Source organism: Pseudomonas sp. B21-041 (assembly GCF_024748675.1).
Lineage (GTDB): Bacteria > Pseudomonadota > Gammaproteobacteria > Pseudomonadales > Pseudomonadaceae > Aquipseudomonas > Aquipseudomonas neuropathica.
In genome coordinates, this window is the sequence record NZ_CP087175.1 from 5,517,844 (window position 1) to 5,632,155 (window position 114,312).

107 protein-coding genes and 2 pseudogenes (2 of these 109 cut by a window edge) are annotated in these 114,312 nt (G+C 59.8%); 49 read left to right on the top strand and 60 right to left on the bottom strand.

Annotated elements, in window-relative coordinates; genetic code table 11:
• On the bottom strand, positions 1-529 hold the 5' end (the start) of the coding sequence (gene katB, locus LOY43_RS24535; RefSeq protein WP_095048720.1) for a catalase KatB. 1,013 nt of this gene lie to the left of the window's left edge; 529 of the gene's 1,542 nt are visible here — the first part of the coding sequence; the start codon lies at positions 527-529; the stop codon falls past the left edge of the window.
• 285 nt (positions 530-814) lie between these two features.
• Between katB and mscL the strand changes: the two genes are divergently transcribed.
• Entirely contained in the window at positions 815-1,228 is a 414-nt protein-coding gene (mscL, locus tag LOY43_RS24540) for a large-conductance mechanosensitive channel protein MscL (RefSeq protein ID WP_095048721.1), read from the top strand.
• A gap of 46 nt (positions 1,229-1,274) precedes the next feature.
• On the opposite strand, the gene LOY43_RS24545 is transcribed toward mscL, so the two are convergent.
• Positions 1,275-2,051, bottom strand: coding sequence for a ferredoxin--NADP reductase (locus tag LOY43_RS24545; protein ID WP_095125464.1), 777 nt, complete (start codon positions 2,049-2,051; stop codon positions 1,275-1,277).
• A gap of 324 nt (positions 2,052-2,375) precedes the next feature.
• On the opposite strand from LOY43_RS24545, the gene LOY43_RS24550 reads away from it, so the two are divergent.
• Entirely contained in the window at positions 2,376-3,089 is a 714-nt protein-coding gene (locus LOY43_RS24550; protein ID WP_258708844.1) for an autoinducer binding domain-containing protein, read from the top strand.
• Between the two features lie 177 nt (positions 3,090-3,266).
• Positions 3,267-4,391 carry a class I SAM-dependent methyltransferase gene (locus LOY43_RS24555; protein ID WP_095125465.1) on the top strand — a complete coding sequence of 375 codons (1,125 nt, stop codon included), beginning with the start codon at positions 3,267-3,269 and terminating at the stop codon, positions 4,389-4,391.
• A gap of 73 nt (positions 4,392-4,464) precedes the next feature.
• On the opposite strand, the gene LOY43_RS24560 is transcribed toward LOY43_RS24555, so the two are convergent.
• The 3 genes from LOY43_RS24560 to LOY43_RS24570 form a co-directional block, all read right to left on the bottom strand.
• On the bottom strand, positions 4,465-4,632 hold the full coding sequence (locus tag LOY43_RS24560) for a DUF2474 domain-containing protein (protein ID WP_095048725.1): 168 nt from the start codon (positions 4,630-4,632) through the stop codon (positions 4,465-4,467).
• A gap of 79 nt (positions 4,633-4,711) precedes the next feature.
• A complete protein-coding gene (gene cydB, locus LOY43_RS24565; protein ID WP_007909749.1) occupies positions 4,712-5,719 on the bottom strand; it encodes a cytochrome d ubiquinol oxidase subunit II in 1,008 nt (335 codons plus the stop codon).
• 3 nt (positions 5,720-5,722) lie between these two features.
• A complete protein-coding gene (locus tag LOY43_RS24570) occupies positions 5,723-7,165 on the bottom strand; it encodes a cytochrome ubiquinol oxidase subunit I (protein WP_095048726.1) in 1,443 nt (480 codons plus the stop codon).
• A gap of 395 nt (positions 7,166-7,560) precedes the next feature.
• On the opposite strand from LOY43_RS24570, the gene LOY43_RS24575 reads away from it, so the two are divergent.
• From LOY43_RS24575 to LOY43_RS24585, 3 genes and pseudogenes are all read left to right on the top strand, one after another.
• Entirely contained in the window at positions 7,561-8,799 is a 1,239-nt protein-coding gene (locus LOY43_RS24575) for an MFS transporter (RefSeq protein ID WP_258708845.1), read from the top strand.
• Positions 8,800-8,883: 84 nt separating this feature from the next.
• Positions 8,884-9,162: pseudogene (locus LOY43_RS24580) on the top strand (type II toxin-antitoxin system RelE/ParE family toxin).
• A gap of 14 nt (positions 9,163-9,176) precedes the next feature.
• A complete protein-coding gene (locus tag LOY43_RS24585) occupies positions 9,177-9,464 on the top strand; it encodes a HigA family addiction module antitoxin (RefSeq protein WP_095048728.1) in 288 nt (95 codons plus the stop codon).
• Between the two features lie 12 nt (positions 9,465-9,476).
• Here the strand turns inward: LOY43_RS24585 and LOY43_RS24590 are convergent, their stop codons facing one another.
• Positions 9,477-10,022 carry a DJ-1 family glyoxalase III gene (locus LOY43_RS24590; RefSeq protein WP_095048729.1) on the bottom strand — a complete coding sequence of 182 codons (546 nt, stop codon included), beginning with the start codon at positions 10,020-10,022 and terminating at the stop codon, positions 9,477-9,479.
• A gap of 66 nt (positions 10,023-10,088) precedes the next feature.
• Complete coding sequence (locus tag LOY43_RS24595; protein WP_095048730.1) at positions 10,089-10,538, bottom strand: DUF4879 domain-containing protein; 450 nt, start codon at positions 10,536-10,538, stop codon at positions 10,089-10,091.
• Positions 10,539-10,760: 222 nt separating this feature from the next.
• On the opposite strand from LOY43_RS24595, the gene LOY43_RS24600 reads away from it, so the two are divergent.
• On the top strand, positions 10,761-12,056 hold the full coding sequence (locus tag LOY43_RS24600; protein ID WP_095048731.1) for an NCS2 family permease: 1,296 nt from the start codon (positions 10,761-10,763) through the stop codon (positions 12,054-12,056).
• Complete coding sequence (gene trmA, locus LOY43_RS24605) at positions 12,053-13,132, top strand: tRNA (uridine(54)-C5)-methyltransferase TrmA (protein ID WP_095048732.1); 1,080 nt, start codon at positions 12,053-12,055, stop codon at positions 13,130-13,132. The genes LOY43_RS24600 and trmA overlap by 4 nt, the downstream gene beginning before the upstream one ends.
• Before the next feature lie 59 nt (positions 13,133-13,191).
• On the opposite strand, the gene LOY43_RS24610 is transcribed toward trmA, so the two are convergent.
• The gene (locus LOY43_RS24610; RefSeq protein ID WP_258708846.1) at positions 13,192-13,635 is read right to left on the bottom strand and encodes a DUF2442 domain-containing protein; all 444 of its coding nucleotides are present in this window, start codon (positions 13,633-13,635) and stop codon (positions 13,192-13,194) included.
• Positions 13,632-14,060 (bottom strand): annotated as a pseudogene (locus LOY43_RS24615) (DUF4160 domain-containing protein). The gene LOY43_RS24610 and the pseudogene LOY43_RS24615 overlap by 4 nt, the downstream one beginning before the upstream one ends.
• A gap of 315 nt (positions 14,061-14,375) precedes the next feature.
• Between LOY43_RS24615 and aroQ the strand changes: the two are divergent.
• Together aroQ and LOY43_RS24625 are read left to right on the top strand one after the other, a co-directional pair.
• Positions 14,376-14,816, top strand: coding sequence for a type II 3-dehydroquinate dehydratase (gene aroQ / locus LOY43_RS24620; RefSeq protein ID WP_008084592.1), 441 nt, complete (start codon positions 14,376-14,378; stop codon positions 14,814-14,816).
• 5 nt (positions 14,817-14,821) lie between these two features.
• Entirely contained in the window at positions 14,822-15,676 is an 855-nt protein-coding gene (locus tag LOY43_RS24625; protein WP_095048735.1) for a shikimate dehydrogenase, read from the top strand.
• 111 nt (positions 15,677-15,787) lie between these two features.
• On the opposite strand, the gene LOY43_RS24630 is transcribed toward LOY43_RS24625, so the two are convergent.
• Entirely contained in the window at positions 15,788-16,465 is a 678-nt protein-coding gene (locus tag LOY43_RS24630; protein WP_095048736.1) for a TetR family transcriptional regulator, read from the bottom strand.
• Positions 16,466-16,566: 101 nt separating this feature from the next.
• Entirely contained in the window at positions 16,567-18,468 is a 1,902-nt protein-coding gene (gene quiC, locus LOY43_RS24635) for a 3-dehydroshikimate dehydratase QuiC (protein ID WP_095048737.1), read from the bottom strand.
• A 358-nt stretch (positions 18,469-18,826) separates the two neighbouring features.
• Here quiC and LOY43_RS24640 point away from each other — a divergent pair, with 358 nt between their 5' ends.
• A complete protein-coding gene (locus tag LOY43_RS24640) occupies positions 18,827-20,164 on the top strand; it encodes an MFS transporter (protein WP_093434708.1) in 1,338 nt (445 codons plus the stop codon).
• A gap of 126 nt (positions 20,165-20,290) precedes the next feature.
• On the opposite strand, the gene LOY43_RS24645 is transcribed toward LOY43_RS24640, so the two are convergent.
• The 4 genes from LOY43_RS24645 to LOY43_RS24660 form a co-directional block, all read right to left on the bottom strand.
• A complete protein-coding gene (locus LOY43_RS24645) occupies positions 20,291-21,169 on the bottom strand; it encodes a DMT family transporter (protein ID WP_034153813.1) in 879 nt (292 codons plus the stop codon).
• A gap of 113 nt (positions 21,170-21,282) precedes the next feature.
• Positions 21,283-22,098, bottom strand: coding sequence for a sugar phosphate isomerase/epimerase (locus tag LOY43_RS24650; protein WP_258708847.1), 816 nt, complete (start codon positions 22,096-22,098; stop codon positions 21,283-21,285).
• A 2-nt stretch (positions 22,099-22,100) separates the two neighbouring features.
• A complete protein-coding gene (locus tag LOY43_RS24655) occupies positions 22,101-23,162 on the bottom strand; it encodes a Gfo/Idh/MocA family protein (RefSeq protein WP_258708848.1) in 1,062 nt (353 codons plus the stop codon).
• A gap of 243 nt (positions 23,163-23,405) precedes the next feature.
• Positions 23,406-24,182 carry an IclR family transcriptional regulator gene (locus tag LOY43_RS24660; RefSeq protein ID WP_095048741.1) on the bottom strand — a complete coding sequence of 259 codons (777 nt, stop codon included), beginning with the start codon at positions 24,180-24,182 and terminating at the stop codon, positions 23,406-23,408.
• Between the two features lie 176 nt (positions 24,183-24,358).
• Here LOY43_RS24660 and LOY43_RS24665 point away from each other — a divergent pair, with 176 nt between their 5' ends.
• The 4 genes from LOY43_RS24665 to LOY43_RS24680 all read left to right on the top strand — a co-directional run bounded on the left by LOY43_RS24665 (position 24,359) and on the right by LOY43_RS24680 (position 28,946).
• Positions 24,359-26,098: an FAD-dependent oxidoreductase gene (locus LOY43_RS24665; RefSeq protein WP_258708849.1), complete on the top strand. Its 1,740-nt coding sequence runs from the start codon at positions 24,359-24,361 to the stop codon at positions 26,096-26,098.
• On the top strand, positions 26,082-26,915 hold the full coding sequence (locus tag LOY43_RS24670) for an aldo/keto reductase (protein WP_258708850.1): 834 nt from the start codon (positions 26,082-26,084) through the stop codon (positions 26,913-26,915). Before LOY43_RS24665 ends, LOY43_RS24670 begins: the two co-directional genes overlap by 17 nt.
• A gap of 192 nt (positions 26,916-27,107) precedes the next feature.
• On the top strand, positions 27,108-27,995 hold the full coding sequence (locus tag LOY43_RS24675; protein WP_095048744.1) for a neutral zinc metallopeptidase: 888 nt from the start codon (positions 27,108-27,110) through the stop codon (positions 27,993-27,995).
• Complete coding sequence (locus LOY43_RS24680; protein ID WP_095048745.1) at positions 27,996-28,946, top strand: alpha/beta fold hydrolase; 951 nt, start codon at positions 27,996-27,998, stop codon at positions 28,944-28,946. It abuts the gene before it with no gap.
• A gap of 139 nt (positions 28,947-29,085) precedes the next feature.
• Here LOY43_RS24680 and LOY43_RS24685 read toward each other — a convergent pair whose 3' ends face one another.
• The 3 genes from LOY43_RS24685 to LOY43_RS24695 form a co-directional block, all read right to left on the bottom strand.
• Positions 29,086-29,679 (bottom strand): HAD family hydrolase, encoded by a 594-nt coding sequence (locus LOY43_RS24685; RefSeq protein ID WP_220557035.1) that lies wholly within the window; start codon positions 29,677-29,679, stop codon positions 29,086-29,088.
• Positions 29,676-30,545 carry an acyl-CoA thioesterase II gene (tesB, locus tag LOY43_RS24690; protein WP_095048747.1) on the bottom strand — a complete coding sequence of 290 codons (870 nt, stop codon included), beginning with the start codon at positions 30,543-30,545 and terminating at the stop codon, positions 29,676-29,678. Before tesB ends, LOY43_RS24685 begins: the two co-directional genes overlap by 4 nt.
• A 111-nt stretch (positions 30,546-30,656) precedes the next feature.
• The gene (locus LOY43_RS24695) at positions 30,657-31,226 is read right to left on the bottom strand and encodes a GNAT family N-acetyltransferase (RefSeq protein WP_095048748.1); all 570 of its coding nucleotides are present in this window, start codon (positions 31,224-31,226) and stop codon (positions 30,657-30,659) included.
• Positions 31,227-31,308: 82 nt separating this feature from the next.
• Between LOY43_RS24695 and LOY43_RS24700 the strand changes: the two genes are divergently transcribed.
• Both LOY43_RS24700 and LOY43_RS24705 read left to right on the top strand, forming a co-directional pair.
• Entirely contained in the window at positions 31,309-32,229 is a 921-nt protein-coding gene (locus LOY43_RS24700) for a histone deacetylase (protein ID WP_034153803.1), read from the top strand.
• A gap of 281 nt (positions 32,230-32,510) precedes the next feature.
• Positions 32,511-33,758: a TIGR03862 family flavoprotein gene (locus tag LOY43_RS24705; RefSeq protein WP_095125480.1), complete on the top strand. Its 1,248-nt coding sequence runs from the start codon at positions 32,511-32,513 to the stop codon at positions 33,756-33,758.
• 235 nt (positions 33,759-33,993) lie between these two features.
• Here LOY43_RS24705 and LOY43_RS24710 read toward each other — a convergent pair whose 3' ends face one another.
• Positions 33,994-35,331 (bottom strand): DEAD/DEAH box helicase, encoded by a 1,338-nt coding sequence (locus tag LOY43_RS24710; protein WP_258708851.1) that lies wholly within the window; start codon positions 35,329-35,331, stop codon positions 33,994-33,996.
• A gap of 52 nt (positions 35,332-35,383) precedes the next feature.
• Positions 35,384-36,319 carry a drug/metabolite exporter YedA gene (gene yedA / locus LOY43_RS24715; protein WP_258708852.1) on the bottom strand — a complete coding sequence of 312 codons (936 nt, stop codon included), beginning with the start codon at positions 36,317-36,319 and terminating at the stop codon, positions 35,384-35,386.
• 163 nt (positions 36,320-36,482) lie between these two features.
• Here yedA and LOY43_RS24720 point away from each other — a divergent pair, with 163 nt between their 5' ends.
• On the top strand, positions 36,483-36,935 hold the full coding sequence (locus LOY43_RS24720) for an Lrp/AsnC family transcriptional regulator (protein ID WP_038361832.1): 453 nt from the start codon (positions 36,483-36,485) through the stop codon (positions 36,933-36,935).
• A 139-nt stretch (positions 36,936-37,074) separates the two neighbouring features.
• Here LOY43_RS24720 and LOY43_RS24725 read toward each other — a convergent pair whose 3' ends face one another.
• The 3 genes from LOY43_RS24725 to LOY43_RS24735 form a co-directional block, all read right to left on the bottom strand.
• Positions 37,075-37,680 (bottom strand): PolC-type DNA polymerase III, encoded by a 606-nt coding sequence (locus LOY43_RS24725; protein ID WP_095125482.1) that lies wholly within the window; start codon positions 37,678-37,680, stop codon positions 37,075-37,077.
• A gap of 41 nt (positions 37,681-37,721) precedes the next feature.
• A complete protein-coding gene (locus tag LOY43_RS24730) occupies positions 37,722-38,201 on the bottom strand; it encodes an NYN domain-containing protein (RefSeq protein ID WP_007949802.1) in 480 nt (159 codons plus the stop codon).
• Positions 38,202-38,339: 138 nt separating this feature from the next.
• Complete coding sequence (locus tag LOY43_RS24735) at positions 38,340-39,095, bottom strand: DUF2076 domain-containing protein (RefSeq protein ID WP_258709947.1); 756 nt, start codon at positions 39,093-39,095, stop codon at positions 38,340-38,342.
• 178 nt (positions 39,096-39,273) lie between these two features.
• On the opposite strand from LOY43_RS24735, the gene LOY43_RS24740 reads away from it, so the two are divergent.
• From LOY43_RS24740 to LOY43_RS24750, 3 genes are all read left to right on the top strand, one after another.
• Positions 39,274-39,948 carry a YciC family protein gene (locus LOY43_RS24740; protein ID WP_095048753.1) on the top strand — a complete coding sequence of 225 codons (675 nt, stop codon included), beginning with the start codon at positions 39,274-39,276 and terminating at the stop codon, positions 39,946-39,948.
• A gap of 75 nt (positions 39,949-40,023) precedes the next feature.
• Positions 40,024-41,103, top strand: a complete 1,080-nt coding sequence (locus LOY43_RS24745; protein ID WP_258708853.1) for an endonuclease/exonuclease/phosphatase family protein — start codon at positions 40,024-40,026, stop codon at positions 41,101-41,103.
• A 51-nt stretch (positions 41,104-41,154) separates the two neighbouring features.
• Complete coding sequence (locus LOY43_RS24750) at positions 41,155-42,075, top strand: hypothetical protein (RefSeq protein WP_258708854.1); 921 nt, start codon at positions 41,155-41,157, stop codon at positions 42,073-42,075.
• A gap of 148 nt (positions 42,076-42,223) precedes the next feature.
• On the opposite strand, the gene LOY43_RS24755 is transcribed toward LOY43_RS24750, so the two are convergent.
• From LOY43_RS24755 to LOY43_RS24770, 4 genes are all read right to left on the bottom strand, one after another.
• The gene (locus tag LOY43_RS24755) at positions 42,224-43,060 is read right to left on the bottom strand and encodes an ABC transporter ATP-binding protein (RefSeq protein WP_034153794.1); all 837 of its coding nucleotides are present in this window, start codon (positions 43,058-43,060) and stop codon (positions 42,224-42,226) included.
• Positions 43,048-43,851: an ABC transporter permease gene (locus LOY43_RS24760; protein ID WP_064392296.1), complete on the bottom strand. Its 804-nt coding sequence runs from the start codon at positions 43,849-43,851 to the stop codon at positions 43,048-43,050. The genes LOY43_RS24755 and LOY43_RS24760 overlap by 13 nt, the downstream gene beginning before the upstream one ends.
• Positions 43,852-43,861: 10 nt before the next feature.
• Positions 43,862-44,848, bottom strand: a complete 987-nt coding sequence (locus LOY43_RS24765) for an ABC transporter substrate-binding protein (RefSeq protein WP_258708855.1) — start codon at positions 44,846-44,848, stop codon at positions 43,862-43,864.
• Positions 44,849-45,349: 501 nt separating this feature from the next.
• A complete protein-coding gene (locus LOY43_RS24770; RefSeq protein ID WP_258708856.1) occupies positions 45,350-46,840 on the bottom strand; it encodes an aldehyde dehydrogenase in 1,491 nt (496 codons plus the stop codon).
• Positions 46,841-47,061: 221 nt separating this feature from the next.
• On the opposite strand from LOY43_RS24770, the gene LOY43_RS24775 reads away from it, so the two are divergent.
• Complete coding sequence (locus LOY43_RS24775) at positions 47,062-47,991, top strand: LysR family transcriptional regulator (protein WP_258708857.1); 930 nt, start codon at positions 47,062-47,064, stop codon at positions 47,989-47,991.
• Here the strand turns inward: LOY43_RS24775 and LOY43_RS24780 are convergent.
• From LOY43_RS24780 to hrpB, 3 genes are all read right to left on the bottom strand, one after another.
• The gene (locus tag LOY43_RS24780; RefSeq protein ID WP_258708858.1) at positions 47,970-48,395 is read right to left on the bottom strand and encodes a hypothetical protein; all 426 of its coding nucleotides are present in this window, start codon (positions 48,393-48,395) and stop codon (positions 47,970-47,972) included. The two genes, LOY43_RS24775 and LOY43_RS24780, sit on opposite strands and share 22 nt — an antisense overlap.
• 13 nt (positions 48,396-48,408) lie before the next feature.
• Positions 48,409-48,981: a hypothetical protein gene (locus tag LOY43_RS24785; RefSeq protein WP_093434649.1), complete on the bottom strand. Its 573-nt coding sequence runs from the start codon at positions 48,979-48,981 to the stop codon at positions 48,409-48,411.
• 128 nt (positions 48,982-49,109) lie between these two features.
• Positions 49,110-51,629, bottom strand: a complete 2,520-nt coding sequence (gene hrpB / locus LOY43_RS24790; RefSeq protein ID WP_258708859.1) for an ATP-dependent helicase HrpB — start codon at positions 51,627-51,629, stop codon at positions 49,110-49,112.
• Positions 51,630-51,739: 110 nt separating this feature from the next.
• On the opposite strand from hrpB, the gene LOY43_RS24795 reads away from it, so the two are divergent.
• The gene (locus LOY43_RS24795) at positions 51,740-52,159 is read left to right on the top strand and encodes a hypothetical protein (protein WP_007909665.1); all 420 of its coding nucleotides are present in this window, start codon (positions 51,740-51,742) and stop codon (positions 52,157-52,159) included.
• Positions 52,160-52,171: 12 nt separating this feature from the next.
• Entirely contained in the window at positions 52,172-53,080 is a 909-nt protein-coding gene (locus LOY43_RS24800) for a cation diffusion facilitator family transporter (RefSeq protein ID WP_258708860.1), read from the top strand.
• Here LOY43_RS24800 and LOY43_RS24805 read toward each other — a convergent pair.
• Positions 53,074-54,126: a DUF6515 family protein gene (locus LOY43_RS24805; protein WP_220557042.1), complete on the bottom strand. Its 1,053-nt coding sequence runs from the start codon at positions 54,124-54,126 to the stop codon at positions 53,074-53,076. The two genes, LOY43_RS24800 and LOY43_RS24805, sit on opposite strands and share 7 nt — an antisense overlap.
• Positions 54,127-54,575: 449 nt before the next feature.
• Here LOY43_RS24805 and LOY43_RS24810 point away from each other — a divergent pair, with 449 nt between their 5' ends.
• Complete coding sequence (locus tag LOY43_RS24810) at positions 54,576-55,055, top strand: Lrp/AsnC family transcriptional regulator (RefSeq protein ID WP_008081091.1); 480 nt, start codon at positions 54,576-54,578, stop codon at positions 55,053-55,055.
• Between the two features lie 149 nt (positions 55,056-55,204).
• Positions 55,205-55,414: a DUF2788 domain-containing protein gene (locus LOY43_RS24815; protein WP_007909655.1), complete on the top strand. Its 210-nt coding sequence runs from the start codon at positions 55,205-55,207 to the stop codon at positions 55,412-55,414.
• Here LOY43_RS24815 and LOY43_RS24820 read toward each other — a convergent pair.
• The 4 genes from LOY43_RS24820 to LOY43_RS24835 all read right to left on the bottom strand — a co-directional run bounded on the left by LOY43_RS24820 (position 55,409) and on the right by LOY43_RS24835 (position 61,909).
• Positions 55,409-56,044 (bottom strand): pseudouridine synthase, encoded by a 636-nt coding sequence (locus LOY43_RS24820; protein WP_258708861.1) that lies wholly within the window; start codon positions 56,042-56,044, stop codon positions 55,409-55,411. The two genes, LOY43_RS24815 and LOY43_RS24820, sit on opposite strands and share 6 nt — an antisense overlap.
• Positions 56,045-56,116: 72 nt before the next feature.
• A complete protein-coding gene (amn, locus tag LOY43_RS24825; RefSeq protein WP_016986142.1) occupies positions 56,117-57,616 on the bottom strand; it encodes an AMP nucleosidase in 1,500 nt (499 codons plus the stop codon).
• Positions 57,617-57,808: 192 nt separating this feature from the next.
• Positions 57,809-59,458 (bottom strand): acyl-CoA dehydrogenase family protein, encoded by a 1,650-nt coding sequence (locus tag LOY43_RS24830; RefSeq protein WP_095125488.1) that lies wholly within the window; start codon positions 59,456-59,458, stop codon positions 57,809-57,811.
• Positions 59,459-59,554: 96 nt separating this feature from the next.
• Positions 59,555-61,909, bottom strand: a complete 2,355-nt coding sequence (locus tag LOY43_RS24835; RefSeq protein WP_095125489.1) for a hybrid sensor histidine kinase/response regulator — start codon at positions 61,907-61,909, stop codon at positions 59,555-59,557.
• Positions 61,910-62,213: 304 nt separating this feature from the next.
• Here LOY43_RS24835 and LOY43_RS24840 point away from each other — a divergent pair, with 304 nt between their 5' ends.
• From LOY43_RS24840 to LOY43_RS24855, 4 genes are all read left to right on the top strand, one after another.
• Positions 62,214-63,011: a hydroxymethylpyrimidine/phosphomethylpyrimidine kinase gene (locus tag LOY43_RS24840; RefSeq protein ID WP_007909650.1), complete on the top strand. Its 798-nt coding sequence runs from the start codon at positions 62,214-62,216 to the stop codon at positions 63,009-63,011.
• A gap of 18 nt (positions 63,012-63,029) precedes the next feature.
• On the top strand, positions 63,030-63,653 hold the full coding sequence (gene thiE, locus LOY43_RS24845) for a thiamine phosphate synthase (protein WP_095125490.1): 624 nt from the start codon (positions 63,030-63,032) through the stop codon (positions 63,651-63,653).
• Positions 63,654-63,668: 15 nt separating this feature from the next.
• Positions 63,669-64,952, top strand: a complete 1,284-nt coding sequence (gene hemL / locus LOY43_RS24850) for a glutamate-1-semialdehyde 2,1-aminomutase (RefSeq protein ID WP_093434628.1) — start codon at positions 63,669-63,671, stop codon at positions 64,950-64,952.
• 225 nt (positions 64,953-65,177) lie between these two features.
• A complete protein-coding gene (locus LOY43_RS24855; RefSeq protein ID WP_003228518.1) occupies positions 65,178-65,732 on the top strand; it encodes a tetratricopeptide repeat protein in 555 nt (184 codons plus the stop codon).
• A gap of 46 nt (positions 65,733-65,778) precedes the next feature.
• Here LOY43_RS24855 and LOY43_RS24860 read toward each other — a convergent pair whose 3' ends face one another.
• Positions 65,779-66,108, bottom strand: coding sequence for a DUF1820 family protein (locus LOY43_RS24860; protein WP_003185742.1), 330 nt, complete (start codon positions 66,106-66,108; stop codon positions 65,779-65,781).
• Between the two features lie 133 nt (positions 66,109-66,241).
• Here LOY43_RS24860 and miaB point away from each other — a divergent pair, with 133 nt between their 5' ends.
• The 5 genes from miaB to lnt all read left to right on the top strand — a co-directional run bounded on the left by miaB (position 66,242) and on the right by lnt (position 71,616).
• The gene (miaB, locus tag LOY43_RS24865; RefSeq protein WP_095048763.1) at positions 66,242-67,570 is read left to right on the top strand and encodes a tRNA (N6-isopentenyl adenosine(37)-C2)-methylthiotransferase MiaB; all 1,329 of its coding nucleotides are present in this window, start codon (positions 66,242-66,244) and stop codon (positions 67,568-67,570) included.
• 177 nt (positions 67,571-67,747) lie between these two features.
• Complete coding sequence (locus LOY43_RS24870) at positions 67,748-68,746, top strand: PhoH family protein (protein WP_095048764.1); 999 nt, start codon at positions 67,748-67,750, stop codon at positions 68,744-68,746.
• Positions 68,739-69,233 (top strand): rRNA maturation RNase YbeY, encoded by a 495-nt coding sequence (ybeY, locus tag LOY43_RS24875; RefSeq protein WP_064390733.1) that lies wholly within the window; start codon positions 68,739-68,741, stop codon positions 69,231-69,233. Before LOY43_RS24870 ends, ybeY begins: the two co-directional genes overlap by 8 nt.
• A gap of 5 nt (positions 69,234-69,238) precedes the next feature.
• On the top strand, positions 69,239-70,078 hold the full coding sequence (locus LOY43_RS24880; protein WP_007909641.1) for an HlyC/CorC family transporter: 840 nt from the start codon (positions 69,239-69,241) through the stop codon (positions 70,076-70,078).
• Positions 70,079-70,092: 14 nt separating this feature from the next.
• The gene (gene lnt, locus LOY43_RS24885; protein WP_095048765.1) at positions 70,093-71,616 is read left to right on the top strand and encodes an apolipoprotein N-acyltransferase; all 1,524 of its coding nucleotides are present in this window, start codon (positions 70,093-70,095) and stop codon (positions 71,614-71,616) included.
• 122 nt (positions 71,617-71,738) lie between these two features.
• On the opposite strand, the gene LOY43_RS24890 is transcribed toward lnt, so the two are convergent.
• Positions 71,739-72,506, bottom strand: a complete 768-nt coding sequence (locus LOY43_RS24890; RefSeq protein ID WP_258708862.1) for a YdcF family protein — start codon at positions 72,504-72,506, stop codon at positions 71,739-71,741.
• Positions 72,507-72,610: 104 nt separating this feature from the next.
• The gene (locus tag LOY43_RS24895; RefSeq protein ID WP_095048767.1) at positions 72,611-72,934 is read right to left on the bottom strand and encodes a hypothetical protein; all 324 of its coding nucleotides are present in this window, start codon (positions 72,932-72,934) and stop codon (positions 72,611-72,613) included.
• A gap of 255 nt (positions 72,935-73,189) precedes the next feature.
• On the opposite strand from LOY43_RS24895, the gene leuS reads away from it, so the two are divergent.
• The 5 genes from leuS (at position 73,190) to LOY43_RS24920 (ending at position 79,250) form a co-directional block, all read left to right on the top strand.
• A complete protein-coding gene (leuS, locus tag LOY43_RS24900; RefSeq protein ID WP_095048768.1) occupies positions 73,190-75,796 on the top strand; it encodes a leucine--tRNA ligase in 2,607 nt (868 codons plus the stop codon).
• A gap of 87 nt (positions 75,797-75,883) precedes the next feature.
• Complete coding sequence (gene lptE, locus LOY43_RS24905) at positions 75,884-76,489, top strand: LPS assembly lipoprotein LptE (RefSeq protein ID WP_095048769.1); 606 nt, start codon at positions 75,884-75,886, stop codon at positions 76,487-76,489.
• Positions 76,490-76,528: 39 nt separating this feature from the next.
• Positions 76,529-77,566, top strand: a complete 1,038-nt coding sequence (holA, locus tag LOY43_RS24910) for a DNA polymerase III subunit delta (protein ID WP_095048770.1) — start codon at positions 76,529-76,531, stop codon at positions 77,564-77,566.
• 136 nt (positions 77,567-77,702) lie between these two features.
• Positions 77,703-77,867, top strand: a complete 165-nt coding sequence (gene arfA / locus LOY43_RS24915; protein WP_095048771.1) for an alternative ribosome rescue factor ArfA — start codon at positions 77,703-77,705, stop codon at positions 77,865-77,867.
• Positions 77,868-77,927: 60 nt separating this feature from the next.
• Positions 77,928-79,250: a lytic murein transglycosylase gene (locus tag LOY43_RS24920; RefSeq protein ID WP_095048772.1), complete on the top strand. Its 1,323-nt coding sequence runs from the start codon at positions 77,928-77,930 to the stop codon at positions 79,248-79,250.
• A 112-nt stretch (positions 79,251-79,362) separates the two neighbouring features.
• On the opposite strand, the gene LOY43_RS24925 is transcribed toward LOY43_RS24920, so the two are convergent.
• The 13 genes from LOY43_RS24925 to LOY43_RS24985 form a co-directional block, all read right to left on the bottom strand.
• Entirely contained in the window at positions 79,363-80,313 is a 951-nt protein-coding gene (locus LOY43_RS24925; RefSeq protein WP_095125493.1) for an LD-carboxypeptidase, read from the bottom strand.
• 172 nt (positions 80,314-80,485) lie between these two features.
• The gene (gene lipA / locus LOY43_RS24930) at positions 80,486-81,484 is read right to left on the bottom strand and encodes a lipoyl synthase (protein WP_167394918.1); all 999 of its coding nucleotides are present in this window, start codon (positions 81,482-81,484) and stop codon (positions 80,486-80,488) included.
• 25 nt (positions 81,485-81,509) lie between these two features.
• Positions 81,510-82,157 (bottom strand): lipoyl(octanoyl) transferase LipB, encoded by a 648-nt coding sequence (lipB, locus tag LOY43_RS24935; protein WP_258708863.1) that lies wholly within the window; start codon positions 82,155-82,157, stop codon positions 81,510-81,512.
• On the bottom strand, positions 82,157-82,432 hold the full coding sequence (locus LOY43_RS24940) for a DUF493 domain-containing protein (protein ID WP_008087908.1): 276 nt from the start codon (positions 82,430-82,432) through the stop codon (positions 82,157-82,159). The genes lipB and LOY43_RS24940 overlap by 1 nt, the downstream gene beginning before the upstream one ends.
• A gap of 85 nt (positions 82,433-82,517) precedes the next feature.
• Complete coding sequence (locus LOY43_RS24945) at positions 82,518-83,675, bottom strand: D-alanyl-D-alanine carboxypeptidase family protein (RefSeq protein WP_038361911.1); 1,158 nt, start codon at positions 83,673-83,675, stop codon at positions 82,518-82,520.
• Positions 83,676-83,862: 187 nt separating this feature from the next.
• The gene (locus LOY43_RS24950; RefSeq protein ID WP_095048776.1) at positions 83,863-84,873 is read right to left on the bottom strand and encodes a septal ring lytic transglycosylase RlpA family protein; all 1,011 of its coding nucleotides are present in this window, start codon (positions 84,871-84,873) and stop codon (positions 83,863-83,865) included.
• Complete coding sequence (mltB, locus tag LOY43_RS24955) at positions 84,873-85,883, bottom strand: lytic murein transglycosylase B (protein ID WP_007909597.1); 1,011 nt, start codon at positions 85,881-85,883, stop codon at positions 84,873-84,875. Before mltB ends, LOY43_RS24950 begins: the two co-directional genes overlap by 1 nt.
• A gap of 17 nt (positions 85,884-85,900) precedes the next feature.
• Positions 85,901-87,004, bottom strand: coding sequence for a rod shape-determining protein RodA (rodA, locus tag LOY43_RS24960; RefSeq protein WP_095048844.1), 1,104 nt, complete (start codon positions 87,002-87,004; stop codon positions 85,901-85,903).
• Between the two features lie 31 nt (positions 87,005-87,035).
• Positions 87,036-88,931: a penicillin-binding protein 2 gene (gene mrdA / locus LOY43_RS24965; RefSeq protein WP_095048778.1), complete on the bottom strand. Its 1,896-nt coding sequence runs from the start codon at positions 88,929-88,931 to the stop codon at positions 87,036-87,038.
• Positions 88,932-88,941: 10 nt separating this feature from the next.
• Positions 88,942-89,409 (bottom strand): 23S rRNA (pseudouridine(1915)-N(3))-methyltransferase RlmH, encoded by a 468-nt coding sequence (gene rlmH, locus LOY43_RS24970; RefSeq protein ID WP_003185785.1) that lies wholly within the window; start codon positions 89,407-89,409, stop codon positions 88,942-88,944.
• Positions 89,410-89,418: 9 nt separating this feature from the next.
• The gene (gene rsfS, locus LOY43_RS24975; RefSeq protein WP_016986117.1) at positions 89,419-89,913 is read right to left on the bottom strand and encodes a ribosome silencing factor; all 495 of its coding nucleotides are present in this window, start codon (positions 89,911-89,913) and stop codon (positions 89,419-89,421) included.
• A 72-nt stretch (positions 89,914-89,985) separates the two neighbouring features.
• Positions 89,986-90,708 carry a nicotinate-nucleotide adenylyltransferase gene (nadD, locus tag LOY43_RS24980; protein WP_095048779.1) on the bottom strand — a complete coding sequence of 241 codons (723 nt, stop codon included), beginning with the start codon at positions 90,706-90,708 and terminating at the stop codon, positions 89,986-89,988.
• A complete protein-coding gene (locus LOY43_RS24985) occupies positions 90,677-91,948 on the bottom strand; it encodes a glutamate-5-semialdehyde dehydrogenase (protein WP_220557044.1) in 1,272 nt (423 codons plus the stop codon). Before LOY43_RS24985 ends, nadD begins: the two co-directional genes overlap by 32 nt.
• A 177-nt stretch (positions 91,949-92,125) precedes the next feature.
• Here LOY43_RS24985 and LOY43_RS24990 point away from each other — a divergent pair, with 177 nt between their 5' ends.
• From LOY43_RS24990 to LOY43_RS25010, 5 genes are all read left to right on the top strand, one after another.
• Positions 92,126-92,821, top strand: a complete 696-nt coding sequence (locus tag LOY43_RS24990) for a DNA-3-methyladenine glycosylase (protein WP_258708864.1) — start codon at positions 92,126-92,128, stop codon at positions 92,819-92,821.
• Between the two features lie 126 nt (positions 92,822-92,947).
• Positions 92,948-94,264 (top strand): bifunctional DedA family/phosphatase PAP2 family protein, encoded by a 1,317-nt coding sequence (locus LOY43_RS24995; protein ID WP_095048781.1) that lies wholly within the window; start codon positions 92,948-92,950, stop codon positions 94,262-94,264.
• A 351-nt stretch (positions 94,265-94,615) separates the two neighbouring features.
• On the top strand, positions 94,616-96,646 hold the full coding sequence (locus LOY43_RS25000) for a hypothetical protein (RefSeq protein ID WP_258708865.1): 2,031 nt from the start codon (positions 94,616-94,618) through the stop codon (positions 96,644-96,646).
• A 49-nt stretch (positions 96,647-96,695) separates the two neighbouring features.
• Entirely contained in the window at positions 96,696-100,169 is a 3,474-nt protein-coding gene (locus tag LOY43_RS25005) for a calcium-binding protein (protein ID WP_258708866.1), read from the top strand.
• 353 nt (positions 100,170-100,522) lie between these two features.
• Positions 100,523-102,250: a hypothetical protein gene (locus LOY43_RS25010; protein ID WP_258708867.1), complete on the top strand. Its 1,728-nt coding sequence runs from the start codon at positions 100,523-100,525 to the stop codon at positions 102,248-102,250.
• Positions 102,251-102,309: 59 nt separating this feature from the next.
• Here the strand turns inward: LOY43_RS25010 and LOY43_RS25015 are convergent, their stop codons facing one another.
• From LOY43_RS25015 to LOY43_RS25035, 5 genes are all read right to left on the bottom strand, one after another.
• Positions 102,310-102,870: a hypothetical protein gene (locus LOY43_RS25015; RefSeq protein ID WP_095048784.1), complete on the bottom strand. Its 561-nt coding sequence runs from the start codon at positions 102,868-102,870 to the stop codon at positions 102,310-102,312.
• A 71-nt stretch (positions 102,871-102,941) separates the two neighbouring features.
• Positions 102,942-103,286 (bottom strand): hypothetical protein, encoded by a 345-nt coding sequence (locus tag LOY43_RS25020; protein WP_218251758.1) that lies wholly within the window; start codon positions 103,284-103,286, stop codon positions 102,942-102,944.
• A complete protein-coding gene (locus tag LOY43_RS25025; RefSeq protein ID WP_095048786.1) occupies positions 103,287-103,877 on the bottom strand; it encodes an LON peptidase substrate-binding domain-containing protein in 591 nt (196 codons plus the stop codon).
• 10 nt (positions 103,878-103,887) lie between these two features.
• Positions 103,888-104,604 (bottom strand): LrgB family protein, encoded by a 717-nt coding sequence (locus LOY43_RS25030; RefSeq protein WP_095048787.1) that lies wholly within the window; start codon positions 104,602-104,604, stop codon positions 103,888-103,890.
• Positions 104,604-104,966, bottom strand: a complete 363-nt coding sequence (locus LOY43_RS25035; RefSeq protein WP_095048788.1) for a CidA/LrgA family protein — start codon at positions 104,964-104,966, stop codon at positions 104,604-104,606. Before LOY43_RS25035 ends, LOY43_RS25030 begins: the two co-directional genes overlap by 1 nt.
• A gap of 193 nt (positions 104,967-105,159) precedes the next feature.
• Between LOY43_RS25035 and LOY43_RS25040 the strand changes: the two genes are divergently transcribed.
• The 3 genes from LOY43_RS25040 (at position 105,160) to LOY43_RS25050 (ending at position 108,124) form a co-directional block, all read left to right on the top strand.
• Positions 105,160-105,615: a MaoC family dehydratase gene (locus LOY43_RS25040; protein WP_007909575.1), complete on the top strand. Its 456-nt coding sequence runs from the start codon at positions 105,160-105,162 to the stop codon at positions 105,613-105,615.
• 112 nt (positions 105,616-105,727) lie between these two features.
• Entirely contained in the window at positions 105,728-107,455 is a 1,728-nt protein-coding gene (locus tag LOY43_RS25045; RefSeq protein ID WP_099757277.1) for a C13 family peptidase, read from the top strand.
• A 27-nt stretch (positions 107,456-107,482) separates the two neighbouring features.
• Complete coding sequence (locus LOY43_RS25050; protein WP_095048790.1) at positions 107,483-108,124, top strand: oxidoreductase; 642 nt, start codon at positions 107,483-107,485, stop codon at positions 108,122-108,124.
• A 51-nt stretch (positions 108,125-108,175) separates the two neighbouring features.
• Here the strand turns inward: LOY43_RS25050 and LOY43_RS25055 are convergent, their stop codons facing one another.
• The 4 genes from LOY43_RS25055 to LOY43_RS25070 form a co-directional block, all read right to left on the bottom strand.
• Positions 108,176-108,460, bottom strand: a complete 285-nt coding sequence (locus tag LOY43_RS25055) for a YceK/YidQ family lipoprotein (RefSeq protein WP_095048791.1) — start codon at positions 108,458-108,460, stop codon at positions 108,176-108,178.
• Positions 108,453-109,100: a flavin prenyltransferase UbiX gene (ubiX, locus tag LOY43_RS25060; protein WP_007909567.1), complete on the bottom strand. Its 648-nt coding sequence runs from the start codon at positions 109,098-109,100 to the stop codon at positions 108,453-108,455. The genes LOY43_RS25055 and ubiX overlap by 8 nt, the downstream gene beginning before the upstream one ends.
• Entirely contained in the window at positions 109,097-110,446 is a 1,350-nt protein-coding gene (gene mpl / locus LOY43_RS25065) for a UDP-N-acetylmuramate:L-alanyl-gamma-D-glutamyl-meso-diaminopimelate ligase (RefSeq protein WP_007909560.1), read from the bottom strand. Before mpl ends, ubiX begins: the two co-directional genes overlap by 4 nt.
• 781 nt (positions 110,447-111,227) lie before the next feature.
• Positions 111,228-113,141, bottom strand: a complete 1,914-nt coding sequence (locus LOY43_RS25070; protein WP_095125500.1) for a sigma-54-dependent Fis family transcriptional regulator — start codon at positions 113,139-113,141, stop codon at positions 111,228-111,230.
• 391 nt (positions 113,142-113,532) lie between these two features.
• Here LOY43_RS25070 and LOY43_RS25075 point away from each other — a divergent pair, with 391 nt between their 5' ends.
• A protein-coding gene (locus LOY43_RS25075) for an aldehyde dehydrogenase family protein (RefSeq protein WP_095048794.1) crosses the window boundary here: on the top strand, positions 113,533-114,312 show its 5' portion. It continues 741 nt past the right edge of the window; 780 of the gene's 1,521 nt are visible here — the first part of the coding sequence; it begins with the start codon at positions 113,533-113,535; its stop codon lies off the right edge, out of view.

Here is a 114,312-nt window from a genome sequence, read left to right on the forward strand (position 1 = left end):
GATCCGGTTTGAACGCGTGCACCATGTCGGGAAACTTGATCGCGTCGCGGATGAAAAAGGTCGGAAAGTTATTGCCGACCAGGTCCCAGTTGCCGTCAGCCGTGTAAAACTTGGTGGCGAAACCTCGTGGATCACGCAGGGTTTCCGGCGAGTGATTGCCGTGCACCACCGCGGAGAAGCGCACGAATACCGGCGTGCTCTGGCCAGTGGCGAACACCTTGGCCTTGCTCAGGTCACTGAGATCGTTGGTCACGGTGAAGGTGCCATGGGCGCCGGTACCACGGGCGTGAACCACACGCTCGGGAATGCGTTCACGGTCAAAGCGCTGCAGTTTCTGAATCAACTGCACATCCTGCAGCAGCACCGGGCCATTGGCACCGGCGGTCTGCGAGTTCTGATTGTCGCCGACCGCTGCACCGTTATCGCGGGTCAGGGGCGCGGCGTTTACGGAGAAGGTCAAAAGGCTGGCGGTGAGTACGCCGAGGGTGCGACGACGGGGAAAAGCCCCCAGTCCAAGTGCGGAGTTCATATCAGGATCCTCTGGTTTTTTTGGGCGCATCCAGGTGCGCCAACCCAAGGCTAGAGGCCTGCGGCGTCGAACATAAATAGAAAGAACATAACGCCACGATTGAGAAAATTGGCTTTTCGATCAGCGAGTTACAGTATATTTCGCGCGCGATTGCTGGCACTTTGCAAACTAATCGTCGATTGATGTGTCGATAAAAACGGGCATTGTAAGAAGGTGTTTCGCGCAGGACGCGTTTTGCTGATTTACACTGCGTACACCAAACTCATCTGTAACAAGGAAATAACTATGGGCGTGCTAAGCGAGTTCAAGGCCTTCGCGGTCAAAGGCAATGTGGTCGACATGGCCGTCGGTATCATCATCGGTGCTGCCTTCGGCAAGATTGTTTCGTCGTTTGTCGGTGACGTCATCATGCCGCCAATCGGCCTGTTGATCGGTGGGGTCGACTTCAGTGATCTGGCCGTCACGCTCAAGGCCGCCGAAGGCAATGCGCCTGCAGTGGTGCTGGCCTACGGCAAATTCCTGCAGACCGTTCTGGACTTCGTGATCGTCGCGTTCGCCATTTTCATGGGTGTCAAAGCGATCAACCGCCTCAAGCGCGAAGAGGCCGTGGCCCCTACCCTGCCACCGGTTCCGACCAAGGAAGAAGAGTTGCTGGGCGAGATCCGCGACTTGCTCAAGGCCCAGAACACCCGGCCCTGAATGCAGTGCACGATAGAAACAACGGCGCCTTCGAGGCGCCGTTTGTTTACCAGTAATTCTCCACAGCCACCTGACCGGGCCGGCGGGTCAGGCTGAGGCTCATGTGGCGTTTTTTCAGCAGCGCGCGCGTGTCATCGATCATCTGTGGATTGCCGCACAGCATGACACGCGAGTGCTCCGCCGACAGCTCCACACCCGCGGCGCGCTCCAGTTCACCATTTTCAATCAGGGTAGTGATGCGCCCGTGCAATGCGTCAGGATGCGCTTCACGCGTCACCGTCGTGATGAACTGCAATTTGTGCGCATGTTCGCTGAGGTATTCACGCTGCGTGAGTCCGGCAATCAACGCCTGATAGGCCAACTCCCGCGCCTCGCGCACGCTGTACACCAGAATGATTCGCTCGAATTTTTCCCAGACTTCGAAGTCCTGCAAAATCGACAGAAACGGCGCCACCCCGGTGCCTGTGGATAACAGCCATAGATCGCGCCCATCGACGAAACGGTCCAGTGTCAGGTAGCCGAAAGCCTGGCGATCTACCAGCAAGGTGTCGCCGACCTGCAGCCGACTCAGCTCACTGGTGAACTCCCCGCCCGGCACGACGATGGAAAAGAACTCGAGAAACTCGTCAAAAGGCGACGACACCATCGAATAGGCACGCCACACGATGCTGCCATCGGCTTTGGTCACACCGAGCCTGGCGAACTGCCCGGCGCGGAAACGGAACCCTGCATCCCGGCTGGTACGCAAGGTAAACAGGCTTGGGGTCAAGGGTTGAACATCAAGCAACGTCTGCGTGGTGTATTTCTCGGCACTGGCGGTCATGGGGCACTCCATTGAACGATTGCTGCCAGTGTCGCGCATATTGGTCGCCTTAAACACCGACGATGAGTAATGGCATTCAGCCACTCTTCACCTAAATGAATAGCAACTGAACTCATCAAATAAAATTAAATGTAAAACTGAAATTTAGGATGACGACCTGAATACTAAACCCGTCATTCGCTAAGAACCTTTTATAAAAACATTACCACCATCAATATCGAAAAAATTTAATGCCCCTTGTATGAAACGTCCTACACTCCGTTGCGTGCCGGATCTTTTGGATCCATTTGCACCCCCCCCCGTAATACCAATGGAGATTCTGTAATGGAAACTTGGAAGGAGTCGCAGTTAAAGCAACTGACTTTCGCCAGGGATATAGACGCTGCTTATACGATTCTGTTGAGATTCGCCGAAAACCTGGGCTTTAACTTTTGTGCCATTTCGGTTACTTCACCCAATCGGGAACTACGTCTTGATCCCTTGCAAATCAACAACTACCCCAAAGAATGGAACGCACAATATGATCAGAAACATTACAGTAAAATCGACCCACTGATAGCACACTGTAATCACTCAATGATGCCCATCGTCTGGAGCGAATCGGTATTCGCAGAAAAGCCTCAGCTTTGGCAGGGTTTGCAGCAATATGGACTGCAATATGGCTGGTCACAGTCGTTCCACCATGAGCAAAGCGGTTTGTGCAGCATTATCAGCCTGGCGCGCAAGCATTGCCCCATCAGTCCTCTGGAGTTGTATGAACATTTTGGTTATATGTTCTTCGCCACCAGTCACCTGAGTGAACTGTTCGCCCGGACGCTGCCGCCCCAATCTCTCAAGCCCCGCCAACCGCACCTGTCGCCCCGCGAACTGGAGGTTCTGCAATTATCAGCCGGCGGCAAGACCGCTTATGAGATTTCGAAAATCCTCAGCCTGAGCGAACGCATCGTGAACTACCACGTGCAGAACGTCATCGAGAAACTCAACGTCTGCAACAAGATTTCCGCTGTCATCGCGGCCGCCAGAGCCGGCATCATCTAATCAAGCAGTCTTGCGTCCCCTATAAAACGTGCAGGTAATAACCAAGAAAAAAACGTACCATTCGCGACCCTCCTGAGTGATGACGTGAACGTTCGGCGTTGCAGTACACTCGGTCGGTGCCGCAGCACAATGTCAGGGCTGTGGAACACCCCGTTGATTACCCTGAGTTCCCGCCCCATGCCTTTGCTTGATACGCCCTTTGCCCAACTCGACCTGATCCGCCAGCCCGAACAGCAGAACGAACCGCTGCAAGCCTTCGATGCCGCTGACGAGTACCTGCTTAACCATTTGGCGGCGCAGCAACCGGCGGCGGACACGCACGTGTTGGTGCTCAACGACAGCTTCGGTGCGTTGGCTGCCAGTTTGTCAGGCAAGGTCAGGGTCAGTAGCAGCGGTGACTCATTCCTCGGTTTCCAGGGGCTGGAAAAAAACCTGCTGCGCAATGGTCAGGCATTCGACACTGTTCGCGGGATCCCCGCGAGCGAGCCATTGGTCGGACCGTTTGATCGGGTGCTGATCCGCGTGCCGAAAACCCTTGCACTGCTGGAAGAACAACTGATCCGCTTGCAGGGGCAACTCGCGCCCGGCGCTGAAGTCGTCGCAGCGGCCATGGTCAAACACCTGCCACGCGCCGCCGGTGATCTGCTTGAACGCTACATTGGTCCGGTGCAAGCCTCACTGGCGGTGAAAAAGGCTCGCTTGTTGATCGCCACGCCTGAAGCAAAACCCCCGGCCGTCTCGCCCTACCCGTCACGCTATCGCCTCGACGAGCCACCGATCGAGTTGCTCAACCACGCCAACGTGTTCTGTCGCGAAGGCCTGGACATCGGCACGCGTGCGTTCCTGCCGCACCTACCGAAAAACCTGGGCAGCGCCCGAGTCGCCGATCTGGGCTGTGGCAACGGTGTACTGGCAATCGCGAGTGCCCTGCAAAACCCTGATGCGCATTACACGCTGGTCGACGAGTCGTTCATGGCGGTGCAATCGGCTACGGAAAACTGGCGTGCAGCGCTGGGCGATCGCGAAGTGATCGTGCGAGCCGGCGACGGTCTGGCCGGACAGGAAGCGCAGTCGCTGGATGTGGTGCTGTGCAACCCGCCGTTTCATCAACAGCAGGTGGTGGGCGATTTCCTCGCCTGGCGCATGTTCCAGCAGGCGCGCGAAGCGTTGGTGGTGGGTGGCGCGCTGTACATCGTCGGCAACCGTCATCTGGGTTACCACAGCAAACTGGCGCGGCTGTTCCGCGGCGTCGAGCAAGTGGCCGCCACACCGAAATTCGTCATTCTTAAAGCGCGCAAGTAAACCTCAAGGCAAAAAAAACCCTCCGTGAGGAGGGTTGCAAAGCCGTACCCGAAGGCGCCGGGACGGGGATGATTCAGTGCGTGGTCAGGCCTGCCGCGTTCATGAACAGGCGCATCAGGCTGGCGGCGATAAACAGCACGCCGACGCTACCGACCCAGATCAAGGCCAACCAGCCGAGCCGCTGCCACAGCGGTTTTTTTTCGGCTTCTTCAATGTCGTGCAGGGAATGTTTGCCGGTCATTGTTTCGATCCTCATCAGTCAGATCGATGGCGCCGTTGCCGACGCCATCGCGAGCAGGCTCGCTGCCAAAGGGTTTCGCTTAGTGATAACCGTCCTCATGGGTGACCTTGCCGCGGAACACGTAGTAGCTCCAGAAGGTGTAACCCAGGATGAACGGAATGATGAACAGCGTACCCACCAGCATGAAGCCCTGACTTTGCGGCGGTGCGGCGGCGTCCCAGATCGAGATCGACGGCGGCACGATATTCGGCCACAGGCTGATGCCCAGACCGCTGTAGCCGAGGAAGATCAGTACCAGGGTCAGCAGGAACGGCATGTAGTTGGCATTGCGCGCCACGGCGCGGATCAGGCCGTACATTGTCACTAACACCAGAATCGGCACCGGCATGAACCAGAACAGGTTCGGCATGCTGAACCAGCGGGTGGCAATATCCGGATGAGCCAGCGGCGTCCAGATACTGACAATACCGATCACGGCCAGCAGCACGAAAGCCAATGGCCGTGCCAAGTCATGCATCTGTTCCTGGAGCTTGCCTTCGGTTTTCATGATCAGCCAGGTACAGCCGAGCAAGGCATAGGCCACCACCAGCGCGGCGCCGCAGAACATTGTGAACGGCGTCAGCCAGTCCAGTGAACCGCCGGCGAACTGCCGATTGACCACCGGCAAGCCGTCGATGAACGCGCCCAGCGCCACGCCCTGGAAGAACGTCGCCGCCACCGAGCCACCGATAAACGCCTTGTCCCACAGATGGCGCTTGTCGTCCTTGGCCTTGAAACGGAACTCGAACGCCACACCACGGAAGATCAAACCGATCAACATAAAGATCAGCGGCAGGTACAGCGCCGACAACACTACCGAATAGGCCAGCGGGAACGCGCCGAACAACGCCGCGCCGCCCAGTACCAGCCAGGTTTCGTTGCCGTCCCAGACCGGGGCGACGGTGTTCATCATCACGTCACGGTCGACTTTGCCCGGGATGAACGGGAAAAGAATCCCGATACCCAGATCGAAGCCGTCCATGACCACGTACATCATGATGCCGAAGATGATGATCACGGCCCAGATCAGCGGAAGATCAATACCCATGGCTCAAATCTCCTTGGTCAGGCTGGGGGTGTCGTGATCGGCATCGGCCGAATCGTCGGCGGCGGACAAAGGACGCGCCGGCGTACGCTGCTTGCCTGGACCACCGTCCGGCGTCTCGGCGCCTTCGCTGATCTTCGGCCCCTTGCGCACCAGGCGCATCATGTAGCCGAGACCTGCGCCGAACAGGGCGAAATACACCACCACAAACATGATCAGGGTGATGCTCATCTGCATGAAGCTGTGGTTTGAAGACGCATCCGCCGTGCGCATCAGCCCGTAGACCACCCACGGCTGACGGCCGATTTCGGTGGTGAACCAGCCAGCGAGAATCGCGATCAGGCCGGAAGGCCCCATCCACAAGGCCAGATAGAGGAACGGCCGTGAGGTGTAGAGCGTGTCGCGCTTACGCAGCCACAGGCTCCACAGACCGGTGAAGATCATCAGGAAACCAAGGCCGACCATGATCCGGAACGACCAGAACACGATGGTCGAATTCGGCCGGTCTTCCGGCGGGAATTCCTTGAGCGCCGGGACCTGTTTGTCCAGCGAGTGAGTGAGGATCAGACTGCCGAGGTACGGGATCTCCACGGCGAATTTGGTTTTCTCTTCTTTCATGTCCGGCCAGCCGAACAGGATCAGCGGCGTCGCTTCGTCGCCTTTGTTTTCCCAGTGACCTTCGATCGCGGCGATTTTCGCCGGCTGATGTTCGAGGGTGTTGAGGCCATGGAAGTCGCCGATGACTGCCTGGATCGGCGCGACGATCAGCGCCATCCACATCGCCATCGACAGCATCGTGCGGATCGCCGGGTTGTCCTTGCCGCGCAGCAAGTGCCAGGCCGCCGAAGAGCCGACGAAGAACGCCGTGGCGACAAACGCAGCCGTGGCCATGTGCATCAGGCGATACGGGAACGATGGGTTGAAGATGATCGCCAGCCAATCGGTGGGGATTACCTGACCGTTGACGATCTCGAAGCCCTGCGGAGTTTGCATCCAGCTATTGGACGCGAGAATCCAGAACGTCGAAATCAGCGTGCCGATGGCCACCATGACCGTGGAAAAGAAGTGCAGCCCACGTCCGACCTTATTCCAGCCAAACAGCATCACCCCGAGGAAACCGGCCTCAAGGAAGAAAGCCGTGAGCACTTCATAGGTCAGCAACGGCCCGGTGACGGCGCCGGCGAAGTCCGAGAAGCGACTCCAGTTGGTGCCGAACTGGTAGGCCATGACGAGCCCCGAGACCACGCCCATGCCGAAGTTGACGGCAAAGATCTTCGACCAGAAATGGTAGAGATCACGGTAGGTGTCATTACGGGTTTTTAGCCACAAGCCTTCGAGCACCGCGAGGTAACTCGCCAGGCCGATGGTGATGGCCGGGAACAGGATGTGGAACGAGATGGTGAACGCGAACTGAATTCGGGCGAGATCGAGTGCCTCTAAACCGAACATAAGTCTTCCTCTGTCAGGTAATACCGGCGTCCGGGCTTGTGGCCCCTGCGCCTACTGCCCCCACGGATATGGAGTGCGGCGAATTCTGATTCGTTCTTTTTAAACAACCATCGCAACGCAGGGAGTCTGGTCAACGCGCCACCAGAGCATCGCCCAGGAGGGTCTTGATCTGGATCAAGCAACGTTGAAAGAGTAGTCCCATTTCCGACGAAGAACTGCGTGGTCGTTTGCCGCGTGACAAGTTGCCTCATCGGCGCGGCGATGCTCTGCAATGGATTTCTTGCGGCGAGCTTGAGGAAATCGATGTCTGCCTAACTAAATTTTTTGTCATAGCAACTTCCTGTTACAGACTGGTGATAACCTCGCGATTCCCCTCGAGCCAGACCTGCCTTCAGATGCCCAGCCAAGCGCCCCTGCTGTTACGTCACCATCGTCCGTTTCTCGCTTTCTGGTTCGCGCGGATCTTCACCGCCAGCGGCTTTCAGATGCTCACTGTGGCAATTGGCTGGAACCTCTACCAATTGACCGGCAACGTCCTCGATCTGGGTCTGGTCGGCCTGGTCGAATTCGCCCCGCGTGTGCTGTTCATGTTGCACACCGGGCATGTCGCCGACCGCTATGACCGACGCAAAGTCGCGGCGATCTGTCAGTCGTTGCAGGCATTGATCGCCCTGGCGCTGGCCATCGGCAGCGCCACCGATCACGTCACCCGCGAGATGATCTTCATCCTCGCCTTCCTGCTCGGCGCGGCGCGTTCGTTCGAGATGCCGACCACCCAGGCACTGCTGCCGAGTATTGTGCCCAGCGCACTGTTCCCACGGGCGGTGGCAGCGGCACAATCGGCGCAACAGTCGGCAACCATCGTCGCCCCGGCGCTGGGCGGCTTGCTCTACGCGTTCGGCAGCGTCTGGGTGTATGGCCCGACCGTGCTGCTGTATGTCATTGCCTGCACCTTGATGCTCAACCTGCCCGCGCGGCAAACACCACTGAACAAAGGCAAAGCCACGCTGGATTCGTTGCTGGCGGGGATTCGCTTCATTCGCAGCCGCCCGGACATTCTCGGGGCGATTTCGCTGGATTTGTTTGCGGTACTCCTCGGCGGCGCCACGGCGTTGTTGCCGGTATTCGCCAAGGACATCCTGCTGACCGGGCCATGGGGCCTCGGCCTGCTACGTTCGGCACCGGCGGTCGGCGCACTGGGGATGTCGCTGTTCCTCGCCCGATTTACCGTAGAACGCAACGTTGGCCGGATAATGTTCACGGCGGTCGGCGTATTCGGCGTTGCCACCATCGCCTTCGGCCTGTCGACCTCGTTCTGGTTCTCGCTGGCGGTGCTGGTGGTACTCGGCGCGGCGGACATGATCAGCATGGTCATCCGCGCCTCTTTCGTACAATTGGAAACCCCCGACGAAATGCGCGGCCGGGTCAGCGCGGTGAACGGGCTGTTTATCGGCGCTTCCAATCAGTTGGGCGAATTCGAATCCGGCGTCACCGCCCACTGGTTCGGCACCGTGCCGGCGGTGGTGATGGGCGGGATCGGTACGCTGGTGGTGACGGGGACATGGATCAAGTTGTTTCCGACGCTGGCTAACCGGGATCGCATGCATGTGCCGGTGGAGGAGGTGAAGGTCTGACAACCTCCAAAACACAAAATAACTGAAAAGGTGCGGTACATAGTTACCGCACCGAGTGTAATGTATCGCCTTACACTCCAGCCCATGATCAAATCCTTTCAGCACAAAGGCCTTCGAGGCTTCTATGAAACAGGTTCGACTCGCGGGATTCGTGCCGACCACGCAAAACGGCTGTCGCGCATGCTGCAGTTCATGGATCGCGCTACGATTCCCGCAGATCTAGACCTTCCGGGTTGGCGCCTGCATCGATTGATAGGTTAACTGACGGAGTACTGGTCGCTGAGCGTTTCAAGCAACTGGCGAGTGATCTTTCGTTTTGTCGGTTCGGATATCGAACTGGTCGATTATCTGGATTACCACTGACAGGAGGCAGGCTCATGCCCATGCACAACCCGCCACACCCCGGCGAAACCCTGCTGATGGATGTTTTGCCCGAGCTAGGCATCAGCGTGACCGAATTGGCCCGACACTTGGGCTTCGCGCGCCCACATCTTTCCCGTGTACTACACGGACATGCGCCAATCAGCCCGGATCTGGCTGTGCGTCTTGAGCGTGCTGGCATTGGCAAGGCGCGTGTGTGGCTAGGCGTACAAACCGACTACGATCTGTGGCAAGCGGAGCATCGGGAGCAACCGGTTATCGAACTGATCGCTGTCCACGCCTGACACCTCCAGCCACTACAACTCCCCCGCCACTTTCACCCGCAAGGCCTTGCCGCCGAGTTGCTCGACCAGCGTCAAGGCAAACTCCAGCGCAGCGCTGGAACCTTGCGCGGTGATGCAATTGCCGTCGACCACCACCGGTTGATCAACAAACGTACAGCCCGAGAGTTGATGGCTGGCGCTGGGCAAACAGGTCATGCGTCGTTGACGCAGCACTCCAAAGGTTTGCAGGGCGACGGCCGGGGATTCGGCGATGGCGGCGAACAAGCGTCCGGCGCTGGCTTGATCCTTGAGCAGTTGTTGCAGCGGTTGATGTGCGGCCAGATGTTGTGAACCGACAACACCGCCGGGCAGTACGATCAGGTCGAAGGTTTGCGCCAGCACATCGACCAGCATGCCGTCGGCGGTCAGGCGTGTACCACGCGCGCAGGTCAGCATGCGTCGTCCTTCAATACTGGCGGCGACCACTTCGATGCCGGCGCGGCGCAGCACGTCGATCAGGGTCACGCTTTGCAGATCATCGATGCCCTCGGCGAGGGTAATCAGGGCTCTAAAGGTCATGGGCGCTATCCGCTGGGTGATACTTTAAGCGTAGTCAGCTTCACCCGGATCGCGCTGCAACAGCCGTTACTTGATGTAAAGCTGGGTCGACATCGTATTGCGTGGCGCGTTGATCGAGGTGTTGCTGAAGGTGAAGGTACCTTCCTGTTTGCCCGCCAGATCGAAGGTATAAAGAGAACCGACGGTGCTACGGCCCGGACTGCACTCGGTCAGGTTGCCATTATCAAAGGCACATACCGGCGCTCGGGTGCCGTTCACTTCGAAACCATCCAGCGTGGCATGCGGCTGGCTCTGGCCGTATCCGACTTCCAGTACATAGACTTTGATGCTAGGCCCGTTGTGATTGCATTGGGTCTGTGTCTGCCCATCACCAATGTCTTCCAGGCCACAGGCCGGCGATTGCACCTTGATCACTTTCACTTGGGTCAACGGCTCCGCCGAGGCCGCCAACGCTAACGGCGTCACGGCCATCAGTGCTGCAATCAAACCCGAACCCTTCATCCAGCACCTGCTCATGCGCTTCCCGTCCCGAAAAAATCAGCGCGCAGTATGGCGCAGTTGGCTTCAAGGCAAAACTTCGCCGACGATCGACACCAACAACCGCCATATTCCTCACGCTGCTGGTATGATGCGCGGCTTTTTCCGGCCCACCACAATTTTCCAGGCGCTTGCGATGGTCTGTGCTTTGCTGTTGAGGTCGATACATTCACGGCGCCACGCGCGCCACGGGGAGCAGACATGCTGGAAAGGCTGTTTCAACTCAAGGCACACAACACCAACGTGCGCACCGAGATTCTGGCGGGCATCACGACTTTCTTGGCCATGGCCTACATTCTGTTCGTCAATCCGAGCATTCTCGGCGAGACCGGCATGGACAAGGGTGCGGTGTTTGTCGCCACCTGTCTGGCGGCTGCGATCGGTTCGACGATCATGGGCCTGATCGCCAACTACCCGATCGCCCTTGCGCCGGGCATGGGTCTGAACGCCTTCTTCACCTACACCGTCGTCCTGCACATGGGCCACACCTGGCAAGTGGCGCTGGGTGCGGTGTTCATCTCGGCCGTGTGCTTCTTCCTGTTGTCGATCTTCCGTATCCGTGAATGGATCATCAACAGCATCCCGCTGCCACTGCGCTCGGCGATTGCTGCCGGTATCGGCCTGTTCCTGGCACTGATCGCCCTGCACAACGCTGGCATCGTGGTCAGCAACCCGGCGACCATGGTCGGCCTCGGTGACTTGAAAGCCCCGGCACCGATCCTCGCCACCCTCGGCTTTGCCCTGATCGTTGCCCTCGAAGCGCTGAAAGTGCGCGGTGCAGTACTGATCGGCATTCTGGCAGTGACCATCATTTCCATCGCCATGGGCGTCACCCCGTTCAACGGCGTGACCTCGATGCCACCTTCGCTGGCGCCGACCTTCATGCAACTGGACATCAAAGGCGCACTGGACATCGGTCTGGTCAGCGTGATTTTCGCGTTCCTGTTCGTCGACCTCTTCGACAACTCCGGCACCCTGATCGGCGTCGCCAAGCGCGCCGGCCTGATGGGCAAGGACGGCCACATGCCGAAAATGGGCCGCGCACTGATCGCCGACAGCACCGCGGCCATGGCCGGTTCGTTGCTGGGTACGTCGACCACCACCAGTTACATCGAATCTGCTGCCGGCGTGAGTGCGGGCGGGCGTACCGGTCTCACCGCCATCGTCGTGGCGATTCTGTTCCTGCTGGCACTGTTCTTCTCGCCACTGGCGGCCAGCGTTCCGGCGTTCGCCACCGCGCCGGCACTGCTGTTCGTCGCAGTGTTGATGACGTCGGGCCTGGCGGAAATAGACTGGGACGACATCACCGTCGCCGCGCCGGTCGTGGTCACCGCGCTAGCCATGCCGTTCACTTATTCGATCGCCAACGGCATCGCGTTCGGTTTCATCGCCTGGACCGTGATCAAGTTGCTGTCCGGCCGCGCTCGTGAGCTGAACCCGGCGCTGGTGATTCTGTCGATTCTGTTTGTGATCAAGTTGGGTTGGTTCAACGCATGACATTCGATTCCCAGGCTTACGCCGAGCAACTTGAAGCCAAGGTCACGCGTTTGCGTGATCTGCTGGCGCCGTTCGATGCCCCCGAGCCGACCGTGTTCGACTCGCCGCTGCAGAACTTCCGTCTGCGCGCCGAATTCCGCCTGTGGCGCGAGGGCGGCGAGCGGCATTACGCGATGTTCTCGCAGGACGACAAACGCACGCCGATCCTGATCGAAGCGTTCCCGATTGCCAGCCTGCGCATCAACCAGTTGATGCCGCAATTAAAGGCTGCCTGGCAGGCCAGTTCGGCGCTGAGCCACAAGCTGTTTCAAGTGGAGTTTCTGACCACACTGTCTGGCGATGCGATGATCACCCTGTGCTATCACCGCCCGCTGGACGAACACTGGCATACAGCGGCGACGAAGTTGGCGGCGGATCTCGGCGTCAGCATTATTGGTCGCTCGAAGGGTAAACGCGAAGTGCTTGGCCTCGATTACGTGGTCGAGAAACTCGACGTCGGCGGTCGCACCTTCAGCTATCGCCAGCCGGAAGGCGCGTTCACCCAGCCGAACGGCACGGTGAACCAGAAGATGCTCAACTGGGCGTACGAAGCACTCGGTGACCGCACTGACGACTTGCTGGAGCTGTATTGCGGTAACGGTAACTTCACCCTGCCGCTCGCGACTCGCGTGCGCAAAGTGCTGGCTACCGAAATCAGCAAAACCTCGGTCAACGCGGCATTGAGCAACCTCAGCGAAAACGCTGTGGATAACGTCACTCTGGTGCGTTTGTCTGCCGAAGAGCTGACCGAAGCGCTCAACGAAGTGCGCCCGTTCCGTCGCCTGCAAGGCATCGACCTGAAGAGCTATGAGTTCGGCAGCGTCTTCGTCGACCCGCCGCGCGCCGGCATGGACCCGGACACCTGCGAGCTGACCCGCCGCTTCGACAACATCCTGTACATCTCCTGCAACCCGGAAACCCTGGCGGCCAACATCGCCCAGTTGCACGACACGCACCGTATTACCCAGTGCGCGTTGTTTGACCAGTTCCCGTGGACGCATCACATGGAATCGGGTGTGTTGCTGACCCGGCGTTGATTACGGGACAGCAGATACGAAAAAGCCGTCGTGATTGACGGCTTTTTTGTGGGCGCTCACTAAGCGGGATCGACCTTACGCGGACGCCCGCCCTTTTTGCCATTCGCCCGCGCGGCTGCAGACTTTGCCGCGCTGCTCTGACGGCCGTTGCGCGAAGCAACGGTAGAAGCGGCCATGGCCAATAGTGATGGGCTCGCCGAAATCATCCCAGAAATGGAAACGTCGAGGTCTTTACCCTCGTGACAAAGCGCAGTGCCCGCGAAGCCGACTGTCAGGCTTTCATAGTCCGCTGCGTTGAATCCGTCGAACTCTGGATAACGATCCACCGGTAGCAACACACCGCTGCCGTCTTCAAAACGGATGATCAGGGATGGTTTCTCAAAGGTTACGGAGACAGCCTGCAAGCTATTCGTCCGGCGTGCTTGCCCTTGCTCGATGGCGACGTCGATCATCTCCTCCGTGAGGGGACGACGTACGGATGGCTTGGCTTTGATGACCTTCATAAATCGATTTCCACTCCTTCCAATGCGTCTATCAATGTCAGAAGAGTTTTGCCCTCGTCTGGCAGATAACGCGCCGATCCCACTCTGTATGTCGTGTCAGTGACGAGTTTCATCCCCAACACTTCGTTTGAATGGCTGTCCCACAATTGATTGTCGAGACAGACAGTTTGCAATTTCGACCACCAGATCCCGCGTGCTCGTCGCAGATGAGCAGGCTGCTAAAGGGATCGACACAAGCCTTCCAGCACGGCCAAGGGTGGTCGACGAGAAAGCGGCACGACGTCCCAAAGCTCAATATCGTTGTGCCAGAAACTGAACTGTAATCGGGCACTCCAACTGCCCGCATTCACGTGAACGTGTGGTGGGCAATGTTCATCTCGCAGCATGATGACAATCGACAATCCTTTGTAGCTGCACACCTTCATGCTAACCCATCCGTTAGGTTAAAAAATTTCAGGATTTGAGATTCCTTTCAAATCCGACGACTGGTGATCAAGCACATGACGTTTCACCGCTTTTGAGGCTAGCGTCGGAACGGGTCATGAGTCGGTCAATCTCCGGTAAAAAACGTAAGCAAAGCTGTCGTCATATCTCGATCAATATTGCTTCTGTGCGATCACCGAACATAAAACGCCACGTCCATTTTTGTTCAATTGACCATGGTAACCATCTAGTACATTTTATCTCCACAGGCTGAAATCCTCGGCCAAAGCCAAAAACAATAAGTGGAGTTACCCCTCATGCCCCCTATCGTTCTGGTGCTCAATGGCCCGAACCTGAACCTGCTCGGCACTCGTGAGCCGGCGACTTACGGTCACGAAACCCTTGCGGACATCTCGGCTCTGTGCGGTCGCGCTGCCGAAGAATTCGGCCTGGCCGTGGAGTTTCGCCAGACCAATCACGAAGGCGAACTGCTCGACTGGATTCACGCTGCCCGTGGCCGTTGCGCCGGGATCGTGATCAATCCGGCCGCGTGGACGCACACTTCGGTGGCGATTCGCGATGCGCTGGTGGCCAGTGAATTACCGGTGATCGAAGTGCACCTGTCCAACGTCCACGCCCGCGAGCCGTTCCGTCATCACTCGTTTGTCTCGGCGATTGCCACAGCGGTAATGGCCGGTTTTGGCAGTCACGGCTATCGACTGGCACTGGAACATTTCAGCCAGCGGCTGAAGGGGTAACTCGCATGTCTCGCTCTAACGTGATACTCGCCGGGCTGATCGGCGCCGGCATTCAGGCCTCGCGCACACCCGCGCTGCATGAGCACGAAGGTGATGCCCAAGGCCTGCGTTATCTGTACCGACTGATCGATCTCGATCAACTGAAAATGGACAGTACCGCCCTGCCCGACCTGCTGCTGGCGGCCGAGCGGATGAACTACACCGGATTGAACATCACCTTCCCGTGCAAGCAGGCGATCATCCCGCTGCTCGATGAGTTGTCGCCGGAAGCCGAAGGCATCGGCGCGGTGAACACGGTGGTACTGAAGGACGGCAAGCGTGTTGGCCATAACACCGACTGTCTCGGTTTCGCTGAGGGTTTTCGCCGGGGGCTGAAGGACGCTGCCCGCGAGCGCGTAGTCCAGATGGGCGCGGGTGGCGCGGGTGCAGCAGTGGCCCACGCATTGTTGAGCGAAGGCGTACGGCAACTGAGCATTTTCGATGTCGACCGTGAGCGCGCCGAGAGTCTGGCGAACAATCTCAATCAGCATTTCGGCTCGGGTCGCGCCGTGGCCGGGCAAGATCTACCGAGTACGCTGAATCAGGCCGACGGGCTGGTGAATACCACGCCAATGGGCATGGCCAAACTGCCGGGCATGCCGGTGCCGGTCGAGCTGCTGCGCAAGGAATTGTGGGTGGCGGAGATTGTGTATTTCCCGCTGGAAACCGAACTGCTGCGCAACGCCCGCGCGCTGGGTTGCCGGACGCTGGATGGGGGCAACATGGCGGTGTTTCAGGCGGTGAAGGCGTTTGAATTGTTTAGCGGCGTGGTGCCGGATGCGCAGCGGATGCTCGCGCATTTTCAAAGCATGAATGGCTGAATTCTTTCCCCTGTGGGAGCGAGCCCGCTCGCGAAGGCGTACGGCCAGCCAATACATCTGTTGACTGACACACCGCTTTCGCGAGCAGGCTCGCTCCCACAGGGGAATGTGTCAGGCCTGCAGGTAACGCAACACCGATTCGCAAATCATCTCGCGATGCCGCTGCTTGATGCTTTCATCCGGCAGATCGATCTGAAAGATCTCGCCAAACGTGTGCCGGTTCGACACGCGATAGAAGCAGAAAGAACTGATCAGCAAATGCACATCCAGCGCATCCAGCCCCACACGGAAAACACCTTCAGCAGCACCACGACGCAGAATCTCGCCGAGTGAATCGAGGATGGTGTTGTTCATCGCCTTGATCGCATCGGAACGCTTCACGTATTCGGCATTATGGATGTTTTCGATGCTGACGATGCGCACGAAATCGACGTTGCGGTCGTGGTGATCGAAGGTGAATTCCACCAGACGCCGAATCGCCTCTACCGGCGCCAGCTCGGCCAGGTGCAGACGGTTTTCGGTGCTGCGGATGTCACCGTAAAGCTTTTCCAGCACCTCGACGTACAACTGCTCCTTACTGCCGAAGTAGTAATAGATCATGCGTTTGGAGGTGTGGATTCGCTCGGCGATCGCATCGACGCGAGCACCGGACAAGCCTTGCTGGACGAACTCGACGATCGCCTCCTGCAAGATGTTCTCGCGGGTCTTTTCCGGGTTGTTCTTGCGACTCTTGCGCGGCTCTACAGTGGAAACTTCAGGAGCTGCGGAAAGTTCTGTATTCATCGTCATTGCGGGCTCACGGCCATCACTGCACAGGCGGCGATTATGGGCTGCGCAGCACAGTGAAGGAAGCCGCGCGGCCCGTGTTTAATCCCGCGTTTACGAATTTCCTACAACTTCGCCTGGCGCACGGCGCCACTGCGTGATTTGGCCATTGCCGCCAGACGCACCGCGACGTTCGCCGCGCCATACCCGGCATAGCCGTTCTTACGCTGGATGATCTCGAAGAAGAAGCGCCCTTCAAACGGTTCGGTGTAGACGTGGAACAGCTCACCGCCCTGCGCATCACGGTCGTACAGAACGTTGTAATACGCCAGTTCACTGAGAAACTCGTCGTCAAAATCGAAGCGCGCGGCAAGGTCGTCGTAATAGTTGAGCGGAATATCCAGCAGCGGCACGCCGGCTTCTTTGGCGCGACTGACTTCGGCGAAGATGTCGTCACAATCGAAGGCGATGTGGTGCACACCGGAGCCGCGATAACTCGACAGCGCGTGGGAGATGGCGGTGTTGCGGTTCTCGGAGATGTTCAGCGGCAAGCGGATCGAACTGTCGCGGCTACGCAAGGCGCGGCTCTTCACCAGACCATACGGATCAGGCAGCACCACTTCATCGTCCGCCTCGAAATCCAGCAGGCTCTTGTAGAACAGCACCCAACTGTCGAGGCTGTCGGCCGGCAACGCCATGGCCATGTGGTCGATGCGTTTCAGACCGCCACGGGCGGGAGCATCTGCCAGCAGATTGAAGTCGGTGCCATAAACGTCGGCCTGCTCATCCACCAGATAAATCAGGCTGCCGTCCGGCGCGCGCACCGCCGCCAGTTCCAGTTCGTTGGGGCCGACCAGTCCACGATAGGGCTGACCTTTGTAAGCGACGGCGCGTGCCAATGCACTGGCGCTGTCCTTGACCCGCACAGCCGTGGCACACAGCGACGGGCCGTGAGCCTCGAAGAAGCTGTGGGCAAAGGAATACGGTTCGGAGTTGAGGATCAGATTGATGTCGCCCTGACGCAGCAGGCTCACACTCTTGGAACGATGCTGCCCGGCCTTGACGAACCCCAAGCGTTCCAGCCAGTTCGACAGCTTGGCGCCGAGGCTTTCATCAACGGCGAACTCAAGAAATTCGATGCCGTTGTACTCGCTGGCCTTCGGTGTTTCGAAAAGGATTTCGCGATTGGCGACAGGCGTCGCTTCCTGCTCGAGACGCTGGCGGGTCTTCTCTTCCAGATACAGCAGTGAACGTAAACCATCGGCGGCATTGGCCCGTGGCGGCGCGGCGCGGAAGCCATCGTTGAAAATTTCCAGCGACAGCGGCCCGGCGTAACCGCTCTGGATGATCGGCGCGAGGAAACCCGGCAGATCGAATTCGCCCTGTCCCGGGAAGCAACGGAAATGCCGGCTCCACTCCAGCACATCCATGGCCAGGATCGGCGCGTCGGCCATTTGCACAAAGAAAATCTTGTCGCCGGGAATGTCGGCAATGGCGCGGGGATCGCCCTTCAACGACAGCGTATGGAAGCTGTCGAGCAACACGCCGAGGCTCGGGTGATCGGCCTGACGCACGATGTCCCAGACCTGTTGATAAGTATTCACGTGACGGCCCCACGCCAGCGCTTCGTAACCAATGCGCAAGCCGCGCGCGCCGGCATGCTCGGCCAGCAGGCGCAGATCATCGACTAGAATTTGCTGATCGCCGACGCTGTCGGCCGAGGCGTTACTGCAGACCAACACCAGGTCGGTGCCCAGCTCCTGCATGAGGTCGAACTTGCGTTCGGCGCGCTCAAGGTTACGCGCCAGGCGATCACGGCGGCAGCCTTCGAAATCGCGGAACGGCTGAAACAGAGTGATGGCGATGCCGAGATCGGCGCACATCTGTTTAATTTCCCGCGGGCTGCCGTCGTAGTACAGGAGGTCGTTTTCGAAAATCTCCACCCCGTCGAACCCGGCGGCGGCGATGGCTTCGAGTTTTTCCGGCAGGGTGCCGCTCAAGGAAACGGTGGCAATGGAACGCTGCATGTTTCAACTCCCGGACTGCGCCGCTTTATCTTTACTGTAGGAGCTGCCGAAGGCTGCGATCGTTTGATCTTTATTGCTGAAAAGCAAAATCAAAAGATCGCAGCCTTCGGCAGCTCCTACACAGGATGATTTTTATAGTGGGGGAAATTATTGGCTGCATCGAACGTGGCAGCAATTTAAAGTGTACTACCCGGTTAGTTTTGCGTGCGATTATCGAACACAATGGCGGTTTGGCGAATTGACGATTTTTCGTCCACTGCCCAACATCGACTGCACATTGAGTCCGGATCTGAACCACCGGTCGCAGCGTGCAAGTAACAAGCACACCAAATAACAAATCCAAAAACGGGTGGAACACATGATTCCTTCACAGACTTCCCGCATGGCTCCGGCCATGAGCACTGCCACGGGTGGCATCGGCGACAAGATCCGCGGCGCCATGGCTGTCGGCAAGACCCGTTGGGGCATGCTGGCGCTGGTGTTTTTCGCCACTACCCTGAACTACATCGACCGCGCCGCCCTCGGCGTCATGCAGCCCATCCTCGCCAAGGAAATGAGCTGGACGGCGATGGATTACGCCAACATCAACTTCTGGTTTCAGGTCGGCTACGCGATCGGTTTCGTCCTGCAAGGACGCTTGATCGACCGGGTCGGCGTCAAGCGCGTGTTCTTCTGCGCCGTGCTGCTGTGGAGCCTGGCCACCGGTGCCCACGGTCTGGCAACGTCAGCCGTTGGCTTTATGGTCTGCCGGTTTATTCTCGGCCTGACTGAAGCGGCGAACTACCCGGCCTGTGTGAAAACCACGCGCCTGTGGTTCCCGGCCGGCGAACGTGCGGTCGCCACCGGCATCTTCAACGCCGGCACCAACGTCGGTGCGATGTTCACGCCGATGCTGCTGCCACTGGTCCTGCACGTCTGGGGCTGGCAAGCGGCGTTCCTGTGCATGGCGGCGCTGGGCGGGATCTGGCTGTTGTTCTGGGGCTTGAAATACTTCAACCCGGAAGATCACCCGAGCGTGAAACAGTCCGAGCTGGACTACATCCAGCAAGAAGTCGAACCGGAACAGGCCCGCGTGCCGTTCTCGAAAATCCTGCGGATGCGCGGCACCTGGGCCTTCGCCCTCGCCTACTCGCTGACCGCGCCGGTGTTCTGGTTCTACCTGTACTGGCTGCCACCGTTCCTCAATCAGCAATACAATCTGGGCATCAACGTCACCCAAATGGGTATTCCGCTGATCATCATCTACGTCACGGCCGACTTCGGTAGCGTCGGTGGCGGCATTCTGTCTTCGTTCCTGATCGGTCGCGGGATGAACTCGATCAAAGCGCGGCTGCTGTCGATGCTCCTGTTTGCTTGCTGCATCATCGGCGTGATCATGGCCGCCGGCTCAGCCAACCTGTGGGTGGCGGTGGCCGCGATTTCTCTGGCAATCGGTGCGCACCAGGCGTGGACAGCAAACATCTGGAGCCTGGTAATGGACTACACGCCCAAGCACATGATGAGCACCGTGTTCGGTTTCGGTGGTATGTGCGCAGCGATCGGCGGGATGTTCATGACCCAGATCGTCGGCCACATCCTCACCGTGACCAACAACAACTACACCGTGTTGTTCACCCTGATTCCGGCGATGTACTTCATTGCGCTGACGTGGATGTACTTCATGGCACCGCGCAAGATTCCTACCGTCACCGAGTAATCTGCCTACACCCGGCTTCCTTGTAGGAGCTGCGGCACGCTGCGATCTTTTGATCTTGATGTTGAAGATCAAAAGATCGCAGCCTCGTTTCACTCGTCAGCTCCTACACAGGGGTTTGCGTATCCCTCAACGGCGGCTCTGCTGCCACGCTGCCGCCAGTCCGCTGCAACAGATCACCGCGATGCCAATGATCGTCAGCAGACTCGGCGTGTGATTGAACAGCAGCCAGCCCAACAACCCGGCAAACACAATCTGGCAATAACCGAACGGCGCCAGCAGTGCTGGAGCGGCATGGCGGAACGCCTGGGTCAGAAACAAATGCGCGGTCATCCCGCAACTGCCCAGCGCCAGCATCAACCCGGCATGGGTCAACGTCGGCACCTGCCAGAAGAACGGCACTAGTGCACTCATCACCAGCGTGTTGCATAACCCGGCAAAGAAGTTGCTGGTGGTCGGGCTGTCCACCTCGGCGAGCTTGCGGGTCAGCAGTTGATAAAAGCAGAAAAACAGCGCCGAGCAGAACGGCAGCAACACCGCCGGAGTAAACAACTCACCGCCGGGGTGGACGATGATCAGCACGCCGATAAAGCCGCAGATCACCGCGATCCATTGACCTCGGGTCACTCGCTCCTTGAGCAGCGGCACCGACAATGCGGTCACCAATACTGGCGCAAGAAAGTTGACCGCCGTGGCTTCCGCCAATGGGATGTACAACAACGCGGTGGTGAAGAACAGGCTGGTGCCGAGCAGGCACAGTGCCCGAACCAATTGCCATAGCGGCTTCTTGGTGCGCAGCACACGCAACCCGGATTGCGGCAGAAAAATCCCTGCCATCAGCAGTGTGTGCACCAGATAGCGCGCCCAGACCACCATCACGATCGGATAAAAACCGGACAGGTATTTCGACAATGCGTCGTGACTGGAGAACAGGAAGGTTGCCACGACAATCAGCAAGATCCCCTTGAAGGGTTGGTTGACACCGGAGAGCGGGGTGCTGACAGTCATTGGTTATCCCTGTTTGAACAACAATACGGTGGCGAAGGAGATCGCGCGGCGGTCGCCGATTGGGGACGGCTACGCAGTCCACTGGGAGCAAGCTCCCTCGCCACAAAAAAGACTCACAGTCGCGCCAACAATTCCCGCGTCCTGTCGATCGCCATCTGCGCTCGCTCCAATCCGCTCACGCCCTGCTCCAGCAGTTTTACCGTGGGAATTTCCAGACTCAGTGGAATATTAGTCGGCAGCGCTCGCAGCAACCCGAGCAGATCGCAATCACCCTCGCCGGGAAACCGCCGCTCGTTGCGCGCCTGACGCAAGATCTCGGCCATGTCTGACGGCCTCGGCCCCGCTACATCACATAATTGCGCATAACGCAGACGCGACACTGACACTTCAGCCAGATCCTCCAAGCGTGACGCCGAACGATCAAAGTGGAACGCATCGACCAGCACCGCAGCGTTTTCCCGATCAGCGTTTTCGACAATTCGTAGCGCTTGTTCGAGGTTGCGCGCATCAGTCCAGGGCATGAACTCCAGATGCGGGTGCAGCCGGTAAGGCGCGGCCAGATCGCAAAGCGCCGCAAAGTTATCGGTGAGCCGCTGCTCGTCAGGATCGTTACCGGCGACCAGCAATTCGGTAGCGCCAAATTCCGCACCGACCGTAAGAAGTTTCTCGAAATCGGCGACGACGGTTTGCGGCTTCAATCGCAGGATTTCCACGTCGAGCACGCGGATGCGGGTGTCGCGCAGCCGCTGCAAAGTCTGACGGCGCAATTCAGCATCGGCGACCAAAGGGAAATGATGCTCCTCGGGCGTCGCCGGTTCCAGGCGCAGACCGACATGGCTGTAACCAGCACGTGCCGCCACTTCGACCATTTGCGGTGGCGACAACTCCAGCACGGTGAGGCTGGCCAGAGACAGGATTCGTTCGTTCATGTTCAAGCCTCAATCAGTGCAGGGGGGCAGGCACGGCCGGTGGCCGCGGCCTCGCGTATGGCTTCGATCAGCGCCAAAGTGCGCGCAGCGTCGGCCGCACTCACCAGCGGCTCGACTTCACGCCGCGCCACGCGGACGAAATGCTGTAACTGCAAGCGTAAAGCGTCGTCACCGCCGGAGGATTCTTCGACCATCAACAAGGGCTCATGCCAACCGGCGTCGACCTGCTCAGCGCCATAGTGCCAACGCTTGAGCTGCGGAATGCTCAACGCTCCGGTAGTCCCGGCCAGCAGATAACAGGGCTGATCGGCCTGACGCGGATACACTGGGTTCTCGCCGGAATCCAGCTCCCAACTCCACGGCGCGGCGACCGCGTCGGAACCGCTCAATGTGCCCAATGTGCCGCCTTCGAATTGCAGCAACACCGCCGCACTGTCTTCGTTGGCGAAACCGCGCACGGCGTTGTCGGTGATCGCTTGCACCGAACGCACTTCACCGCACAGATGCCGTAGCAGGTCGAGGTCGTGGATCAGGTTGGTCAGCAACATCCCGGCGCCCGGTTCGCGGCGCCACGGGATCTCGAAATAGCTGTCGGGTTTGCGCAACTGGAACAACGCAGTGACCGTGGTCAGACGCCCGAATGCCCCGCTCTGCACCAATTCATGGGCCCGCACGATCAGCGGGTTGTGGCGCCGATGATGGCCGACCAGTACCGGCACGCCGCTGCTTTTGACCGCCGCAACCAGTTCGCGCACTTCATCCAGGTGCACGCCGACCGGTTTTTCCAGCAACACCGGCACACCCGCCGCCAGACAATCGAGCGCCGTGCTGACGTGTTGATTATTCGGATTGGCGACGATCACCGCGTCTGGCCGGATTTGCTCCAGCATCTGACGATGATCAGCGAAATGCCTTACGCCCCATTCGGCCGCAAGCCCTGCTGCTTGCGGCCCAGGATCCGCCACCGCACACAGCGTTGCTTCGTTGAGGGTTTGTAGATGCCGATAATGTTGCTGGCCCATGTTGCCGGCGCCGATCAGGGCAATTCGAAGGGGCGAATTCAAGGTGCGGTCCTTTTGTAATTGTTGTTGGAATATCACTCCAGCAACAATTTAGAACCGAGTTCCACAATCAAACACCCATCCATCCTAAAACCGTGCGAACACCGCACAACTTCGTGAACAACAAAAATCCCCTGTAGGAGTGAGCCTGCTCGCGATAGCGGAGTGTCAGTCGCCGTTAACGTTGGCTGACATACCGCTATCGCGAGCAGGCTCACTCCTACAGGGGGTCTGTGTGAACTCGGATTAGATAAACAGTTCTGAGGCCAGGCTGGCTGCTGATAATTCTTCGGTGAAGGTCAGCAACAGCGGTGCCAGCTCATGCAACCGCGCCCCCGGCATCCGCGCACTTGGCCCGGCAATACTCAGTACACCGATCACCCGACCATCCGTTGGATGCCTGACCACCGCTGCAATCGCCGAAGTCCCCACGGCCGAACTCTCCTCGACCCAGGCATAACCCTGCTCACGAGCCAGACGCAGCCGTTCCAGCAACTCGATATTTGAACGCGGCGCATTCGGCCCGATCCCCACCGGCACCTCCGCCGCCTGCCGCTCGACCAGTGACAGCGCCTCGGCGTCGCTCATGCACGCCAGCCACGCATGCCCGGAGGCGGTGTAGAACAGCGGCGCATCGCGGCCCATGTCCGGGTCATAACGCAGACCGGTGCGCGCGCCTTGTGCTTTGGCAATCCAGGTCTGGCGCTCGCCATCGATCACGCCCAAACGCACCAGTTCGCCGGTTTCCTGCGCCAGTCGGTCGAGTACTGGCTGGACGATATCGGCACCGCAGCTCGACAGGTATTGAAAGCCCATAGCGACCAGTTTGGTCGACAAGTGATAGCGCAACGTTTCCGCATTCTGCCGTACGTAGCCCAACCGAATCAGCTCGGCGAGCAAGCGGTGTGTTGCACTCTTGGGGATATCCAGCTGCTCGGCGAGCGTCTGCATCGGCAGCCCGCGCGGATCACTGGTGAGGCTTTCCAGCACGCTGAAAACCCGTTCGATTTGACTGCCGGCCATGGGGACGTCCAAAGAAATTTTGCTGATTCTAGAAGACATTGACGGCAAAGCGAAATCTGGAACCGGCCGTTCGATAACCGCCCATTTTATGGGTTAAAGGCTTGTCGAGTCGTCACGACACTGGTTATTTTCTGGAATCAAATTCCAAAAATAACTTACTGCCGGAGCGTTGTTTGATGTCTGCCGAACATCCTGATATCAACTGCGACGTATTGGTCGTCGGTTCCGGTGCCGCCGGTTTGTCGGCCGCCGTGACTGCCGCGTGGCATGGTTTGAAAGTCATCGTTGTCGAGAAAGATCCGGTATTCGGTGGCGCCACTGCCTGGTCCGGTGGCTGGGCGTGGGTGCCGTGCAATCCACTCGCGCGTCGGGCCGGGATCATCGAAGACATCGAACAACCGCGCACCTATTTGCGCCATGAACTGGGCGAGCACTTCGACCCGGCGATGATCGACGCTTTCCTTGAAGCGGGACCGCGCATGGTCGGGTTTTTCGAGCAACACACTGCGCTGCAATTTGCCGATGGCAATGCCATTGCCGACATTCATGGTGACACGCCGGGTGCTGGCACCGGTGGCCGCTCGGTCATCGCCGCGCCTTACGATGGACGCAAGGTCGGACGCTTGCTCAAGCGCCTTCGTACAACGATGCGCGAAACGTCCTTCATGGGCATGCCGATCATGGCCGGGGCGGATCTGTCGGCGTTCCTCAATCTGACGCGCTCGCTGAAAGCGGCATGGCATGTGACCTGGCGCTTTACTCGACACCTGTTCGACCTCGCCGTGCATGGCCGGGCGATGCAACTGGTCAACGGCGTGGCGCTGGTGGCAAGGCTGGCGAAGTCCGCCGAAGACCTTGGCGTCCTGCTCTGGGAGTCGGCGCCTGTGACGGAACTGCTGCGTGAAGGCTCGCGCGTCTCGGGCGCTGTGGTCAAAACAGACAAAGGCCCGATCCGCATTCATGCACGCAAAGCCGTATTGCTCGCCGCCGGTGGTTTTGCCAATGACATCGAGCGACGCAAAGCCCTGTTCCCGCGCACGCCGACCGGTCACGAGCATTGGGCGCTGCCGCCGCTGGCCGTCGACGGCGATGGTTTGCGCCTGGGCGAAAGTGTCGGCGCACGGGTCAATGCCGATATAGCTTCGCCCGTGGCGTGGGCGCCGGTATCGCAAGTGCCACATTCCGACGGCAGCATCGGCCATTTCCCACACATCATTGAACGCGGCAAACCCGGGATCATCGGGGTTCTGCGCAACGGCCAGCGTTTCGTCAACGAAGCCAACGGTTATTACGACTACGTCAGCGCCATGGTCGCTGCTGCGCCGGAAGGTGAAGAAGTCGCCTCATGGCTGATCTGCACGCGCGCCTTTCAACGGCGTTATGGACTGGGCATATCGCGGCCATTTCCGCTGCCAGTGTCAGATTTTATCCGCAGCGGCTATCTGAAAAGCGGCAACAGTATTGAAGAATTGGCCCTCGCCTGCGGCATCGACCCGAGCGGGTTGCGCCAGACTGTGGATAACTACAACCGCCATGCCCGCCACGGCGAAGACCCGTTGTTCGGTCGCGGCGCAACACCCTACAACCGCAAACAGGGTGATCCGGCGAACCTGCCCAACCCCTGCGTTGCCCCAATAGACACCGGCCCGTTCTACGCCGTGAAAGTCCAGCCGGGCTGCTTCGGCACCTTCGCCGGACTCAAGGTCAACCCGCACGCGCAAGTACTGGATACCCACGAACAGCCCATCGTCGGCCTCTACGCAGCCGGTGGCGACATGGCCAGCATCATGGGCGGCCACTACCCGGCGGGCGGTATCAACATCGGCCCGGCGCTGACTTTCGGTTACATCGCCGCCCGGCATATCGCCGGCATGACTGCTTTCGAACAGGAGATCGACCATGCAGCACATCGTTAATGCCCAAGGTTTGAACATGCCGAAACTCGGCCTCGGCACCTGGCCGATGCTCGGCGACGAATGCACTCGCGCCGTGGAGCAAGCACTGGAACTGGGTTATCGACACATCGACACGGCAGCGGCCTACAACAACGAGGACGCCGTCGGACAAGCACTGGCGAATACCCCGACACCGCGCGAGCAGATTCACGTCACCACCAAAGTCTGGTGGGATCAGCTGCAACCCGACGCGATGCGCCATTCCATGGACCGCAGCCTTACCGCGTTGCGCAGCGACTACGTAGACTTGTTCATGATCCACTGGCCCACCACCGACTGGGACCTGCCACGCACCCTCGAGACATTGGCTTCGTTCAAGAAACAGGGGCTGGCACGCAACATCGGCGTGGCGAATTGTCCGCTGCCGTTGCTGCGCAAAGTCGTCGAGGAATACGGCATCGGTCTGTCAGCGATTCAGGTCGAATACCACGTCCTGCTCGGCCAAAACGCCCTGCTCGACTACGCCCGTCAACACGACATGGCACTAACGGCCTACACCCCGCTGGCGCGCAACAAGGTCTCAGACATCCCACAGATTCAACAGATCGCCAACAAACATGGCGTGTTGCCGACCCAAGTAGCGTTGAAATGGTTGCTTGATCAACCCAACGTCGCAGCGATTCCCAAGGCCAGCAGCCGGGCCAATCAACTGGCCAACCTCGCATCGCTGCAGGTCGAACTCGACAATGAAGACCGCGCATTAATCGCAGCCCTGTCAAAACGCGAGCGTCAGGTCAGCCCGGATTTCGCCCCGGAGTGGGATGCCTTTGATCGCTGATTGATAATCCAGCGATAGAAATCCTGCGCGGGATTGAATTTGCCGCGTGCCAGACCGTCAATAACAGGCCAGACCTCGTCAACACGAGGCCGGGCCTGTTTGCGTGTGGCCAATAGACGGACGACCGGACTGGCGCCACACTCACACAACAGCAACACTCATCACCACCCGATACACACAGAGGATTCCCACATGCTATGGAAAAAAGGCCGACGCAGTGACAACGTCGTCGATGCCCGTGGTGATGATGCCGGCGGTGGTGGCGGCATGCGCTTCGGCGGCGGCAAAGGCCTGAGCCTGGGGGCCATCCTGCTGATCGTCGGTATCGGCTGGATCACCGGCCAGGACCCAATGCAGATCCTCGGTCAGCTCGCCGGGCAATCCACCCAACAATCGGCGCCAACCTCGCAAACCCGTCAGGCCCCGCCGGCGAACGATGAACAGGCCGAGTTCGTCCGCTCGATCCTCGGCGATACCGAAGATACCTGGGGCTCGATTTTCCAACAGGCCGGGCGCCAATATAAGGACCCGACCCTGGTGCTGTTCAGCAACCGGGTCAACTCCGCCTGCGGTCTGGCAACCTCGGCCACTGGCCCGTTCTATTGCCCGGCGGATCAGAAGGTCTACCTGGACATGGCGTTCTTCCAGGAAATGTCGCAACGCTTCAAAGCGGCCGGTGACTTCGCCCAGGCCTACGTGATCGCGCATGAAGTCGGACATCATGTGCAGACGCTTCTCGGCGTCTCGGCGAAAATTCAGACAGCTCGCCAGCAAGGTCGGCAGATGGAAGGCGACGGCGGTTTGCTGGTGCGTCAGGAATTGCAGGCCGACTGCCTCGCCGGCGTCTGGGCCTACAGTGCGCAGAAGCGTTTGAACTGGCTGGAACCGGGCGATATCGAAGAGGCCTTGAATGCGGCCAACGCCATCGGTGATGATCGCCTGCAACAACAGGGTCAGGGCCGTGTGGTGCCGGACTCGTTCACCCACGGTACGTCGGCGCAAAGGGTGCGCTGGTTCAAAACCGGATTCGCGCAGGGCCAGGTCGGCCAGTGCGATACCTTCGCGGCGAAAAACCTGTAAATGCATAAATGGCTTTTGGCGTTACTGATCGTTGGCAGCACTGCGCAAGCCGCCGGTGTCGATGCGATCAGCCCCGGTCGTTTGCAACTCAAGGCCGGGGAAATGGCGGTCGGCATTGGTCCTGCGCCGGAGAAGATCGAACGGGTGCTGATCGTCATTCATGGCCGGTTGCGCAACTCGGAAACCTATCGCAAAAGCGCCGAGAGCGCCGCCGAGCTAGCGGGACAAAGTGCCCACACGCTGGTAATCGCGCCGCAGTTCCTCAATGAAAGCGATGTCGCGCTGTACTCGCTCCCCGCCACGTTGCTGCGCTGGCAAGGCAACGAGTGGATGGGCGGCGGCTTATCCACAGGGCCGAACCCGTTGAGTTCCTACGCCGCACTTGATGAGATCGTCGGACGGATCAGCGACCGCAAACAGTTTCCCGACGTGAAGCAGATCGTGATCTTCGGTCATTCTGGCGGTGGCCAGGTGGTGCAGCGCTATGCCCTGCTGGCCAAGGATCAGCCTGCGCTGAAGGCCAACGGCATTCGCTTGCGCTACGTGGTCGCCAACCCGTCATCGTATGCCTACTTCAATGAACAACGGCCGGTGGCGTTCGATCACGCCAAATGCGCGGGTTTCAATCGCTGGAAGTACGGTCTGTCAGACATGCCGGTGTACGCCGGTGGGCAAACGCCGTTGCAGCTTGAGAGCAGTTACATCAAGCGCGAGGTGATTTATCTGCTTGGACAGCAGGACGTCGATCCCAAGCATCCGGCGTTGGACAAGCGTTGTGAAGCCGAAGCGCAAGGTGCGTATCGCTTGGAGCGTGGGAAATTGTACTTCGGCTATTTGCTGCGTCGGCATCCGGAAGGGGTGAATCAGCGGCTAGTTGAAGTGCCCGGGGTTGGGCATAACGGCGATGGGATGTTGACCTCGCCGGAGGGGCAGAAGGCGTTGTTTGAATAAGTCCTGCATTGAATGATCTGCCGCCATCGCTGGCAAGCCAGCTCCCACAGTGGGTTGTGTCGCACACATTTTGCATCCACTGAAAATCCCTGTGGGAGCTGGCTTGCCAGCGATGAGGCCAGATCAAACAACCGAGATGTCAGGTAAACAACATCCTGCGCAATTCGACACAATCCTTCGCATGCCAATCGGCCAACTCGGGCCACGGGTTTTCCGGCAGATTCACCAACACCGTCCGCGCGCCCGCCGCTCGCCCGCAATCCAGATCAAAGCGGTAATCACCGACCATCACCATCTCACTGGCCGGTACTTCCCAAGCGTCTGCCAGCTTCAGCAACCCACCCGGATGCGGCTTCGGCGGTGCTTCATCACGGCCCAACACATCTTCCACCGCAAAACAGTCAGCCAAACCAATCGCTTCCAGCGTCACATGCGCCAGCTCCCGCGCATTGCGGGTCAGAATGCCGAGGCGATAACCGCGCGCATGCAGATCGCGCACCAGCTCCACCGCTCCGGTCGCCGGGGTCGAACCAAGCGCCAGATCGCGCTCGTGCTCCAGCAACCAGGCATGTTTCGCCGCTGCTTCATCCGCCGGCAACGCGGCGAGATGAGTGAGGATGTCGTCCTCCGGCGGAATCGCCAGCGCCACGCGAATCGCCGCAAAATCATGCACGGCGACGGTCAGCGTGCCGTCCATATCGAACACCCAGTGCTTGACCTCTTTCAGACTCATGCCCAGTCCTTGCGATGGCGGATCAGGCCTTCCTGCGTCACCGAAGCGACCAGTTGCCCGGCGCGGTTGTACACGCTGCCACGGGAGAATCCACGGGAATTGCCGGCCCACGGACTGTCCATCGCGTAGAGCAACCAGTCATCGGCGCGCAGATCGTTGTGGAACCACAGCGCGTGATCAAGGCTGGCGACCTGCATGTCTTTCTGCCACACCGATTTGCCGTGGGGCAGCATTGAGGTGGTCAACAAACCGAAGTCCGAAGCGTACGCCAACAAGTATTTGTGCAGCGCCGGGATGTCGGCCAATGCGCCGTCGGCGCGGAACCATACGTATTTGATCGGATCGGCCGGCTGCGGGTTGTATGGGTCCTTTTCGGTGACAGGGCGTACTTCGATCGGTTTCGGGCACAGCAGTTTTTCACGCATGTGTTCCGGGATCAGGTGCGCGCGTTGCTGGGTCAACTCCAGCTCCGACGGCAGGTTTTCCGGGCCGACCACCACCGGCATCTGGCTCTGGTGCTCGAAGCCTGCCTCGTCGTATTGAAACGAAGCGCTGCAGGTGAAGATCGGATGGCCCTTCTGAATCGCCGTGACGCGGCGAGTGCTGAAACTGCCGCCATCGCGCACGCGATCAACCGAATAGACCACCGGCAACTTGGCATCGCCCGGACGCAGGAAATAGCCGTGCATCGAATGCACATGGCGCGCCTCTTCAACGGTCTGACTGGCCGCCGACAGCGACTGGCCGAGCACCTGGCCACCGAACAACTGACGGAAACCCAGATCCTGGCTACGGCCACGGAACAGGTTTTCTTCGATCGGTTCCAGGGTCAGCAAGTCGACCAGATCTTCCAACACTTGGCTCATTCAGACTCTCCTCACACAAAGCACTATGCCGCGCAGTCTTGGCTGCGGCGGCCGATTCAGATTCTGGCGCGGGCCAATGATATGGCGGCCATTGTAAACGTCCGTGTCGGCTTATCCATGCAAGGTTTGCAGCCATTGTTCCCGAGTAATGCGGTACAGCACATGCCGTCTTAGCGGATGATCGACGGCAAGCTTGGGGTGATCAAAATCATCTTCCGGGGCGTGATGCATGCCGATCGCCTGCATGACTTTCTCTGAGGGCAAATTGGATTGCGCGGTGAAGGAAACGATTTCCTTCAAGGCCAACCGATCAAAGCCGCAACGCAGAGCGGTCCACGCTGCTTCGCTGGCGTAACCCAGGCCCCAATGTTCCTTGGCCAGGCGCCAGCCGATTTCCACTGCTGGAGTGAACGGCGCATCAAAGCCGACCACGCCGAGTCCGGTGAAACCGATAAATTCGCCGCTGTCCTTGCGCTCCAGCGCCCACAGGCCAAAACCGTGCTCGGCGAAATGCCCGCGCACGCGGCCGATCATCGAAGCACTTTCCAGTCGGCTCAACGGTGTCGGGAAGTAGCGCATCACTTGAGGATCGGCGCACATCGCGGCAAATGCCGGCAAATCCTCGTCCTGCCACTGACGCATCAGCAAGCGCGCGCTTTCAAGTTCCAGTATCGGCTCCATCATGCCCCTCCGTATCCATGCCGCAAGTCTACATCGCTGGTAGGATCCTTCACTCTTTCCTACGTTCCTACATGAAACCGCCATGCCACTGCCGCTGATCTACCACGAAGACTACAGCCCCGAGTTTCCGGCGGATCACCGCTTCCCGATGGACAAGTTTCGTCTGCTGCGCGATCACCTGGTCGACAGCGGTCTGACCCGCGACGCCGACCTGCTGCGGCCCGAGATCTGCCCCAACGACATCCTCGCCCTCGCCCATGACCGTGCGTATATCGAACGCTACATGAGCGGCGAGTTGTCCCGCGAAGACCAACGGCGTCTGGGTCTGCCGTGGAACGAAGCCTTGGCGCGGCGCACGGTACGGGCGGTCGGCGGTTCGATTCTGGCGGCGGAAAAAGCCTTGGAACATGGCTTGGCCTGCCACTTGGCCGGCGGCACCCACCATGCGCACTACGACTATCCGGCGGGCTTCTGCATCTTCAATGACCTGGCGATCATCAGCCATTACCTGCTGCAAAGCGGCCGGGTCAATCGCGTGCTGATCTTCGATTGCGACGTGCATCAGGGTGACGGCACCGCGCGGATCCTGCATGACACGCCGGAGGCGATTACGGTTTCCCTGCACTGCGAGAAGAATTTTCCTGCACGCAAGGCGGAAAGTGACTGGGATATCCCGCTGCCCAAGGGCATGGGCGACGCTGATTATTTGAAAGTGGTCGACGACACACTCAATTATCTGCTGCCGCTGTATCAACCGGACCTGGTGCTGTATGACGCCGGCGTCGATGTACACAAGGACGATGCCCTCGGTTATCTGCAACTGACGGACGAAGGCGTCGCCGCCCGCGACGAAAGCGTGATGCGCCATTGCCTGGGCCGCGACATTCCGGTGATGGGCGTAATTGGCGGCGGCTACAGCAAGGATCGCCACGCCCTCGCCCGCCGCCACGGCATCCTCCATCACAGCGCGCAACGGGTCTGGCAGTCACACGGTTGTCATTGAGTTGTGCTGCGTTACCCACAATGGCTGTGGAACTGCCTGTGGATAACCTGAGTGAAAGGGACTACAGGCCATACCGGTTATGGCCTGCAGCGCACTGATCATTTTTCAACCAACATTTCAAGCCCACCCGAATCCCTTGTAGGAGTGAGCCTGCTCGCGATAGCGTCAGCACCTTCAACATTAACTTGGCTGATACACCGCTATCGCGAGCAGGCTCACTCCTACAAAAGATCTCGGCTGCTAGAATGCGCGCCTTATCCCGCCATACCGCAGCGCATGCCATGACCCAGAATTCCGCCTCCTCCCCCGCTCACGTCGCCATCATCGGCGGTGGCCCCGCCGGCCTGATGGCCGCCGAAGTGCTGAGCCAGGCCGGAATCCGCGTCGATCTCTACGACGGAATGCCCTCGGTGGGCCGCAAGTTCCTGCTCGCCGGCGTCGGCGGCATGAACATCACCCACTCCGAAGCCTACCCGGCATTCCTTTCTCGGTACGCCGAGCGCGCGCCGCAAATCGCCCCGCTGCTGCGCGGTTTCGATGCCGATGCGCTGTGTAAATGGATTCATGATCTGGGCATCGAAACCTTTGTCGGCAGCTCCGGCCGGGTGTTCCCCACTGATATGAAAGCGGCCCCGCTACTGCGCGCCTGGCTCAAACGCCTGCGCGACAGCGGCGTCGTTATCCACACACGCCATCGCTGGCTCGGTTGGGATGCACATGGCGCGCTGCGCATCGACAGCCCGGAAGGTGAAATCACCGTCAAACCCGATGCCACGCTGCTTGCCCTCGGCGGCGGCAGTTGGTCGCGCCTCGGTTCCGACGGTGCGTGGATGCTGGCTCTGGAGCAGCGCGGTGTAGGACTGGCGCCGTTGCAACCGAGCAATTGCGGCTTCGAAGTGCAGGCCTGGAGCGATTTGATGGTGAGCAAATTCGCCGGCGCACCGCTGAAAAATATCGCCATCGGTTTGAATGACGATATTCCGCGTTTGGGCGAATGCGTGATCACCGCGACCGGGATTGAGGGCAGTCTGATTTATGCGCTGTCGGCGCCGATTCGTGAGGCAATCAACCAATATGGCGCGGCGGTTGTTCACATCGATTTGTTGCCCGGCCGACCTGTGGATAAATTGCAGGCAGCTTTGAGCAAGCCACGCGGTTCGCGGTCGATGGCCAAGCATCTGCACAGTCAGGTCGGGATTGATGGGGTGAAAGCGGCGTTGTTGCGTGAGTTGACTGATGCGGCGACGTTTGCTGATCCGGCGCTGCTGGCGCGGGCAATCAAAGCGTTGCCGCTGACTCTGGTCAAAACGCGGCCATTGGACGAGGCGATCAGCAGTGCCGGGGGCGTGACGTTCGAGGCGATGGACGAGCGCTTGATGCTCAAGGCGTTGCCGGGGGTGTTCTGCGCGGGGGAGATGCTTGATTGGGAAGCGCCGACGGGCGGCTATTTGCTGACGGGGTGTTTTGCCAGTGGTCGGGCGGCGGGCTTGGGTATTGTGCAATGGCTCAAGTCCGAGGCGTCTGCCTGAACCCTCACCCCAGCCCTCTCCCAGAGGGAGAGGGAGCTGACCGAGGTGTCTGACATCATCCGTCGACCTGAAAGACCGAGTCGATTATGGATTTGGTCAGCCGACCGAGGTGTCTGGCGAAAGCCCTGTCGATTGTGGATTCACAACAGTCGGACCAGGTCGGCGTAATTCCCGAATATCCCCCAATCAGTCCCCTCTACCCCTGGGAGAGGGCTAGGGTGAGGGGCTTTTGACTTTAAGGTTTGCGCTTGCGCGGCCCGGTATTGAACACCGGCACTTTACGCACAGGCTTGACCGAAGGCTCCGGCGCCTGCGTCTCGCCGCTGTCGACCCATTTGCCCAGATTACGCTTGCCGCCACCACCGGAAGCCTTCGGCTTCTTCGGCTTTTTCGGTTTCTTGATCACCTGACCGCTGGCATCGGTGTCCGGCACGCGGTGCTCCGGTTCGAAATCCGGCTCGTTCTGACGTTTCAAGGTCTGGCGCGTCAGCATTTCAATCGCCGACAACATGTTCACTTCATCCGCGCATACCAGCGAGATCGCCTCACCGGTCGCGCCAGCACGACCCGTGCGGCCGATACGGTGGATGTAGTCTTCAGCTACGATCGGCAGATCGAAGTTGATCACCAACGGCAGATCTTCGATATCCAGGCCCCGCGCCGCAACGTCAGTCGCCACGAGAATCTGCACTTCACTGAGTTTAAAACGGTCCAGCGCACGCTGACGGGTCGCCTGAGGTTTATCACCATGGATACCGTCGGCATTCACGCCCAGGCCCTGGAGTTTTTCCACCAGCGCATCCACACCGTTACGGGTCTTGGCGAACACCAGCACCTGCTTCCACTTGTTCTTGCGCATCAGGTGCACGAACAGTTCGGCCTTGCGCTTCTTGTCCACCGTGACGATCCACTGCTTGACGGTGTTGGCGGCGACGTTGCGCGGGCTGACTTCGATACTCAGCGGATCGTTGAGCATCTGCCCGGCGAGCACGCGAATGTCATCGGAGAAGGTTGCGGAAAACAACAGGGTCTGGCGCTTTTTTGGCAGCATGCGGTAAATGTTCGCCAGTTCTTCAGAGAAGCCCAGGTCGAGCATACGATCGGCTTCATCCAGCACCAGAGTCTGCAACTGATCGAGTTTCAGCGCGTTCTGGCGGAACAGGTCGATCAGGCGACCGGGCGTGGCGACCAGCACATCGACGCCGCCGCGCAGCTTCATCATCTGCGGATTGATGCTGACGCCGCCGTAAACCGCATAAGTACGCAGCGGCAGGTTTTCGGCGTACTGACGCACAGACTCATGAACCTGCTCGGCCAGCTCACGGGTCGGCACCAGAATCAGTGCACGCGCCGAGTTGGCAGCGACTTTCGGCCCTTCCATGGCCAACAACTGCAGCAGTGGCAAGGCGAAACCGGCGGTTTTGCCAGTGCCGGTCTGAGCGGCTGCCATCAAGTCACGACCGGCCAGCACGGCCGGAATGGCTTGCGCCTGAACCGGCGTCGGGGTCTGGTAGCCGAGCGTCTCGAGGGAGCGCAGCAAGGGTTCGATCAGGCCAAGGGTGGCGAAAGTCATGGGAGTACCGTAGGAAAAAATAACGCAGGCATGCAATGCCGCGCAGTTTACCCTAATTCGTACGCGTTTCTGTGGGAACGGCTGTCGGCGCCACGACTGGCGGCTGTGCCGGCCGACGCCACTGCGGCAAGCCAATCAACACCACCGCGCTGATGATCACCAGCATCGCCAGCGCTTCTTCGATGCCGATGGTCTCGCCGACAAACACAATCCCCAGCAACACCGCGACCGCCGGGTTGACGTAGGCATAACTGGTCGCCGCCGCCGGACGTACGTGCTTGAGCAGGTACATGTAGGAATTGAAGGCGATGATCGAGCCGAAGAAGATCAGGTACGCCAGCGCCAGCCAGCCTTCAACCGGCGGCACGGCTTGCAGGTGCTCGCCGCTGACAACGCTGCCGATCAGCAGCACCACACCGCCAACGAGCATTTCCACCGCGCTGGCCATCGCGCCCTGCGGCAACGGCAGATGTCTACTCCACACAGAGCCGAACGCCCAGGTCGCCGCCGCAAAAATCAGCAGCGCCGCGCCCAGGGGGCTCGATTGCAGGTTGGAGCCCATGTTGAGCATGGCAATACCAACAATCCCCAACGCCACCCCGGCCCATTCCAGCCGAGTGTTACGCGCGCCCCAGAAATATCCACAGAGCAAAGTAAACAACGGCACCGTCGCCACCGCCAATGCCGCCACACCCGAAGCCACGCCCGTGTGCTCGGCCACACTCACCGCGCCATTACCGAAACTGAGCAGCAAAATCCCGATGATCCCCGCCGCTTTCCACTGCGCCCAGGTCGGCGCCGGAGCCCCGCGCCAGCGCAGGAAGGCGTACATCAGGCTGCCGGCGATCACGAAGCGCACCCCGCCGAGCATCAGCGGCGGCCAGTATTCGACGCCGATGCGGATCACCAGATAGGTCGATCCCCAAATCACATACAACGCAAAAAACGCGGCGATCAGCGGCAAGGAAAAACGGCGCAAGGCAGGCATGGGCAGCTCGAAAGTCTGAGTCAGGGGATGGATTATTCTAGAAAGGCTGACGAGCAAAAATAAGTTACAAAACCTGTTTATAGCGCCGGTACACTTTGGAAATCACGGAGATCGGTGGAATAAACCACGATTTCGAAAGTCTGGCATTTTCAGGAGTCCGGCCTTGGACAAATACGACCGCATGCTGCTCAGCGCCCTGCTGGAAAATGGCCGTGCGTCCTACGCCGATCTGGCACGCAAAGTTAACCTCTCCGCCCCGGCGGTGGCCGAGCGCGTTGCCAAACTTGAGGCATCCGGGGTGATCACCGGGTATGAGGCGAAAATCGACCTGTCGAAAATCGGCCTGCCGATCCAATGCATGATCGAATTACGTCTGCACCAGAACGGCAGCCAGAAGGTCTACGACGAACTGGTGAAGATCCCGCAACTGACCGAATGCTTTCGAGTCACGGGCGATCCGTGCGTGATGATGAAGGCTGCGGTGGGGTCGATGACGGAGCTGGAGGAGTTGATCAATCGGGTGGCGAAGTTTGGCTTCAGCAAGACCTCGATTGTGTTGTCGAGCGCGATTGAAAAGCGCGTGCCGCTCGGTCACATCGAAAGCAACGGCAAATAGTTCGGCTCCCCCGAATGATCGTTCCCACGCTCTGCGTGGTAATGCAGCCCGGGACGCTCCGCGTCCCGTTTAAAGCCGAACGCAGAGCGTCCGTTGAGGCATTCCCACGCAGAGCGTAGGAACGATCGGTCTGTGGGGATCAGCGGTAGCGTTGGAGGTGTTCGCTGACTTTCGCAGCCGGGACTTTCTGCAACTTGCACAGCAGGTCGTGCGATAGCTCGCTGACGCCGTGCTTGTGCCGCAACTGATCCGCCAGATGCGCCATCAGATTCGCCGCCATCTCGGCATCGGCCATGGCCCGGTGAGCCTGGCCGGTATGCGGCAGGCGCGCGAACGTGGTGAGCGTGCCGAGCTTGTGATTTGGTGCCGCAGGCATCAAGCGCCGTGCCAGCAGCAGCGAGCAGGCAAAGTTCTGCAATCGCGTGCGTTTGATCCGCCCCAGTTCAAAGTCCCAGAACTTCTGGTCGAACGAGGCGTTGTGCGCGACCAGCGGCGTGCAACCGACAAACTCATTGACCTCGTTCATCACCTGCTCGGCCGAGGGCGCGGTGCGCAACATGGCGTTGCTGATGCCGGTCAGTTGTTCGATGAACGCAGGGACCCGCACGCCGGCGTTCATCAGGCTCTGGTAACGCTCGACGATGCGGCCGTTTTCCAGCATGACCACAGCGATTTCCGTGGCGCGGCAGTTGCTGTTCGGCGACAGGCCAGTGGTTTCAAAGTCGATGACTGCAATGCGTTCCAAACCGGGTTCAACTCCGTACAAATCAATTCTTCAGTAACAGCTCAATTCTTCAACAACAGTGCGCCTTCGATCGGCACATAACGGCTGGCGGCGCGGATCAGCGAGTTGGCGGTCAGACCCGGCACGCCGTAGGCGACCGCTTGCACGCCGTGTTTGCTGATGATGCGTTCGAGCAGCATGTCGAAATCGCCGTCACCGGAAGCCAGGACGATTTCGTCGACGTGGTCGGCGGCGTCCATGATGTCGAGGGTGATGCCCACGTCCCAGTCGCCCTTGGCCGAGCCGTCGCTGCGCTGGATGTAGGGTTTGAGCTTCACGGTGAAACCGAGGTTGCGCAGGATCTGCTGGAACTGTTGCTGCTTGCTGTCGCCACGGTCGATCGCATAGGCGTAGGCCTCGACGATCTGCCCGTCCTTGCTGATGTCGGCCCACAATGCGGCATAGTTGAAGTGACAACCATAAGCCTGACGCACGGTGTAGTAGAGGTTCTGCACGTCGGCGAACACTGCGATTTTTTTCACCGGAGTTCCTGTGGGCGCGCAAGCGCACGAAGCGGGATCAGGCGCCAGGCCCGAAAAAGGCGCTCAGTATGCCAGCCATCAGGAGGGTTCCGCGAATAATCGGCCCGGAGCCCTCAGGGGCTCCGGACGAATGGTGAATCAGACGAAGGAATCGTCGTCATCAAAGAAGGAAGAATTGTCGTTGCCGTAGTCGGTGTCGGTGAAGCCGCCCTGGTCGTTGCCAGAGAAGCCGTTATCGGCCACACGCTGGTCATCGCCCCAACCGTTGTTGCTCTGGTCGGCAACCTGCGCCGGTTCTTCCTTGATCACTTCAACGATTTCTTCCGGCTGCTGGTTATGATGGAACAGGCTGCTGATGCCCTGCGCCAGCATCACGCCACCGGCCACACCGGCGGCGGTTTTCAAGGCGCCGCCGAGGAAGCTGCTGCCGGCTGCCGGAGCGGCTTGTTGCGCATAGTTAGGCGTTGGCGCGCCGAAGTTCTGTTGGGGTGCAGACGCGCCGTAATTCTGCTGCGGTGCCGGTTCGCGCCAGCCGCCAGTCGAGGCCGGCGCGCTCTGAGTCGGCGCCGGACGCGGGCTGCCACCAAAAATGCTCGACAGGAAACCACCGCCGCCGCTCGGCGCCGGTGCGGCACTCTGCGCCTTGGCCGACTGCAACTCCGCCTGCAAACGCTGGACTTGCTGAGTCAGTTGTTTGTTCTGCTCGTCGAGGCTCTTGAGCGCAGCCTCTTGCACCAGAATCGCCTGGGTCATGAAATAACCTGCCGCCGGCTGGCGGGTCAGGTGTTCCTTGATCCGCGTTTCAGCCTGGGCGTCGCGCGGGGCTGCCTCCGTTTCGGCCTGTTGCAGCCGCGAAAACAGTCCATCGATCAGGGTTTGCTCTTCGCTGTTCATGGCGACCTCGTAGATTGCCGGGGATAACATTGCCCTCGTCCACGTTGGCCGAGGTGCTCTCCTGTAATGGAGACGGTGACAAAACGTTTCAATGACCTTTACCGAATGTTTACGTTTGTGTCGCGCCAGCCATCATCGGTTAAAGTGAGCCACTGTTTTCGACCTGCGATACCGACTGATGAATGCCCTCGAAGTGCTGCGCGACTCTCTGTATTTTTTCAAACGCCATTTGGGCAGCATCGTGCGGTTGTGCCTGCCGCTGGTGATTTTCGAAGCATTCCTGCAACAAGTGGTCGATCACGCCAGCGGGCCGGATAACATCTCGGCGATCAGCATCATCGTTGGTCTGTTGGTGTATCCGCTGTACACCGCCGCACTGATCCTCTTTCTCGATGCGCGCAGCCGTGGCGAGGCGCCGCGCAACCGCGATCTGCTGGCGATGGCCGCCACTCTGTGGCCGCGTTTCGCGTTGCTCACGGCGCTCAATACCTTGCTGATTCTGCTGGGCCTGTCGCTGTACTTCCTGCCGGGCCTGATGCTGATGGTGATGCTCGCGTTCGGCGAATACCTGCTGGTACTGCGCGGTATGGGACCATTGCAGGCGATGAAGGAAAGCCTGCGCCTGACCCGCGGGCATTTCTGGCGGATCCTGCTGTGCATTCTCTGCGTGATGACGCCGCTGTGGTTGCTCAAAGGCGCGACACTGGCGGTGTACCCCGAGCCGCAGAATCCTGTGATCGCCATTCTGATCGACAGCGCTCACAGCTTCCTGCAACTGTTCACCAGTGTGGTGTTGTTCCGCCTGTTCATGCTGATCAGCGAATTACCTGACAAACGTGACAGAGCCATCTGACAGCACTGCGCTTGGGCTTCGAGACGACCGTCAGGTATGCTCGGGGCCACTTTCTGTAACGCTATAAGCCGAGCCATGACCCGTCTACTGCGCTACACCCTGTTGTTTGTCGTGCTCGCCATCGCCCTGATCGGCGGGCTGCTGTTCAGCCTTACCTGGCGCCCCGACGCCCGCGAAACCTTGCCGGTCAGTTGCACCGCCACAACGCCGACGCTGGTGCCCGGGCAGGCGCTGAAAGTCATGACCTGGAACGTGCAATACCTGGCCGGCAAACGCTACGTGTTCTGGAATGATCTGGCTCAGGGCGATGATGAAGCGCCGACACTGGAAGACATGGCCTTCAGCCTCGACGAAGTGGCGCGGGTGATCCGCGACGAGCAGCCCGATCTGGTGCTGTTGCAGGAGCTCGATGACGGCGCCAAGGCCAGCGACTATCAGAACCAGCTCAAGCTGTTGCAGGAACGGGTCGCCGACCTGTATCCGTGCAGTGCCAGTGCGTTCGACTGGAAGGCCAAATTCGTTCCCGACCCGCACATTTACGGCAGCGTCGGCCGGCAACTGGCGACCCTGAGTCGCTACCGCATCGAACACGCCGAACGCCTGCAATTGCCGGTCGCTGCCGCCAACTTCATCAACCGCCAGTTCCAGCCGAAAGACGCCCTGCTCGCGACCAAACTGCCCCTGAGTGACGGCGGGCAACTGACCGTATTCAACACCCACCTTGAACGCTCCAGCCAACCGGGTGACACCGCGCAAGCACAATTGACCGCCGTAGCCAAAGTGCTCGACAAGTATGAGAGCCAAGGCCTGCCGTGGCTGATCGGCGGCGATTTCAATCTGTTGCCGCTGGGCCAGTACCGCCGCCTGCCTGCCGAACAGCGCACGCCCTACTCCGCCGACAGCGAATTGCATCTGCTGTGGGACAAGTACCCGATGATCCCGACCAACAACGAAGCCAGCGGCATCGACCGTGCGCGCTGGCTGACCCACTACCCCAACGACCCCGGCCTGAATGGCCCGGATCGCACGGTCGACTATCTGTTTTACAGCCCGAAGATCAAGCGGGTCGAAGCAAGGGTGCGCCAGGACGACACGTTGCGCATCTCCGATCACCTGCCGGTGATTGCGCGCTTCCTGCTGCCGGCGGCGCCATAGGCAGGGCCGAGGATCATCGCCCCGTCGCCCGAATTGACGATATGGAATCCCATGAAAATCTTATTGGTGTGCAAGGACATTGGTGGTTACGCGCGCAAACTGGCGGACTACCTGATGATCGACAATGACGTGTGTTTCATCGATACGTCATCGATGCAGAACAGCTTTGATCAAGCGCCGAAGATCTTGCGCCGCCCGCTGAAACGCTGGGCGCAGTTACGCCAGTTCAATAAAGCCATTGCTGCGCATGGACGTTTCGATGTGGCACTCATCATCAACCCGGCCCAGATCGATGCAAACCAGTTGGCCGCCGGACTCAAGGTCTCCGACCACAAGATCGCCTACCTCTACGACAGCTTCAGTCGTTGGCCGATGACTCGCGAAGCCCTTACCGGTTATGACGAGGTGTTTTCCTTCGACCCGGAAAATGCCGAAAGCTACGGGCTGAAAAAACTCTACAACTTCATTTACGACGACTACATCGCGGACGGTGAACCCGGTGAGTACTCGGCGTTTGTGGTGATGGCGGGCAAGGATCGGGTGCCGGTACTTGCCGGTCTGGCCGAGGAATTCGATCGCCTCGGGCTGACCGATTACAAGTTTCTGGTTCAGTCCAAACCGGTTCCGGGGGCGCATCCGGGCATCACCTTTTTCGAGCAAAGAATGTCGCTGGAGTCGGTAGGGGAGCTGGTCAAGCGCTCACGGATCATTCTCGACATTGCCAAGCCCGGTCAGGCGGGATTGAGTTTCCGGTTCTTCGAAGCCATGGCCTCACGCAAAAAAGTCATTACCACCAACCAGGGCGTGGTCGACTATGACTTTTACAACCCGGCGAACATTTTGGTCATTGATGAGGCTAATCCGGTGATTCCGGAACGGTTCATTACTGATCCGTATGTCGATGTGCCTGAGCACATCTACCAGAAGTACACCTTGCAGGGGTGGGTCAAAACCGTGTTTGCCCGGCCGTGAGCTGACCTCGCCATCCCTTGCACCACAGGACCCTGTGGGAGCGAGCCTGCTCGCGAAAGCGGTGTGTCAGGCACCCTGTTTATCGACTGACACTACGCCTTCGCGAGCAGGCTCGCTCTCACAATGGCCAGGCTTTATGACCGTTGGATCAATGCACCTCTTCCAGATCATCATGCAGCAATCCGAAGATCTGTCGTTTCATGTCGATGAACGAGCGCTCCATGACCATGTCCAGTGAACGCGGGCGTTCGATCGGCACGTCGAGAATCTGCTTGATCCGCCCCGGTTTCGCGCCCATCACATAGACCCGGTCGCCGAGCAGAATCGCTTCGTCGATGTCATGGGTGACGAACAACACGGTTTTCTTGCTGTTACCCCAGACCCGCAGCAACAACTGTTGCATCTGCAGCCGTGTCTGGCTGTCGAGGGCGCCGAACGGTTCGTCCATCAGCAGAATCTGTGGATCATTGGCCAGTGCCCGGGCAATTGCCACGCGCTGCATCATCCCGCCCGACAGCTGTTTGGCGTAATTGTCGGCGAACCCGGCGAGACCGACTTCGTTGACGTAATAATCGACGATCTCCTTGCGCCGCGCCGCCGGCATGCCACGACGCTTGAGGCCGAACTCGACGTTCTGGCGTACCGTCAGCCACGGAAATAACGTGTAACTCTGAAAGACCATGCCACGATCCGCGCCAGGGCCCTGCACTTGCTGGCCGCCGACATAAATCTCGCCGGAGGTCGGCTCAGCCAGCCCCGCAGTCAGATACAACAGACTCGACTTACCGCAACCCGACGGCCCGACCAGCACGGCAAACTGCTGATCCGGCACCTCGAACGACACCTCCTCCAGCGCTGTAAACGTTCCGCCGTCAGGTTTCTTGTAGCGCAGGCTGACCTTGTCCACCTGCAAGCGTGGCGCCGCTTGCGCCGGGGTCGCGACAGGTTCGATGAAACGATGATTGGCAGCAGTCACTGAGCCCATGCGGCAACCCTCAGGCGAAGAAAGCGGAACAGTTGATCGGTGACCAGACCGAGCAGGCCGATGATCGCGATGGCGAGGAAGATCACGTCAACCTGAAAACCGCGCATGGCCTTCAGGCTCAGGTAACCCAAACCGCTGGAAGCGGCGACCAGTTCAGCCACCACCAGATACGTCCAGGCCCAGCCCATGGTCACCCGCAACGTGTCGAGCACGCCGGGCACCGAGGCCGGCGCGATCACATGCAATACCGCGTCGCGGCGGTTGGAGCCCAAGGTGTAAGAAGCGTTGATCAAATCCTTGGAAATGCCTTTCGACACGTCAGCGATCATAACCAGTTGCTGAAAGAACACGCCGAAAATAATCACCGACACGCGCTGCTCCAGACCGATGCCGATCCACAGGATGAACAGCGGCACAAACGAGGTCACTGGCAGATAACGAATGAAATTCACCAGCGGCTCAAGAAACGCCTGAACGATGCGGAAGCTCCCCATCAGCAACCCCAGTGGCACCGCCACCAGCGACGAAACAATGAAGCCGACCATCACCACTTCGACACTGGCCCACACATGGGTGCCGAGGGTGCCGTCGCGTCCCAGGCGTACGGCGGCTTCAACCACCGCGCCCGGTGTCGGCAGGAACATCCCCGGGACGATGCCGCCGTAAGACAACCCGGCCCAAAGACCGACCAACAACACCCAGGCCAGAGCGCTGGCGCTCCACACCACTGGCACCGGCAAAGCGGTTTTCGGTGTGAGGCTGCGGCTCAGCCACGAATTGCGCTTGAACATGACAGACCTCCTAGAGCGGGCTGACAAAACGGTTGTCGACCAGCTCGTCGTTGCTGACGTTGTACGGTTTGCCCTGCAATTCGCTGGCGGTTTCGTTGGCCAGTTTGATCAGCGCTGCGCTGTCGCCGGGCTCGCCCGGCGAGCCGAGAAGCTTCTCGCTCATCGCTTGATCGTAGAAACGCACACCTTGTGCGGCGGCGGCCAGTTCCTTCGGATCAGACAGGTAACCGCCGACGCCTTTGGCCATGATTTTGTACGCGTCTTCCGGGTGATCCTTGGTGTACTGCACGGCTTTGTACAAGCCGGCGACCAACGCCTTGACGTCTTCCGGCTGTTTTTCGATAACCGTGCAATTGAGCGCGACCACATCGACGATCACCCCGGGGGTGCTGCTGCTGTCGATCAATACTTTGCCCTGCTGCTTGTCGCGGACCATCGACAAGTGCGGTTCCCAAGTCACGGCAGCGGGTACGCGACCGGCGATGAAGGCGGTGGCGGCATCGTCAGCGGTCATGTTCTGCACGGTGATGTCGGTCATCTTCATGCCGTTCTTTTTCAGCAGGTACGAGAGCCAGAACTGTGAAGTCGAGCCTTCGTTGACCGCCACGGATTTGCCCTTGAGTTCTTGTAGGCTCTTCACATCCTTGCCGACCAGCACACCGTCGCCGCCATGACTGTCGTCCAGCGCCGCGACGGCTTTGAAGCAGAATTGCGGACGGTACTTGAGCACTTCATCGATGGTCGAGGCCGAGCCGGACAGTTGCCCGGAGGCCTGCGCGGCCATGTACATCGAGGCCTCTTCGACCACCGGCAACTCGACGGTCAGGCCATTTTCCTTGAAGTAGCCCAGGTCCTGAGCCAGATAGAGGGTGCCGTAGCCGACCCACGTGGTGTGGCCGATGGACAAGGTGCCGGCCTGGGCGCTGGTCGCGACCGTGGCGGCAAGGGCGGTGATTGCCAGAGGATGAGTAAGACGTGAACACAAGGACTTGATCATGGAGCACTCCCGACGCTGTTGATTTAGTTTTGTCATGGGCAGTACGGTCGCCGGCCGTTGTGCAGTTGCTGCCGTTGGTCTCTCGCGGACGCTTGGGCGGACAACATTCGGCTGGCGGGCAAGATCGATGGTGGCCCATGTGCGCGGTGAGGAAAATCAGGAAATTGTTGGCTGCAAATGATGAAAAAACTGGCTAGTGCGCACTGCTAAAGGGCGGGGATTGCGGGGGTGCGCGAGGTGGGTGCAAATTGGGGATTTTCGGCTACGGGGAGAATGCTATCGCTGGCAAGCCAGCTCCCACAGGGATCGCGAGTGTGCCTGGATTGTGTGAACAACGCTGAAACCTGTGGGAGCTGGCTTGCCAGCGATGGCGCCGCGTCAGTCGACATTTTCGCTGCTGACCCACCGCTTTCGCGAGCAGGCTCGCTCCCACAGGGGATCTGCCGTGCGACTTAGATCCAGTGTGGGAGCTGGCCTGCCAGCGATAAGGGCGACCCGGTTTCAGCGCAATTGAAACCAGGTAGTTTTCAGTTGGGTGTATTTGTCGAATGAATGCAATGACAGATCCCGGCCAAAACCCGATTGCTTGCCGCCGCCGAAAGGCACCGTCACATCCAGCGCATCGACCGTGTTGACCGACACCGTACCCGCGCGCAACTGTCGCGCCACTCGATGGGCGCGGTTAAGGTCATCGGTCCACAGCGACGCCGCCAACCCGTAGACACTGTCGTTTGCCAACCGCACCGCTTCCTCTTCACTGTCGAATGGCACGACCGTCAGCACGGGCCCAAATACCTCTTCACGAAACAACGGCATGTCAGCTGTCACACCGGTAAAAATCGTCGGCTCAATAAAATTATCCGACCCGTTGAAATGCCGCTGCTGCCCACCACACACTCGCGTCGCCCCCGACTGCTCGGCACTGCGAATAAAGCGCATGATGCTCGCCGTCTGTTTGCTGTCGACAATCGCCCCGGCGCTGCTCTGCGGATCCAGCGGATCCCCCGGTAACCAACGCTCGGCCTGTGCTTTCAGGCGTTCGACAAACGCATCATGAATCGAGCGCTCCACCAGCAAGCGCGAGTTGGCCGAGCAGACTTCGCCCTGATTGAAGAAGATCCCGAACGCGGCTTTCTCCGCCGCCAGATCGAGATCCTGACAGTCAGCGAACACCAGATTGGCACTCTTGCCGCCGCACTCCAGCCAGACCTGTTTGAGGTTCGATTGTGCGGAGTACTGCATGAAATATTTGCCGACCTGCGTCGAGCCAGTGAACACCAGACAATCGACATCCGCGTGCAGACCCAAGGCCTTGCCAGTCTGCTCACCAAGCCCCGGCAACACGTTCAGCACACCCGGCGGCAGCCCTGCTTCCAGCGCCAGTTCGGCCAGACGCAGTGCCGAAAACGGCGACTGCTCGGCCGGTTTGAGGATCACCGAATTACCCGCCGCCAACGCCGGCGCGAGCTTCCACGCGGCCATGTCCAAGGGGAAATTCCATGGCACCACAGCAGCGACTACACCGAGTGCTTCACGGGTAATGGTCGCGAGCACATTCGGCGCACTGGGCGCGACCTGATCGTAGAGTTTGTCGATGGCTTCGGCGTACCAACGGAACACCCCGGCGGCGCCCGGCACGTCAATGTTGTAGGCATCCATCACCGGTTTGCCCATGTTCAGCGAGTCGAGCAACGCCAGTTCTTCGCGATGACTCATCAGTAAATCAGCCAGACGCAGCAGCACCTGTTTGCGCTCGGCCGGAGCACGTTGCGACCACGTACCGGCCTCAAAAACCTGTCGTGAATTGCGCACCGCCGCGTCGACATCAGCCTCGCCGCACGCAGCGACGTTGGCCAGACATTGCCCGGTCGCCGGGTTTATCGCAGCGAAAGTCTGCCCCGATTGCGCCGCGCAATGCTTGCCGTCGATCACGGCCTGATCGGGAAACTTCAATGCAACGGCGCGGCGCTGCCACTCTGCAAGCTCGAACACGACGGATGCTCCTGAGACGTTATTGTGCCTCGATGGTCGCTCAGGCCCGCACAGGCTAAAAATAGTAAAAATGTCTTCGCAGGCAATAAAAACACTGGGCAACGACTTTCCCCAAACCCCGCGCAGGTGGCTATGGTTGAGGGACAACAACATCGTCGCGCAACGGACGTGGCGGCGCACAAATTGCTTGCAAGTCGAGTCCGCTCGTCCTGAGGTTTGCCGTGGCCGCCTACAATTTGCGTCAGCTGAAATACTTCATCACCACCGTCGAATGCGGCAGCGTTGCCGAGGCTTCGCGCAAGCTGTACATCGCGCAGCCGGCGATTTCCACCGCGATCAAAGGCCTGGAAGACAGCTTCGGCGTGCAACTGCTGATCCGTCACCACGCCCAAGGTGTGTCACTGACCCCAAGCGGTGCGCGGTTCTTTCGCAAGGCTCAAGAACTGTTGCGCATGGCCAAGGAGTTCGAACAGAACGCCCTCGCCGACAACGACGTGGTCGCCGGGCAGATCGATATCGGTTGTTTCGAAACGGTCGCGCCGTTGTATTTGCCGCAGTTGATTTCCGGGTTCTCGGGGCTGTATCCGGGCGTGAAAATCCGCATTCGCGACGGTGAACAACAAGAGCTGGTGCAAGGCCTGACGTCAGGCGCGTTCGATCTGGTGATTCTTTATGAACATGAGCTCGACGCGACCATCCAGACCGAACCGCTTATGCCGGCGCAACGACCTTATGCGTTGTTGCCGGTGGATCATCGCTTTGCCCAGTACAAGCAAGTGTCGCTGCGCGATCTATGTCTGGACCCGATGATCTTGCTTGATGTGCAGCCGAGCCGGACCTACTTCGTCAGCCTGTTCGAAGAGCTTGGATTAACACCGCGTATCGAGTTCAGCTCGCCATCGATTGAAATGGTGCGCGGAATGGTTGGCCAAGGTTTCGGCTTTTCGATTCTGGTAACCAGACCGCATTCGGAATGCACCTACGATGGCAAGAAAGTCGTGTGCGTGGACATCGTCGAAGACGTCACCGGTTCCGGTTTGGTGGCGGCGTGGCTCAAGCGCGGGCAGTTGACCAAACCGGCGCAGCTGTTCGCCGATTATTGCCGCGAGCAACTGACCGCGAAGACCGCTCACATGCCTGGTGGAATATAACCGGGGACATACCTGACATTGGTGCACTTGCCATGCAGGATCCGTCCATCTTCGATCAGGAACTGCGCGATCTTCTTCTGTTGGTTGATTTTCGCCTGCAATTTGCAATCGGAACTGTGCCCGACTTGTTGATAGTGCTCGGTGTACACCATGCCATTGCCGGTATGGGTCATCGAAGTCCCGGCCGCTTCGGTGGTGGTCCAGCTCGCGGACTTGTACCAGGTCAGCACGGCCAAGGGTTCGCCGTTCGGACCGATCTCCTTTTTCATCGAGTCGGGTTTGCCGAACAAGTCCAGCGCTTCCTGCGCATCACGCCCTTCCCAGCGGCTCTGCGCAATGGTGGAACAGCCAGTCAAGAGCAACGCGGCCAACACGATGGCCAGCAATAAACGGATGTAAGTCATGGGCTGTCCCGGCTTATTTTTTAAGTTCGAGCAGACTGTCGATGTTGTCCATCATCTGGCTCTTTTCCTGAATCGGTGCAAGTTTGAAGAACATCTGCTGGAGCATCTGGATCATTTGCATGTATTCCATCTTGCCCACGGCGGCCATGTCGTTTTTAGCCCGACTACCCGGCGCGCAGGCAAACTTCAGCGCTTGCTGGACCCAGAATTCTTTCGGGGTCTGCCATTGGTTGGCAACTTTCAGATGACGCAGGGTGTATGCGAGACGCTCGATGGACTGGCCATTGATAAAACGTACCTTGCCCGTAGAGCACTGGGTTTCGAGGTTGTACACGTCGATCATTGGTTTGCCAGGTTCTTCATACACCAGCGTGACCGCCACCATGGTCGCGCCTTTGGTTTTTTCCGAGGGCACCACCGACGTCGCATCCGCCACGTACATGATGTTTTTATGGGCAACGCCGTTGCCGTAGATAATCCACCAGTCGCCAACCGGGTTGGATTCTTCGGCATTTGCCGAATTGCAGGCAACGACAAGCGCAGCCGACAAGAAGATCAACTTCTTGAACTTGAGAAAAGATGACATGGGCAGTTCCGTTCCTTGGGCACAGGTTGCCAGGCAGCAACTTGTTATTGTTCGGGCCGCCACTTTAGGAGGCGGCCCGAACAGGGGCAATTAGGGCGGATGGGCTAATGGCGCGTTGCCACTGCTGCTCAGGTGCCCCGAGGCTTCGCCCGCGCCGTGGCTTCGGCGACCAGGGGATCGTCCGGCCAGTAATGCTTCGGATAGCGACCCTTCAAATCCTTTTTCACCTCGGCATAGGTGCTGCGCCAGAAGTTGGCCAGATCCTGCGTCACTTGCACCGGCCGCCGCGCCGGCGACAGCAAGTGCAGCTTGACCACCTGGCGCCCGCCGGCAATGCGCGGCGTATCCACCAGCCCGAACAACTCCTGCAAACGCACCGCGAGAATCGGTGGAAACTCGCTGTAGTCCAGACGAATCGACGACCCCGACGGCACACTCAGATGATGTGGCGCCAGCTCATCAAGCTTCTGCGGTAGCGGCCACGGCAGCAAGTTACGCACAATGCTCGACAGATCCAGATTGGCAAAATGGCTGAGCCGCGAGACCTTGCCCAGATACGGCATCAGCCAGTCTTCAAGGGTATCGAGCAACGTCGCATCACTGACATCCGGCCACTGACTGTCGTCCTGATTGTGCAATTCCAACTGCCGCAACAACGCCACACGTGCCTGCCACTGGCGCAGTTCCGGCGTCCACGGCAGCAGTTCCAGACCTTTGCGTCGCACCAGATTGACCAGCGCCTGACTGCGCGCATTTTCATCAAGACCGGTCAACGGCTCACGGCTGAGAATCAGCTCGCCGACCTTGCGCTGGCGCTCGGCGCGCAATACGCCTTCGCGTTCGTCCCAGTCGAGTTGATCAACGTTGCGCACCTGTTCGGCGAGCACCGAATCGAACAGCGCCGGATCGAAATCCGCCGCCAGATAAATCCGCTCCTCGCGCTGGCCCTGACGGCTGCCGAGGTCGGCAATGACGATCCACGGCTCTTTCATCAGGCTATCGGCTTCGGCGAACAGCGCCGCGCGACCGTTGGCCAGACGATATTCGGCGCCACCGGCACGCCGCTGTTGCGCGACGCGATCCGGGTAGGCCAGCGCCAGCAAGGCACCGAGCCAGCGCGGATGATCGGGATCGCTGACCGGCTCGCTCGCCTTGCCGCGCAGATAACCGCGATATTGCCGCACCAGTTGCCGGGCGCGCTGCACACCACCGTGCGCACCGCGAGCGGCGCGTTCTTCGCCGGATAGCAGAACCAAGCGACTGTGCAAATCTGCCCCGGCACCGCGCAAGATATCGCGCTCGCCCAGCAGCGCGGCGACATCGCAGGCCATGTTCGCCAGCCCCAGCGCCTGACCGCGCAGGAGCAAATGCCCGATGCGCGGATGCGCCGGCAACTCAGCCATGGCCTGACCGTGAGAAGTCAGCGCCTCACCTTCCAGCGCGCCGAGCCGCTGCAACAACTCCTGCGCCTGGGCATAAGCGGCCGCCGGCGGAACATCCAGCCAGACCAGTTCGCCCGGCGTCACACCCCAGCGCCCCAGTTGCAACGCAAGACTGGCGAGATCCGCCGAAAGAATTTCCGCACTGCCATACGCGGCCATTTGCTCGTGTTGATCCTGCGACCACAAGCGATAACAAACGCCCGGTTCCAGACGCCCCGCCCGGCCGGCGCGCTGCGTAGCACTGGCCTTGGAAATGCGCTGGGTATCGAGGCGGGTCATGCCGCTGCCGGGATCGAAACGCGGCACCCGCGCCAGCCCGGCATCAATCACCACGCGCACGCCGTCGATGGTCAAACTGGTCTCGGCAATGTTGGTCGCCAGCACCACTTTGCGCTGGCCGGTCGGCGCCGGGTCGATGGCGGCACGCTGGGCGTTGAGGTCCAGTTCGCCGTGCAATGGGCACAGCAAAACATCGCTGCGCTCACCGATCGCGTCGGCCAGTTGTTGATGGACGCGACGGATTTCCGCCTGTCCCGGCAGGAATACCAACAGGCTGCCGGTTTCATCGTGCAGTGCTTCGAGCACGGTTTGCGTAACGCGTTGATCGATGTACTCGCCGGGCTGATACGGCCGGCCCCAGCGCATCGTCACCGGGTACATGCGGCCTTCGCTACGCAGTATCGGCGCGTCATCCAGCAACCCGGCCAGACGCTCGCCTTCCAGCGTGGCCGACATCAGCAAAATCTTCAGCGGCTGTTCAGCCCGGAACAGCTCGCGACCGTTCAGACTTAAGGCCAGCGCCAGATCGGCGTCGAGGCTGCGTTCGTGAAACTCGTCAAAGATCAGCAGGCCCACGCCTTCCAGCGCCGGATCATCCTGCAAACGGCGGGTGAGAATGCCTTCGGTGACCACTTCGATACGCGTATTGGGGCCGAATTTGCTGTCGAGACGGATGCGATATCCGACGGTTTCCCCGACCTTCTCGCCCAACTCGCTGGCCAAACGCTCCGCTGCTGCACGCGCAGCGAGACGCCGTGGTTCAAGCATCAGAATGGTTTGCCCGGCCAGCCACGCTTCATTGAGCAGGGCCAAGGGCACGCGGGTGGTTTTACCGGCGCCCGGCGGTGCTTCGAGCACGGCTTCGTGGCGTGTCGCGAGGGCTTCACGCAGGGCGGGTAAAACGTCATCGATTGGCAAAGAAATCATGCTGGCTCCAAAACAGAGGCGCGAGTATAACGGCGAACTGCTAGGCGTTCGTCAGGGTCTTAACTTCACACGACTACGCTTCGTTCTTAGATGAATCAGGAGATTTCCCCATGCGCTTACCTTTTCGCCTGATCGGCGGTGTACTGGTCGCTACCCTGCTCACGCAAATTACCGCGTGCGGTTCGATTTTCTACCCGGACCGGCGCGGGCAGATCGACGGCAAGATCGACCCGGCGATTGCCGTGCTCGACGCCGTGGGCCTGCTGTTCTACGTCATTCCCGGGCTGATCGCGTTTGCCGTCGACTTCGCCACCGGTGCGATCTATTTCGAACCGGGCCACACTGCGCAGATCGATCCGGCCAAACTCAAGCAAGCCATCGGCCCGGACGGCCAGGTCGATAATCACAAGTTGCAGGCTATTCTCGAAAGCGAGTTGGGCCGAGATTTCCCACTGGATGATCCGCGCCTGATTCAACACAAGGGCAGCACTCAACAACTGGCGATGTTCGGCCTGCAACCCGCCGCTTAAAAAGGACGTTCAATGACATCCAGCCCCGAACACGCCCGCCTGCTCAGGCTGGCAACCCGCGCCTCGGTAGCGGTGGCGTGCACGCTGATCATCGCCAAAGCCATCGCCTGGTGGCTCAGCGGCTCGGTGAGCATGCTCGCCGGCCTTACCGACTCGGCGCTGGATGGCATCGCTTCGCTGCTCAATCTGCTGGCCGTGCATTACGCGCTGCGCCCGGCCGATAACGATCATCGTTATGGTCACGGCAAGGCGGAGTCGCTGGCGGGGATGGCGCAGGCGCTGTTCATTGGCGGCAGCGCGGTATTGATCGCGTTTCAAGCCTATGAACGCATCCACCATCCGGAACCGCTTGGCGCACCGTGGATCAGCATTGGCGTGATCATTTTCTCATTGCTACTGACGGTGGCCTTGCTGGTGCTGCAGCATCGAGTGATCAAGCAGACCGGTTCCAACGCCGTGCGTGCCGACTCACTGCATTACCGATCCGACCTGTTACTCAACGGCAGTATTCTGGTGGCGCTGGTGTTGGCCGGGTTCGGCTGGCATCAACTGGATGCCTGGTTCGGACTCGGCATTGCCGCCTATATCCTGTGGAGTGCGATCCAGATCGCCCGGGAAAGTTTTTCGGTGCTAATGGATGAAGAACTGCCAACCCACGTCAGTCAGCACATGCTCGAATTGGCCTGCAGCGTGCCGGGGGTGTTGGGCGCGCATGACTTGCGCACGCGGATCTCCGGCAACCACTGGTTTGTGCAGTTGCACCTGGAATTGCCGGGGGAATTGACCCTGTCAGTGGCCCACGGCATCAGCGACCAAGCCGCCGATGCCATTCACAAGGCCTACCCGCGAGCCGAAGTGCTGGTGCACGCCGACCCGCAGGAAGTGGTCAAGTCAGAACGGGCGCAAACCCGGCTTCAGTAACTGACCTGATAACCGCGACTGCTCAGGCAATTACCCTGCGCCTGACGGTACGCCTGCACCACTTCGGGTGCCGGTTGATACGTCGCGGTGCGCGGGTCGAAACCGCTTTGCTGCACGGCGTACTGATAGCACTGGTATCCGTCCTGCTGCACCTGCTCCGGCGACTGGCCGTTGGCCGGATAGGCTTCGACGTCATAGCCTTGGGATTGCGGCTGCGGTTGTGGCTGAACCGGCGGCTCGACGACTATATAATCCTGGGTCGCCTCCTGATACGCGTAGTAGGCACCGGCGGCGAGGAACAATAGCGAACCACCGATCCACACTTCACGGGCGTAATCGGGCAAATACTGAATGCGAATCCCGCGTGGCGGCTGCACGACGATGTAGCGCGGGCCTTGTGGGCGATACCAGTAGCCTGCGGAGTAGAAGTAATCCTGACCGCGATACGGCACGCGGTAGTCACGATCCGGGAAACGGTCGATCACATGCCCCGGTCGATATTGCGGACCAGGCCCCCAGCCATTGCCATGACCATCCGGACGGCCCGGCCAGCGATTGTCATTGGGCCGGTTACCGGTCTGCCATTGCTGATTGTGATAACCGTTTTGCGGGCGCTCGTCGCGGTAGTAACCCTGACGCGGTTCCTGGGTCTGGCGCACGGTATCGGGCCGTGGCTGGATCGGCAGGCTATTGGCCGGCAGTTGTGGCGGTGGTGGCGGCTGGCGCACCGGGTTGGGGTTATACGCCGGACGATTCTGGTCGTGGTTTTGCCACGGACCATTGTTGTTGCCGTTGTGCTCGAACTGGCGGCTGTTGTCGCCACGAATGATCTCGTTGTTCTGCGGGCGCGGCTGATTCTGCTGTGGCTGATTATTCTGCGGACGCGGCTGATTGTTGCCGCCATGGCCCTGATTATTGCCCTGATGGTCCTGGCCATGGCCACCGCCCTCCGGCCCGCGATTCTGCGGTTCATCGGCAAGCGCTTGCGCACTGACACTCACACACAGCAAACCAACACCGGCCAGACGCCAGATGCGCGAATTCATGCTTTTTCTCACTGCGGGGCCTGTAAATGTAAGAGGGCTTGTCACTAAGACCGGGAATACACACACCGGGTTCTGCAACAGGTTATCAGTCACGCAACTTATTTATTGAGCGTCCAGCATGAAATCGCAGGCAAGAAAAAAGGGAGACCCGTCGGCCTCCCTTTAGAGAACTTCGTCCTGGCTCGACGCTTTTGACGTCGGCTCACCTCACGCCGTCTTCTGGACAGTGTGCAGCTCGGGGGCCGGCACAACCCCGGTGGGGTGGCGGCCGCGGCAGGCCGGATAGGGCGGGCCGCGTGGACTGTGTTACCGAGCAGTGATTCTGGTGATAAGAATAGGCCTGAGACGGCGACAGAGGATTGCGAAGATTGCTGAAATAAACACCACTTGCGCAATTTTTAACCCTGGATAGATAATCTGCCGCAATAGTTACAACCAAGGACAGATTGATGAGCAAACTCGACCGTTACGACCTGAGTATTTTGGCGGAATTGCAGCGCGACGCCCGCATCTCCAACCAGGAGCTGGCCGAGCGCATCGGTCTGTCGCCCTCCCCTTGCTCGCGCCGGGTCAAGCAACTGGAAGACGACGGGTATATTTCGCGTCAGGTGGCATTGCTCGATCGCAAAATGCTTGGGTTGAGCCTGACGGCGTATGTGCTGATCGGCATGGACCGACACACGCCAGAGCGATTCGAGAACTTCGAAGCGGCGATTCGCACGTTGCCGCAGGTGTTGGAGTGCAGTCTGGTGACGGGGGTGGATGCAGATTACCAGTTGAAGGTGGTGGTGCCGGATATGGATCACTATCAGAAGCTATTGCTGGGACACCTAACCCGGATTGAAGGGGTGACCAGCGTTCGTTCAAGCTTCGTACTGAATCAGGTGCTCAACAGCACAGAACTGCCCTTGACCCACCTGCGCAACTGATCAAAAGCCCCTCACCCCAGCCCTCTCCCAAAGGGAGAGGGCTGGGGTGAGGGCAACAGTTCCGGATCAGACCCAGATCAATGTCACCCCACACACCTTGGCGTATACTCGCCGCGCCCTTTTAGCCGCGTGCGCGTCGGAGAAACCCAATGGATCCAGCCTTATTAGAAGAGTGGATGATGACCGGTCTGGTCAGCATCCTGATCATTTTCATGGGTTTCATCGTCTGGGATCTGGCGAAGAAGTCCAAAGCCGGGCGCTTTGGCTCGTTCATTCTGTTCTTCGTACTGGGCCTGGGCGTGGCCGCGTTCATCATCAAGAGTGTGGTGATCGGCCTGATCGAATCCGGCGCTCTATAAGCGCGGCGGCACTTCCTTCCACTGGCCCTGATCGAGTCCGTCGATCGTCCAGTCACCAATCTTCACCCGCACCAACCGCAATGTCGGCAGGCCTACCGCCGCCGTCATGCGCCGTACCTGACGGTTGCGCCCTTCGCGAATCACCAGTTCCAGCCATGACGTCGGTATGGTCGCGCGAAAACGCACCGGCGGATTGCGCGGCCACAACTCAGGCTCATCCAGCTGCCGCGCTTCGGCGGGCAAGGTCATGCCGTCATTCAGTTCAACGCCATCGCGCAAGCGCTGCAATTGCTCAGCCGTCGGCACGCCTTCGACCTGCACCCAATAGGTCTTCGCCAGTTTGTGTTTCGGATCGGCGATACGCGCCTGCAACTGCCCGTCGTTGGTCAGCAGCAACAAGCCTTCGCTGTCGCGATCCAGGCGTCCGGCCGGATAAATGCCGGGCACATCGATGAAATCCTTGAGCGTCGCCCGCCCTTCACCGTCGCTGAATTGCGTCAGCACATCGAACGGTTTGTTGAACAGGATCAGTTTCGGCTCGGCCGGGGGTGCCTTGGCAACACGGCGCGGCGCGGACGACTGAGGCTTCGCGCCGGGGCGGCGGGAAGGTGGACGCGGGGGACGAGACATAAGAGAGCAGACATTTAGCGATCAGGGCTGACAATGCTAGTGCCCCGACCGCCAAATGACCACGACTAAGCGTTAACGGAACGGCGGCTCGTCGAAGCTGCGCAATTTGCGCGAGTGCAACGAGTTGAGTTCAGTGCGCAGCAGGTCCACCGCTTCAATGCCGATCTTCAAGTGCTGGCTGACCGCGCGTTCATAGAAGGCATTGGCCGAACCCGGCAGTTTGATTTCACTGTGCAGCGGTTTATCTGAAACGCAGAGCAACGTGCCGTATGGGACCCGCAGGCGATAACCCTGCGCTGCAATCGTGCCGCTTTCCATGTCCACGGCCACGGCGCGGGACAGGTTGATCAACGGTCGTTCCTGCGCCCAGCGCAATTCCCAGTTACGATCGTCATAGGTCAGCACGGTGCCGGTGCGCAGGCGTTTTTTCAGATCATCGCCCTTCTCGCCAGTGACATTGGCGGCAGCCTGTTGCAACGCCATTTGCACTTCCGCCAGGGCCGGGATCGGGATGTTCGGCGGCACCACACGGTCGAGAATGCCGTCGCGACGCATGTAAGCGTGGGCCAGCACATAGTCGCCGATGGTCTGCGACTGACGCAGGCCGCCGCAGTGGCCGATCATCAGCCAGCAATGCGGACGCAGCACCGCCAAGTGGTCGGTGATGTTCTTGGCGTTGGACGGGCCGACGCCGATGTTGACCAGCGTCACGCCGTGGCCATCGCTGGCGATAAGGTGATAAGCCGGCATCTGGTAACGGTGCCAGACCACACCGGCAGCAATCGCCGACGCTTCGCCGTGATCCATGCCCTTCTCGATGATCACGTTGCCCGGCAAGACCATGCGCACGAAACGCGGGTCGCGGCGCAACTGTTCCAGACCATGGACGATGAACTGGTCGACATAGCGGTGATAGTTGGTCAGTAGAATCCACGGCTGCACATGCCGCCAGTCGCTGCCCGTGTAGTGCACCAGACGGCGCAGGGAGAAATCCACGCGCGCGGCGTCGAACAAGGCCAGCGGCAGCGGATCGGTGTTTTCCCAGTCGTAAAGACCGTCGGCGATGCCATCGGTAGCGGCAGACAAGTCGGTGCTCGGGAACACCCGCGCCAGCACGGCAGCGGTGACGCCAGAGCCGGCGAGTTCATCGCCCTGCTCGACCACGTACGGATACGGAATGTTTTGCTGGCTGACGCCGACTTCCACAGTCACGGTGAAGTCGTGCATCAACGGCACCAACTGTTCGAGCAGGTATTTGCGGAACGCCGCCGGGTGGGTGACGGTGACGCTATAGGTGCCCGGCAGTTGCACCTTGGCATAAGCGCGGGTGGTCTGCGGCACTTCGCCCTGGCAATGATAGGTCAGACGCAGTTCGGGATAACGAAACAGAGCACGCTGCGCAGCGTCGGGTTCGACGCGATCCTTGAGGTAACGCTTGAGCGCCGAGTTCAGCGCAGTGGTGGCCCGCTCATGCAGCTCGGCCAGACGGTCCACGGCTTGTTCGGCGGTTTGAACGACAATAAACGCTTCGGTCACGATCAGCTTCCTGTGTTCTGACTTGCAGAGCTTCATCTTGCCTGCATCGTGGCGTCACGGGAACAGTGGCGTTGTGGGTGTACCCAAATCTTTCAGACAAAGCGAACCCCTGTGGGAGCTGGCTTGCCAGCGATGAGGCCGGCACATGCAACATCAGTGTTGACTGACAGGCCGCCATCGCTGGCAAGCCAGCTCCCACAGGGTTTTGTAGTGTTGGGGAGATTGCGGTCAGAAACCTTGCGGGGTCGAGCGGGCGACGATAGCTTCGACGTCTAGCCCACGCGGCAAGGCGCCGTAAACCCGGCCGCCACCGCTCAGGCGGCTGGCGATGAAGGCATCGCTGACCGTTGAATTTCCGGCCTCCAATAAAAGCCTGGCCTGTAAACCAAGCGCGATGTCTTCGGTCAGTTGCCGAGCCCGATACTGAATGTCACTGGTGTCCTTGAACTGCGCCTGCAACTGCTGAATATGCGCGGCCAGGCGCTTGTCACCGTGCCCGTCGCCCAATTCGCTGAACAACACATCAAGCACACCCGGCTCTTTCGACAACGCCCGCAGTACGTCCAGACATTGCACATTCCCCGAACCTTCCCACGTCGAGTTCACCGGCGCCTCGCGGTACAGACGCGGCAGGATGCTGTCCTCGACATACCCGGCGCCGCCCATGCATTCCGCCGCTTCGTTGATCATCCCCGGCGCACGCTTGCAGATCCAATACTTGCCCACCGCCGTCACCAGCCGCGCAAATTGCGCTTCGTGGCGATCATCCAGATGATCCAGCGCCTTGCCCATGCGCAAACTCAGGGCCAGCGCGGCTTCGCTTTCCAAGGCCAGATCAGCCAGGACGTTTTGCATCAACGGCTGTTCGCTGAGCAGTTTGCCGCCGACCTTGCGGTGTGCGCAGTGGTGGCTGGCCTGGGTCAGCGCCTGACGCATCAACGCGCTGGAACCGACCATGCAGTCGAACCGAGTCATAGCGACCATCTCGATAATAGTCGGCACGCCGCGCCCCTCCTCACCAACCATCCACGCCAGCGCGCCACGGAACTCCACTTCGCTGGAGGCGTTGGACTGGTTACCGAGTTTGTTTTTCAGGCGCTGGATGTAGAACTGATTACGCGTGTCGTCCGGGCGATGCCGTGGCAGCAGGAAACAACTCAAACCCTTGTCGGTCTGCGCCAAGGTCAGAAACGCATCGCACATCGGCGCCGAGCAGAACCACTTGTGCCCGACCAGTTCATAAGCCTGACCCGGGCCACTGGCGCCGACCGGGTAAGCCTTTGTGGTATTGGCGCGCACGTCGGTGCCACCCTGTTTCTCGGTCATGGCCATGCCGATGGTCACGCCGGCCTTGTGCGCCATGCCGACGTTGCGTGGGTCGTATTCGGTGGCGAGGACTTTCGGTAGCCACTGCTCAGCGATGTTCGCCTGCAAACGCAGGGCCGGCACACTGGCGAAGGTCATGGTCAACGGGCAACCGCTGCCGGCTTCTGCCTGGCTGTGCAGATAGGTCATCGAGGCGCGCGCGACATGCGCGCCGTCCTGTGGATGGGTCCATGGCAGCGACGTCAGGCCATGCTCGATCGCCGTGCCCATCAGTTCGTGATAGGCCGGATGAAATTCCACCAGATCGATGCGATGACCGTAGCGGTCATGGCTGGCGAACGTAGGTTTGTTCTGGTTGGCGAGGAACCCGGCTTCCATCAACGGCCCACCAGCGAGTGCACCGTAGGCATCGATCCGCGACTCCGCCCACCCGGCACCAAAGCGCCGCGACCACTCCTGCAACGGCAGGTCGATGCGGTACAGGTTAGTGCCGTCCAGCGACGGTGGCTGGTTGGTGACTTCGTGAGTTTCGGCGAACTGATGCAGGTTCATGACGGGCTCCTTCGGGCAACCAAGGAACCCAGTTAAGCACCGCTCCGCAACCGGTCAAAGTGTCATATCCGCCGAATTTGCGGCGCTTTTACCCTGTTAGCAGCACAACACCCGCCGCTCCAGCGCAGATTGCAGATCTTCGAATTTTACGGGTTTGTTCAAGTAATCGACCGGCGCCCCCGTTGCGCAAAGCTCTCGGTCGGCAGTTAGCGCCAGCATGAATACCGGCAAGTTCGCGCAGCCCGGCAACGCATGAATCTGGCAGCACAATGACGCGCCGTCGTAAGCCGGCAACTGGCAATCGATCAGCACTGCGTCGAAAGTCTCTCGTTGCAAGCAATCAAATGCCGCCGCGCCGTTGTCGGCGGTACGCACGCGAAAGCCGAGCTTGAGCAACATGCCACGCATCACCAGTTGGTTGACACTGTTGTCATCCACCAGCAGCACCGTGCAGTCCTGCGGCGCACGCACACAATCGTGCGAAGGCGCGACGATCGGCGCAGCTTCAACCGCCGGCAGTTCAAACTCAACGTCCAGTTGAAAACGGCTGCCACGTCCGGGCTCCGAGCGATGAGTGAGCTTGCCGCCGAGCAGCTCAACCAACTGTCGGCAGATCGCCAGCCCCACGCCCAGTCCGCCGTATTCGCGGGTCATCGAACCGTCGAGCTGGAAGAAGCGCTGGTACATCGTCGCCTCGCCCAGATCGGTAAAACCGATGCCGGTGTCGATCACCGCAAACGACAACGCCAGGCGATTGTCCGTCGACGGTTTGCCGGTCACCCGCAGCGCCAGCCCGCCGACGCGGGTGAACTTGATCGCGTTGTCCAGCAGGCATTCCAGGCATTGCGCGAGTTTGGCGCTGTCGCCGTACAGGCGATCTGGCAGGGTCGGCAGCACCTCGACCTTGAAGTCCAGCGACTTGCTCGCCGCGTTGCTGTCGAACTGCACGCGCAACGCTTCGACCACCGCGCGCAGGCTGAAACTGCCCGGCGCAGCCTTGAGCTTGCCGGCCTGCAATTCCGTGAGGGTGAGGATGCCGTTGACCATGCGCATCATGTCCCGCGCGGAACCGGCGGCGGTCTGCTGGTATTGCTCAAGCTCCGGATCCAGCTCGACGGTCTGCATCAGCTCCAGCGAACCGATCACGCCGTTCATCGGTGTGCGCAATTCGTGGGTCAGGGTCGCGAGGAATTCGTCCTTGAGTTTGTTGCTGTGGGCCAGTTGCTGGTTGAGCACTTCGAGTTTCTGCCCGGCGTCATACAGGGTCTTCGCCTGTTGCTCGCGCATCGCATTGATCCGGTCGGCCAGTGCCAGCGACAGCAGCGCCACTTCGATAGCTGAGCCGATCTGGCTGGCATACATGGTCAGGAATACGTTCGGCAGCAGGCCGAGCACCATCAGCGTGTTGACGATGCCGCCGAGCAGAAACGCCGACCACGCGATGATGAAATAGCGCGCCACGCGCAAACCACGCCACCAGGCCAGAATCCCGGCGGCAAAAATCACCACAGTGAAGGTCAGTGCCAATATCGTCGCCAGACGCAGCGACAGTGCGTAACTGGTCATCAGCGACAAACCGACCACCAGCGCACCGAACGCGATCAGTGCAATCAGCAAGCGATCAAGCCAGCGACTATGGTTTTTGGTCTGCAGGAAACTGCGGGCGAACTGACTGCCGAACAGCCCCGCACAGCCGATGAAAAATGGCGTGGCCGCGTTGGCCCACCACGGATTGTCCGGCCAGAAATACTCCACCGCCGCACCGTTCACCGACAGCTGATAAAGGCCAAACGAGGCGATATAGAAGATGTAATAGAGGTAACTGGTGTCGCGCACACTCAGGTAGATGAACAGGTTGTAGACCAGCATCCCCAACAGCACGCCATAAATGATCCCCAGCACATACAGGCGCACCGGCTGATCTTCGAGGTACGCCGTGCTCGACCACAACGTCACCGGCGCCTGAATCGAGCCTTCACTGGCCAGTCGCAGGTACACGGTTTGTTGTTGACCCGGTGCGAAAGCGAGGTCGAACAAATAGTTGTTCTGGCGGATCTCGCGACTGGCGAACGGCAAGGCGTCGCCGGTTTGTCGGACGAGGCGGTAGTCGCCATTGGCGTCGGCCGTATAGAGGTCGAGATGGTCAAGCGGTGGATAAGCCAGTTCCAGCAGCCAGGTGCGCTGGGCGGCGGGATTGCTCGGACGGTAATGCAGGTCAATTTTCAGCCAGAACGCCGAACGCGAGTAACCGGCATTAAGCGTGGCTTTATCGTGGGGTTTGAAATTGCCGGCGGCAGCCTGCGCGCGAACATCGGCAATGCTCGCCTGACCGCTCGGGTCTTCGAACACTTGCAGCGACCGGCCCAGAGGGAGGCTCTGGGTAAATTCGTCGAATTCGACGGCGCTCGCCATGAGGGGCAAGCAGAACAACAACATCAGCAAATAGCGCATTGAAGCCCCAGCGTGGCTCGTCCGGTTGTGTCAGGAAGCCCCCCCATTCCCTTTGAGTAGACGTAAAACCGGTATTACCTGTTATTGGTTTGGATCCAGACTAGCATAGCCGTTGATGGCCATTGAGCACCATTGAAATTTTTCCTACAAAGGCTCTAGAACGGGCGTTCCAGAGCAAAGCAGCGGGCTAGAGCTGTTGAGTTGGTCAACTTGTGACAGCATGGTCGCAATCTCTTGCCGGGTTATCGACCCGCCACAACAGCACTGAACCCGAAAATCAGCTTTGGTGGTAAGCTCGCGCACCATGAATATCTACAGCTCCCGCCCCGTTGTCCTCTGTCTCTCCGGCCACGACCCAAGTGGTGGCGCCGGCTTGCAGGCAGATATCGAAGCCCTGCTCGCGCAGGGTTGCCATGCGGCTCCGGCCGTCACCGCCCTGACCGTGCAAGACACCGTCAACGTCACTGACTTCCGCGTCCTCGACCGTGAGTGGGTGTTGGCTCAAGCCAATGCCGTACTCAACGACTCCGAAGTCGCGGCAGTCAAACTGGGCATGCTCGGTTCGCTGGAAATGGTCGACACCGTTGTCGAACTGCTTTCCGCGCACCCGCACTTGCCGGTGGTCTGCGACCCGGTGCTGCGCGCCGGCGGCGGCGGACGCCTGGGCAAGGACGAGGTGGGTTACGCGATGCGTGAGCGTCTGCTGCCGCTGTCGATCATTGCCACCCCTAACCTTCCTGAAGCGCGAATCCTCGCCGAACTGCCCGAAGGCACTGCGGACGAGTGCGCTGAAAAACTCCTGCCGTTCGTCAAAAACCTGCTGATCACCGGCGGCCATGGCGACGAAACTGAAATCCACAACCGCGTTTACAGCCGCGACGGCCTGCGTGAAACCTTTATCTGCCAGCGTCTGCCGGGCAGCTATCACGGTTCCGGTTGCACACTGGCCAGCGCCCTCGCCGGTCGTCTGGCCCAGGGCGAACACCTGGCCAGCGCTGTGCGCAGTGCTTTGGATTACACCTGGCGCACCCTGCGCGATGCCGAACAACTGGGCAAAGGCCAGTTCGTCCCGCGTCGCCTGCCGCTGGATTTCTGCTCGTAACGTCGTGAGGTCTGCCTGATGAAACTACGTGGCCTGTATGCCATTACCGACAGCCAGTTGCTGGCCGGCAAGTTTCTGTCTTACGTGGAGGCGGCGCTGGAAGGCGGCGTCACCCTGCTGCAATACCGCGACAAGAGCAACGATGAGGCCCGCCGTCTGCGCGAGGCCGAAGCGCTGCGCGATCTGTGCGAGCGCTACAAGACGCAGTTGATCATCAATGATGATGCTGAACTGGCGGCGCGCCTCAACGTTGGCGTGCACCTCGGCCAGACCGACGGCCCGCTGTCGCCGACCCGCGCCCTGCTCGGCTCGAAAGCGATCATCGGTTCGACCTGCCACGCGCAAATCGCGCTGGCCGAACAAGCGGCCAAAGAAGGTGCGAGTTATGTCGCCTTCGGTCGCTTCTTCAACTCCAACACCAAGCCCGGCGCGCCGACCTGCAGCCTCGATCTGCTCGACGAAGCCAAGCGCACGCTGCACCTGCCAATCTGCGCGATTGGCGGCATCACCCTCGACAACGCCGCGCCGCTGGTGGCCCATGGGGTCGACCTGCTCGCCGTAGTCCACGGTCTGTTTGGTGCCGAGAGCACCGCCGAAGTGACCCGCCGCGCCCGCGCGTTCAATGAATTACTGAAAGTCTGATTTGAGAGCCCGATCATGTCTCGTTCCGAAACGCTGTTTGCCAATGCCCAGAAACACATCCCCGGTGGCGTGAACTCGCCCGTTCGTGCGTTCAAGAGCGTTGGCGGCACGCCGCTGTTCTTCAAGCACGCTGAAGGTGCTTACGTTACCGACGAAGACGACAAGCGTTATGTCGATTACGTTGGTTCGTGGGGTCCGATGATCCTCGGCCACAGCCACCCGGACGTGCTGGACGCAGTGCGCAATCAGCTGCAACACGGCTTGTCGTACGGTGCGCCGACCGCGATGGAAACCGAGATGGCCGATCTGGTCTGCTCGCTGGTGCCATCGATGGACATGGTGCGCATGGTCAGCTCCGGCACCGAAGCGACCATGAGCGCGATCCGTCTGGCCCGTGGTTACACCGGCCGTGACAGCATCATCAAGTTCGAGGGCTGCTATCACGGCCACTCCGACAGCCTGCTGGTCAAGGCCGGTTCCGGCGCACTGACCCAGGGCGTACCGAGCTCGGCCGGTGTGCCGGCGGCGTTCGCCAAACACACCCTGACCCTGCCGTTCAACGACATCGACGCGGTTGAGAAGATGCTCACTGAAGTCGGCCAGGAAGTGGCCTGCATCATCGTTGAGCCAGTGGCCGGCAACATGAACTGCGTACCACCAGCGCCGGGCTTCCTAGAAGGCCTGCGCACGCTGTGCGACAAGCATGGCGTGGTGCTGATTTTCGACGAAGTGATGACCGGTTTCCGCGTTGCCCTCGGCGGTGCTCAGGCGTATTACGGCGTCAATCCAGACCTGACCACCTTCGGCAAGATCATCGGTGGCGGCATGCCGGTCGGCTGCTTCGGCGGCAAGCGTGAAATCATGCAGCGTATTGCGCCGCTGGGCCCGGTGTATCAGGCCGGCACGCTGTCGGGTAACCCACTAGCGATGGCCGCCGGTTTGACCACGCTGCGTTTGATCAGCCGTCCGGGTTTCCACGCCGAGCTGACCGACTACACCACGCGCCTGCTCGATGGCCTGCAACAACGCGCCGATGCTGCTGGCATTCCGTTCGTGACCACGCAGGCTGGCGGCATGTTCGGTCTGTACTTCAGCGGCGCCGACGACATCGTAACCTTTGAAGATGTGATGGCCAGCGACGCTGCCCTGTTCGGTCGCTTCTTCCACCTGATGCTGGAAGGTGGCGTGTACCTGGCGCCGAGCGCCTTCGAAGCCGGGTTTACCTCGATCGCCCACGGCGAAGCCGAGTTGAAACTGACACTGGACGCTGCCGAGCGCGCCTTCGCCGCACTGAAATAACCGCACTACCGCTGACGTTGGCTATCACCAGCGTCAGCATTCACCTACATCGACGCTGTTTTTCCGATGCCCCTGCTAAAAATCTCCCCTAAAGTGGTCGATATATTCCCCGCGCAGCAGAAAAACGAGTAAAGACTTTGTAAGGTTGGCCCTGCTTATTTCATAATGCGCGCTTATTGGATCCCTCGATGGGTCCGCGTGCCCTTCAGAGGTAAGTCGATTCCCATGAACCGCACCGGCCGCACCCTTGCCTTGGGCTGCCTGTTGCTCCTTCAGCCCCTGCTCGCGCATGCACAAGCAGGCGGCAACTCGTTGTTGATCCCGGCGATGGGTCGTTGCACCCTCAATACTCAGCCGCAAGACGTCACGCAGGCACTGGCTGCTTGCCAGAAAGCCGCGGACGAAGGGGATGCGCAAGCGCAATACGAGTTGGGTGAGTTCTACTACGACGGCAAGAATGCCCCACGCGACCTCAATCAAGCCTTGAGCTATTTCGAAAAAGCCTCGTTGCAAGGCCACGCTCAGGCGCAATTCAAACTTGGCACCATGTTCTTCCACGGTGAAGGCGTGCAGGCCAACAATATTCAGGCGTACATCGTGCTGAAGATGGCCGCGGTCAACGGCGCTGAAGACGCGCTGGACACGGCCGACGAAGTCTCCGAAAAAATGTCCCGCGAAGACCTTGAAACCGCGACCCAGGTGCTCGGGCAAATTTTCCGTAAATACCTGATGGAACTGCAGAGCGCCGATGGGCGTACGCCGTTTTCGCCTCTTCCCTGATTTCTCTATAGATTTTTCTGGCCTCTTCGCGAGCAGGTCTTGAAGCTTACTTCTCAGGCATCGGCATCGGAAACGGCATCACATTGCCGACCGCGCCGCGGGCTTCGCTGATTTTCGGGGTGCCCAGACGTTCCACTTCATCGATGCGCACAATCGAATGCATCGGCACAAAGCTGCGCACCACGCCTTCGAACTGCGCCTTGAGCTTTTCTTCGCTCGGATCGACGACCACTTGCGTGCGCTCGCCAAAGACGAACTCTTCCACTTCCAGAAAGCCCCACAGATCACTTTGATAGATCTGCTTGGCGTACATTTCGAACACCTGGCCCTGGTTGAGGAAAATCACCTTATAGATTGGAGCTTCGCGTTTGGTCATGGCGGGGGGATAACATCGGGGATAAAAATGAGGGCGCAAACTATAGCATAGCCACCGGACGCGCAGCGGTAGGAACCTGAAGGCTTGTTCCCTATAATGCGCGGTTCTTTGAATCACGTGATGACCCTAATCCATGGCCAAGAAGCTTTACATCGAAACCCACGGTTGCCAGATGAACGAGTACGACAGCTCGCGCATGGTCGATCTGCTGGGTGAACATCAGGCCCTGGAAGTCACCGCGCGTGCTGAAGACGCCGACGTGATTCTGCTCAACACCTGCTCGATCCGCGAGCGCGCCCAGGATCGCGTGTATTCGCAGCTCGGCCGCTGGCGCGAACTGAAACTGGCCAACCCAGAGATGGTGATCGCCGTTGGCGGTTGTGTGGCCAGCCAGGAAGGCGCGGCGATTCGTGATCGCGCGCCGTACGTCGACGTGGTCTTCGGCCCGCAGACCCTGCACCGCCTGCCGGAAATGATCGACGCCGCGCGTATCACCAAGCTGCCGCAAGTCGACGTTTCGTTCCCGGAAATCGAAAAATTCGACCATTTGCCCGAGCCGCGTATTGATGGCCCGAGCGCTTATGTGTCGGTGATGGAAGGTTGCAGCAAGTACTGCACGTTCTGCGTGGTGCCTTACACCCGTGGCGAAGAAGTCAGCCGGCCATTCGATGACGTGGTCGCCGAAGTCATTCACCTCGCCGAAAACGGCGTGCGTGAAGTGACGCTGCTGGGGCAGAACGTCAATGGCTATCGCGGTACGACCCATGACGGACGTCTGGCTGATCTCGCCGAATTGATCCGTGTTGTCGCCGCCATCGACGGCATCGACCGCATTCGCTACACCACTTCGCACCCGTTGGAATTCTCCGACAGCCTGATCCAGGCCCACGCCGACGTCCCGGAACTGGTCAAGCATCTGCACTTGCCGGTGCAATCGGGTTCCGACCGGATTCTCGCGGCGATGAAGCGCAACCACACGGCGCTGGAGTACAAATCCAAGCTGCGCAAACTGCGTGCGGCGGTACCGGGCATCTGCATCAGTTCGGACTTCATCGTCGGCTTCCCCGGCGAGACCGAGAAAGACTTCGAACAGACGATGAAGCTGATTGCCGATGTCGGTTTCGACTTCTCCTACTCGTTCGTTTACAGCCAGCGCCCGGGTACCCCGGCGGCCGATCTGGCCGACGAGACCCCGGAAGAGTTGAAAAAGGAACGCCTGAACGCCCTGCAACATCGCCTGAATCAGCAAGGCTTTGAGATCAGCCGACAAATGGTCGGCTCGATCCAGCGCATTCTGGTCACCGACTATTCGAAGAAAGACCCGGGCGAGCTGCAAGGGCGCACCGAGAATAATCGAATCGTCAACTTCCGCTGCGACAATCCGACCCTGATCGGCCAGTTCGCCGATGTGCACATCGACGCGGCGCAACCGCACTCGCTGCGTGGCTCGCTGATCCAATAAATGCAAAAGATCGCAGCCTTCGGCAGCTCCTACATGGATTACATTCCCCTGTAGGAGCTGCCGGAGGCTGCGATCTTGGCGGTCTCGACGCCAAGAATATTTAAGAGCTTTCGCACCCAGGCCTCTGGCGTTATCCTTGATTTCATCTTAATTGCCCCAGGGCGGCTAAATACGACCTTGAACGCACCCATAGAACCACATCGTTTTATCCTCGAGCCTTTTGAGGCTCGCCGCTTCGCCAATCTGTGCGGGCAATTCGACGAGCATTTGCGCTTGATCGAACAGCGCCTGACCATCGAGATCCGCAACCGCGGAAACCAGTTCGAGTTGATCGGCGACCCCAAGCACACCACGTCTGCGGAAAACCTGCTGCGCCGCCTGTACCGGGAAACCAAAGGTACTGAGCTGTCGCCGGACCTCGTGCACCTGTTCCTCCAGGAATCGGCCGTGGTCGAGCTGGACAATCACGCCCCCGCCGAAGCCTCTGTCGCCCTGCGCACCAAGAAAGGCATGATTCGCCCACGCGGTTTGAATCAACTGCGCTATGTGAAGGAAATCCTCGGTAACGACATCAACTTCGGCATCGGTCCGGCCGGTACCGGCAAGACCTATCTGGCCGTGGCCTGCGCTGTCGATGCTCTGGAACGCGAGCAGATCCGCCGCATCCTGCTGGTGCGTCCGGCGGTTGAAGCGGGTGAAAAACTCGGCTTCCTGCCCGGCGACCTGTCGCAGAAGATCGACCCGTACCTGCGCCCGCTCTACGACGCACTCTACGAGATGCTCGGCTTTGAATACGTGGCCAAGCTGATCGAACGCCAGGTGATTGAAGTTGCGCCGCTGGCCTACATGCGCGGTCGCACGCTGAACAACAGCTTCATCATTCTCGACGAAAGCCAGAACACCACCGTCGAACAGATGAAGATGTTCCTGACCCGGATCGGCTTCGGCTCCACCGCAGTCATCACCGGTGACATCACCCAGGTCGACCTGCCGCGTGGCACCAAGTCCGGCCTGCATCATGTGATCGAAGTGCTCAAAGACGTGCCGGGCATCAGCTTCACACACTTCCAGCCGAAAGACGTCGTGCGCCATCCTTTGGTCCAGCGGATCGTCGAAGCCTACGAGCGCTTCGAAAACCGTGACGAAGCACCCAAGGACACCTCGCGAAATGCTTGAGCTAGACCTGCAAATCGCGACTGAAGCGAACGCGCCGAGTGAAGCCGACTTCCGCCTGTGGTGCGAACTTGCCCTGCGCCAGCGCACCGCCGACTCGGAAATGACCATTCGTCTGGTTGATGAGGAAGAAGGCCGCGAGCTCAATCACACCTGGCGCCACAAGGATTACGCGACCAACGTCCTGTCGTTCCCGGCCGAAGTACCCGACGAGTTTCTCGACATTCCATTGCTAGGCGATCTGGTGATCTGCGTGGCGGTGGTCGAGCGTGAAGCCGCCGAACAAGGCAAGGAACTAAAGGCCCACTGGGCACATCTGGTCATTCACGGCTGCTTGCATCTGCTGGGTTACGACCATATAGATGACGAAGAAGCCGAAGAAATGGAAGCACTGGAACGCGAGTTGCTTGCCGAACTGGGCTACCCCGATCCGTACGCGGACGACGAACCCGAAACATCCCCTATCGTTACAACAAAGGATTCAGAGTAATCGCTATGAGCGAAGATCGATCGAGCAACGGGCAGAAGTCATGGCTGGGTAAACTGACCCAGGCTTTTGCCCACGAGCCGAAGAACCGTCAGGAGCTTCTCGAGCTGCTGCGTGATGCACATCAGAACAAACTGCTGGACAGCGAAGCGCTGGCCATCGTCGAAGGCGCCATTCAGGTGGCTGACCTGCAAGTACGCGACATCATGGTGCCGCGTTCGCAGATGATCAGCATCAAGGCGACCCAGACACCCCGTGAATTCCTCCCGGCCGTGGTCGACTCGGCCCACTCGCGCTATCCGGTGATCGGCGAAAGCCATGACGACGTGATGGGCGTACTGCTGGCCAAGGATCTGCTGCCGCTGATCCTCAAGGAAAACGGCGACAGCTTCAACATCAAGGATCTGCTGCGCCCGGCCACCTTCGTGCCGGAGTCCAAGCGCCTGAACGTGTTGTTGCGTGAATTCCGCGCCAACCACAACCACATGGCCATCGTCATCGACGAATACGGCGGCGTGGCCGGTCTGGTAACGATTGAAGACGTGCTGGAACAGATCGTTGGCGACATCGAAGACGAGCACGACGTCGAAGAAGACAGCTACATCAAGCCACTGCCCAGCGGTGACTTCCTGATCAAGGCGCTGACGCCGATCGAGAACTTCAACGAGTTTTTCGACAGCGAGTTCTCCGACGATGAATTCGACACCGTCGGCGGTCTGGTGATGAGCGCGTTCGGGCACTTGCCAAAACGCAACGAAATCACTGAAATCGGCGCCTATCGTTTCCGCATCCTGAACGCCGACAGCCGTCGGATTCATTTGCTGCGACTGACGCCAATTGCTCGTTAATTCTAAGGACTGAAATGCGCTGGACAACCCGCCCCGGCTGGCCCGGTAACCTGCTGGCCGTGGCGGCCGGTGCAATCACCACCTTCGCTCTAGCACCTTTCAACATCTGGCCGCTGGCTTTGCTGGCGGTCGGCTTGTTCTATGCCGGTTTGCGCGAGCTGAGTCCGCGTCAGGCACTGGGCCGTGGCTGGTGCTTCGGTTTCGGCCTGTTTGGTGCCGGCACCAGCTGGATCTATTACAGCATCCACCATTTCGGCGGCGCTTCGGTGCTGTTGGCCGGGTTCCTGATGCTGCTGTTTACGGCGGCGATTGCCTGGTTCTTCGCCTTGCCGGCCTGGTTATGGGCGCGCTGGTTGCGCCGTAACGAAGCACCTGTGGCTGATGCCTTGGCGTTCGCTGCCTTGTGGGTCGGCCAGGAAGCGTTTCGTGGCTGGTTCCTCACCGGCTTCCCATGGCTGTACTCGGGTTACAGCCAGCTCGATGGCCCATTGGCCGGACTCGCTCCAGTGGGTGGCATGTGGCTGGTGTCGTTCGTTCTGGCACTGACCGCAGCACTGATCTACAACGCCCCACGCCTGCTGCAAACCGGCCGCAAAGGTTTTGTTGCCGCAGGTTTGGTGCTGCTGGTTGGCCCTTGGGTGGCCGGCACTGCGCTCAAGGGCCATGCCTGGACCAGCCCCTCCGGCGCGCCGCTGAGTGTTGCCGCGATTCAGGGTAACGTCGCGCAAAGCATGAAATGGGATCCGGCTGAGCTCAACGCGCAGTTGGCTTTGTATCGCGATTTGAGCTTCCGCTCGAAACCGGTGGACCTGCTGATCTGGCCGGAAACCGCCGTGCCGGTATTGAAGGAGTCCGCCGAGGGCTACCTGACCATGATGGGCACCTTCGCCGCCGAGCGTAAATCGGCGCTGATCACTGGTGTACCGATCCGCGAAACCGTTCGTCACGAAAAACGCTTCTTCAATGGCATCACCGTGGTCGGCGAAGGCGACGGTACTTATCTGAAACAGAAACTGGTGCCCTTCGGCGAATACGTGCCACTGCAGGATGTATTGCGCGGGCTGATCGCCTTCTTCGACCTGCCAATGTCCGACTTTGCCCGTGGCCCGGCCGATCAGGCGTTGTTGCAGGCCAAGGGTTATCAGATCGCACCGTTTATCTGCTACGAAGTGGTGTATCCGGAATTTGCCGCCAGCCTGTCGGCGCGCAGTGATTTGCTGCTGACGATCAGCAATGACACCTGGTTCGGTACCTCGATCGGTCCGCTGCAACATTTGCAGATGGCGCAGATGCGCGCGCTTGAGGCTGGGCGCTGGATGATTCGTGCAACCAACAACGGTGTGACCGGACTGATCAACCCGTTCGGACAGATCACCGAGCAGATTCCGCAGTTCGAACAAGGGATTTTGTACGGTGAAGTGGTACCGATGCACAACCTGACGCCGTACCTGCAATGGCGCTCGTGGCCATTGATCATTGTCTGCTTGCTGTTGTTTGGCTGGGCACTGATGGCGAGCCGGATGTCGAAAACCCTTTAAAGCCTCCTACAATGATCGCTCCCACGCTCCACGTGGGAATGCCGCCGGGGACGCTCCGCGTTCCGCTTCGGATGTGGCGCAGAGCGCCACCGGATGCATTCCCACGCAGAGCGTGGGAACGATCAGTCAGCCCGGTAAGACAGCGAATACCCCACCTGCCCCACCGCTTCATTCAACAACTGCCCGCTCTGCCAGATCGACTTGAACTCCGGCAGCCAGCCACCAAACGGTCTCGCGTTATCAGTTCCGAGAAATCCGACCGGGGCCGGCACCACTTCAAAACCCGCCTGTTGAAAACTCCATACCGATCGCGGCATGTGCCAGGCCTGCGTCACCACGACCACGCGCTTGATCCCCTGCGGCAACAAGATATCGGCCGTGAACTTCGCATTTTCCCACGTAGTGCGGCTCTCGCCTTCCTGCCAGCGCACGGTCACGCCAAAATCGTCGCGCAACGAATCCGCCATCAACTTCGCCTCGGTCGGCGGCGTACCGTAATGCAGGCCACCAGTGGTCAAAATCGGCAAACCGGATGCCTTCGCCAGTCGAGCCGCATACCGCTGACGCTCAAGGCCCACACCGGTCGGCTGATCCTCACCCCAGGCCAGATCGCCGCGCTCACGACCTGAGCCCAACACCACAATCGCGTCGGCCCGCTGCGCCAGCGTCGCCCACTCTTCACGGGCCAACGGTGGCTCGCGTTCCAGAGCTTTCGCGCCCCACTGCACGACCACCGGCAGGCTCATCAGCCACATTCCGCCAAAGCCAATGGCAAAACACAATCCAGCCAGGCGCGGCCGTGAGCGGCGCAGCCACCAAGCGGCCAGCAACAGCAGCAAAAGAATGCCGGGTGGTAACAAAAGTTGTTTGATGAAATAACGAAAAGGCATCGAGCATCTCCACAGATGCCCGAAGCCTAAGAGTGTTAATAAAGCGTTACAACCAATAGGTGGGATCCCGTTGAAAAAGATCCGGTTCTTGACCTGCCATGCGCTTACTTGGCCTGTACAGAGCGAACCTTGACGGTGTCTCTGCCGGGCGCCTTGTCCTTGAGCCAGATGACCTTGGCCGAATGTGCTGCATCGAGCTGCTTCACTGCCTGTGACAAGCATCCATGCGTTTCACGTTCACTGCGATCCAGATAGGCCTTGACCAGTTTGAACTCGGCGGGACTCAAGCCACGCAATTCCAGTTCCAGGGGGCGCTCGTCGCGCAGCCGGTCAGCGGTTTTTAATGCGTCCAGGGCCATACCAAGACGATCGATCAATCTTTCGTACAACTCGGGTTTCGTCACGTTTTTTTGCCGTTGCTCCACCATCCCTCACCTCATTGAAGATAAGACTCACTCCCCAGTTAGAGCTTAGCTTCGCTGCACAAACCGGCTGCACGCCGCGACCAACGGCCCTCGCCACGGATTTGCCGGGACAAACAGCTGTAATCAGGGTTTCCCTAGGCCGAGCGCGGTCATGTATGCTACGGCGCTTCCTGTAATTCCACTTCCAGCTCGTCCGGGCCAACCCCGGCACCTGCGTTGAAGAGGATTAGGCCACCCCTATCCAGTACAAAAGTAGCCATGCACGAACAATATCAGCCCCGTGAAATCGAAGCCGCCGCCCAGTCGTTCTGGGACGAGCAAAAGTCCTTTGAAGTCAGTGAACAGCCAGGCAAGGAAACCTACTACTGCCTGTCGATGTTCCCTTACCCCAGCGGCAAGCTACACATGGGGCACGTGCGCAACTACACCATCGGCGACGTGATCTCCCGCTACCAGCGCATGCTCGGCAAGAACGTTCTGCAACCTATGGGTTGGGACGCGTTCGGCATGCCGGCAGAAAACGCCGCGATGAAGAACAACGTCGCGCCGGCCAAGTGGACCTACGAAAACATCGCCTACATGAAGACCCAGCTGCGCAGCTTGGGTCTGGCGGTCGACTGGTCGCGCGAAGTCACCACCTGCAAACCGGATTACTACCGCTGGGAACAATGGCTGTTCACTCGCCTGTTCGAAAAAGGCGTGATCTACCGTAAAAACGGCACCGTGAACTGGGACCCGATCGACCAGACCGTTCTCGCTAACGAACAGGTGATCGACGGTCGCGGCTGGCGTTCCGGCGCGCTGATCGAAAAGCGCGAAATCCCGATGTACTACTTCAAGATCACCGCTTATGCGGATGAGCTGCTGGAGAGCCTCGACGAGCTGACTGGCTGGCCTGAACAGGTCAAGACCATGCAGCGCAACTGGATCGGCAAATCCCGCGGCATGGAAGTGCAGTTCCCGTACAACGTCGACTCGATTGGCGTAGCCGGCACCCTGAAAGTCTTCACTACCCGTCCGGACACCCTGATGGGCGCGACCTATGTCGCCGTGGCTGCCGAGCATCCGCTGGCGACCCAGGCAGCGCAGAACAACCCTGAGCTGCAAGCGTTCATCGCTGAATGCAAGGGCGGCAGCGTTGCTGAAGCCGACGTCGCCACACAAGAGAAAAAAGGCCTGCCGACCGGCCTGTTCGTCGAGCACCCGCTGACCGGTGAGAAACTGCCTGTTTGGGTCGCCAACTACGTGCTGATGCACTACGGCGACGGCGCTGTAATGGCCGTACCGGCGCACGACGAGCGCGATTTCGAATTCGCTCACAAGTACAACCTGCCAGTGAAATCGGTGGTGCGTACCAGTTCCGGCGACAGCAACCCGGCCCCGTGGCAAGACGCCTACGGCGAGCACGGCACACTGATCAACTCCGGCGAATTCGACGGTCTCGACTTCGCGGGTGCGTTCGACGCCATCGAAGTGGCCCTGATCAAGAAAGAACTGGGCGCCTCGCGCACTCAGTTCCGCCTGCGCGACTGGGGCATCAGCCGTCAGCGCTACTGGGGCTGCCCGATCCCGATCATCCACTGCGATGCATGCGGTGACGTGCCGGTACCGGAAGATCAACTGCCTGTGGTCCTGCCGGAAGACGTGGTGCCGGACGGTGCTGGTTCGCCGCTGGCGCGCATGCCGGAATTCTACGAGTGCAGCTGCCCGAAATGCGGTCAGCCTGCCAAGCGTGAAACCGACACCATGGACACGTTCGTCGAGTCGTCGTGGTACTACGCCCGTTACGCCTCGCCGCACTTTGAAGGCGGTCTGGTGGAAAAATCCGCAGCCGACCACTGGTTGCCAGTCGATCAGTACATCGGTGGTATCGAACACGCCATTCTTCACCTGCTCTACGCGCGCTTCTTCCACAAGCTGATGCGTGACGAAGGCCTGGTCAGCTCCAACGAGCCGTTCAAGAACCTGCTGACCCAAGGCATGGTGATCGCCGAAACCTACTACCGTCGCGAAGCCAATGGTGCTTACACCTGGTTCAACCCGGCGGACGTAGAACTCGAGCGCGACAGCAAAGCCAAGGTCATCAGTGCCAAGCTGAAATCCGACGGTCTGCCGGTAGAAATCGGCGGCACCGAGAAGATGGCCAAGTCGAAGAACAACGGCGTTGACCCACAGTCGATGATCGATCAGTTCGGCGCCGACACCTGCCGCCTGTTCATGATGTTCGCTTCGCCACCTGACATGAGCGCTGAGTGGTCCGACTCCGGCGTCGAAGGTTCGCACCGCTTCCTCAAGCGCGTCTGGCGTCTGGCGCAAGCCCACGTCACTCAGGGCTTGCCGGGCAAGCTGGACATCGCCAGCCTGAACGACGAGCAGAAGGCCGTGCGCCGCGCCATTCACGTGGCCATCAAGCAGGCCAGCCACGACGTCGGCCAGAACCACAAATTCAACACCGCCATCGCCCAGGTAATGACGCTGATGAACGTGCTGGAAAAAGCCGCGCAAAGCACCGAGCAGGATCGCGCGCTGATTCACGAAGGTCTGGAAGCCGTGACGCTGTTGCTGGCACCAATCACGCCGCACATCAGCCACGAACTGTGGAACCAGCTGGGTCACGCCGATGCAGTCATCGACGCCGGGTGGCCTGCAGTGGATGAAAGCGCTTTGGTGCAGGACAGCCTGACCCTGGTCATCCAGGTCAACGGCAAACTGCGCGGCCAGATCGAAATGCCGGCCAGCGCGACCCGCGAAGAAGTTGAAGCAGCAGCCCGCGCCAACGAAAACGTACTGCGTTTCGTCGACGGCCTGACTATTCGTAAAGTGATCGTTGTGCCGGGGAAACTGGTCAACATCGTCGCCAGCTAATTGGATCGGGCGCCAGGCTCGCCTGGCGCCAAGTAAAACCTTTCGGGCCGTACAATCGGCCCACGTGGTTTCAAGGGGAGCAACACAATGATCAAACGCAATCTGCTGGTGATGGGCCTCGCCGTTCTGTTGAGCGCCTGCGGTTTCCAGCTGCGCGGTACCGGCACTAACGAACTGTCGATCAAGGAACTCGACCTGAGCGCCCGTAATGCCTACGGCGAGACGGTCACGCAACTGCGTCAGGTGCTGGAGTCGAGCGGCGTCAAGGTTTACAGCGGTGCTCCGTACAAACTTTTCCTGGCTGACCAGCAGGAGAGCCAGCGCATCCTCAGCTACGCCGGTGCCGGTCGTACGGGCGAGTATCAAGTCAGTACTGTTCTGAACTACGAGATCCGTGGCGACAAGAACCTGCAACTGCTCAGCGACAAACTTGAAGTTCAGAAAGTGTTTATCCACGACGGTAACAACCTCGTGGGCTCCGATCAGGAAGCCAACGACGCCCGTCGCGAAACCACTCGCGAACTGGTCCAACGCATGATGTTGCGTCTGCAGCAACTGACCCCGGGTCAACTGCAGCAGCTGCAGCAAGCTGCCAATGACCGCGCCAAGGCAGAAGCCGATGCGCTGCAAGCGGCACAAAAGGCTGAAGCGGAAACCCCGCGCCAGTCGCCGCTCGAAGTACCGCAGCAGTAAGACGTTCGGGGCGCTCAGGCGCCCCGTTCGGCATTTCTTATGAAGCTCGCTCCCGCCCAACTCGGTAAACACCTGCAAGGTGCTTTGGCGCCTGTCTACATCATCAGCGGCGATGACCCGCTACTGTGCCAGGAAGCCGCCGACGCCATCCGCAGCGCTGCGCGTCAGCAAGGTTTTGATGAACGCCAGGTCTTCGCCGCCGACGCCAATTTCGATTGGGGCACGTTGTTGCAGGCCGGCGCCAGCATGTCGTTGTTCGCCGAAAAGCGCCTGCTGGAACTGCGCCTGCCCTCGGGCAAACCCGGTGACAAAGGCGCCGCTGCATTCATCGAATACTGCTCGCGTCCCGCTGAAGACACGGTGCTGCTGATCAGCCTGCCGAAGATGGATGGCAGCGCGCAGAAAACCAAGTGGGGCAAGGCACTGGTGGAAGGCCAGCAGACCCAGTTCATCCAGATCTGGCCGGTGGACGCCAATCAGTTGCCGAGCTGGATTCGTCAGCGCTTGTCTCAGGCTGGTTTGTCGGCCAGCCAGGACGCGGTCGAACTGATTGCTGCACGCGTCGAAGGCAACTTGCTCGCTGCCGCGCAGGAAATCGAAAAGCTCAAATTGATGGCCGAAGGTGGGCAGATCACCGTTGAAACCGTGCAGGCCGCCGTGGCCGACAGTGCGCGGTTTGACGTGTTTGGTTTGACCGACGCCGTGCTCAACGGCGAGCCGGCCCACGCGCTGCGCATGCTTGAAGGCTTGCGCGGTGAAGGTGTCGAACCGCCGGTGATTCTCTGGGCGCTGGCGCGGGAGCTGCGCTTGCTGGCTAATATTTCGTTGCAATACAGCCAGGGTACGCCGCTGGACAAGTGTTTCAGCCAGGCGAAGCCGCCGGTCTGGGACAAGCGCAAACCTTTGATGAGCAAAGCCCTGCAACGCTACTCGGCGCAACGCTGGGCGCAGTTGTTGCTCGAAGCCCAGCGCATCGATGCGCAGATCAAGGGCCAGGCTGCCGGTTCGCCGTGGATGAGCCTGAGCCGCTTGGCATTATTGATGGCTGGCCAACGCCTGTCATTGCCTGCCGAGTAAGATCAAAAGATCGCAGCCTTCGGCAGCTCCTACACCGATCCCTGTAGGAGCTGCCGAAGGCTGCGATCTTTTGACTTTCCTATAGCATGAGCAGATTATCTGCTGCGCAAAACCTCACTCACTCGAGAGAACCCTAATGAGCAAAAAGCCAGCAAAGCATGGCCCCAACAAGGCCAAATCCATCGTCGCCCAACCCCTGTTCCGCAGTCGCCAGGAACGACCAGCCAAGGGTAAAGGCAGCTACCGCCGCGAAGCCTTCCAGTCTGACAGCTGGGAGGCTTCTTACTTTCTGGCCGCTTAAAGCGCAGTACCCCCCGCTCATGTTAAGGTCTGCACCTGATTCGTTTTCCTGGAACTGTGCATGCCCCTAAGTCTTTCCCGTCGCTGGCCTGTTCGCCAATTGATCGCTGCCTCCAGCTTCATTCTGCTTGTCGCCTGCGCGGAAAAACCGACCGCCGCCGATGCGCAACCCCTTCAAGCCGCGCCCGTCGCCACGGCCCCAGCGATCATCCCGCCGGTAGTGCCGTCCGCCGACCCTCTTGATCTTCAGCCGACCCAGACCTTTGCCGAATGGCAGGCCGGTTTCCGCAAGGACGCCCTCGCCGCCGGGATCCGCCCTGACCTGTTCGATCGCGCCTTTGCCAATATCAGCTTCGACGCTAGCGTGATTCGCGCCGACCGCAGTCAGCCGGAATTTTCCCGTCCGGTGTGGGAATACCTTGATGGCGCGCTCTCGCCACTACGAGTGCGTAAAGGTCAGGCACTGATCAGCCAGTACGCCGATATTCTGCAAAGCATCGAACAGCGTTATGGCGTTGACCGTCAGGCGCTGGTGTCGGTGTGGGGCATGGAAAGCAATTTCGGTCAGTTTCAGGGCAGTAAGTCGGTGATCAACTCGCTGGCCACCCTCGCTTACGAAGGCCGTCGGCCGGGCTTTGCTCATGCGCAATTGATCGCTGCGCTGCAGATCCTGCAACAGGGTGACATCACGCCAGAGAAGATGCTCGGCTCGTGGGCTGGCGCCATGGGGCAGACCCAGTTCATTCCGACCACTTACAACACTCACGCAGTGGACTTCGACGGTGACGGTCGCCGCGATATCTGGGGCAGTCCTGCCGATGCGCTGGCCTCAACTGCGCATTACCTGCAAAGCTCCGGCTGGCAGCGTGGCCAGCCGTGGGGGTTTGAAGTGCAGTTGCCGAGCAGCTTCAACTACACCCTGGCTGATGGCGCGATTCGCAAGAGTGTCGCCGAATGGCGTCAGTTGGGCGTGACCCTGCCGAATGGCGGTCAGGTGCCAGCAGGCTCTGAACAGCTGTCTGCCGCCCTGCTGCTGCCGGCTGGTTATCGTGGGCCGGCATTCCTGATCCTCGACAACTTCCGCGCGATCCTCAAGTACAACAACTCCTCGTCGTACGCGCTGGCAGTGAGCCTGTTGTCCGAGCGTTTCAGCGGTGGCGGCTTGATCAACGGCAGTTGGCCAAAAGATGACCTGCCGCTGAGCCGCACCGAGCGTATGGAATTGCAGACCCTGCTGAGTGCGCGCAATTACGATGCCGGCACGGCGGACGGGATCATCGGCGCCAACACGCGCAAGGCGATTCGCAGTGCCCAGCAGTCATTTGGCTGGCCGGCGGACGGGTATCCGACGCACAAGTTGCTGGAAAGCCTGCGTAGCCAATAGAACGAATGCCGTATGGCTGATATCGCTTTCGCGAGCAGGCTCGCTTCCACATTGAAATGCATTCCAAATGTGGGAGCCTGCTCGCGGAGACTGACTATCAGGCAATAAACCTTCAGGCCTTGATCACCACATCCTGCTCCAGCATCAATTCCTGCTTCCCGGCATCCAGCCGCACCAGCGCCCCCATCGGCAGCGTCAGGTTCGGATCGCAATGCCCGCTACGCCACCCCGATAACACCGGAATCCGCAACGGCTCGAAAGTCTGCTTGAGCAATCGGTTCAGTGCCGCGACTTCCACCCCCGCCACGTCCCCGACCAGCACACCTCGCAATTTTGCCAGTTTGCCGGCCAGGCGCATCTGTGTCAGCAAGCGATCAATGCGATACAGCGGCTCGTTGATGTCCTCGATGAGCAGAATCACCCCTTCGACATCAATCTCGTAAGGCGTGCCCAAGGTTGCGGCGATCATCGCCAGATTACCGCCGAGCAAGCGTCCGTGCGCAATGCCAGGTTCGACGGTAGTCAACGGATAAGCCACCGGATGGCTCAGCACACTCCCCGCCTTCAATTGCCCGCGCAGCATGGCGAAGAATGAAGTGACCGTCGGCGGCTCCTTGTCGCCCAACAAGTCAGCGTTGAGCAGCGGCCCGTGGAAGGTCACGAATCCTGCGTAACGACTGATGGCCAGGTGCAGCGCGGTGATATCGCTGTAGCCAACGAATGGCTTGGCATGGCGGCTTAGCAGGTCGTAATCGATCCGGTCGAGCAAGCGCGGCGTGCCGTAGCCGCCGCGCAGGCAAATGATGGCATCGACCTCGGGATCAGCGAATGCCGCATGCAGATCACGCAAACGCACGTCGTCACTGCCAGCCAGATAGCCGTCTTTTTCATAAACACCGGGAAACACCTTCAGCCCATAACCGCGGGCTCGCATCCATCGCACCGCCTCATCGGTGTCCAGAGCACCAGGGCCGGCAGGCGCAATGACGCCGATCAACCCTTCCGAGGGCAGTGCAGGCACGGCTCTGTGTGGGCAAAGAGTATGGGTCGGTCGAACGGTCATCCTTGGATCTCCCTGTGAGTCATGCACACACAGTAGTCAGGAACGGGGGCAAACAGAAGAGGGTCGGCCACGCCGCAGGTTGCAGGAAAAATCAGCATCGAATGTAAGACGGGCAAAAAAATGCCCGCCGGGCGTTAAAACCTCGGCGGGCATTTTTTCATTCAGCGCCGGATCAGGAACCCAGCAGCTCAGCCTTGACCAGCTTAGCTTGCTCATCGGCGTGATACGAAGAACGCACCAGCGGGCCCGAGGCAACGTTTTTGAAGCCCATCTTGTAACCTTCCTCGGCGAACCAGGCGAAGGTGTCCGGGTGCACAAAACGCTGCACCGGCAAGTGGCTGCGCGACGGCTGCAGATACTGACCGAGGGTCAGCATGTCGATGTCGTGTTCGCGCATACGCTTCATGACTTCGATGACTTCCTCGTCGGTCTCACCCAGACCCAGCATCAAGCCGGATTTGGTCGGAATATGCGGCATCATCTGCTTGAAGCGTTGCAGCAAGGTCAGCGACCACTGGTAATCCGAACCTGGGCGCGCTGCCTTGTAGAGGCGCGGCACGGTTTCCAGGTTGTGGTTGAACACATCCGGCGGCTCGGCCGCGGTGATTTCCAGCGCGACGTCCATGCGGCCACGGTAGTCCGGAACCAGGGTTTCCAGCTGCACGTTCGGCGACAGTTTGCGAATTTCGCGGATGCAGTCGGCAAAGTGCTGGGCACCGCCGTCACGCAGGTCGTCGCGGTCAACCGAGGTGATCACCACGTACTTGAGCTTGAGGTCGGCAATGGCGATGGCCAGGCTTTGCGGCTCATTGACGTCCAGTGGCTTCGGACGACCGTGGCCGACGTCGCAGAACGGGCAGCGACGGGTGCAGATGTCGCCCATGATCATGAAGGTCGCGGTGCCGCCGGAGAAGCACTCGCCAAGGTTCGGGCAGGATGCTTCTTCGCAGACGCTGTGCAGCTTGTGCTTGCGCAGCAGGCTCTTGATCCGGTCGACTTCCGGCGAAACCGGGATACGCACACGAATCCAGTCAGGTTTCTTCGGCAGTTCGGTGGTCGGAATGATCTTTACCGGGATGCGTGCAACCTTCTCGGCGCCGCGCAGCTTGACGCCGGCTTCTACCTTGGGACGCGGGGCCGGGCGCTCGGTCACGTCGAGCGTCGGGATCATGGTTTGCACTGCATCAGTAGTCATATCAGTCGATTCCGCCCGTCAGGGTCGTCTGCTCAGCATAGTCGAGGTGTTTGACGAGCTGCGCGCGCAGCCGGGCACTTACCTCGGCAAATTCAATCGATCCTGCGTGCTCGCTCAGCTGGGTCATCGCCAGCCCGGCATAGCCGCAGGGATTAATCCGTCGAAACGGTTCCAGGTTCATATCCACGTTCAGGGCCAGGCCATGAAAGGAACAACCGTGGCGAATCCGCAAACCCAGAGAAGCGATTTTCGCTCCATTGACGTACACGCCGGGAGCGTCTGGCTTGGCCGCCGCGGTCACGCCGTAGCTGGCCAGCAGTTCGATCAGGCAAAGCTCCATGCGGCTGACCAGATCACGCACGCCGAAACCCAGCTTGCGCACATCCAGTAACAGGTAAGCCACCAATTGGCCGGGGCCATGATAAGTCACCTGGCCGCCACGATCGACCTGCACCACCGGGATGTCTCCCGGCAGCAGCAAGTGTTCGGCCTTGCCAGCCTGGCCCTGAGTGAACACCGGCGGGTGTTCGACGAGCCAGATTTCGTCGGCGGCATCGCTGCCGCGTTCGTTGGTGAAGCACTGCATGGCATGCCAGACCGGCTCGTAAGCCATCTGGCCGAGTTCACGAAAGCCCAGCGTGCCCGGCATCACAACACCATGTGCACGAAGCCGGTCGCCCGCAGTTCGCTGTTGATGTTGTACAGCTGATCCTGATCGGTCGCGACGATGTGTAACTGAATGGTGGTGTATTTGCCGTTGCTGCTCGAACGCTCGTCGACACGCTCATCATTGATCTTCGCGAATTTCTTCACGATTTCGATGATCTTGTCTTTGTGGCCAACCCCCGTGTCGCTGATCACCTTAACCGGATAATCAACCTGGGGAAATTCGATCTTTGGCGCCTTTACTTCAGTATCGGTCATGGCGTAACGGCCTCTTGAGCGCAAGCCGTGATAACGCGCATGGCCCCGCACCAGATCGGGGCGGGGCCATGCAGGTCAACACAAATCAGTTGAACAAGCCGTAGAAGAATAGACGGATGCTATCCCACATGCGGCGGAAGATACCACCCTCCTCGACGCCATCCAGAGCGATCAGGTCAGCGCTGTGCACGACCTTGTCTTCCAGTTTGACTTCGACTTTACCGATCACGTCGCCCTTGGCGATTGGCGCGGTCAGTTGCGGGTTCATGGTCATGCTCGCAGCAAGCTTCTTCAGCTGGCCTTTTGGCAGGGTCATGGTCAGGTCTTCAGCCAGGCCGGCCTTGACTTGATTGGTGGTGCCTTTCCACACCGGGGCCTGAGCCAATTCGGTGCCCTTCTGATAGAAGGTCTGGGTTTCGAAGAAGCGGAAGCCGTAAGTCAGCAGCTTCTGGGTCTCAGCGGCGCGAGCCACTTCGCTGTTGGTGCCGAACACCACGGCGATCAGACGCTGGCCGTCACGTACAGCCGAGGACACCATGCAGTAGCCGGCTTCGTCGGTGTGACCGGTTTTCAGACCGTCAACGGTCTTGTCGCGCCACAGCAGCAGGTTGCGGTTAGGCTGCTTGATGCCATTCCAGAAGAACTCTTTCTGCGAGTAGATCGCGTAGTGAGCCGGGTCTTCGTGGATGATCGCACGGGCCAGGATCGCCATGTCGTGAGCCGACGAGTAATGCTCAGGGTTTGGCAGACCGGTCGGGTTCATGAAGTGGGAATTGGTCATGCCCAGATCAGTCACAGTCTTGTTCATCAGGTCGGCGAACGCGTCTTCGCTACCGGCGATGTGCTCGGACAGCGCCACGCTGGCGTCGTTGCCGGACTGGATGATGATGCCGTGCAGCAGGTCGCTGACAGTCACCTGCGAGCCGACTTTGATGAACATCCGCGAACCGCCGGTGCGCCAGGCGTTTTCGCTGACGGTCACCGGATCGTTTTCACCGATCTGGCCGCGACGGATTTCCAGGGTCGCGATGTAAGCGGTCATCAGCTTGGTCAGGCTGGCCGGTGGCAGACGCTGGTCGCCATTGTTCTCGACCAGCACGTTGCCGCTGCTGGCATCCATCAGAACGTAGGCTTTGGCAGCCAGTTGCGGTGGCGACGGCATCATCTCGGCCGCGAAGGCGGCTGGCGAGAGGAGCAGCGGGACTAGCAGACACAGGCGTTTGGCAAAGGTGGTGATGTTCATCCGTCTCTCGAAATCGCTAATGGAAACTGTCCTTGCGGACAAAATTTAATCAGATGACTTTCTAACGAGTCATCGCGTGTTGAGTTGCTCACTCCAGTCACCCTTGCCGGGCTTTTGTTCTTCGACGAGCCAACAACCTGGTTCACCCCCCGATACCGCAAGTGAACCGTCAATCAAGTTCTACGTATTACTCGGTGACCACACTTGGCGAACCAAGGTTGGCCAGGCGCACGCTGTTCTGCACCTGGGCAATTTCACCCGGCGAGCCGATCGGCCCCAGGCGAACCCGGTGCAGGGTCTGTTGATTGCGCACGATCGAGCTGATGAACACCGGAGCGCTCACCATCCCGCTGAGCTTCGACCTCAGCAGTTCTGCAGCGTCCGGGTTGGCGAACGCGCCCACCTGCAGATACTGGCCAGACGCTGGTGCAGAAGCGTTTTTTTTTGCACTCATCGGCACGGGGACGGTGTCGGAGGCATGTTGCTGCGGCGGTGGCGTCCATTGCTCGACGGTGCCGGCCGAGGCCGTGATCACCGGGGCGCTACTCTGCGCGACTTGCGGCTCGTTGAGCATCAAAGGCGCCGGACGGCCCTTGGCGGCCCACCACTGCTGAGGATCGATGCCTTCGACCTTGACCCGCGCGGTGCCGATTTCGGCATAACCGAGCTTCTTCGCCGCAGCATAGGACAGGTCGATGATACGGTCAGAATAGAACGGCCCACGGTCGTTGACCCGCAGGATCACGCTCTTGTTATTGTCCAGGTTGGTCACCCGAACGTAACTTGGCAGTGGCAATGTCTTGTGGGCGGCACTCATGCCGTACAGGTCGTAGACCTCGCCGTTGGCGGTGTTCTGACCGTGAAACTTGGTGCCGTACCAGGACGCCGTACCCGAAGCCACGTAGGTCTTCGATTCCTGCAGCGGGAAGTAGGTCTTGCCCAGCACCGTGTACGGGTTGGCCTTGTACGGACCGGTGTGCAGGGTCGGCGTGGCATCCGGGATACGCGATACGTCGACGTCCCACCACGGCGCGCCGTCTTTATGCGCACGGTTGATGTCCAGGCCCGGCTGGGCACGCACAGCGGTCGTGGTGGTTTTCTGAGTCGGCGAACGGCTGGTCGAGCAACTGGCGACCAGCACCGCCAACGCAGCGAATGCCACCAGCTTCAGGGGTTTATTGTTAGGCAATGCCCGCATTACTTGACGCCCCGTGCTTGTACCAGCTGTTCAGACAGTTGATGTACGGCCATGGCGTACATCACGCTGCGGTTATAACGCGTGATCGCGTAGAAATTCTTCAGGCCCATCCAGTATTCAGGGCCGTTGTCGCCTTCGAGGCGAAATGCAGTAACCGGCATATCATCGCGCAGCGCATCATGACTTGACCAGCCCAGCACTCGCAACTCTCCAACCGTTTTCGTCGGTTCGATGCCGGTGGTCAGGCCTTCATCGACCTGTTCGCCACGGACATCGGCACGGCTGACCACCGGCTCACCCGCGACCCAGCCGTGACGTTTGAAATAACTGGCGACGCTGCCGATCGCATCATCCGGGTTGTTCCAGATATTGATGTGGCCGTCACCGTCGAAATCCACCGCGTAAGCGCGAAAGCTGCTCGGCATGAACTGCGGCAGGCCCATGGCCCCGGCGTACGAGCCTTTGAGGGTCAATGGATCGACCTGTTCCTCACGCGCCAGCAGCAGGAACTCACGCAGTTCCTTGCGGAAAAATTCGGCACGGGGAGGATAGTCGAAACCGAGCGTGGACAAGGCATCGATCACCCGGTAATTACCGGTATTACGTCCGAAAAAGGTTTCAACGCCAATGATCGACACGATGACTTGTGCCGGCACGCCGTATTCCTGCTCGGCACGGGCCAGCGTCGCCTCGTGCTGACGCCAGAAGTCCACACCGCGTGCAATGCGCGCATCGGTGATGAACATCGGACGGTATTCTTTCCACTGCTTGACCCGCTCGGCAGGCCTGGAAATGGCGTCGAGAATCGCCTGCTTGCGCTGAGCTTCGCGGAACACCGCCATCAGCTGCTCACCAGCAAAACCGTAGTCGCGGGTCATTTCACCGACGAACTCGGCCACCTGCGGCGACCCTTCGTATTCGCCGGCCAGCGCTTCCTGCACGCTACCCAGCAGGCCCATCAGGCCTACCAATGGCGCGCATCGAGTCGCCCAGCCACGCATAACTTGCATTGAACTCTTCACCTTATTCAAACCTGTGCGATCCACTTGCGATGGGTATGGATCGACATCAAAACCCCAAACGCTGACAGCAGCGTCACCAGCGAAGTTCCTCCGTAGCTAATGAACGGCAACGGCACCCCTACAACCGGCAACAGGCCACTGACCATACCGATGTTGACGAAAACGTAAACAAAAAACGTCATAGTCAACGCGCCGGCGAGCAATTTGCCGAACAGCGTCTGGGCTTGAGCGGTAATCACCAGCCCCCGTCCAATCAGCAACAGATAGATCAGCAACAGCGCGCAGATACCGACCAGACCGAACTCTTCGCCGAGTACGGCAATGATGAAGTCGGTGTGGCTTTCCGGGAGGAAGTCCAAGTGCGACTGGGTGCCGAGCAGCCAGCCCTTGCCGAACACGCCGCCGGAACCAATCGCCGCTTTCGACTGAATGATGTTCCAGCCGGTGCCGAGCGGATCGCTTTCCGGGTCGAGGAAGGTCAGGATTCGCTGCTTCTGGTAGTCGTGCATGATGAAAAACCACATTGCCACCGACACCGGGATCGCCGCCGCCAGCACGCTGAGAATCCAGCGCCAGCGCAGCCCGCCCATGAACAGTACGAACGCGCCACCGGCAAGGATCAGCAGCGAAGTTCCCAGGTCAGGCTGGCGCACGATCAACACGAACGGCACGCCGATCAGCATCAGACTGATGCCGACATGCTTGAGTTGCGGCGGCAGCGTGCGCTTGGACAGATACCAGGCGATGGTCGCCGGCATCAGGATCTTCATGAACTCCGAAGGCTGGAAGCGGATCACCCCGGGGATATTGATCCAGCGTGTCGCGCCCATGGCGTTGTGCCCCATGATGTCCACCACCAACAGCAGCACCACGCCGATCACATAGCCGAGCGGCACCCAACGCGCCATGAAACGCGGCTCGAACTGGGCGATGATGATCATCGACACCAGACCGATGCCGAATGAAGTGGCCTGCTTGGCCAGCAGATCCCAGCTTTTGCCACTGGCCGAATACAGCACGAACAGGCTGCCGGCGGCGAGTATCAGCAGCAGGATCAACAACGGGCCATCGATATGCAGTCTTTGCAGCAACGTCGCGCGGCGACGCATCACATCCTCACTGGAGAGCATGCGATCAAAGTTATTCATCACGGGCCGTAGCCTCCGCACTGATTGGGCTGGCGTATTCGGCCTTCAAACGTCCGTCCTGATCGAGCAGCCAGGCATCCATGACCTGGCGCACCACAGGCGCGGCAACGCCGGAACCGGACTCACCGTTCTCGACCATCACCGAAACGACGATTTTCGGGTCATCGGCCGGAGCAAAACCGACGAACAGGGCGTGGTCGCGGTGGCGCTCCTGAACCTTGGAGCGGTCGTACTTCTCGCCCTGTTTGATCGCCACGACCTGCGCGGTACCCGACTTGCCGGCGATGCGGTATTGCGCGCCGATCGCCGCTTTGCGCGCGGTACCGCGGGCACCGTGCATTACCTGCTGCATGCCGTGGTTGACCTTGGTCCAGTCCGACGGATCACGCAGGATGATGTCCGGCATCGGATTCTCGTCCACCGGTTTCACCCCTTCGAGGGATTTGGCCAGGTGCGGACGGTTCCAAACGCCTTTGTTGGCCACCAGCGCGGTAGCCTGGGCCAGTTGCAGCGGGGTCGATTGCATATAGCCCTGGCCGATCCCGAGGATCAGGGTTTCGCCGGGGAACCACGCCTGCTTACGCGTCGCCCGCTTCCACTCGCGGGACGGCATCAGACCGGGGGATTCTTCGAACATGTCCAGCGAGACCTTCTGGCCGATGCCGAACTTGTTCATGTAGGCCGACAACCGATCGATACCGAGCTTGTGCGCCAGGTCATAGAAGTAGGTGTCGTTGGAACGCATGATCGCCGTGTCGAGGTCGACGAAGCCGTCACCGGTGCGGTTCCAGTTACGGTATTTGTGATCGTAGTTGGGCAGCATGTAGTAGCCCGGGTCGAATACCCGGCTCGACGCAGTCACTACACCGGAATCGAGGCCGGCAATCGCCACCGCCGGTTTGATCGTCGAGCCTGGCGGATACAGACCGCGCAACACGCGGTTGAACAGCGGCCGGTCAATGGAATCACGCAACTCGGCATAGGCCTTGAAGCTGATCCCGGTGACGAACAGGTTCGGGTCGAAGCTCGGCTGACTGACCATCGCCAGCACTTCGCCGGTCTTCGGATCGAGCGCAACTACCGCACCACGACGTCCGCCGAGTGCAGCCTCCGCGGCTTCCTGCAACTTGATGTCCAGGCTCAGAACAATGTCCTTGCCGGGAATCGGATCGGTGCGCTTGAGCACGCGCAAGACGCGGCCGCGGGCGTTGGTTTCGACTTCTTCGTAACCGACCTGACCGTGCAATTCCGGCTCGTAGAAACGCTCGATGCCGGTCTTGCCAATGTGGTGGGTGCCGCTGTAATTGACCGGATCGAGGGTCTTCAGCTCTTTCTCGTTGATCCGCCCCATGTAGCCGACCGAGTGCGCAAAGTGCGCGCCCTGCGGATAGTGACGAACCAGCTGCGCCACCACTTCTACGCCGGGCAGCCGGAACTGGTTCACCGCAATCCGGGCGATCTGCTCCTCGGTCAGCTCGAACAGGATCGGCACCGGCTCGAACGGTCGGCGCCCCTGACGCATGCGCTTCTCGAAGATCACCCGGTCTTCCGGCGTCAGCTCCAGCACTTCGACGATGACGTCGAGCACCTGCTGCCAGTCGCCGGAGCGCTCGCGGGTCATGCTCAGGCTGAAGCTTGGACGGTTGTCCGCCACCACCACGCCGTTGCGGTCGAAAATCAACCCACGGGTTGGTGGAATTGGCTGCACATGGACACGGTTGTTTTCCGAGAGCGTCGAGTGGTACTCGTACTGGATCACCTGCAAGTAATACAGCCGCGCGATCAACACGCCGATCAGCAGCATGATCGCAATGGCCCCGAACACGACGCGGCTACGCACCAGGCGTGCGTCCTTTTCGTGGTCCTTGATGCGGATCGGCTGAGACATGAGGGCTGGATTACTTGTGGTAAGGGTGACCGGACAGCACGGTCCAGGCACGATACAACTGTTCGCCGATCAGGATCCGCACCAACGGGTGCGGCAACGTCAGCGGCGACAACGACCAGCGCTGATCGGCACGGGCGCAGACTTCAGGCGCCAGCCCTTCCGGGCCACCGACCATGAAATTGACCGTGCGCGAATCCAGCCGCCAACGGTCGAGTTCGACCGCCAGCTGCTCGGTACTCCAGGGTTTGCCGTGGACTTCCAGCGTGACGATCCGCTCGTTCGGCCCGACCTTGGCCAGCATGGCTTCGCCTTCCTGGCGGATGAATCGGGCCACGTCGGCATTCTTGCCACGGGTATTGAGCGGTATTTCCACCAGTTCCAGCGCCAGCTCGGACGGAAGACGCTTGGCATATTCATGCCAGCCTTCTTCCACCCACTTGGGCATGCGTGAACCGACGGCGATCAGGCGCAGTCGCACAGCAATCCCTTACAGCTGGTCTTTGTTGAGCTTGGTGAAATGCTCGTGGGTGTTTTCCGGGCTGTGGTGCTTGGCATCGGCCGCACGGCTCTGCTCGGCACCGGCCCACAGGCGTTCCAGGTCGTAGAACTGACGTGCCGAGGCGGTCATCATGTGCACGATCACCAGGTCCAGGTCGAGCAGCACCCAGTCACTGTCGCCCTTGCCTTCTTCGCCCAGCGGCTTGGCGCCCTGCTTTTTGACTTCTTCGCGAACCTTGTCGAGCATCGCGTTGATCTGGCGGTTGGAAGTACCGGTGGCGATGATCATGTAGTCAGTGATGCTCTGCTTGTCGCGAACATCGATGATCTGGATGTCTTGTGCCTTGACGTCTTCCAGGGCAGCCACGGCCAGCTTGACCAGCTCGTCGCCTTTCAGCGGCTCATTGGTGTTGACCGGCTCTGGCAGCGGGGCGCTCTTGAATGTGCCTTTGCGCTTTACTTTGGTTTGGTCTTTGTCAGTCATATAAAACTCGTTTTGCTCGTATATTCGGCGGCTTGGCGACACGTGGATTCGTATCAGTGAAGCACGCCTTGTTCAGTTCGACGCACGGTACAGACCGTGCGCATCGATGTAGGCCAGGACCGCGTCGGGCACCAGGAAACGTACCGACTTACCGCTGGCCAGCAGTTGACGGATCTGGGTGGCGGAAACCGCGAGCGGTGTCTGCCAGACGAATGCAATCTGTCCGCTCGGCCCTTTCAGGGCCAGCGGGTCGCTCACCGAACGCGCTGCCAGCAGGTTGCGCAAGGCATCCGGCGGTTCGCTGTCGGCGTCCGGGCGCTGTAGCACCAGGATATGGCAATGCTGGAGCAACTCTTCCCAGCGGTGCCAAGTGGGCAGGCCGCAAAATGCGTCCCAGCCCAAAAGCAGAAAAACCTGGGTCTCGGCGGGCATTTCCGCGCGCATCGACTCCAGGGTATCAATGGTCCAAGACGGTTTGTCCCGCTGCAATTCGCGGGCGTCCACCACCAGCGGCGGCAATCCGGCCACCGCACATTCGACCATCGCCAGCCGATCCTGCGCCGACACCTGCGGCGTACCGCGATGAGGCGGCCGCGCGTTCGGCATCAGGCGCAACTCATCGAGCGCCAGCGCTTCGGCGACTTCCAGCCCACCGCGCAAATGGCCGATGTGCACCGGGTCGAACGTGCCGCCCAGGACGCCAATGCGCCGGGGGCGGTACTCGTTGCCGGCTTGCGGCGCTGTCAGGTCGAGGTCGGTCAAGTCAGACCGTCGCCTGGCCGCGCAACTGGCCATCACCGACCACGACGTACTTCTCGCAGGTCAGTCCTTCGAGACCCACCGGGCCGCGGGCGTGCAGCTTATCAGTAGAAATACCGATCTCGGCACCCAATCCGTATTCAAATCCATCGGCAAAGCACGTCGGCGTGTTGATCATCACCGACGCCGAGTCGACTTCCGCCACAAAACGACGGGTGTCAGCGAGGTTTTCGCTGACGATCGAGTCGGTGTGATGGGAGCCGTAATGGTTGATGTGTTCGATCGCCTGATCCAGACCGTCGACCACGCGAATCGACAGGATCGGCGCCAGATACTCGGTGCTCCAGTCGTCTTCGCTGGCAGCAACGGCTTCGATGATCGCCCGCGTACGTTCGCAACCACGCAGTTCGACGCCTTTTTCGCGGAACTGGGCGGCCATCGACGGCAGGAAATCCTTAGCAACAGTTTGATCGACCAGCAAGGTCTCCATCGCACCGCAAATACCGTAGCGATAAGTCTTGGCATTGAACGCGATGCGCTGGGCCTTGGGCAGATCGGCGTGGGCACTGACGTAAACGTGGCAGATACCGTCCAGATGCTTGATCACTGGTACGCGGGCATCACGGCTGATACGTTCGATCAGGCCACGGCCACCGCGCGGCACGATCACGTCGACGTACTCGGGCATGGTGATCATCGCGCCAACAGCGGCACGGTCAGTGGTTTCGACCACTTGCACCACAGCGGCAGGCAATTCGGCCTCGGCCAGACCGCGCTGAATGCATGCGGCAATCGCACGGTTGGAATGAATCGCTTCAGAGCCACCGCGCAGAATGGTCGCATTGCCGGACTTCAGGCACAGGCTGGCAGCATCGATGGTCACGTTGGGACGGGATTCGTAGATGATCCCGATCACGCCCAACGGCACGCGCATCTTGCCGACCTGAATGCCCGACGGACGGAAGCTCATGTCGCGGATCGCACCGACCGGATCCGGCAGTGCAGCGACCTGACGCAAACCGACGATCATGCCGTCGATGCGCGCCGGGGTCAGTTCCAGACGCTCCAGCAGTGCCGGTTCCAGACCATTGGCGCGACCGGCGGCCAGATCCTGCTCATTGGCGGCGGCAAGCTCGGCGCGCGCGGCGTCCAAGGCATTGGCAGCAGCCTGCAAGGCGCGGTTTTTCTGCGCGGTGCTGGCACGGCCGATGACCCGGGAGGCTTCGCGGGCGGCGCGACCCAATCGGGTCATGTAGTCAAGAACGGACTCAGTCATGGTCTGCTGGGGTCTTGGCAAAGAGGAAAGCGGCAGATTATAGCTGCCGCGTCCCGGGACTAACAGCGGTGACGGGCGGATGGTCGAAATGAACGCGGATTCGCCGGCGTTCAGGCCCAATTAAGCCGCGCGTTGTTATCATCACGACCTCCTGAGCCTGGATAAACATTGCCTGCCATGTCCAACCTGACCGTTCGCAACCGCGTCGAACGCCTGCCGCTAGGGCTGCCGGACGCCTTTTTCGACCGTGATGCGCAAGTGCTGGCGCAGGATCTGCTCGGCAAAGTCATTCGTCACCGGGTCGGCGATCTGTGGCTGAGCGCGCGAATCATCGAAACCGAAGCCTATTACTGCGCAGAAAAAGGCAGCCACGCCTCGTTGGGCTACACAGAAAAGCGTAAGGCTTTGTTTCTGGATGGCGGCCACATCTATATGTATTACGCCCGTGGCGGTGATTCGCTGAACTTCAGCGCACAAGGTCCGGGCAATGCGGTACTGATCAAATCCGCCTATCCGTGGGTCGATGAAATCAGCGGTCCGGCGAGTCTGGCGCAGATGCTGCTGAACAATCCCGACGCGCAGGGACGTGCGCGGCCTTCGCAAAAGCTTTGCGCCGGGCAAACCCTGCTGTGCAAAGCGCTGGGGCTGAAGGTCCCGATGTGGGACGCCAAGCGTTTCGATCATGAAGTCCTTCTGGTAGAAGACACCGGGGCGGCACCTTCGCACATTATCCAGACAACACGCCTGGGTATCCCCCTCGGCCGGGACGAACAATTGATGTACCGCTTCGTCGATGCGACTTACGCGCAATGGTGCACGCGGAACCCGCTGCGACGGGGTCAGGTCGAAGGCCGAGATTATTTTCTGCTGTAAACACACACTCATGTAGGAGCTGCCGAAGGCTGCGATCTTTTGATCTTGCTTTCAGGATCAAGATCAAAAGATCGCAGCCTTCGGTAGCTCCTACAGAAGGCCATTAATGATTTGGAGTTTTTCTGTATGGGCCCATGGCTCGATAGCGTGACCGGGTGGCTGGCCGCCAATCCACAATGGCTGGCGGCTGCAGTTTTCATTGTGGCCTTTGTGGAATGCCTGGCGATTGCCGGTTTGATCGTGCCGGGCACCGTGCTGCTGTTTGCCGTCGCCGTGCTGGCCGGCAGCGGCGCCCTGTCACTGAGCGAGACCTTGTTACTGGGCTTCCTTGGCGGGATTCTCGGCGATGCCGTTTCGTACTTCCTCGGTCGCCATTTCCACCAGAACATTCGGCGCCTGCCGGGGCTACGGCATCATCCGGAATGGATGGCCGGCGCCGAGTCGTATTTCCAGCGCTACGGCATTGCCAGTCTGCTGGTCGGCCGCTTCATCGGGCCATTGCGACCGATGCTGCCCATGGTCGCCGGCATGTGCGACATGCCCTTCCCGCGTTTTGCCGCTGTCAGCCTGCTGGCGGCCGCCGGCTGGAGTCTCGCCTATCTGCTGCCGGGCTGGGCCACCGGCGCGGCCTTCCGTCTGCCATTGCCTGAAGGGTTCTGGCTGGAGGCCGGCATTGTCGCTGGCAGCATCGCCGCAATGGTCGGCCTCAGCGTGAACAGCAGCCTGCGTCGCCACCGTCGCGCGACCATCTGGATCAGCAGCATGAGCCTGTTGATTCTGATTGGCCTGTTCATCGGCTATCCGTACCTGACAGCACTCGATCAAGGGGTGATGACGCTGGTGCAGGAACATCGCCAGCCAATGCTGGATGAAATTGCGGTCACACTGACCCTGATCGGTGAGTTCCGCAACATGCTGCTGTTCAGCGTCCTGCTGACCGGCCTGTTGCTGCTGTGCCGGCAATGGCGCCATGCGATCTTCGTTGGCGGTACGCTGCTGGTGACCGCATTGGCCAACACCGGGACCAAATACTTCTTCGCCCGGGTGCGTCCGGAAGTGCTGACCGACCCACTGACCACTTACAGCATGCCCAGTGGCCATGCCTCAGGTTCGTTTGCACTGTTTCTGACCCTGGCGGTACTCGCCGGCCGTGGCCAGCCGCCACGCATGCGCCTGACCTGGTTGCTGATCGCCTGTATTCCGGCCCTTTCCATCGCCCTGTCGCGGGTCTATCTGGGCGCTCATTGGCCAACCGACGTGCTGGCCGGCGCCATGCTCGCCGCCTGTGTCTGCGCTGCCGCCCTGTGGCTGAGCCAGCGTAAAACCCCACTCAATCCTATGCCGTTCAAGATCTGGTGGTTGATCCTGCCGGCAATGTTGGCGCTGTTCGGGTTTTTCGTCCTGCGGCACTTGCCTCATACCTTGTTGCGTTACGCCTATTGAATCTGGCGATACACAAGCCTTAATCCTTCTGCGCTGCTCTTTTAGGAATTCTCCGACAAGAGCAGCGCTGTTCTCTTATTCAAACTTACTCGCCCACGGTAAAAATCCTTATTTACCAAACCGCAACTTCGCACACTTCAAACTAAAAACAACCGAAGTTACATATCAATTACGAACCCTCACGCCAGCGCCTTCCATAACTTGAAAAACCAGTTAGATTAAATCCACATATTTGAAACCCTTAGGCATATTCTCACCCATTAAAGTGAGACCGCCTGCACTTGCCTGCCCAACAATCAATTCAACTGACGAAGCGAGGGTTTCAATACATCAACTGATTTCGAGTACGCCATGAGTCCAAAGACACCGCGCAAACCACCCCAGAGCTCAACGCAACAACCTGAAGCGAGCACATTCCCGCCCCTGCGTACCGACACACCGTTCACTCCAGGTGGCCCTTCGATTTTCCGGTTACCGGGTTTGCCGAGTGGCCAGTATCCCGTTCACACCGCTGGCGGCTGGCCGGTCGCGGATGCAACCCCGCCTGCCGTGGTCATCCAACCGATGCAGGCGACGAACCCTGCCCGCCTCGCAAGCGATAATTCCCCCGACACCTACTGGCTGCGTGACGACTTCCTGCGTGGAATGAAACCGGCGGAGGATGACGGTTTTCGCTGGATCGTCGGACGACAGTTTGTCGACGTCGAATATGAAGGCGACTTGCGCACCACCCATGTTGGCCAGGATGCCGATGGGGTTTATCGCTGCAAGATGGTCACCGAGCGGTCCGCGTCCGGACCGGCGCTGTACCGGAATGAAGGCCGGTTGACCTGGCGCCTGACGGAGCATCCGGCACCCGCCATGGCCTCGACAAAACGACCTGCGCCGCTACCGGGCGATCAACCGGGGATCGACCCCGTCGCGAAACGGCCTCGACCCGCCCACCTCGATTCGAATCTGTACAAGGCATCGCTGCGTTCACCGGGTGCCCAAGGCTATTACGAACTGGCCCCTGCATTCGGGGCGAACAACGTGATCACGCAATTTGCCTTTATGGACGCTTTTGGTCACTGGATCCCGGTCGATCCGCCCGCAGGCGGATTCGGTGCCGAGCCCACGCTCTTGAAGCATTGGACAGACCATGAGATCTGGCAGGTGTACGACATCCATGGCCAGGATCTCGTGCGTTTTCGCACCGAAGCCCAAGCCAGCGGCAAGAGTCCGCAATGGGCGATTCCCAAAGTCACGAACCCGCACCGCGACTTGCTGCGCGACACCCTGCGCTGGCTGCACCCAAGCATGAATCCTGCACAGCGCGAAGCATTTCTGCAGTCCTATAACCTGCTGCCCAGCCAACTGGCCCGCTTGCAACAGGACCTGAAGACCGAACTGCAAATGCCGCAATGGGCGCAGGCACACAAACACCTGATCGACGACCTCGACCATCCGCAGCGTCTCGAGCAACTGAGCCGCGAGGCTGTCGAGGAACTTAACCTCAAGCGTGATGCCCGGCATGACTGGTACAGCCCGGAAACCAGTATGACCGCGCCGGTGCGCGAAGCGCTGCTGGGCAAACTCGGCTATCTGCGCAACAAGAACAATTGCCTGTACCGCACCGACGTGCCGGCGCTGTTCCGTGGCGATGAACGCACACCGTTCGAGCTCGCCAATGACGGCTTCATGCTACCGCGATACCAGCACAAACCGGGCGCCACCACGCATAAGCCGATGAGCGCAACCTTCAGCCTCAAAGAAGGCCTGATGTACGCAAGGGAGCCTGACCCCGAGTACTTGCGGTTCAACAGCCAGACGAGCAAATACCCGGGGCGGGATGCTGACGATAGCGCCTCGGGCAGCGATGTCAGTGATACCGAGAGCAGCTCATCGTCCGAATGGTCCGACGCCACAAGCCCGGTGCCGTGGGATCGCGATCGCCGCTATGAATCAACACGCACACGTCAGCGGGAAATGTTTCTGTATGTGCTCGACACCCGCGACCTGGAAGTGGTGCCTCATGAAGAAAACATGAGTTTCAATTCAGCGGCCCGCGACACACCCCCCACCTGGTTTCCCTCCGATGACTTCGAAGGGCTGATATCAGTCAGCCGCAGAGGACTGGATGCCGAGCGTATCTGGCTGCTGAATTCGGACCTGAGCAAAGCCGTGAGGGTCGATGACCTCAAGGAACAGGCAGGCGCGAACGCTGAGCGCATCGAAGCCGCCACCCATGCCGGACACGAGAACAAATTCGCCTACGACCAGTTGATCGACAACGCCGAAGCCGCCGGCAAACCTGTGCTCAGTCTGTCGGGCAACGGCGACGAATTCGCCTACGCCATCCACTGGCCCGAGTCGACAACGCCGGCGGCTCGACATCAATGACACACCGGTAGGGACACCGGTCATGCGTTTTCATTAAAGGATTAATGACATGTCAAAACTTATCGCTCCGCCACTTCAAATCGCCAATATCAGCGCCGTTCAGGTCAATCCCGTCAGCGCCTCGGCCAACCCCCATGCGCCGCCGGCGGGCACGCTCAACGCAGTGTTGCCAGACGACGCTGACGCCCCTTATCGACGCACACTCAAATCCCTCGACAAACATTTCGGCCCCTTGCGCATCGGCGAAATACTCACCAGCCGCGTAGAACTCCTGGCCTTGGGCGCGACCGTGCACGGCCAACCCATCAGCCCGGGGAATGCCGGCATGCAGCGCGTGGATCAACACTTTCTCGACGGACTCAATTTCGATGCAGACCGGGTGCAGGCGCGTCTGCTGTCCGTCGACAATCCGGACAGCAATGTAGCGGCGATGCTGTTTTATGAAATCGCCTGCAAGCGCTCAGTCGATGCCGGGGCGCTGTTCGTCGCCGATATAACCATTGCTACCGGCAGCGCGGTGGACCGCCTGAACCAGTTGGGCAAGGCTGCGCAAAAACTGGATATTCATCGCGCCGACGCACTGGAAAATGCCCCGGGCTGGATCAGCAAAAACAAAAGCTATTTGATGAGCGGCGCCGGGGTCGGCATGCAGGCGTTCGGCATCTACAGCGGCTACAAGGCGATGATTGATGCGATCAAGCACGGAGACACGCTGGAAGCGGTTTTCCAGGGTGGCTCGATCGCCGCCGAGTTCGGCTCGCTGATCATCGAACGCGGGCTGACCAAGACCGGTGAGGCCATGCTCAGAAACGGCGGCAACGCGCTGAAGTATTTCCCGCTGACCTCGGTGGGCAAATACATGAGCCGCGGTGCCGGGATGTTCGCCAGCGCCATCACCTTGCCCTTCGACATTCTCGATGCCATCAAGTCGTTCAATGCCGCCGCCGCAGCGCAGGGCAAAGAGGCCCAGGATCATTACGTCAGCGGCGGTCTTAGCGTCGCCGGGGCGAGTATCAGCCTGGTGCTGGGCGTCGCCGCACTGGCCGGGTTTGGCAGCGTCGCCGGGCCGGTCGGGCTGGTCGCCGCCGGACTGCTTATCGCCGCCTCGATGATCTACCAGGCCGCCCGAGTGGTGGACGACATCGATGACTACATCGAACTGACGCTTGAAGAACGCATGCGCTCCGGCTGGTTCGCCTTCACCAACAAGGAACTGGACCAGGACGTACTGGATCGCTTCAAGCTCGCCAAGGGCTATCGGGACCACCAGCGAAAACTGGAGTTGTCGGCCAAGGACATGCTGGAGAACGCCTACAAACACGCCATCGAACACGTGATCAACGGTGCCTTTCAGGTTGAATTGAAGCCCGTTGAAATCTGGCGCTACCAGTGGGACGAAAGCGCTGGCCAACAACCGTTCAAGCTCGACAACCAGGCCGTGGTTGTCGACGGCGATGACGTGATCGATGCCGGCAAAGGCCTGCCCGCCAACCTCAAAGGCAAAGTGTCGGGCAGTGCCGGTGACGACAAAGGCATTTTCTGGCGCTTGGGTGACGGCAATGACCGGGTTATCGGGGTCCGGGACAAGCCCAATCTGTTCACTTATCGCGCGGATCACAAGGCTCTGACCGGAGGCGACAGGGACGATGCGTTCTATCAGGAGATTACCGAGCAGCAATTGAACCTCATCAGCAAACCGGCCCACCTCAATGTGCTGGACGGCGGCGCAGGTGCCGACACCCTGGCCTTCGAAGGCAGCCGCCCGCTCAGCGACACCCGCCATATCGGTCACGACATCAACCTGCACAATGGCAGAGTGGCGCTGCGCGGTCTTGATCCTGAGGAAAATGCCGTTGACGTCGCGCAGCTCACGTCGATCGAAAACGTCTCGACCCTGCGCAGAGGCACCAGCCGAGTCAGCGGAAACGACGCGGCCAACCGGATTTCCGCCAATGGCTACGACCGCGTCAGCGCCGGCGCAGGCGATGACACGATTGCCGTCTACGGAGCGGACTGTCGGGTGGACGGCGGCAGCGGCGCAGATCGTTTTTACATCGCCAGCAGCAACACCCGCACGACCCTTAACGAGGACGCTGAAGCGTCGAGTCTGATCGAGTTCGGCTGGCCGGCGGAGGTCATCCAGCGTTGGCAGATCGTCGGCACTGCGCTGGTGATCAGCTCATTGCGCGGCAAGGATGGTAACGACCCGGAACATGTACTGACACTCGAAAATGTCTACCAATGGGTCGATGGCAAACGCCTGTTGAACAATGACCGATTCCGTTTCAAGACCGAGGATGGCTATGAGCTGCTGGTCCAGCTACCCCAGCAGCCAGATGAGGCGCTGCAGCAGGATATAACCCCCGTCGTTGTCGTCATCGGCCAACCCGCCGCTGCACCGCAAATCGTTAACGGCGGCATGATCGAGATCGCCGAACAGGGCTTGAAGCAGCACTTTGTTGCTCGCACCGAGCGTCCGGTGGAATTCGTTGCCCAGCGCAATACCGCCGAAACGTCCCGCACTGTTTATCTGGAATTCGACAACGCTGAAATCATCGATGTGCAGGTCAGTTATGAAGTGCAGGTGCGCAAAGGCGTCTCTGGCACGACCCACTTGTACTACACAGACTTCACCCTGACGGTCTCCCTGCCGTCGAAATTGGTTATGTTCAAAGGTGTGGTCCAGCCCATCGCGGCGGCCACCGGTTACAGCGGCAGAAACAGCCTGAAAGTCACCACCCCACGCCTGCAGCAGAACGTTGTGCTGGTTCTGCAGGACCAGGTTTCCTACCGCCTGCAAGTTCCCGCACTGGATTATGAAGACGATGTAAAAAACCCCGGCACCCGCGTACGCAGCACCCGAAGTTGCCTCAAGCAACGCAATGGCAACTATCGCTTTGTCAGACCATTGGCCAGCGTGAAACCGCTGATAACGGCAGAACCCAGTCGCATCACCATCGACACCGGTTCGCACACCGGCATCTATGTACTCGATGGCCAGAGTTCGACGTACGATGTCCATCTGGCCAGCAACACCATCATTCGCCTTTCGACGCCAGGCGCTGCAGCGAAAACCGCCGATGCATCGACCTGGACGCTGTACACCGACAAAATGGAAGAAACGGTCACCCGCGACGACATCCAGCTGGACGGCAATCGTCTGCACATCGCCAGCGTCACCGTCGAATTGCCCGATATCGAAGACGACATCCCGGTGGAATCCATCAGCGTGGCCACTTCGGCCGGCCATATTTATGAAGTGTCGCTGTTGTTTGAAGTGCTGCAGCTTTACGTCATTGATGCACGTGGCTACGCCGATGTCGAAGCTCTGTTGGCCGAGGTCAATGCCCATCAACAGCGAAACGAACTGGCAGCAAGGGTTCATGTAACCCACGTCGGAATCGACGCAGGAACGATCGGTACGGTGGTTTACAACGCAGTAAGGAAACACTGGGCGCTGGCCAGCGATCCACAGGTGCGAATCAACCAGCAAGACCTGGTCTTTTCCAACGACAAGACCTGACCCTCACCACGTGCCCGTCTGGATCAGACGTCCACACGGGCACCCGTTCACCTCAGCCTACGGACAGGCTGACTCGCCAAAAACGGAGTTTATTCATGCGCCAAAAACCCGGGCTACGGCCTAAATCACCTTTAGTCGAAACGCCCGTCACCTCTACACTGGCCTCCGCAGATCATTCGCCGAGCAGAGCGATATTTGCAAACCCTGAAAACATTCCGGGGCCTATACCCGTCGAGGCGCCCTCCTCACCCAAACGACCTCGTCTGGAGGAACCCGGGACCTCCCAAGCAAAAACCTCCCCCATCCAAGTGAGCGTCACATCGAGATCCGCCACAGACAGACCAGACTTTTCGATGACGTCGCTGGAAGATTTCGCCCATCCGTATTTCGGCGATCTGCCAGGGCCGAATGAATCCGGCATCCGGCGTTATCTCGCCAAGGACTGGGTGGACGTGCGACTGCCAGGCTCAGAAGGCCGACACCACGTTTGTGTTCAATACGATGCCGACCTCAGGGCCTATCGGGCAATGTCCTCCTGGCGCCTGGCACCAGGCCCACCCATTTACCGGACCACGCAAGGCCATCTGTGGAGCCTGGATCGGCACCTCACCCTCCTAAACGTTGATGACTACGCGTTTTCCGCAACACCGAATGCTGACGGTTACTACACCTTTCGCGCTCTCGGTACGAGCGGCGATGACGCCATCCTCGGCTATGCCATCAAGGATCCGGAGCATCACTGGATTGCCATCGATCCTGCGCAGGCAAAACGCAACAGGATGGCCGATGCGCCACTTGCGCAATGGTCGGATCAGGACATCCAGCGCATGTACATTCTGGATGACACCGGGATTGCCGCCTTCCGCGCAGAAGCACAAGCGACCGGCAAGGCGCCGGGCTGGGCACTTCGCGCGCAGAACACCGAAGACCATCTGTTTGTCGCTGATTCTTTGAAGTGGCTGCATCCACACATGACCCTTGCCCAGCGCCTGCAATTGCAGCGCAGCTATAACCTGACCCAGGAGCAACTGTGTCGGCTGCGCACAGAGTCGGGCGACGGCCAGATACCGCAATGGGCTGAACAGCACAAACGCCTGACGCTCGATGCGACCAATGAGCAGCGCTTCAAGCTGATCGGCGAAGAGTTGGAAAACTACGTTGAGGAATTACGGAGTCAAGGGCTGGCCCTCGCCCACCATTGGCCCGCCACCCGCTACAGCGACGCCTTTTTGGCCGACTACGCGACCCACCTCGGCTACCAGCGAACCCGCCACGGCATGTTGTATCGCACCGACATTCCGGCGATGTTCCGCGGCGAAACCCGATTACCCTTCGAGTTGGCGCGGGATGATCGAATGATGCACCGTAAAGGCAATCCCAAGGGCACCACGAACAAGCGCGCATTGAGTGCAACGTTCGGACTGCATGACGCCACCGCTTACGCGGCGACCAAGGGCGGCTTCTATCACGAGTTGCATTACAACTCGCAGGCCAATCGTTTTCCCGGGGTGAATCCTCAAAGCTCGAAAACACGAACCGGCGAATCCTCCGACTCGGGCAGCAGTTCGGTGTCGGAGGGTAAACGAACCGGCGACGAGACCGACTCTGACAGCTCGTTCGTTTTCGATGATTCGAAAGATTATGTATCCACGCGCCGCCAGCAAACCACGTCATTCGTCTACGCCATTGATACCCGAGGCCTGGAAGTGGTGCCGGGGGCAGAAAACAAGGCATTCAACCCCGCTAACGGCACATTCCTCTTCGACGACCTGGAAGGGCATATCTCCACGCCCACACGCGGCATCAGTGCCGAGCGGATCTGGCTGGTGCGTTCCGACCTGACGCAAGCCGCCCGGGTCAAGGATGTGCTGACACAGGCGGGTGACCGGGTCGTGGCCATCGAGCAGGCCACCTGGGCGGGAACCGACAGTCGAGCTGCCGGGTATTTTGGCGCCAACGCCTATGACAGCCTTATCGATGAAATCGCCGGTTCTGGCGGCGTGATACTGGATCTGCCCAAAGGCGACAAGACGTTCGCCGACGACATCGTCTGGCCTGTGCCCGAGCATTACCGAAACTGAAAAAAGGCGCCATTCACCCAGACATGAATGGCGCCTTTTTATGGAGTAGCGGCTGGGCTCTATTTGATAACCTTGATCACAAATATTGCCGGTTTGTGATTGAAGGCGTTATGCCCCGTCCTGTTAGGATCGACGTCGAGGAATGTGCTCATTCCGCTGCTTATATGGCGATACAAGGGCTTGTCATCAGGTTCGTGGATCAACTCTAGATAGGCAGGACCGGACTCGATATGACTGAAGGAGGCCTTTGAAGCACCAGACTTGCTGATTGAAAAGTATTGCTCTGGCGCACGGATACTGGCCAACAGATTATGAGTCTTGTCCTCTATGAATAACCGCGCACCATCGAATGTTCCCGCGAGCACAAGGCTGATGGCATATTCGTCACCCTTTGGGACGAACTTCAACAACAGTGGTGTGTCGTCATCATGGTCAGCCAGCGTTATGAAGCTGGACACGCGCGAATCCGCCAACCCCACTTCGGCATCCAGTTTTTCTGCCTTGGTTATGCGAAGGTCACGCAAAGCCTGTTGCAAACGTAGTTGATTAAGTACCACTGGCCGGCCATCAAGATAAAGATGCGCAGTGAATGTCTGGTTGTTTGTTTTTGCTAAAGCCATGGGATTGCCCACCTGTAAACACCCCGCCGTCAATTAGCCACGACGACAGGCAATGCTGAAAAAGTAAATAATCAAACCGCAGTCGCAGTCACTACGGCGGTGGCGGACGCCGACATCCGTGGCACTTCGCCGCCAGGGACTTTTTCAGATTTTCGTTTACGCCGGGCTATTACCATCCGGTCCGCATAAGTGGATGCCGCCTCAATTACGTGGCTAACGTTATGATCCGCCCCGGCATGTTTCAAAATATACTTGCCAGCAATATCATCCCAAAACGCCCATTCATCTTCATAGACAGTCATGCTCTCATCCTTATTTTTATTCAAGTTATCCGCTTCCTGCGGACAACTTGAAATTAAGACAAAGACAAAAGCAAAACAATGCTGGCAGGCGCCATCAGTTAATTCAAAGTGCAACTAGGCGAATAATTCACCTTGTAGTTCGTCGAGCAGCGCCTGGATTGCATCCAGCCGCTGCTGGGGATCATCGAGTTGTAACAGATCGATCTTGTCTTCTTCGGCGAAGGGCAGCAGATAGGCCAACTGATTGGCCAGCGATTGCTGACCCAGCGCTTCAGTGCCCATGTCCAGCGCTTCCACCATCGGGTGCTCGGCCAGTGCCTTGAGCAACGCCACCAGATCAGCATCCTCGTCCTGTAACGGTTGCTCGGGTTCGTCATCCAGCCAGTCGACATCGGCGAGGATCAACTGATCGCGCTGCACCTCGGTACTCAACACCGTGAACCGCCGCCCGCCCTGCACACGAATGCCGAGCAAGCCGTTGTCCTGCTGCTGAAAGTCGGTGATGCGCGCTTCGCAGCCGACCCGAGCAAAACCTTCTGGCGCGACGCCGACTTCGTGGCCATCAAGGATGCACACCACACCGAAACCGCCACCCTGCTTCATGCAGCGGCCGATCATGTCGAGATAGCGCGCCTCGAAGATCTGCAAATCGAGGTTGCAGCCGGGAAACAACACGGTGTTCAGCGGGAAAAGCGGCAGACTCATAGATATTTCCTTACACCACCATCGACACCGCCAGCGGCAGGAAGACTGCCGTGGCCACGCCCATCAGACTCATCGCCAGCGCCGCAAACGCGCCGCACTCATCACTTTCCTGCAACGCCACCGACGTGCCGACCGCATGCGCGGTCATGCCCAGCGCCATGCCACGCGCCTCGGGACTGTGCACGCCGAGGCGAGTCAGTAGCGCCGGGCCGAAGATCGCACCGATCACCCCGGTGATCAACACGAATACCGCCGCCAGCGCCGCAACGCCACCAATCTGCTCAGCCACCAGCATTGCGATCGGCGAGGTCACCGACTTCGGCGCCATGGTCATCAGAATCATGTGCTCGGCACCGAACCACCAGCCCAGCGCCACCCCCATGCCGGTGGCGACTACGCCGCCTATCACCAGCGTAGTAAAAATCGGCCAGAACAATTGGCGAATACGCCGCAGGTTGAGATACAGCGGCACCGCCAGTGCCACGGTCGCAGGGCCGAGCAGAATGCTGAGGATCTCGGTGCTCTTGCGATATTCGGCATAGGTCAGGCCACAGCCGACCAGCACACCGATCACCAACAGCATGGAGACCAGCACCGGTTGCAGAAAGATCCAGCGGGTTTTCTCGAACGCCGCCAGCACCAGTTGATAGGCGCCGAGGGTGATGCCGATGCCGAACAGCGGATGATGGATAACGGAGGCCCAGGCGCCCTGCCAGTCAAAGAGCATCAGGACTCCTCCGATGTGCGGGCATGCCGTTTGACCAGGCGTTGCATCAGCACCCCGGTGAAGGCCATCGACAGGATCAACGACAGCACCAACGCACCGACAATCGCCCAGAAATCCGCAGCAATGTCGCTCGCATAAACCATCACGCCCACGGCCGGGGGCACCAGCAGCAATGGCAGATAGCGCAGCAGGCTGCCAGCCGCGAGGTTCAGCGGCTCACCCACTTCACCGCGAACGATCAGGAAGACCAGCAACAGCAGCAGACCGATGATCGGCCCCGGCAGCACTGGCAAGAGCAAATGATTGAGCGCCGTGCCGAGCAATTGGAACAGCACCAGCAGGGTCAGGCCACGTAGCAACATCCGACATCTCCGTCTTACTTTTCACCCAGCAGGGGCTCGGCATTATAAGCACGCCTGCGCTATGGATCGGCATTCGCCAAAAGCATGGTCGGTTGACCGGAGCAAATCGCCATGATGATCTACAGTGGTTCGCAGGGCGGTCAAATCCCCCACCTGAAAAACTATAAAACCGATGAACCCAAGGAGAGTCTCAATGCCCTATGTTCCCGTTGCAGAGCTCAAAGATTATGTCGGCAAGGAACTCGGACGTTCCGAATGGCTCACCATCGATCAGGAACGCATCAACCTGTTCGCCGAAGCCACCGGTGATTATCAGTTCATTCACGTCGACCCGGTCAAAGCCGCGCAAACGCCATTTGGCAGCACCATTGCCCACGGTTTCCTGTCGTTGTCGCTGATCCCGAAATTGATGGAAGACATCCTGATCCTGCCGCAAGGCGTGAAGATGGTGGTCAATTACGGCCTGGACAGCGTGCGTTTCATCCAGCCAGTGAAGGTCAATTCCAAGGTCCGCCTCAAGGTCGATCTGGGCGAAGTGACCGAGAAAAAACCGGGCCAGTGGCTGCTCAAAGCCACCGCGACACTGGAGATAGAAGGCTCGGACAAACCGGCCTATATCGCCGAGCCACTGTCGCTCTGCTTCGTCTGATGGTTCTGGATGCGAAGCAGCGCACGCTGTTTCGCGTCAACACTGTTTTTACCGGCTGCATTAGGTCACATAGCTGCGGCATACTCGGTCGCCTAATTGCCCGGATCCCGCTATGCGCTCACTCGCTCGTCTTGCACCCCTTGCCTTGACCCTGATGCTCACCGCGTGCGGCGACGGCGAATCGCTGCTGCCCCCGGATGCGCGCCTGCCCGACGGTGGACGCTATCGTGGTGAACTGGTCGATGGCTTGCTGCAAGGTCAGGGCCGCGTCGACTACCCCAACGGCAGCTGGTATGCCGGGCAGTTCGATAAGGGTCAGTGGCATGGTCAGGGCGAATGGCATGGCAGCAACGGCGAGGTCTATCGCGGACAGTTTCAGCAAGGCCTGTTCGACGGCCAAGGCAGCCTGACCACCAACGCCAGTAGTTACACCGGCGGCTTCAAACAGGGACGCCGCGAAGGCGAAGGCACCCTGAAAGAAAACGCCATGACCTACCGTGGCGAGTTCAAGGCTGACCAATACTCCGGGCTCGGCCGTCTGGAAATGGACGACGGCAGCTCCTATCAAGGCCAGTTCGCCCACGGCAAGCCCAACGGCGAAGGCCAACGCGGCGATGCCAGCGGTAACTCGTTCAGCGGGCATTTCGTCAACGGTCAGCTGGAAGGCAAAGGCACCTTCAACAGCGCGGACGGCGATATCTACGTCGGCGGCTTCAAGAACAATCAACTGCACGGCAAAGGTCGCTACGAAAACGCCGACGGCGATGTCTGGCTCGGCCAGTTCAAGGAAGGCGCGCTGACCGGCAAGGGCGAACTGATCGGCGCCGACGGTAGCCATTACATCGGCACGTTCAGCGACTGGCGCTTCAGCGGTCAGGGCCGTTTGAACCTGTCCGATGGCAGCTTTTACATCGGCGGCTTCGACAACGACAGCTACTCCGGACGCGGCACCCTGGTGCTCACCGATGGCAGCGTGATGAGCGGCACCTGGGTCAATGGGCAGCGCGTGCGCGACGCCGACGGCAAGTTATTGCCCGATACGCTCGAACTCGGCTTGCTCGCTCAGGGCCGCCTGCTTGATGACGCGTTGGCCGCCATTCCCGCGTCGACCCCGGCGGTCGAGTTGTACACGTTGACCCTCGGCGGTGACGGCAAACAAAGCGTGTTCCTGCGCGAATCCGACTACGTCGCTAACATGCTCAACACGCGCTTTGGCGCTTATGGCCAGGTCCGCCTGGTCAACCACCGTGACCACCTCGGCGACCGGCCGATGGCCACCCGCGAGAACCTGCGTCGTGCCGCGCAAACGCTGGCCGAACGCAGCGGCCCGGAAGACCTGCTGTTCATCTACCTGACCAGTCACGGCACCGCCGAACATGAGCTGGTGCTCGACCAGCCGCGCATGGAACTGGCCGACCTGCCCGCAGATGAACTCGCCGCTGTACTGGCGCCGCTGAAAAATCGCGACAAGATCATCGTGATTTCGTCGTGCTACTCCGGCGGCTTTATCCCGGCGCTGAAAGACGAACGCACGCTGATCATGACCGCCTCGCGCGCGGATCGGGTGTCCTTCGGCTGCTCGGAAGAAGCCAACTTCACCTACTTCGGCGATGCACTGTTCGCCCAGGCGCTGAACCAGACCGATGATCTGGAGCAAGCCTTCAAACTGGCCAAGGCCACCGTCGCCGAGCGTGAACTGGCGGATAATTTCGAAGCGTCGGAGCCGCAGATCTGGGCGCCGAAAACCGTGCTGTCGCACTGGCAACTGCTGCGCAAACAGCAAGCCAGAAAAGCATTGCAGAGTGCTGCATTGAACGACGGAGCGACAAAGAGCAACTAAGCTGAACAGTATCAAGGGAGAGACACTATGTACTTGACGCCTCAGCACGTATTGCTTGCCGGAGCCACCGGTTTGACCGGTGAACACCTACTCGACCGTTTGCTCAACGAGCCGACGATTTCACGCGTGCTCGCCCCTTCCCGTCGCCCCTTGGCTGAACATCCGCACCTGGAAAACCCCGTGGGTGATCCACAGGCATTTCTGCCGCAGCTCAGTGGCCGTGTGGATATCGCCTATTGCTGCCTCGGCACCACCATCAAACAAGCAGGCTCGGAAGCGGCGTTTCGCGCGGTGGATCTAGACATGGTGGTGGCGTTCGCCAAACGCGCGCGGGAGATGGGCGCGCGGCATCTGATTGTGATCAGTGCGATAGGCGCCGATCCGAAGTCGTCGGTTTTCTACAATCGGGTCAAAGGCGAAATGGAGCAGGCCTTGCGTGCGCAGGACTGGCCGCAATTGACCATTTGCCGGCCTTCACTGTTGCTGGGTGAACGGACCGAACCACGTCTGGCCGAGCAACTGGCCGCGCCGTTGTCAAAGCTGATTCCGGGTAAATACCGGGGCATCGAAGCGTGCCAATTGGCGCGAGCGATGTGGCGGTTGGCGCTGGAAGAGCAGGATGGGGTGCGGGTGATCGAGTCGGATGAGCTGCGCAAGCTGGGCAAATAATCTTCCGCCGCATGATCGTTCCCACGCTCTGCGTGGGAACGATCTGTCTAACTACAATCCGCCCGTTGCCTGAAAACTCACGCCTATCACCGTGAGCAGTGACAACGGCAACAACAGCGTATCAAGCAGCGCACTCGCCGGCAGATCCACCCCCGGATAACTCGGCGCCTCAGCCCCGAACCGATCCATCGCGCAACACCCGCCATTCAATGCATACAAGTCCAGCCGCGTCCCGGAGTACACCACCGGCGCCCCCGGTTTCGCTGCATCCAGCGTGCGCGCCGTCGCACACCCGGTCAGCAACAACACCAGGCCGATCGCGAGCAGCTTATTCATCGCTGCTCAGATGATGCTCACCCCAACGTGGCAGCATGTCCTGGGGAATGCCGAGCAGATTGAGAATCCGCGCCACAACGAAATCGATCAGGTCATCAATGGTCTGCGGCTGATGATAGAAACCCGGTGAGGCCGGCAGAATTGTCACACCCATGTTCGACAGCTTGAGCATGTGCTCCAGATGAATACTCGAATAGGGCGCTTCGCGCGGCACCAGAATCAATTGGCGACGCTCTTTCAAAGTGACGTCGGCGGCGCGTTCGATCAGGTTGTTGCAGGCGCCGGTGGCAATTGCCGACAACGTCCCGGTGGAACATGGCACCACAACCATCGCTGCCGGTGCGCCGGAGCCCGAAGCTACCGGCGACATCCAGTCTTCCTTGCCGTACACGCGGATCTGCCCGGCGGCAGCCCCGGTGTATTCGGTCAGGAAGGCCTGCATCATCTGCGGCTTGGGCGGCAACGTCACATCGGTCTCGGTGGCCATCACCAGTTGCGCAGCCTTGGAGATCAGGAAATGCACCTCACGATCTTCCCGCACCAGGCAATCGAGCAGGCGCAAGCCGTATTGCGCGCCAGACGCGCCGGTCATCGCCAGCGTGATGCGTTCGGGGCCATTGCTCTCAAAACGAGTGTTCATTGCAGCGCCTCGGCGAGTTTGCCGTGCAGGCCGCCGAAGCCGCCGTTACTCATGATCACCACATGCGTGCCCGGCTGCGCCTGGCTCTTCACGCGCTCGATGATGCCTTCCAGCGAATCGCTGACAATCGATGGCACCGTGCACAACGCGGCAGTGCCGGCCAGGTCCCAGCCGAGGTTAGCCGGGGCGTACCAGATCACCTGATCGGCATCGACCACGCTGTCCGGCAAACCGTCACGGTGCGCGCCGAGTTTCATCGAGTTGGAGCGCGGTTCGATGATCGCGATAAGAGGCGCGTCGCCGATGCGCTTGCGCAAGCCATCGAGGGTGGTGGCAATGGCAGTCGGGTGGTGGGCGAAGTCGTCATAGATGGTAATGCCGCGTACTTCAGCAACTTTCTCCATGCGGCGTTTGACGTTCTTGAACGCACTCAGGCCAGCGATGCCCATCGACGGCACCACGCCCACATGACGCGCAGCCGCCAAAGCAGCCAAGGCGTTGGCGACGTTGTGCTGACCGGTCAGCTCCCATTCGACGGTGCCTTGCGACACGCCTTCGAACATCACTTCGAACGCCGAGCCGTCTTCGCTCAGCAGTTTGACCTGCCATTGGCCGCCGGCACCGGTGGTCTGCACCGGGGTCCAGCAGCCCATTTCGATCACACGTTGCAAGGCTGGCTCGGTGGTCGGATGGATGACCAGACCTTCGCTTGGGATGGTCCGCACCAAGTGGTGGAATTGCCGCTCGATCGCCGGCAGATCCGGGAAGATGTCAGCGTGATCGAACTCAAGGTTATTGAGGATCGCTGTGCGCGGACGGTAGTGAACGAATTTCGAGCGCTTGTCGAAGAAGGCGCTGTCGTACTCGTCGGCCTCGATCACGAAAAACGGCGTACCGCCTAAACGCGCCGACACCGAGAAGTTCTGCGGCACGCCACCGATCAGGAAGCCCGGGCTCATGCCGGCGTGTTCCAGGACCCAGGCGAGCATGCTGCTGGTGGTGGTCTTGCCATGCGTACCGGCAACCGCCAATACCCAGCGACCTTGCAGCACATGGTCAGCCAGCCATTGCGGGCCGGACACGTAAGGCAGGCCTTTATTCAGCACATATTCCACCGCCGGGTTGCCGCGGGACATGGCGTTGCCGATCACCACCAGATCCGGTGCCGGATCAAGTTGCGCCGGGTCGTAGCCCTGCGTCAGTTGAATGCCCTGGGCTTCCAGCTGTGTGCTCATCGGTGGATAGACGTTGGCGTCGGAACCGGTCACGTGGTGGCCCAGCTCTTTGGCCAAGACTGCCATTGAGCCCATGAAAGTCCCGCAGATACCCAGAATATGAATGTGCATAGTCGACCTCGTAAAACATGGCCGCAGGTTAGCGTAGGGAGGGGGAAATCGCACTCTTTAGGTGAGGGGCAGGACTGGTTGACCTCAGCATCTCGGTTCGGCTGCTAATTGTCGCCCCTCACCCCAGCCCTCTCCCGAGGGAGAGGGAGCCGATCTCGGTCGCTTTCAAATCCTGAGTTCGGCTCAATATTTCAGGTCGGTGTAAATCGCCAGAACACCTCGATCAGTCCCCTTTCCCCTAAGGAGAGGGAGCCGATCTTGGTTGCCTGCAAATCCTGAGTTCGGCTCAATATTTCAGGTCGGTGTAAATCGCCAGAACGACTCAGTCAGTCCCCTCTCCCTCTGGGACAGGGAGCCGACCTCGGTTGCTTTCAAATCCTGAGTCCGGCTCGATATTTCAGGTCGGCTTAAATCGCCAGAACGACTCAGTCAGTCCCCTCTCCCTCTGGGACAGGGAGCCGACCTCGGTTGCTTTCAAATCCTGAGTCCGGCTCGATATTTCAGGTCGGCTTAAATCGCCAGAACGACTCAGTCAGTCCCCTCTCCCTCTGGGACAGGGAGCCGACCTCGGTTGCTTTCAAATCCTGAGTCCGGCTCGATATTTCAGGTCGGCTTAAATCGCCAGAACGACTCAGTCAGTCCCCTCTCCCTCTGGGACAGGGAGCCGACCTCGGTTGCTTTCAAATCCTGAGTCCGGCTCAATATTTCAGGTCGGCGTAGATCAGTAGACCGACTCGGTCAGTCCCCTCTCCCTCCGGGAGAGGGCTAGGGTGAGGGCCTTCTAACTGACTCGCCGCTCAATCCCATGCTTACGCAGCTTCCTGTAAAGAGTGTTGCGGCTGACACCCAGTTGCTGCGCCGTTTGGGTCATGTGCCAGCGGGTTTGCTCCAGCGTATTGAGCAGAGCCAACCGTTCGGCGTCTTCCAGCGGATGATCGGACTCCTTAACCGCTAATACTGCCGGACTCCCCTGCCGAATCATCACCGGCAAATCCTCAACCCCGACCCGCCCTTCATCACACAACGCCGCCAACGTGCGCAGCACATTGCGCAACTGCCGCACATTGCCCGGCCAATTAAATGCAAGCAAAGCCTGACGCGCCGGTTCCTCGATGACTATCGTTTCACCGCCCGCCTCCTCGGCCAGCAGAAAATCCAGCAACTGCGATTTATCACTGCGCTCGCGCAAAGCCGGCAACGCCACTTCCAGGCCGTTGAGTCGATAATACAAATCCTCGCGGAAGCTGCCGTCCGCAACCCGATCCAGCAGATTGCGGTGGGTAGCGCTGATGATACGCACGTTGACCGCTTCCGGCTCGCCGCCAATCGGCACCACCTGCCGATCCTCCAGCACCCGCAACAACCGAGTCTGCAAGGCCAGTGGCATATCGCCGATTTCATCGAGGAATAACGTGCCGCCATCGGCCTGCTGCAACTTGCCACGCATACCGTCCTTGCGCGCACCGGTGAAGCTGCCGCCGCGATAGCCGAACAGTTCGCTCTCGATCAGGCTCTCGGGGATGGCCGCACAATTAAGGGCAACGAAAGCTTTGCTCGAGCGTTGACTGGCCTGATGCACGGCCTTGGCGAAGGCTTCTTTGCCGGAGCCGGTTTCGCCGTTGATCAAAAGAGGTACGTCGCGCTCGAAGACGCGCAAGGCTTTTCGGAAGTCAGCCTGCAACGCTTCATCACCGAGACAGATACCCGACAGACGCGGGGCCTCGGCCACAACCGTGGACGGCACGATCGGCAAGGGCTTGCGCGATTCGCCGCGCAGTACGGCAAACAGATGTCGGCCGTCACGAGTGCGCAGAGGCCAACTGGCGCTGGCATGGGCACTCGCGCGGCCAAGCAACTCATTCAGTGAACAATCGAAAAACGCCTCGACCGGTTTACCCAGCAAGCCGCCGCGAATATGCCCGAGCAAGTTCAACGCGCTCTGGTTGACTGCACTGATCCGCCCTTCGCCGTCAAACGCCAACAAGCCTTCGCTGAACAGCCCGACCGATTCGGCCTGCAAATGAAAACGCAACAACCATTGGTTATCGAAACAGCGCAGGAAGTAGCAACTCTCGATCATCTTCGCCGACAGATTGACCAGCGCCATGGTGTGGAACTGGCTTTGCCGCGAGACATCGTGGCGCGCCGAAGACACGTCGAGCACCGCGAGCAGTTCTCCATGCGGGTCGAACACCGGGCTCGCCGAACAGGTCAGGCCGGTGTGACGGCCGCGAAAGTGTTCGTCCTGATGGATGGTCAGGGCCTGACGCTCGACCAGGCAGGTGCCGATGCCGTTGGTGCCTTCGCAGGCTTCACTCCAGTCGGCGCCCAGCCAGAGGCCGGCACGCTCGAAAATTTTACGTTCGGCCGGCGCGGTGACGCAGTTGAGGATCACCCCGCGCGCGTCGGTCAGCAGCACCGCATGGCCAGCGCCGGAGAGTTGTTGATGCAGGCTGCTCATTTCATTGCCGGCGATCTGCAGCACTTGTTGCAGGCGTTCGCGGCTTTCCAGTACGCGCCCGTGTTCAAGCACGGTCGGCGCCATGCTCAGCGCCGGGTCGAGGTGATAGTCCTCAAGACAGCGCAGCCATGAACGGGCAATCGACGGATCGGCACCGGGCCCGTGCAGGTGCGGTTTGCCCTGGGTAACGGTGAGAACCTGTTGGGCATGGCGACTCAAATGATTGTCGTGCATTTCTTATTGTTCTCCCCGAAAGGTCGACGCAAACCTCGTGTAGGAGCTGCCGGAGGCTGCGATCTTTTGATCTTGCCTTTTGAAGATCAAGATCAAAAGATCGCAGCCTCCGGCAGCTCCTACAGGGTTGCTGTTGGCTGAGGATCCTCCAGGTAAATGTGTATTGCAATGCTGGCAAGACTGCCCAGTCACTGGCTGTGCCAAAAGCGATACAAACTGTCACCCCATCTGTACCGAAACCGTCACAGGCGCCATCCACCCGTCCGACAAAAACCGGCCAAGCCCTTGATTTACCGGCCCTGCACGGCGGTGGCCCGACCTTTGCTCTACGCTTATAGCAAGCGCACTTGCGCGTTTCTCTAATAAGTACAAAGCCAAGGAGAACATCATCATGCGTTACGCTCACCCCGGTACTGAAGGCGCCAAGGTCTCGTTCAAGAGCAAGTACGGTAACTACATCGGCGGCGAGTTCGTCGCGCCTGTCAAAGGTCAGTACTTCACCAACACTTCGCCAGTGAATGGCCAACCGATTGCCGAATTCCCGCGCTCCACTGCCGAAGACATCGACAAGGCACTGGACGCCGCCCACGCCGCTGCCGACGCGTGGGGCGCGACCTCCGTGCAGGCGCGCTCGCTGATCCTGCTGAAAATCGCCGACCGCATCGAACAGAACCTCGAACTGCTGGCGATCACCGAAACCTGGGACAACGGCAAAGCCATCCGCGAAACCCTCAACGCCGACATCCCGCTGGCCGCCGATCATTTCCGCTACTTCGCCGGTTGCCTGCGGGCCCAGGAAGGCAGCGCTGCCGAAATTGACGGCAACACTGTGGCTTATCACATTCATGAACCGCTGGGCGTGGTCGGCCAGATCATCCCGTGGAACTTCCCGCTGCTGATGGCCGCGTGGAAACTCGCCCCGGCGCTGGCCGCTGGTAACTGCGTCGTCCTGAAACCGGCCGAGCAAACCCCGCTGGGCATCTGTGTACTAATGGAGTTGATCGGCGATCTGTTACCGCCGGGCGTGCTCAACGTGGTGCAAGGGTTCGGCAAAGAGGCCGGCGAAGCCCTGGCCACCAGCAAACGCATCGCCAAGATCGCGTTCACCGGCTCGACCCCGGTCGGTTCGCACATCATGAAGTGCGCTGCCGAGAACATCATTCCGTCCACC

Excerpts from the sequence above, each read along its gene's own strand:
- LOY43_RS24745 (WP_258708853.1), top strand. The coding sequence starts at position 40,024 with ATGACCCGTCTACTGCGCTACACCCTGTTGTTTGTCGTGCTCGCCATC.
- LOY43_RS24555 (WP_095125465.1), top strand. The coding sequence starts at position 3,267 with ATGCCTTTGCTTGATACGCCCTTTGCCCAACTCGACCTGATCCGCCAG.
- yedA (WP_258708852.1), bottom strand. The coding sequence starts at position 36,319 with ATGCCTGCCTTGCGCCGTTTTTCCTTGCCGCTGATCGCCGCGTTTTTT.
- cydB (WP_007909749.1), bottom strand. The coding sequence starts at position 5,719 with ATGGGTATTGATCTTCCGCTGATCTGGGCCGTGATCATCATCTTCGGC.
- LOY43_RS25025 (WP_095048786.1), bottom strand. The coding sequence starts at position 103,877 with ATGAGTCTGCCGCTTTTCCCGCTGAACACCGTGTTGTTTCCCGGCTGC.
- lipB (WP_258708863.1), bottom strand. The coding sequence starts at position 82,157 with ATGCCGGGCACGCTGGGCTTTCGTGAACTCGGCCAGATGGCTTACGAG.
- LOY43_RS24760 (WP_064392296.1), bottom strand. The coding sequence starts at position 43,851 with ATGTTCAAGCGCAATTCGTGGCTGAGCCGCAGCCTCACACCGAAAACC.
- arfA (WP_095048771.1), top strand. The coding sequence starts at position 77,703 with ATGAGCAAAAAGCCAGCAAAGCATGGCCCCAACAAGGCCAAATCCATC.
- lipA (WP_167394918.1), bottom strand. The coding sequence starts at position 81,484 with ATGATCCCGACGCTCGACGTGACCGAGCGCCCGGCCCCGCGTCCCAAG.
- LOY43_RS24950 (WP_095048776.1), bottom strand. The coding sequence starts at position 84,873 with ATGCGGGCATTGCCTAACAATAAACCCCTGAAGCTGGTGGCATTCGCT.
- LOY43_RS24940 (WP_008087908.1), bottom strand. The coding sequence starts at position 82,432 with ATGACCGATACTGAAGTAAAGGCGCCAAAGATCGAATTTCCCCAGGTT.
- LOY43_RS24835 (WP_095125489.1), bottom strand. The coding sequence starts at position 61,909 with ATGCGCTATTTGCTGATGTTGTTGTTCTGCTTGCCCCTCATGGCGAGC.
- LOY43_RS24855 (WP_003228518.1), top strand. The coding sequence starts at position 65,178 with ATGAACCGCACCGGCCGCACCCTTGCCTTGGGCTGCCTGTTGCTCCTT.
- LOY43_RS25030 (WP_095048787.1), bottom strand. The coding sequence starts at position 104,604 with ATGCTCTTTGACTGGCAGGGCGCCTGGGCCTCCGTTATCCATCATCCG.
- LOY43_RS24630 (WP_095048736.1), bottom strand. The coding sequence starts at position 16,465 with ATGACGATGAATACAGAACTTTCCGCAGCTCCTGAAGTTTCCACTGTA.
- LOY43_RS25040 (WP_007909575.1), top strand. The coding sequence starts at position 105,160 with ATGCCCTATGTTCCCGTTGCAGAGCTCAAAGATTATGTCGGCAAGGAA.
- LOY43_RS24815 (WP_007909655.1), top strand. The coding sequence starts at position 55,205 with ATGGATCCAGCCTTATTAGAAGAGTGGATGATGACCGGTCTGGTCAGC.
- LOY43_RS24670 (WP_258708850.1), top strand. The coding sequence starts at position 26,082 with ATGCAGCACATCGTTAATGCCCAAGGTTTGAACATGCCGAAACTCGGC.
- hemL (WP_093434628.1), top strand. The coding sequence starts at position 63,669 with ATGTCTCGTTCCGAAACGCTGTTTGCCAATGCCCAGAAACACATCCCC.
- LOY43_RS24590 (WP_095048729.1), bottom strand. The coding sequence starts at position 10,022 with ATGACCTTTAGAGCCCTGATTACCCTCGCCGAGGGCATCGATGATCTG.
- LOY43_RS24645 (WP_034153813.1), bottom strand. The coding sequence starts at position 21,169 with ATGACTGTCAGCACCCCGCTCTCCGGTGTCAACCAACCCTTCAAGGGG.
- nadD (WP_095048779.1), bottom strand. The coding sequence starts at position 90,708 with ATGGCCAGTTGCGCGGCCAGGCGACGGTCTGACTTGACCGACCTCGAC.
- mltB (WP_007909597.1), bottom strand. The coding sequence starts at position 85,883 with ATGCAAGTTATGCGTGGCTGGGCGACTCGATGCGCGCCATTGGTAGGC.
- quiC (WP_095048737.1), bottom strand. The coding sequence starts at position 18,468 with ATGCAGCGTTCCATTGCCACCGTTTCCTTGAGCGGCACCCTGCCGGAA.
- lnt (WP_095048765.1), top strand. The coding sequence starts at position 70,093 with ATGCGCTGGACAACCCGCCCCGGCTGGCCCGGTAACCTGCTGGCCGTG.
- LOY43_RS24695 (WP_095048748.1), bottom strand. The coding sequence starts at position 31,226 with ATGGAGCCGATACTGGAACTTGAAAGCGCGCGCTTGCTGATGCGTCAG.
- LOY43_RS24805 (WP_220557042.1), bottom strand. The coding sequence starts at position 54,126 with ATGAATTCGCGCATCTGGCGTCTGGCCGGTGTTGGTTTGCTGTGTGTG.
- LOY43_RS24830 (WP_095125488.1), bottom strand. The coding sequence starts at position 59,458 with ATGAACCTGCATCAGTTCGCCGAAACTCACGAAGTCACCAACCAGCCA.
- ubiX (WP_007909567.1), bottom strand. The coding sequence starts at position 109,100 with ATGAACACTCGTTTTGAGAGCAATGGCCCCGAACGCATCACGCTGGCG.
- LOY43_RS24810 (WP_008081091.1), top strand. The coding sequence starts at position 54,576 with ATGAGCAAACTCGACCGTTACGACCTGAGTATTTTGGCGGAATTGCAG.
- LOY43_RS24945 (WP_038361911.1), bottom strand. The coding sequence starts at position 83,675 with ATGAACATCACCACCTTTGCCAAACGCCTGTGTCTGCTAGTCCCGCTG.
- LOY43_RS25015 (WP_095048784.1), bottom strand. The coding sequence starts at position 102,870 with ATGGCTTTAGCAAAAACAAACAACCAGACATTCACTGCGCATCTTTAT.
- LOY43_RS24650 (WP_258708847.1), bottom strand. The coding sequence starts at position 22,098 with ATGAACGAACGAATCCTGTCTCTGGCCAGCCTCACCGTGCTGGAGTTG.
- rodA (WP_095048844.1), bottom strand. The coding sequence starts at position 87,004 with ATGCGTCGCCGCGCGACGTTGCTGCAAAGACTGCATATCGATGGCCCG.
- miaB (WP_095048763.1), top strand. The coding sequence starts at position 66,242 with ATGGCCAAGAAGCTTTACATCGAAACCCACGGTTGCCAGATGAACGAG.
- LOY43_RS24985 (WP_220557044.1), bottom strand. The coding sequence starts at position 91,948 with ATGACTGAGTCCGTTCTTGACTACATGACCCGATTGGGTCGCGCCGCC.
- LOY43_RS24860 (WP_003185742.1), bottom strand. The coding sequence starts at position 66,108 with ATGACCAAACGCGAAGCTCCAATCTATAAGGTGATTTTCCTCAACCAG.
- thiE (WP_095125490.1), top strand. The coding sequence starts at position 63,030 with ATGAAACTACGTGGCCTGTATGCCATTACCGACAGCCAGTTGCTGGCC.
- LOY43_RS24765 (WP_258708855.1), bottom strand. The coding sequence starts at position 44,848 with ATGATCAAGTCCTTGTGTTCACGTCTTACTCATCCTCTGGCAATCACC.
- mpl (WP_007909560.1), bottom strand. The coding sequence starts at position 110,446 with ATGCACATTCATATTCTGGGTATCTGCGGGACTTTCATGGGCTCAATG.
- LOY43_RS24750 (WP_258708854.1), top strand. The coding sequence starts at position 41,155 with ATGAAAATCTTATTGGTGTGCAAGGACATTGGTGGTTACGCGCGCAAA.
- LOY43_RS24780 (WP_258708858.1), bottom strand. The coding sequence starts at position 48,395 with ATGACTTACATCCGTTTATTGCTGGCCATCGTGTTGGCCGCGTTGCTC.
- LOY43_RS24665 (WP_258708849.1), top strand. The coding sequence starts at position 24,359 with ATGTCTGCCGAACATCCTGATATCAACTGCGACGTATTGGTCGTCGGT.
- lptE (WP_095048769.1), top strand. The coding sequence starts at position 75,884 with ATGATCAAACGCAATCTGCTGGTGATGGGCCTCGCCGTTCTGTTGAGC.
- mscL (WP_095048721.1), top strand. The coding sequence starts at position 815 with ATGGGCGTGCTAAGCGAGTTCAAGGCCTTCGCGGTCAAAGGCAATGTG.
- LOY43_RS24550 (WP_258708844.1), top strand. The coding sequence starts at position 2,376 with ATGGAAACTTGGAAGGAGTCGCAGTTAAAGCAACTGACTTTCGCCAGG.
- LOY43_RS24820 (WP_258708861.1), bottom strand. The coding sequence starts at position 56,044 with ATGTCTCGTCCCCCGCGTCCACCTTCCCGCCGCCCCGGCGCGAAGCCT.
- LOY43_RS24880 (WP_007909641.1), top strand. The coding sequence starts at position 69,239 with ATGAGCGAAGATCGATCGAGCAACGGGCAGAAGTCATGGCTGGGTAAA.
- LOY43_RS24735 (WP_258709947.1), bottom strand. The coding sequence starts at position 39,095 with ATGAACAGCGAAGAGCAAACCCTGATCGATGGACTGTTTTCGCGGCTG.
- aroQ (WP_008084592.1), top strand. The coding sequence starts at position 14,376 with ATGCCCCCTATCGTTCTGGTGCTCAATGGCCCGAACCTGAACCTGCTC.
- LOY43_RS25000 (WP_258708865.1), top strand. The coding sequence starts at position 94,616 with ATGAGTCCAAAGACACCGCGCAAACCACCCCAGAGCTCAACGCAACAA.
- tesB (WP_095048747.1), bottom strand. The coding sequence starts at position 30,545 with ATGAGCCAAGTGTTGGAAGATCTGGTCGACTTGCTGACCCTGGAACCG.
- LOY43_RS24995 (WP_095048781.1), top strand. The coding sequence starts at position 92,948 with ATGGGCCCATGGCTCGATAGCGTGACCGGGTGGCTGGCCGCCAATCCA.
- LOY43_RS24640 (WP_093434708.1), top strand. The coding sequence starts at position 18,827 with ATGATTCCTTCACAGACTTCCCGCATGGCTCCGGCCATGAGCACTGCC.
- LOY43_RS24575 (WP_258708845.1), top strand. The coding sequence starts at position 7,561 with ATGCCCAGCCAAGCGCCCCTGCTGTTACGTCACCATCGTCCGTTTCTC.
- LOY43_RS24710 (WP_258708851.1), bottom strand. The coding sequence starts at position 35,331 with ATGACTTTCGCCACCCTTGGCCTGATCGAACCCTTGCTGCGCTCCCTC.
- LOY43_RS24585 (WP_095048728.1), top strand. The coding sequence starts at position 9,177 with ATGCCCATGCACAACCCGCCACACCCCGGCGAAACCCTGCTGATGGAT.
- LOY43_RS24840 (WP_007909650.1), top strand. The coding sequence starts at position 62,214 with ATGAATATCTACAGCTCCCGCCCCGTTGTCCTCTGTCTCTCCGGCCAC.
- rsfS (WP_016986117.1), bottom strand. The coding sequence starts at position 89,913 with ATGACTGACAAAGACCAAACCAAAGTAAAGCGCAAAGGCACATTCAAG.
- LOY43_RS24545 (WP_095125464.1), bottom strand. The coding sequence starts at position 2,051 with ATGACCGCCAGTGCCGAGAAATACACCACGCAGACGTTGCTTGATGTT.
- LOY43_RS25010 (WP_258708867.1), top strand. The coding sequence starts at position 100,523 with ATGACGTCGCTGGAAGATTTCGCCCATCCGTATTTCGGCGATCTGCCA.
- LOY43_RS24560 (WP_095048725.1), bottom strand. The coding sequence starts at position 4,632 with ATGACCGGCAAACATTCCCTGCACGACATTGAAGAAGCCGAAAAAAAA.
- LOY43_RS25005 (WP_258708866.1), top strand. The coding sequence starts at position 96,696 with ATGTCAAAACTTATCGCTCCGCCACTTCAAATCGCCAATATCAGCGCC.
- LOY43_RS24890 (WP_258708862.1), bottom strand. The coding sequence starts at position 72,506 with ATGCCTTTTCGTTATTTCATCAAACAACTTTTGTTACCACCCGGCATT.
- leuS (WP_095048768.1), top strand. The coding sequence starts at position 73,190 with ATGCACGAACAATATCAGCCCCGTGAAATCGAAGCCGCCGCCCAGTCG.
- LOY43_RS24755 (WP_034153794.1), bottom strand. The coding sequence starts at position 43,060 with ATGGGCTCAGTGACTGCTGCCAATCATCGTTTCATCGAACCTGTCGCG.
- LOY43_RS24675 (WP_095048744.1), top strand. The coding sequence starts at position 27,108 with ATGCTATGGAAAAAAGGCCGACGCAGTGACAACGTCGTCGATGCCCGT.
- LOY43_RS24610 (WP_258708846.1), bottom strand. The coding sequence starts at position 13,635 with ATGAAGGTCATCAAAGCCAAGCCATCCGTACGTCGTCCCCTCACGGAG.
- ybeY (WP_064390733.1), top strand. The coding sequence starts at position 68,739 with ATGCTTGAGCTAGACCTGCAAATCGCGACTGAAGCGAACGCGCCGAGT.
- LOY43_RS24795 (WP_007909665.1), top strand. The coding sequence starts at position 51,740 with ATGCGCTTACCTTTTCGCCTGATCGGCGGTGTACTGGTCGCTACCCTG.
- LOY43_RS24705 (WP_095125480.1), top strand. The coding sequence starts at position 32,511 with ATGACCCAGAATTCCGCCTCCTCCCCCGCTCACGTCGCCATCATCGGC.
- hrpB (WP_258708859.1), bottom strand. The coding sequence starts at position 51,629 with ATGATTTCTTTGCCAATCGATGACGTTTTACCCGCCCTGCGTGAAGCC.
- LOY43_RS24925 (WP_095125493.1), bottom strand. The coding sequence starts at position 80,313 with ATGACCGTTCGACCGACCCATACTCTTTGCCCACACAGAGCCGTGCCT.
- LOY43_RS25055 (WP_095048791.1), bottom strand. The coding sequence starts at position 108,460 with ATGAATAAGCTGCTCGCGATCGGCCTGGTGTTGTTGCTGACCGGGTGT.
- LOY43_RS24570 (WP_095048726.1), bottom strand. The coding sequence starts at position 7,165 with ATGTTCGGTTTAGAGGCACTCGATCTCGCCCGAATTCAGTTCGCGTTC.
- LOY43_RS24740 (WP_095048753.1), top strand. The coding sequence starts at position 39,274 with ATGAATGCCCTCGAAGTGCTGCGCGACTCTCTGTATTTTTTCAAACGC.
- LOY43_RS24685 (WP_220557035.1), bottom strand. The coding sequence starts at position 29,679 with ATGAGTCTGAAAGAGGTCAAGCACTGGGTGTTCGATATGGACGGCACG.
- LOY43_RS25045 (WP_099757277.1), top strand. The coding sequence starts at position 105,728 with ATGCGCTCACTCGCTCGTCTTGCACCCCTTGCCTTGACCCTGATGCTC.
- LOY43_RS25070 (WP_095125500.1), bottom strand. The coding sequence starts at position 113,141 with ATGCACGACAATCATTTGAGTCGCCATGCCCAACAGGTTCTCACCGTT.
- LOY43_RS24700 (WP_034153803.1), top strand. The coding sequence starts at position 31,309 with ATGCCACTGCCGCTGATCTACCACGAAGACTACAGCCCCGAGTTTCCG.
- LOY43_RS24595 (WP_095048730.1), bottom strand. The coding sequence starts at position 10,538 with ATGAGCAGGTGCTGGATGAAGGGTTCGGGTTTGATTGCAGCACTGATG.
- LOY43_RS24800 (WP_258708860.1), top strand. The coding sequence starts at position 52,172 with ATGACATCCAGCCCCGAACACGCCCGCCTGCTCAGGCTGGCAACCCGC.
- LOY43_RS24680 (WP_095048745.1), top strand. The coding sequence starts at position 27,996 with ATGCATAAATGGCTTTTGGCGTTACTGATCGTTGGCAGCACTGCGCAA.
- LOY43_RS24660 (WP_095048741.1), bottom strand. The coding sequence starts at position 24,182 with ATGGCCGGCAGTCAAATCGAACGGGTTTTCAGCGTGCTGGAAAGCCTC.
- LOY43_RS24600 (WP_095048731.1), top strand. The coding sequence starts at position 10,761 with ATGCTGGAAAGGCTGTTTCAACTCAAGGCACACAACACCAACGTGCGC.
- LOY43_RS24785 (WP_093434649.1), bottom strand. The coding sequence starts at position 48,981 with ATGTCATCTTTTCTCAAGTTCAAGAAGTTGATCTTCTTGTCGGCTGCG.
- LOY43_RS25050 (WP_095048790.1), top strand. The coding sequence starts at position 107,483 with ATGTACTTGACGCCTCAGCACGTATTGCTTGCCGGAGCCACCGGTTTG.
- LOY43_RS25035 (WP_095048788.1), bottom strand. The coding sequence starts at position 104,966 with ATGTTGCTACGTGGCCTGACCCTGCTGGTGCTGTTCCAATTGCTCGGC.
- holA (WP_095048770.1), top strand. The coding sequence starts at position 76,529 with ATGAAGCTCGCTCCCGCCCAACTCGGTAAACACCTGCAAGGTGCTTTG.
- LOY43_RS24990 (WP_258708864.1), top strand. The coding sequence starts at position 92,126 with ATGTCCAACCTGACCGTTCGCAACCGCGTCGAACGCCTGCCGCTAGGG.
- LOY43_RS24920 (WP_095048772.1), top strand. The coding sequence starts at position 77,928 with ATGCCCCTAAGTCTTTCCCGTCGCTGGCCTGTTCGCCAATTGATCGCT.
- mrdA (WP_095048778.1), bottom strand. The coding sequence starts at position 88,931 with ATGTCTCAGCCGATCCGCATCAAGGACCACGAAAAGGACGCACGCCTG.
- LOY43_RS24625 (WP_095048735.1), top strand. The coding sequence starts at position 14,822 with ATGTCTCGCTCTAACGTGATACTCGCCGGGCTGATCGGCGCCGGCATT.
- trmA (WP_095048732.1), top strand. The coding sequence starts at position 12,053 with ATGACATTCGATTCCCAGGCTTACGCCGAGCAACTTGAAGCCAAGGTC.
- LOY43_RS24895 (WP_095048767.1), bottom strand. The coding sequence starts at position 72,934 with ATGGTGGAGCAACGGCAAAAAAACGTGACGAAACCCGAGTTGTACGAA.
- amn (WP_016986142.1), bottom strand. The coding sequence starts at position 57,616 with ATGAAGCTCTGCAAGTCAGAACACAGGAAGCTGATCGTGACCGAAGCG.